The sequence below is a fragment of the Amycolatopsis sp. NPDC021455 genome, from assembly GCF_040640995.1.
Taxonomy (GTDB): domain Bacteria; phylum Actinomycetota; class Actinomycetes; order Mycobacteriales; family Pseudonocardiaceae; genus Amycolatopsis.
This window is the reverse complement of sequence record NZ_JBFACT010000026.1, coordinates 1-112006: the sequence shown is the minus strand read 5'-3', so window position 1 is coordinate 112006 and position 112006 is coordinate 1. Positions and strand designations below refer to the sequence as shown.

Here is a 112006-nt window from a genome sequence, read left to right as displayed (position 1 = left end):
AGCTGCCCGTGCTCCAGGAGTACGCGAAGCAGCCGGGCGCGGTCCGCGTCCTCGGCGTCCAGGTGCAGAGCCCGGCGAAGGACGGCCTGGACCTGCTGGCCAAGCTGGGCGTGCACCTGCCGTCGGTGTACGACGGCAACGGGCGGACCGGTCCGGTCCGGACGGCCCTGAAGGTGCCTTCCTCGCTGCCGGCGTCGTACTTGGTCACCGCGTCCGGCGAGGTGCGGTTCATCGCGAATCCACGCTCGTTCGTGAACACTGACCAGGTGCGCGCGGCAGTCGAGGGGGCATCGTGATCGGACCACTGGTCGAACCCGAGTCGGTTCCCGAGTGGCTCCGGCCGCTGGTCAAGGTGAGCGGCGAGGTCGATTCGAAGACGTTCACGCGGTTCAGCCCGCCCGAAGACGCCTACACGCGGCCCGCCGCGGTGCTCATCCTCTTCGGCGAGCGCGAAGCCGACGGCGAACCGGACGTCCTCCTGCAGCGCCGCGCCGACACGCTGGGCTCGCACGCCGGGCAGGTCGCCTTCCCCGGCGGCGGCGCAGAGGACGGCGACGGTGGCCCGGTCGGCACCGCACTCCGCGAGGCCGAAGAAGAGACCGGGGTGGTCCCGTCCGGGGTCCGGCCGATCGCCGTGCTGCCCGAGCTGTTCGTCCCGGTGTCGAAGTTCGCCGTGACGCCGGTGCTGGCGCACTGGGAGACCCCGTCGCCGGTGCACGCGGTCGACCCGGCCGAGACGGCGTCCGTCGCGCGCGTCGCCATCGCCGACCTGGCCGACCCGGCCAACCGGTTCACGGTGCGGAAGAAGGGCATGCCCTGGAAGGGGCCCGCCTTCGAGGTCGACGGCCTGTTCGTCTGGGGGTTCACCGCCGGGTTGCTGTCGGTCCTCCTGAGCCTGGGAGGCTGGGAGCGCGAATGGGACTCGGGAGACGTCCGGGACCTCGACGAAGCGCTGGCCGCGTTCGATGCCCGGGTAAAGGAGTAACACGTGAACTGGGTCGATGTGCTGGTGCTGCTGCTGGCCGTGCTGGCGGCGGTGTCCGGCGCATACCAGGGCGTGATCATCGCGCTGCCGTCGCTCGTCGGCGTCGTGCTCGGCGCGGTCGCCGGCATCAAGCTCGCGCCGGTGGTGGTCGCGTTCTTCGACGACCCCGTCTGGAAGGTCGCCTTCGCGGTGGCGACCGTGGTCTTCCTGGTCGCCTTCGGTGAGGCGATCGGCGTCTACGTGGGCCGCCGGCTGCGGCAGAAGATCAACCCGGACAAGCTCTCCGGCATCGACAAGACGCTCGGCGCGGTCGTGCAGGCGCTGGTCGTGTTCGTGGTGGCGTGGCTGATCGCGACACCGCTGACGGCCGTGTCCGGCGCGCCGTGGCTGGCCAAGGCGATCAACAACTCGGTGGTGCTCGGCAAGGTCAACGACGCCATGCCGGAGGCCGCCCAGGGCTTCCCGAGCCAGCTGCGCAAGCTGCTCGACGCGTCCGGCTTCCCGTCGATCATGGACCCGTTCCAGAAGGCGCCGACGGCCGACACCTCGCCGCCGGACCCCGCGCTGCAGCGCAGCGGGATCGTCCAGCAGCTGCACGGCAGCGTGGTCAAGATCCGCGGCAGCGCCAGCTCGTGCTCGCGGTCGCTCGAAGGCAGCGGGTTCGTCATCTCGCCGCAGCGGGTGATGACGAACGCGCACGTCGTGGCCGGCACCGACACCGTCGGCATCGAGACGACCCAGGGCGACTTCCCGGCGCGGGTCGTCTACTTCGACCCGGAGGTCGACATCGCCGTGCTCGACGTGCCGCGGCTGCGGGCCCCGGCCCTGCAGTTCGCGCCGGAGACGGCCAAGGCGGGCGACAGCGCGATCGTCCTCGGCTACCCCCTCGACGGCCCGTACCGGGCGACGCCGGCCCGCGTGCGCGGCCGGATCAACCTGCGCGGCCCGGACATCTACGAGGCGAACACCGTGCAGCGGGACGTCTTCACGGTCCGTGCCGAGATCCGCAGCGGCAACTCCGGCGGCCCGATGGTGACCCCGGACGGCAAGGTCATCGGCGTCGTGTTCGGTGCGGCGGTGGAGGACCCGGAGACCGGCTTCACGCTGACGGCCGAGCAGGTGCGCGCCGAGGTGGACGCGGCCCCGTCGCAGACCGCGGACGTGTCGACCGGCTCCTGCGCCGCCTAACGCCCGAACCGCAGCGCGAGCCCGTCCAGCAGCGCCCGCATGCCGAGCTCGAAGATGTCGTCGAGCACCAGGTCGTAGCCGGTTTCGGTGAGGTCGGCGAGCATTCTGGCGAAGGTCGGGTGCCCGGTCGCCATCGCCGCCACCGCGGGGCCCTGGTGGTCCATCCAGTCCTCTTCGGTCAGCCCGGACGACGCCAGCGCGTTCTGCTCGCGCTCCAGGTGGACCGCCATGCCCTGGACGTGGCTGAAGAACAGGACGTGCAGATTGCACAGCGTCGCGGCGTCGACGCCGAGTTCGGACAGCGTGGACAGCGCCCACTCGCCGTGTGCCGCGAGGTTGCGCAGCGGCAGCGGCCGCGTGATCGGGCCGAGCTGCGCCAGCCACGGGTGGCGCCGGTAGAGCGACCAGAGCGTGCGGCCGCCGAGGGCCAGCCGTTCGCGCCAGTCGCCGGACGGCTTGGCCGGGTAGCCGCGCTCGCCGAACGCGGTGTCGGCCATGAGCAGCACCAGTTCGTCCCGGCCGCGCACGTACCGGTACGGCGCCATCGCCGCGACGCCGAGGCGGGCCGCGACCCCGCGCATGGACAGCGCGCCGAGCCCTTCGGCGTCGGCGATGGCGATGGCCGTCCGCACCAGCTGCTCGCGGGTCAGCCCCCGCCGCCCGCCGCGGTGGTCGCGGCCGGCGACGACCGTGCCCGACCGCGGCTCGGCGTGCACCAGGCCTTCCTGGCCCAGCAGGGCCAGCGCCTTCGCGGCCGTCGCCATCGCGACGCCGTGGTCGGTCGCGAGCCGCCGGGTCGACGGGACTCGCGCGCCCGGTGGCAGTTCGCCGCGCGCGATCCGGCCGCGCAGCTCTTCGGCGATGACGAGGTACTTCACTGACCTAGTACAGCATGCCATCTGTACTAGTACAGAATTGGCCTTCGAGCTGGGCAGACTCCACTTTGGTGCGCAACAGCGTACGACTCTGGAGGGAACATGCGAAACGTCCTCATCTCCGGCGCCGGTGTCGCCGGCGGCACCCTGGCCTGGTTCCTGGCGCGCCAGGGCTTCACCGTGACCGTGGTGGAGCGGGCACCCGGCCCGCGCACCGGCGGCCAGGCGATCGACGTGCGCGGCGCCGCGCTCGACGTCGTCGACCGGATGGGCCTCGGCGAGCGGATGCGCGCGCTGCGCACCCGGATGCGGGGAATGTCCATGGTGGACGGTGACGGCCACGAGCTGTTCCGGTCCGAGGAACGCACGTTCAGCAGCGGGCGGCTGGACAGCGACGACTTCGAAGTGCTGCGCGACGACGTCGTCGCGATCCTGCACGAGGCGACCGCGGGCGACGTCGAGTACGTCTTCGGCGACGCGATCACCGCGCTGACCGACGAACCGCACGGCGTGCGCGTCGAGTTCGAACACGGCGGCTTCCGGACGTTCGACCTGGTCGTCGGAGCCGACGGCCTGCACTCGGCGGTGCGCCGGCTGGCCTTCGGGCCGGAGGAGGACTTCGTCCGGCACCTCGGTCAGTACCTGGCGATCTTCCCGGCGCCGAACATCCTGGGCCTCGAGGACTGGCAGGTCTGGTTCCGGCACGAAGAGACCGGCGGGGTGGCCTACCCGGTGCGGGACAACACCGAGCTGCGCGTGACCCTCGGCTTCGGGTCCAAGCCGCTGCCGCGCCTGGCCGTCCCGGAGCAGAAGCGGCTGATCGCCGAGCGGCTCGCCGGGGTCGGCTGGGAGGTGCCGAAGCTGCTGGAAGCCATGGCCCAGGCCGACGTGTTCTACTTCGACGCCATGGCTCAGATCCACCTCGACCGCTGGTCGGCGGGCCGGATCACGCTGGTCGGCGACGCCGCCTACTGCGCGTCGGCGCTGTCCGGCCAGGGGACGAGTCTCGCGCTCGTCGGCGCGTACGTGCTGGCTCAGGAGCTGGGCCGCGCCAGCCATGAAGAAGCCTTCGCGGCCTACGAGACGCGGATGCGGCCGTTCGTGGCGCTCAACCAGGCGCTCGCCACGGAGAACCCCGAGGGCCCGGCGTCGGACGAGTCGGTCGAGCGGGCGAAGAACGCCATCAGTCTCGCTTGAGGAAGTTCACCAGGGTCGCCGACGTGCGGTCCGGCACCTCGAGGTGGGGGAAGTGCCCGACACCGGTCCAGAGCTCCGGCTCGGTGTGCGGGCCCGCCCAGCGCACCGACGACGTCGCCGTTTCGGGCAGGATGCAGGTGTCGTCGGCGCCGTGCAGCTGCAGGGTCGGCGCCGCGATCCGGCCGCCGACGGCGTCGGTGAACCGGCGGCCTTCGCCGCGGAACTGGGCGCGGAAGGCCCACCGGTAGTACTCGAGCGCGCTGTGCGCGACGCCGGGCACGAGCATCGCCTGCCGGAACGCCTCGACGCTCTCGGCGAAGTCCGGAGTGGACCGCCAGCGGCGGCCGGCCCAGCCGCCGAACAGGTCCTCGACGGCCTTCGCGTCCTCCTTGACCAGCCACTTCTCCGGGGCCATCGGCACCTGGAAGCGGAGCAGGTGCCCGGCCGCGCGGCCCTGCCCGCGCCACGGGCGGACCGACGAGCGGAGGGCAAGGGGATGGGCGGCGCCGATCGCCGTCACCGACGACACGAGCCGCGGGTGCAGGGCGGCGACCGTCCAGGCGAGCATGCCGCCCCACGCGTGCCCGACGAGGTGCGCGCGCCGTGCCCCGAGCGACTTGATCAGCCCGCCGACGTCACCGGCCAGCGTCCACGCGTCGTAGCCGCGGGGCGGCTTGTCCGAGTCGCCGTAGCCGCGCAGGTCGACGGCGACCGCGCGGAAGCCGGCTTCGGCCAGCGCCCGCAGCTGGTGATGCCAGGTCCACCAGAACTCGGCGAACCCGTGCAGCAGCACCACCACGGGTCCGTCGCCGAGCTCGGCGACGTGCAGGCGGATGCCGTTCGCGGACACGTCGCGGTGGACCCACGGGCCGTCGAGCCGGACGATCGACGGGTCGGGGGACGCGTGCAACGACTCAGTCGCGCGTGGTCGTCAAGTCGGCTTCGGGCGCGCGCTGCGGCTTGAGCGCGGCGGCGGTCTCCTTGACGCTGGCGATCGTCCGCTCGGGAGCCTTGAACTTCTTCACCTTGCGGTAGCCGAGGAAGCCGGCGATCCCGGCGACCAGCAGCATGAGCCCGAAGACGGCGGCGAACGCCGCCGAGCGGATCCCCCACCACTCCGCCAGGCCTTCGGCACCGGCGAAGAAGACGAAGAACGTGCTGTACAGGACGACGGTCAGCGCGATCAGGAAGTAGACGGCCCCCTTGAGGCCCTTCTTCACCTCGCCGACCAGTTCGGCCTTCGCCAGCTCCATCTCCGCCCTGACCAGGGTCGAGATGTGCTGGGTCGCGTCGCCGACCAGGCGGCCGATCGACTGGTCGCCGGGGACGTCGGTGGCGGAGGACAGCGGGAGGTAAGGCACGGCCCCCACGCCGTCGGGACCGGTGCGTTCGTGTTTGGGGCTGCTCACCGGGTCATCGTGCCATGTGTCCATTTACCGGGCGCGGCGGACTCACAGTGTGTCGGAGATTCGCGCATGAACCTTGCTACGACGGAGTAGCAAGGCCGCCGCCAGCAGGGACGCCGTCGCCGACGCGAGCAGCACCGCCGCCTTCGCGGATTCGCTTGCCTCCGCGGGCAACGCCAGCTCCGCGATCAGCAGGCTGACGGTGAACCCGACGCCGCCGAGCACGGACAACGCGGCCATGTCCCGCCAGCTCATCCCGCGCGGCTTCTCGGCCGCGCGCAGCTTCACGGCCAGCACGCTCGCGCCGAGGATGCCGACGACCTTGCCGCCGAGCAGCCCGGCGAGCACAGCCAGCGGCAACGCCGTCGTGAAGACCGCGTCCAGCGCGTCGCCGTCGATCGAGATCCCGGCCGCGAACAGCGCGAACACCGGTACGGCGACGGCGGCCGACCACGGCTGGAGCCGGTGTTCGAGCCGCAGTGCCGGCGCTTCGGCCTCGCCTTCGTCGGCGCGGACGCGGGTGAGCAGGCCCAGCGCGACGCCGGCGATCGTCGCGTGGATGCCCGCCGAGTGCACCGCGATCCAGGTGACCAGCGCCAGGGGCACATACAGCCACGGCGTCCGGACCCGGCGGTGCTGCAGGAACGCGTACAGCGCGAGCGCCACGACGGCGACGGCCACCGCGACCGGGTCGAAACCCGTCGTGAACAGCACGGCGATGACGATGATCGCGCCGAGGTCGTCCACCACCGCCAGCGACAGCAGGAAGACCCGCGCGCTCGAGGGCAGGTTCGACGCGGTCAGCGCGAGGACGCCGAGGGCGAACGCGATGTCCGTGGCGACCGGAATCGCCCAGGCCCGGTCGATCCCCGGCGTTCCCCAGCCGACGGCCAGCGCGACGAGCGCGGGCACCACCATGCCGCCGATCGCGGCGACGACCGGCAGCACCGCCTGCTTGAAGCGCGACAGCTCGCCGACGACGAGTTCGCGCTTGAGCTCGAGCCCGGCGACGAAGAAGAACAGGGCGAGAAGGCCGTCCTTCGCCCAGTCGTCGAGCGTCAGGCTCAGGTGGAGGAACTCCGGGCCGAGCCGGACCTCGCGCAGGGCGTGGTAGCTGTCCCGCAGCGGCGAGTTGGCCCAGAGAAGCGCGACCGCGGTCGCGCCGAGCAGGATCAACCCGCCGGTGGTTTCGGTGCGCAGGTAGCGGGCGAACTCGGTCAGAGGACGGGACACGGGCGGCTCCGGGGTCGCTGATCACTGTCGCCGACCAGGCTTCCCGGCACACCTTGACGTTATTTTAACTCCCCTTTGTCACGGGCCGTCATGACCGCTGTCACACGTCGTGCCGGTGTTGAGTAACACGGTGTGCTCATAGCATGCCAAAGGACAACGAAGGTCCTGGACAAAGGAAGACGAGTTGTGAGCACCTCAACCGAGGTCCAGCAGGACACGAGGTTCTTCGGGCACCCACGAGGACTGGCGAACCTCTTCGGCGTCGAGATGTGGGAGCGGTTCTCCTACTACGGGATGCTCGGCATCCTGCCGATCTACCTCTACTACAAGGTGGAGCAGGGCGGCCTGGGCCTGGCGCAGGAGTCCGCACTCGGCATCGTCGGCGCGTACGGCGGCCTGGTGTACCTCTCCGCCGTCGTCGGCGCGTGGGTCGCCGACCGCCTGCTCGGCTCGGAACGCACGCTGTTCTACAGCGCCGTGCTGATCATGATCGGCCACATCAGCCTGGCTCTGCTGCCGGGCCTGGCCGGCATCGGCGTCGGCCTGGTGTGCGTCGCGGTCGGCAGCGGCGGGCTGAAGTCCAACGCGACGGCGATCGTCGGCACGCTCTACGCCGAAGGCGACGAGCGGCGCGACGCGGGCTTCACGATCTTCTACATGGGCGTCAACCTCGGTGGGTTCGTCGGCCCGCTGCTGACCGGCATCGCGCAGACCGAGGTCGGCTTCCACCTCGGGTTCGGTCTCGCGGCGATCGGCATGGCCCTCGGCCTGACCCAGTACACGTTCGGCCGCAAGAACCTCGGCGACAAGGCGAAGGAGGTGCCGAACCCGCTGCCGGCGTCCCAGCGCGCGCTGGCGATCGGTGCCGCCGTCGTGCTGGTGGCCGCGATCGTGACGCTGGTCGTCACCGGTGTCGTCAACCCGGGCAACCTCGCCGACGTCGTCGTGTGGGCGGTCGGCGTGATCTCGGTGGTCTACTTCCTCGTCATCCTGACCAGCGGCAAGATCACCGCCGTCGAGCGCAGCCGGGTGCTGTCGTTCATGCCGATGTTCATCGCCAGCGCGGTGTTCTTCTCGCTGTACCAGCAGCAGTTCACGGTCGTCGCGGCCTACACCGACCAGCGGCTGGACCGGAGCCTGTTCGGCTGGGAGATGCCGGTGTCCTGGGTCAGCTCGATCAACCCGGTGTTCATCATCGTCTTCGCCCCGATCCTCGCGGCGCTGTGGACGAAGCTCGGCGAGCGGCAGCCGTCGACGCCGATGAAGTTCGTCCTCGGCACGGTGCTGATGGGCGCGGCGTTCCTGCTGTTCCTGCCGATGGTGGGCAGCGGCAAGAACGCGAGCCCGCTGCTGGCGATCGTCGGCATCCTGTTCGTGTTCACGATCGCCGAGCTGTGCCTCTCGCCGGTCGGGCTGTCGCTGTCGACGAAGCTCGCACCGGAGGCCTTCCGCACGCAGATGGTGGCGCTGAACTTCCTGTCGATCTCGTTCGGCACCGCGATGTCCGGCAAGCTCGCCGAGTACTACTCCGTCGACGACGAAGCGCCGTACTTCAGCACGGTCGGCTTGGTCGCCATCGGCGTCGGGATCCTGCTGTTCCTGGGCATCCCCTTCATCCGCAGGCTGATGAAGGGCGTGCACTAGCTAGCCGACGGTGACCCCGAAGATCACCCCGACGAAGTACGTCACGACCATGGTGAGCGCGCCGACGCCGACGTTCCGGACGATCGCGCGCCCCACGTTCGCGTCGCCGAGCCTCGCGCTGATCCACCCGGTCAGCGTGAGGCCGACGACGACCGCGGCGGCGCACGCCCACACCCGCAGGGAGACGCCGGCCCAGGCGATCGAGAGGATGGGCAGCAGCGCACCGACCGAGAAGGCGAGCAGCGACGCCCACGCGGCCTGCCACGGGCTGGTCAGGTTGTCCGGATCGATGCCCAGCTCGGCCTCGGCATGCGCCTGCAGCGCGTCCTTTTCGGTCAGTTCGCGGGCGACCTGGCTCGCCAGTTCCGGCGAAAGGCCCTTGTCCTCGTAGATCTCGGCGAGTTCGCGCTCCTCGGCCTCCGGCATGGTCTTGAGTTCCTGCTTTTCGAGCCGGAGCAAGGCCTGTTCGGTGTCGCGTTGGGTGCTCACGGAGACGTATTCCCCACCGGCCATGGAAAAGGCGCCGGCGACGAGCCCGGCGATTCCGGCGGTGAGGATAGCCGTGCTTTCGGTGGTCGCCCCGGCCACGCCGACGACGATCCCGGCGACCGACACGATCCCGTCGTTCGCCCCGAGAACCCCGGCCCGCAGCCAGTTCAGCTTGCCGCCCACGCCCTGGTGCGGTTCGTGCGCGTGGTCCACGGCGTCCCCATCGATCGTTTCGGTCACCAGGACAGTGAAACATGAATGAGGAATCGTGGCGAGACCTGTCATTTCACTCAGGGGCGCCTAAATAACACATGCCTTACCTAAGCCGGTCCTCTGTGGACTCTCACTGGTTTCGCGTCATGATGGACGGCATGGAAGAGCCCACCCGTGATGACGTGCGGAAGCAGCTCCAAGATCTCGTCGCGGGGACACTGACTCCGGGCGAAGCATCCGATTGGGCGAGCCCGTGGGTCACCGAAGAAGCGGGCGAGGTCCAGGATGAACTGGTCTGGGACGCGCTCCAGAACCTGTGGGGCGCGGACATGCTCGTCGCCCCGGGCGAGTACCTGTATGGCCCGCTCGACTTCCGGGCCTGGCTGGCCGGCTTCGAAGCACGGCTGAAGCCCTGAAAAGCGGAAACGCCCGGCCCCGCCGAGCGGGTCCGGGCGCTTCCTGGAATGAAGCTCAGACGTCCAGCTCGGCGAGGGCCTGCTTGGCCTTCTCGAGCTCGGCTTCCAGCGCGGCGACCTTCGCGGCCTGCGCTTCGCGGGCCTGGTTGATCACCTCGTCGATCGGGCCGGACAGCTCGGCGTGCAGCTCCTTCGCCGCCCGCGAGACCGCGGCGGCGGGGATCTCCAGGCCCTTCGCGACCCACTTGCTGCCGTTCTTGAGCTCGGCCTGCCACTCGCCGTCGGCGGTGCCGGTGACCGTCAGGATCAGCTCGACCGTGCGGGTCTTCTTCGCCGTCGACGCCGTCGCCGCGCCCTTCGGGCGGCCGCGCTTCGGCTTGGGGGCCTCTTCCTCGGCGGCCGGTTCAGCCGGCTCCTCCGAAGGGGAGGCCGGGGACGCGGACTCGGTGACGGTCGCCTCGTCAGTGGTCACAGCCGGGGCTTCGGCCGTTTCCTCGTCGTGCGTCAGGACATCCACGGTCATCGTCGTGTCGTCTCCTTGCCCGGGAAGTGGGTGTGGTTCGCGGCACAGCGTAGAACATGCGTTCGAGCCGCGCCACTGGGGGTCATGACAGAGCCCTCCCGGCGCGAAGCCGGAAGGGCTCTGACGGGGCGTAACGCTAGCTCACTCCTCGGACTTGCCCGACTGCAGGCCCGACGAGATCAGGTCCATCACCGACGAGTCGGCCAGCGTGGTGACGTCGCCGACCTGCCGGTTCTCCGCGACGTCGCGCAGCAGGCGGCGCATGATCTTGCCCGAGCGCGTCTTCGGCAGCTCCGGCACGACCATGATCTGCCGCGGCTTCGCGATCGGCCCGATCTCCTTCGCGACGTGGTTGCGCAGCTCCTGGACCGCCTCCTCGCCGCCGTCGACGGCGTTGCCGCGCAGGATGACGAACGCGACGATGCCCTGGCCGGTCGTCGGGTCGGTCGCGCCGACGACCGCGGCCTCGGCCACCGTCGGGTGCGAGACCAGCGCCGACTCGACCTCGGTCGTCGAGATGCGGTGGCCGGACACGTTCATCACGTCGTCGACGCGGCCCAGCAGCCAGACGTCGCCGTCGTTGTCGTACTTCGCGCCGTCGCCGGCGAAGTAGAAGCCCTGGTCCTTGAACCGCGACCAGTACGTCTCGCGGTAGCGCTCCTCGTCGCCCCAGATGCCACGCAGCATCGACGGCCACGGCTTGTCGAGGACGAGGTAGCCGCCACCGCCGTGGCCGACCTCCGTGCCGGTGTCGTCGACGACCTTCGCGGAGACGCCCGGCAGCGCCTTCTGGGCCGAGCCCGGCTTGGTCGAGGTGACGCCCGGCAGCGGCGAGATCATGATCGCGCCGGTCTCGGTCTGCCACCACGTGTCGACGATCGGCGTCTTGCCCGCGCCGATGTTCTCGCGGTACCAGATCCACGCCTCGGGGTTGATCGGCTCGCCGACCGAACCCAGCACGCGCAGCGACGACAGGTCGTACTTCTCGGGGATCTCCGCGCCCCACTTCATGAACGTGCGGATCAGCGTGGGCGCGGTGTAGTAGATGGAGACCTTGTACTTCTGGATGATCTCCCAGTGCCGCCCCTCGTGCGGGGTGTTCGGCGTGCCTTCGTAGACGACCTGCGTGACGCGGTTGGCGAGCGGACCGTAGACGATGTAGCTGTGGCCGGTGATCCAGCCGATGTCCGCGGTGCACCAGTAGACGTCTTCGCCTGCCTTGTGGTCGAACACGTTGTGGTGCGTGTACGCCGTCTGCGTCAGGTAGCCGCCGGAGGTGTGCAGGATGCCCTTCGGCTTCCCGGTCGTCCCGGACGTGTAGAGGATGAACAGCGGGTGCTCGCTGTCGAACGCCTCGGGAGTGTGCTCTTCGGACTGTCCGTCCACGAGCTCGTGCCACCAGAGGTCGCGGCCGTCGGTCCACGGCACGTCGCCCTCGAGCTGGTCGCCCGTGCGCTTGACGACGATGACCTTCTCGACGGTCTCGGCGCCTTCGAGCGCTTCGTCGACGTTGGCCTTCATCGGCGCGGCCTTGCCGCGGCGGAACTGGCCGTCGGACGTGATGACGAGCTTCGCGGCGGCGTCGTCGACGCGGGCCCGCAGCGCCGTCGGCGAGAAGCCGCCGAAGACGACGCTGTGCAGCGCGCCGATCCGCGCGCACGCCAGCATCGCGAAGATGGCCTCGGGGACCATCTGCAGCTGGATCGCGACGACGTCGCCCGCGCCGACGCCCAGCGACGCGAGTGCGTTGGCGGCCTTGGAAACTTCGGTCTTCAGCTCGGCGTAGGTGATGTCCCGGGTGTCGCCCGGCTCGCCGACCCAGTGGATGGCGACCTGGTCGCCGTGGCCGGACTCGACGTGCCGGTCGACGCAGTTGTACGCGACGTTCAGCTTGCCGCCCACGAACCACTTCGCGAACGGCGCATTGGTCCAGTCCAGTACCGTGGTCCACTTCGTGTCCCACGTCAGCCGCTCGGCCTGCTTCGCCCAGAACGCTTCGCGATCGGCGTCCGCCTCGGCGTAGAGGTCGGCCTTCGCATTGGCCTGAGCAGCGAAATCTTCGCTGGGCGGAAAGGTGCGGCTCTCGGTGAGCAGGTTGTCCAGGGCTGGGGACTGCTCGGTCATGGTGCAAGGCCTCCTGTAGTGCGCCGAAACGACGGCTAGCGGCACGCTAGCGACGTTAGTCCGCCTTGTAAAAGGTTGCACCCACGTTGCCCTGCCGGTTCACCGTGGCAGGCGAGCCGCGGTGACTAAGCGTTCGTTCAGCCGGGCCTTCGCGGCGGGCCACTCCGGCGCCAGCATCGAATAGGTGACGGTGTCGCGCGAGGAGCCGTCCGGCCGGATCCGGTGCGCGCGCAGCACGCCTTCGCGAAGCGCGCCAAGTCGTTCGATGGCGCGTTGCGAGCGCAGGTTGCGGATGTCGGTCTCCCAGGCGACCCGTTGCGCGCCAAGGGCTTCGAACGCGTACGTCAGCAGGAGCAGCTTCGACTCGGTGTTCAGCCCGGTGCGCTGCCAGTCCGCGCCGATCCACGTGTGCCCGATCGACAGGATGCGGTGCTTCTCGACGACCTGGTAGTACGACGTCGTCCCGGCGACGCGGCCGGAGACGGCGTCGATCTGCGCGAAGGGCTGCCGGTCGGGGTCGGCGAGCGCCTGCTCGACCAGCCGCTCGGCGGCGGGAAGATCCACCGGCTGCCGGCTGCTCAGCCATGCCCAGATGCCGGGGTCGGCACCGGCTTCGAGCAGGCCCTTGGCGTGCTCGAGGGTCAACGGCTCCAGGCGGACGTGCTCGCCGGACAGGATCGGGAGGGTGCTCCAGTCGCTCACGTGACCACCGTAAAGCGGCTAATGGCTGCCTCGGATAGCCAATTTTCGAGCATCTTCAGAGGCCACTTCGCCGTTGCCTATGCTCGGCGGACCACGACGAAGGGCGAGATCGATGGCCGAAGAGCGGGAAGAGCTGAGCTGGGAGCTGTTCGGCACGGCGAGCCGTGAACTGGCTCACACCATCGCCGGCGACGGCTTCGCGCCGGACCTCATCCTCTCCATCGCCCGTGGCGGCCTCTTCGTCGCCGGCGCGCTCGGCTACGCGCTCGACGTGAAGAACCTGCACGTGATGAACGTCGAGTTCTACACCGGCGTCGACCAGCGCCTCGACCTGCCGGTGATGCTGCCACCGGTGCCCAACGTCGTCGACCTGACGAGCAAGAAGGTGCTGATCGCCGACGACGTCGCCGACACCGGCGCCACGCTCAAGCTGGTCCGGGACTACTGCCTCGACCACGTCGCCGAGGTGCGCTCGGCGGTCGTCTACGAGAAGCCGCACTCGACGGTCAAGTGCGAGTACGTCTGGCGGCACACCGAAAAGTGGATCAACTTCCCGTGGTCGGTGCTGCCGCCCGTGGTCGCCCGTGAAGGCCAGGTGCTCGATGCCTGATCCGCTGAAGCCCCTGCTCGACCTCGAAGGCGTCGCGGCGGCGGCGAAGTCCGCGCAGGACGCCGTCTTCGCGGTCCACCGCCTCCCGGCCAACCTCCGCGGCGGCGCGGCGACCGCGGCGGAGGCGTCGGTGCGCGCCGCGCGCGCGTCCGCCGGCATCGAGGGCGCGAACCCCGAACTGCCCGCCGACGGCGCGGTCGCCGACCCGGTCCTCGCGGGCGCGCTGCGCGTCGCGGAGACCCTCGAATCGATCCTCCCGACGTGGCGCCGCGCGCCGATGCAAGCGTTGGCGCGCCTGCACGTCCTGGCCGCGGCCGACCTCGTCGACGACCCGGATGCGTTGGGGCGCCCGCATTCCGGCGGTGGCCGTCTCGAACTGCTCGCCCAGCTGGTGACCGGAGCGACGTCGGTCCCGGGCCCGGTCCTGACGGCCGTGGTGCACGGGGAGCTGTTGGCGCTCAAGCCGTTCGGCAGCGCGGACGGCGTCGTCGCGCGGGCGGCCGCGCGGCTCACGATGGTCGCTTCCGGTTTGGACCCGAAGTCCTTGAGCGTGCCCGAAGTCGCGTTCTTCCGGCGTGTCCCGAAATACCTCGAAGCCGCGGAAGGCTTCGCGAGCGGGACGCCCGAAGGGGTCCGCGCTTGGCTGCTCTTCTGCTGCGAGGCGTTCGAAGCCGGAGCGCGCGAAGCGAAGAGCATTTCGGACGCGGCTTCCTGAGCTTCCGGGTGGAGCCGATCTCCACCCGGACTACGGCGCACGCGGCAGGTGCGAGCCGGCCGGAGTTCCTAACGTCGCTCCGTGAAAGCGACACCGCGGTTGCGGGTCGTCGAACCGGAACGGGGATCTCATGCGTAATCTGCGCGGTTTCTTGCCGTGGGTCGTGTTCTCGCTGGTGTTCGCGGCGGGCTGGCAGTGGGCCGCGTGTGCGGCCCTGCTCGTCGCCTTGGTGCTGCTCGTCGCCGGCCGCCGGGCGGGTCTGGGCCTCGACGCGCAGATACTCGACGTCGGCATGGTCAGCTTCTTCGGCATCCTGTCCGTTCTGGCGCTTTCGGACCCCGGCTCACCCCTGCGGGCTTGGGCGAGCCCGCTGGGTTCGGCCTGGCTCGCCGCGACCGCGGCGATCAGCCTGGCGATCGGCCGCCCGTTCACCCATGGCATCGCCCGGTCCCGCGTTCCCGCCGAGGTCGCCCGTTCGGCGGCCTTCCTGCGGACGAACCAGGTGATCACCGCCATCTGGACCGCGGGGTTCGCCGTCGCCGCGGTGGCCGGCGGGATCTGCGTAGCCGCGCACGGCGGTCCGGCGCTCCAGACGCTCGGCCCGATCGTCGGCTACGGAGGAGCAGGTGTGGCGACGTGGCGCTACTCCGTCCGGGCCCGCAGCCGCCGGATCGCATCGCCACCCGAACTACGGTCCTCGACTCACGAAATCGCCCGCTGATCTTCCCAACCTGACGATCGTCGTCGAAAGCAACAGGAGGTGGGATCGGTGCTGAGCGGTCCTGTGCAGATTGTCGTGATCATCGCCGCCATCGGGTACGTCCTGGTCCGGCGGCTGCTGGGCGAGCCGGTCCAGGCGAAGCGGATGCTGGTGCTGCCCGCGGTGCTGTGCCTGGTGGGGTTCGCGCACCTCACCGAGGTCCCGCAGACGGCGACCTCGGTGGTGTTCCTCATCGTGACGGCCGGGGCCGGCGCGGCCATCGGCCTGGGCCGCGGCCTCACCGTCGAGGTGTCCGAACGGGACGGCGTGGCGTTCCTCCGGTACACCGCTCTCACGGTCGGCCTGTGGGTGGTCAACATCGCCGTCAAGTTCGGCGGTGGGTTCCTGCTGGACGCGATCGATCCGGCGGCGGAGAAGGCGAGCAGCAGCGGGTTGATGCTCACGCTCGGCATCGGGATCCTCGTCGAGGGCTTGGTGGTGCTGGCCAAGGCGGCGAGGTCGGGCAGCCACGTCGACTGGACGATCCGCTCGTCGCCCGTCGCGGATAATCGCTCCCGATGAATGCGAGCACAACGCCGACGGCGCCTCCCGCCACACCGCGGGCGGCGCCGCGGTTCGCCGACGAGCTGATCCGGCCGTTCTCGGCCGTCACGATCGCGGCGATCACTCTCGTCCAGCTGGTCGAACGGCCGCCGGCGAAGTTCGACGGCCTGGTGTGGGTGCTGACGCTCGTGGTGATCGCCGCCTGCGTCACACCGGCGTTGCCGTGGCTGGTCCTGCCCGAGAAGCACCTGCGCGTCCTGCTGCTGACGACGGCGATCGCCGGCCCTGTCCTCGCCGTGTTCGCGCCGCACACCGTCGCGATCGCGTTCGCGTACGTCAATTCCGCCGTCGCCGGGGAGCGGCTGGCCTCACGCCGGGCCGCTTTCGCGGTGGCCGTGGTGACCACCGCGGTCGCGGTCGTGGCCGCGCTGTGGTTGCCGCCCGCGCTGCACCTGGACGCCGGCCCACCCTGGTGGACGAGCTTCACCGTCGGTCTTCCGCTGTCCATCGGGCTCGGCAGGCAAGACCGGGCCAAGGCCGTCGCCATGGCCGAATACGCCGCGGGCGAGAGCAGGCGGGCGGCCGCGCTGGAAGAGCGCGGCCGGATCGCCCGGGAGATCCACGACGTGCTCGGCCACGCCCTCTCCGGGATCACCATGCAGCTGGACATGGCCGAGGCGCTGCAGTCCGCGGGGCGCGCGGACGAGGCGAACAAGGCGGTCCGCCGGGCCAGGGCACTCGCGGCTTCGGGCATGGGCGAGACCCGCCGGGCGGTCCACGCCCTGAGGGAGGACACCCTGCCCCTGCCCGAGACGATCGTCCGGATGGCCGAGGCCGCCGGGGCGCGGTGCGAGGTGCGTGGTGAGATGGGCACCCTGAGGGTGGAAACCACGCAGACGGTGATCCGGACGGCGCAGGAGGCGATCACGAACGCCCACCGGCACGCCCCCGGGGGTGCGGTGCGGCTGCTCCTCGAGCTGGGTGACGAGACCGTCCGGCTCGTGGTGGCCGACAGCGGACCTGCGGACGACGCCGTTCCCGGCTCGGCCGCGGGAAGCGGGATGGGACTGGTGGGAATGCGCGAGCGGGCCGGCCTGGCCGGCGGCACACTGTACGCCGGACCGGATGGGGAGCACGGCTGGGTCGTGCGGCTGGAGCTGCCGCGATGACCGCGATCCGGCTCCTGATCGCCGACGACCAGGCCGCGGTGCGCGAGGCTCTCGCGGTCATGCTCGACCTCGACCCCGGGATCGACGTCGTCGCCGCTGTCGCCGACGGCGACCAAGCCGTGGCGGCCGCCCGCGAGCACGCTCCCGACGTCGTCCTCATGGATCTCGACATGCCGAAGATGGGCGGGATCGAAGCCACCGGCGCGTTGCTGTCCGAGCACCCCGGCCTGCGGGTCGTCGTGCTCACCACGTTCGAGGACGACGAATCGATCCTCGCCGTCCTGCGCGCCGGGGCCAGGGGGTACCTGACGAAGGACGCCGGCCGCACGCGGATCGTCGAGGCGGTACGCAGCGCCCACTCGGGGCACTCGGTGCTCGATCCGGCGGTGCAGGCCCGGCTGCTGGCGCTCGCTTCGCGCAAGCCGGCGGCCGAACCGGTCACGCCGGTGCCGCTGACCGCGCGCGAGCGGGAGGTCCTCGAGCTGATCGGCCAGGGGCTGACCAACACCGAGATCGCCCGGCAGCTGTTCATCAGCGAGGCCACGGTGAAGACCCACATCAACAACCTGTTCGCCAAGGCGGACCTCCATTCGCGCGCGGACGCGGTGCGGCTGGCGCTCACCATCACGTCCTGAGTGGACAGTCCACTTCGGACGGGTTTACTGGGGACAGAGCACGATCTTGCCGTGGGTGTGCCGCCTTTCCAGCTCGCGGAAGGCGTCCCGGACCCGCTCCAGGGGATAGGTGCGGGCGATCGGTACCTCGAGCTGTCCGCGCGCGGCGAGGCGGGCCAGTTCGCCGACCACGACCGCACAGGCCGCCGCGCCTTCGCCGTCGGTGCGGGCGCCGACCCGCGCCGCGGCCGCCCAGTCGCGGATCGTGTCGATCCGCCCGGGCCGCACGCCCAGCTCGATCGCCAGATCGACGTAACCCTCGCCGAACGTGTCGATGAACGCGTCGACCTTCCCGCCGGCGGCCTGCCGGATCCGCTCGGCCACCCCGGCCCCGTACTCGACCGGGATGACGCCGTGACCGGCCAGCCAGGCGTGGTTCCGTTCGCTCGCCAGCCCGATCACCGTCGCGCCGCGCCGCCGGGCCAGCTGCACGGCGAGGGAACCGACGCCGCCGGCCGCGCCGGACACGACGACCGTGTCGCCCGGTTCGAGGTCGATCGCGAAGACCGTGGCGTACGCGGTCGTGCCCGCCACGTACAACGACCCGGCCACCTCCCAGGGCAGGCCCTTCGGCCGCGGGGTCAGCCGGACGTCGTCGACGACGACGAACTCCGCGTGGCTCGCCCGCTCGTGGGTGAAGCCGAGGACTTCGTCGCCCACCGCGACGCCGCGCACCTCCGGCCCGGCCTCGACGACGACGCCGGCCAGGTCGCTGCCCTGCCCGGAGGGGAACGTCGCCGGCCAGCGCCCGTGCCGCGCGCCCTGGCGGATCATCGTCTCGCCGGGCTGGATCCCGGCCGCGCGGACCTCGACCAGCACCTGCCCGGGACCGGGCACCGGGCGCGCCACCTCCTCGACCCGCAGGACGTCGATCCCGCCGTACTCGTGGAACCGCACCGCCTTCATCGCGTGCTCCTTTCGTCCCCTCGACCGTCCCGCGTCGCGGCCGGCCCGGGAACGGAGCGGTTTGCCTAGGACCGGCGGTCCGAGGCTGCGCCCGGCGGACGGTGCTATCCATGGACGCATGGGAATGCAGCGCGCCGACCTCGCCGGCTTCCTGCGCCGGTCCCGCGAACGGCTGACCCCGCGGGACGTCGGCCTGGTCGAGGGGCCACGCCGGCGTACGCCGGGCCTGCGCCGCGAGGAGGTCGCCGCGCTCGCCGGGATGTCGCCCGACTACTACATGCGGCTCGAGCAGGCCAGGAGCCCGCAACCGTCGGGGCAATTGCTGGCCGCGCTGGCGCGTGCCCTGCGGTTGACCGAGGACGAGCGTGACCACCTGTACCTGCTCGCCGGGCACCGCCCGCCGGAGGGCGCGCGGGCGGGCGAGCACCTGCGGCCGGGCCTGCTGTACCTGCTCGACCGGCTCGACGGCGTCCCGGTCCAGGTGCTGAGCGACCTGGGTGACGTGCTGGCGCAGAACGACCTGGCGCTGGCGTTGTTCGGCTGCGTCTGCTCGGTGGCCGCCGACGACCGCAACGTCGTGCTGCGCTGGTTCACCGAGCCGGCCGTGCGGGACCACTTCGCGGCCGAGGAGCACGACGAGCGCGGCCGGGAGCTGGTCGCCGACCTGCGTGCCGCGGTGGCGCACCGGGGGAACGACACGGCGTCTCGAGCCCTGGTCACGCGGCTGCGCACGGCCAGCGCCGAGTTCGCGGCGCTGTGGGACCGGCACGAGGTCGCGGTCCGCCGGGCCCACCGCTACCGGCTGGTGCATCCCGAGCTCGGCACGATCGAGTTCGACTGCGAAGTGCTGGCGACGCCCGCGACGGACCAGCGGCTGCGGATCTTCACCCCGCCGCCCGGCGGCACCGACGCCCTGGGCCTGCTGCGCGTCCTCGGACCGCAGCACCGGTGCGTCACCGGTACGAAGGTCGTGAGCTAAGCGAGGACCGCGTCCAGCAGACCGGGAAACCGCGCCTGCACGTCGTCGCGGCGTAGTTCGACCCAGCGCGTCCGGCCTTCGACGAACGTCGTCGTCAAACCGGCTTCGCGCAATACGCGCCAGTGGTGCGAGAGCGTCGGTGCGGTGATGTCAAGGTCGTACTCGCCGAGCGCGCAACTGCGCGGCTCGGTGACCTTCGCCAGTTCGCGCACCAGTTCCAGGCGCACGGGGTCGGCGAGCGCCTGCAGCACCGGCACGATCTCGATCGCCTCGCGCGCGGGCTGGGGCAGCGTCCGGGCCACGGCTTTCCCTTCGACTATTTGACAACGATCGAAGTATATCTCCATCATGGCCCCATGACGATTCGACGATCATCTAATGATCGGCTGGGGGTCCTGCTCGTCCTCGCGATGGGCACGTTCACGGTCGGCACCGACGGGTTCGTGCTCAACGGCCTGCTGCCCGTCATCGCCGCCGACCTGCACGTGACGGAGTCCGTCGCGGGCCAGCTGACCACGGTCTTCGCCCTGACCTACGCGGTCGCGTCGCCGCTCATCGCCGCGTTCACCGGCGGCTGGGACCGCCGGTGGCTGCTGGCCGGCGGCATGGCGCTGTTCACCATCGGCATGGCCGGGCAGGCGCTCGGCACGTCGTTCGAGGTGGTCGCCCTGGCACGGCTGCTCGCCGCGATCGGGGCCGCCGCCTTCCAGTCCACGGCCTACGTCCTCGCCGGCGCGCTCTCGTCCGAGGAACGCCGTGGCCGCGCGCTGGCGACGGTCGCGGCCGGGATGAGCGTGTCGATGGTGCTCGGCGTCCCGATCGGCGTGCTGGCCGGGAACTGGTTCGGCTGGCGCGCGGTGATGTGGGGGATCGGGGTGGCCGCGGTCGTCGTCGCGGTGCTGATCCCGATCCTCCCCGAGGTCCGCGTGCCCGCGGCGGGACTGCGCACGCGGCTCGCGGTGCTCGGCCGGCCGCCGGTCGTGCGGGTGCTGCTGGTGACGGTGTTCGGCACGATCGCCGCCTTCACCGTGTTCGTCTACCTGCCGGTGCTGGTCGCGCCGGTCGCCAGCGGAGCGACGCTGTCGTGGGTGCTGGTGGGCTCCGGCGCCGGGCAGGTCGCCGGGACGGCGGTCGCGGGCCGCGCCACCGACCGGCTCGGCCCGGCGAAGGTCCGCGCGCTTTCCCTGGTGGGCACCGCGGTCGTCCTGGCGGCGATCGACGTGGCGGTGCTGTCCCTGCCGGGTGTCCTGCTGCTCGCGCTTCTCTCCGGCGTCTTCGGCGGCATGCTGATGGTGCCGCAGCAGCACCGGCTCTTCACGGTCGCGCCGGACGTCGCCACCGTCGCGCTGGGGCTGAACGGTTCGGCGATCTACGTCGGCGGCGCGCTGGGCTCGGCTCTGGGCGGAGCGGTTCTCGCCGGCGCCGGGCCGTCGTGGGTCGGGCCGGTCGCCGCGCTCGCCTCCGTCACGGCGCTCGCCCTGAGCGTCACGACAGCTTCGCCGACCACTTCTCCTCGATCCGCCCGAACCGCCACACCGCCAGCGCGATGACCCAGGTCAGCACGAACAGCCCGACGATCCCGAAGCCGACGTAGTCGAGGTTCACCGACGCGATCGCGGCCAGCGGACCCGACGTGATGTCCAGCTCCTCGGCCAGGATCGACACCAGCTCGATGGTCCCGACGACCAGCGCCACCGCGATCGACAGCGCGGTCACCGTGATGTTGTAGAAGATCTTGCGCACCGGCTTCGCGAACGCCCAGCCGTAGGCGAAGTTCATGAAGCAGCCGTCCACGGTGTCGAACAGGGTCATCCCGGCGGCGAACAGGACGGGCAGCACGAGGATCGCGTACCACGGCAGCGCGAACGTTGCGGCGCCCGCGGCCAGCACGAGCAGCCCGATTTCGGTCGCGGTGTCGAAGCCCAGCCCGAACAGCAGCCCGACCGGGTAGATGTGCCACGGCTTGCGCACGGCCTTCGTCGCGCCGCGCAGCAACCGGTTCAGCACGCCGCGGTTGTCCAGCTGGCGTTCGAGCGCGGCTTCGTCGAATTCGCCGTGCCGCATCCTTTTGAAGACGCGCAGGATCCCGACGAGCACCACGAGGTTCAAGATCGCGATCACGTACAGGAACACGCCGGAGACCGACGTCCCGATCAGGCCGGTGGCTTCGTGCAACGCCGAGGAGTCGTTCTCGACCTGGCCGGCCAGCGCGCGGACGCCGAGGGAGAGCAGGAGGCACAGCGCGAAGACGACCGTCGAGTGCCCGAGCGAGAACCAGAACCCGACCGACAGCGGCCGCCGTCCGTCGGCCATCAGCTTGCGTGTGGTGCCGTCGATCGCGGCGATGTGATCGGCGTCGAACGCGTGCCGCATGCCCAGCGTGAACGCCGTGACGCCGAGGCCGATCCCGAACACGCCGGACGTGCCGAGCGCGTAGTGGTGCGGTGCGACGAACGCCGTGAGCACGCCCCAGCCCACGACGTTCAGCAGCAGGACGAACCCGGCCATCCCGCCGATCGACACCCACTCGCGACGCGACAGCCCGCGCCGCGAGTCCTCGCTCGTGTCCCTCACATCTGAGAGGTTAGACAGATGAACAGATGAAGGCCAGTGACAGCCGGGGCTTCGCCCCGGGCCGGGGGCTCCGCCACCGGAGCCCCCAAAAGCTGCTAGCTTGCCCGAACTCGGACCAGGTCCAGCGCCTTGCGCACGTGCCCGCCGGACGCGTGCAAAGCCTTCGCCGCGCTCTTGACGTCCTCGCCGGACAGCAGGTGCACCAGCGCCACCTTGAGGTCGCCCCCGGCCTCGGTGAGCGCGTCCGAGCAGTCCGCCATCGTCATGCCGGTGGCTTCCTGCAGGATCCGGATGGTCCGGCCGCGCAGCTTCGCGTTGGTGGCCCGCATGCTGACCATCAGGTTCGAGTAGGTCCGGCCCAGCTTGATCATCGTCGCCGTGGAGAACGACGTCAGGATCATCTTCTGCGCCGTGCCCGCCTTCATCCGGGTCGAGCCGGCGATCGCCTCGGGACCGGTGTCGACGGCGATGAGCACGTCCACCCCGGCCGGCTTGGCGGCCTTGGGGTTGCCCGAAACCAGCCCGGTCCGGGCACCGACGCGCGAAGCCGCGGCCAGCGAACCCAGCACGTACGGCGTCCTGCCCGACGCCGTCAGCCCGAGCACGAAGTCACCCGGCTGCACCATGGCGGCCATCTCGGCGGCACCCGCCGCCGAGTCGTCCTCCGCGTTTTCGACGGCCTGACGCAACGCGCGCTCGCCGCCGGCGTGATGCGCGATGAACCAGTCGCCCGGCACGTTGAACGTCGGCACCAGCTCGGCCGCGTCCAGGGTGGCCAGGCGCCCCGACGTGCCCGCGCCGACGTAGTGCACCCGGCCCCCGGCCCGCAGGGCGTCCACCGCGTAGTCCACCGCGCGCGCCACTTGGGGCAGCACCGCGGCGACGGCGCCGGGGACCGTGCGGTCCTCGGCGTTGATCGCGCCCAGGATCCCCGCGGTGGACATCAGGTCGATGTCCGTGGTGCGGGGATTGCGGGTCTCGGTCGGCGAATCGACGTGCACCGCTTGCACGGGGACGGTCATCATGCGCCTCACATTGTCGTCGGTCATTACTTGCCGGTTTCCCGCGGACGGCGACGACCGTCCGGCCTGACCCCCAAGCGGTGCGAGCCGACCGCGTCCCTCGTCGCGTCGAGGGCGCTGACCGACGCGTCCATGTGCCGCTGCGCGACGCCGATGAACAGGCAGTCGATGACGGTGAGCTGGGCGATGCGGCTCGCCGTCGCTCCCGAACGGAAAGTGGTTTCCCGCGCCGCGGTCGTCAAAACGTAGTCGGCGACCTCGGTGATCGGGGACCGCGGGAAGTTCGTCACGGCGATGGTGATCGCGCCGTGCTCGCGGGCCACCCGCAGCGCCTCGACGGTGTCGGTGGTCGCGCCGGTGTGCGAGACGCCGATGGCGACGTCACCGGGGCTCAGCACCGCGGCCGAGGTCAGCATGATGTGCGTGTCCGACCACGCGAAGCACACACGGCCGATGCGGTGCAGCTTCTGCTGCAGGTCGGCGGCGACGAACGCGCTGGCGCCCACGCCGTAGACGTCCACGCGGCCGGCGCTCGCGACGACCTCGATCACGCGCTCCAGCGTCGCGACGTCGAGCTGGTCGGCCGTCTCCTCGACGGCCCTCGCGTCGGCGAAGCTGACTTTGCCGATCACGGCCGCCAGGTCGTCCTCCGGGCCGATCTCGCCGCCGAGGTTGCGCGTGGTCCGCGCCTCGGTGCGGGCGGTGTCCGCGGCCAGCGCGATGCGCAGCTGCGGGTACCCGCCGACGCCGACGGCCTTGCAGAACCGGGTCACCGTGGTCTCGCTCGTGTTGGCGGCGAGGGCCACCTCGGTGATGCTGCGGCGCGCGACCGACGCGGGATCCTCCAGCACCACCTTGGCCACGCGCTGCTCGGCGCGGGCCAGACCGGGGAGCAGGGACCGGATCCGCACCAGGGGGCTGGCGTCGGCGTCCCGCACGGCCGTCTGGACCGATACGGGCTCGGACGGTGCCGCGCCGATTACGGATTCGGTATCACTCACCGTCGGAAAGTTACTAACCGTTGGCATTTGCGACAAGGCTACCCACACCCTTCGGTACGATCGCAACCCGTCCGTGTCTGCGGATCTGGATTTGCGATTAATCGTTGACCAGAAAGTCGCCAACAGGGTCGACCTTGTTAACGCGGCGAAGCTAACGACTTGGCAACTTAGTGTCGCGGTGCAAGCGGCAAGAAGACGGTAAATTCCGTCGGTTGGTCGACGCTCGGCGACAAGGGTGTCACCGAGAGCTCAATTGCCAACCCTCTGCGACGAAGGCGGCGGGGTCTCGTTCACCGTCGAGGAGTGATCGGCCGCTCTCGGTGACTTTCACACCGTCCACGGAAACTCCCCGGCCCGTGTAACTCGGGTCGGTGCTGTAACGCCACCGCAGACTCACCGAGGAGCTCCGCGGCACCGCGCCCGCCACCTTCCACCAGGCACGGTGCCCGTGTCCGGAGAGCGACGTCACGCTTCCGGAGGGTGCGCCCGGTCCCGATACCGATACGGCGATCGGTTGCCAGTTCACGCCGTCGGTGCTGGCCTGCAGCTGAAGTGGATCACCGCTGCCCTCGGTGTCCACGAAAGCGAAGAAGGAAACGATTGCTTGATCACTATCCGTAGTAAATGGCCGAGTACTCAGGGTGGCAACGCCGGCGTTACCGAGCGTGCTCGTCCAGGCGTCCTTGCCGACCACCGGCCGCACGGCCATGGCCCTGGCCAGCGACGTCGCCCAGACCTGGCGTGCGGTGTTGATCGAACCCCAGGTGCGCGCCGGGTGCACCCGGTTGGTCAGCAGGATGGCGAACGACCGGGACTCCGGGTCGATGACCAGCGTCGTTCCGGTGAAACCGGTGTGCCCGGCACTGACCGGCGACGCCAGCGCACCCATGTACCAGGGCTGGTCGAGCTCGAAGCCCAGCCCGTGCGAGTCGTCCGGGAACTGCTGGTTGTAGTTCGTCAGCATCTCGCGCACGGTGTCCTCGCGCAGGATGCGGTGCCCGCGGTAGCTGCCGCCGTTGAGGATCGTCTGGGCGAGGGTCGCCAGGTCGCTCGCGGTGCTGAACACGCCGGCGTGCCCGGCGACGCCACCCAGCGACCACGCGTTTTCGTCGTGCACGCTGCCGCGCACCATCCCGCGCGGCGGGTTCGCCTCGAACTCCGTCGCGGCGATCCGGCTCAGCTTCGCCGCGGGCGGGTTGTACCCGGTGTCGGTCATGCCGAGCGGCGCGGTGATCCGGTCGTGGACGACCTTGTCCAGCGGCTGCCCGCTCAGCTTCTCGACGATGAAGCCGAGGGTCAGCAGGTTGATGTCCGAGTAGAGGTAGGTCGTGCCCGGCTTGTTCTTCAGCGGGCTGTCGAGCACGGCCTGCCGCCGCGACGGGATGTCCGGGTAGCCCGCCCACAGCGACGGAATCGGGTCGGCGTCGAACCCGGAGGTGTGCGTGAGCAGCATCTTGACCGTGATGGCGGCCTTGTCGCCGGTGGCGAACTCGGGAAAGAACCGGCTCACCGGGGTGTCGATGGTGAACTGCCCGCGTTCGGCCAGCTGCAGCACGGCGATCGAGGTGAACAGCTTCGAGATCGACGCCATGTCGAAGATGGTGTCGCCACGCATGGGGATCTGCTGGTCCGCGGGCAGCTCGGTGCCCTTGGCGTCCGCGTACCGCAGCGCGCCGCCGACCGCGTACCGGTCGACGACCACGCCGTCGTGCGCGAGCAGGCCGACCGCGCCGGAGAAGTGCGGGTGCCCGGTGGCGTCCGGTTTCGTCCAGCTCGCCAGGAAGTCCTCCGCCGCCTTGATCGGCGCCGGGTCGAGGCCGACGTCCTGCGGTTTTCCGTCGCGCAGGGTCGTCCACGGCGCGGCGAAGCCCTGGTGCGGCCGGTCGAAGCGGCCGGCGCTGGGGTCGTGGCGTCCGGTGATGGCGCTGGCTCCCGAGGTCAACGTGGTCAGCGCGACCAGCACTCCGGTGGCCGCGGCGAGGACCTTCCTAGCACGCACGACTCTTCCTCTCAGCGGTAGAGCAGGTAGCGGCGACGTTTCCGGTCGAACTCGGCCAGCTCGGCCCGCCAGGCCCCGGTGACCTCGTCGACGCCCGCCCCGGCGTCGACCATGGTCCGCAGGCGATCGGACCCGGAGAGCTTGTCGATGTAGTTGTCGGGGCGCCAGGCGAAGACGTCCGGGTGCAGAGCCTTCGCCGTGACGAGCATGGCGACCGCGGTCCGGATCGCGTCGAAGGCCCGCGGGTCGTCGACGCTCACCTGCACCCCACCGCAGGTCTGGTTGACGAACTTGCTGAACGTCGGCACGAAGTAGGTCTCGCGGAACCTCGCGCCGGGCAGGTTCAGGTCCTCGAGCTTCTCCCGCCAGCGCCAGTCGAGCCCGGGTGCGCCGATGATCTCGAACGGCCGGGTGGTGCCGCGGCCCTCGGAGAACACCGTGCCTTCGAACATGCCGGTGCCCGGGTAGACGAGCGCGGTGTCCGGCGTCGGCATGTTCGGGCTCGGCAGGACCCAGTTCAGGCCGGTTCGCGCGAAGAGCGTGTCGCGCTGCCAGTCGCGTACTTGCACGACGTCGAGCTTTACTCCTTCGTCCGGCAGGAACTCTCCGGCGAAGAAGCGCGCGAGCTCGCCAACGGTCATGCCGTGTTGCTGGGCGATCGGCTGCCGCCCGATCCCGGAGGCGAACTTCGGGTCGAGCACCGGACCGGCCGTCCGGCCGCCGAGCGGGTTCGGGCGGTCGAGCACGACGAGGGCCGCGTTCGTCTTCGCGGCGGCCACCATGGCGGTGTAGAGCGACCAGATGTAGGTGTAGAACCGCGCGCCGACGTCGGCGATGTCGAACACGACCGTGTCGACGCCCGCCTTGGTGAACAGCGAAGCGAGCTTCGTCGCGTCGACGCCGTACGCGTCGTACACCGGAACGCCGGTGCGCGGGTCGGTGTAGTCGCCCTCGGAGCCGCCTGCCTGTGCGCTGCCGCGGAAGCCGTGCTCGGGACCGAAGGCCGCGACCGGTTTCACCCCGGCCGCGACCATCGAGTCGACGATGTGGTCACCGTTCAGCAGGACGCCGGTCGGGTTGGACAGGACGCCGAGCTTGCGGCCCTTGAGGGGGCGCCAGCCCTGCGCGGCGAGCTGCTCCGCGCCGGTGAGGACACGGCCGTGGCTCTTTGCCTGCTCGGTCTGCTCGGGCTGGGCTCCGGCGACGGTGGAGCCGCCCGCCAGCATCGGGACGGCGAGCGCGCCCGCGCCGAGGAAGTGGCGCCGGTTGAGGTTCACCAGGTCAGCCCGTGGCCGAACGGGTACTTCACAGTGTGCACGTCGGCGCCCGCCGGGATGTCGACCGGCAGTTTCCCGACCGGTTTCGTCTCGCCGAGGATGACCTTGGCCAGGGCCTCCAGGGTCGGCCCGATGTAGCCGTACGTGGCGAGCCAGGTCTTCACCGTGGTCGGGAAGCCGGCGTCGTACGGGATCTGCGCGGCGACCGCGACGACCGGTTTTCCGGTGGCCTGCAGGGCGTCCAGGAGCTTGGTCTGCAGGGGGAAGCCGGCGATGTTGTTGGTCAGCACGACGACCAGGTCGGCCTTCCCGGCGTTGGCGACCGCCTGCGCGATCTGTGCGTCCGTCGGGGCCTGACCGGTCTGGTACGCCGTCGCGGTTGTGCCGTGGGCGGTCAGCTTCTGCGCGAGGGACGCCGTCGTGGAGACGCCCCAACCGGTGACGAGCGCCGTCGCGGGCTTCTGCTTCAGGGGCAGGAGACCGGCGTCGTTCGCGATGGCCGTGATGCCGCGGTCGGCGATGTCCTGCGCCGTCTTCAGGCTTGAGGGGACGCCGACGGTCTCCATGACCTTGTTCGCGTTGACGAACGGCGAGAACAGGATGCCGCGCTTGAACTTCAGCTTCAGCACGCGCAGCACGCTCTGGTCGATCCGCCGCATCGGGATCTCGCCCGACTTCACGGCCGCGAGCACGGAGTCGATCGCGACGTCGAGGTGCACCGGCATGAGCAGCTGGTCGACGCCGGCCTTGAGCGCGAGCACCGGGATCTCGGCGTCACTGTGCAGCTTGCGCACGCCCTCCATCTCGAGCGAGTCGGTGATCACGACGCCGTTGTAGCCCAGTTCGCCGCGCAGCCTGCCGGTGATGATCGGTTTCGACAGCGTCGCCGGTTCGAGCGACGGGTCGAGGCTGGGGAACTGGATGTGCGCGCTCATGATCGAGTCGACACCGGCCGCGATCGCGGCCTTGAACGGCGGCACGTCGGTGGCGCGCCAGTAGGCCTCGGTGCTGTCGATCCGCGGCAGCCCGGTGTGGCTGTCGGTCGGCGCGGCGCCGTGCCCGGGGAAGTGCTTGGCGGTCGCCGCCACGGACTTCTCGAAGCCCTTCACCTCGGCGGTGACGAAGTCGCTGGCCAGGCCGGGCTGCCCGGAGAAGGACCGGACGCCGATGACCGGGTTCACGGGGTTGGAGTTGACGTCCGAATCGGGCGCGAAGTCCTGGTTGATGCCGACGGCCCGCAGCTCGCGGCCGAGGATGGTCGCGGCCTGCGTCGCGCGGCCGGTGTCCCGCCCGGCCGAGATGGCCATGGCGTTCGGGAACTCGGTGGCCGGCGCGCCCATCCGCGTCACGGTGCCGCCCTCCTGGTCGGCGGCGATCTGCAGCGGGATGTGCGCCCCGCTCCTGACGGCGGCTTTCTGGAGGCCGTTGGACAGCTTCGCGACCTGCACGGGGTCGTCGAAATTGTCGCGCGTGTCGTTGTTGAAGTAGATGACGCCACCCAGGTGGTACTTCTCGATCACCTGCGCCGGAGTGTCGACGCCGAAGTCCGCCTGGTTCTTCGGGTTGACCTCGTCGGCCGACTTGCCGTTGACCCAGGTGACGAACAGCTGCCCGACCTTCTCCTCGAGGGTCAGCCCGCGCAGCGCCTGGCTCGCGGCGGCCTCGGCCTGGGCGTCCGCGCTCACGCGCGGAGCGCTCGCGGCGGTCGCGACACCCACACCGGTGAGGGCGAGCACCCCGGCGACGGGCAGGGCGAGCGCATGGAACCTCCGATTTCGGGTCGTCACGACCAGCCTCCCAGAAGTAGCGGGCGCCCGGTGGTGACGTCAGAAGTCCACTCGGAGGCGCCAGTATCGGGAAGCTACTCACCGAATCCGGCGCTGTCCATCGACCGACCGCGCGAACGGTCCAGTCGTACCCGGATCGGTAGGAAATTCGCCGTTCGCAAGCTGCACCCAGCTCCGAACGGCCCCCGATCACACGTGTCGTCCCTCCAATCACGCGTGTCGTCCCTCTAATCACGCGTGATGCCCCTCCAGACACGGGTGATGCCCGGTTGATCACGTGCGATGCCCGTCTCGCGCACGCCCAACCCGGAGCCGCGCCGGCATACCCCCACATAGACGAGGCGGCGCCCATGGCCAAGGGCCATGGGCGCCGCCTGCAAAGCGCGAACTTCTCGGGCGACCAAGCGTGCAACTCTGGTCGTACCTACATGGACTCGGCGTGTGGCGTCCCACTACGCAGTCCCTAGACGACGAGCCTCCCGCGGCGCGCTGCGCGTGGGTACCCGGAGTCCGCGCACGGAGGTTTGCCGGGGTGGAGCAGGCTTCTCTTCTACCTGTTCCCTGGCCGACCGAACGTCCGCACCTACTTTCTACGCCGTGAGCCCGGTCACTTCAAGTGCGCGGACGGGTGCACCGGTACAGAGGCTGGATCGGGTGACACGGGCACCCTGCGCGACGGACAATTCGGGGCTGGGCCAAGCAAAGTGGAGGCCGTACGGCCGTGTGGGTGGCCGGTGTCCGGCTATCGGGACCGACGGCGACGGCTGAGCCCGTACCAGGTCGCTCCGGCGGCCACCGCGCCGACACCGAGCGCCACCATCCCCGCCGACCGCGTCGGGATCCGGGTGCGCAGCGACATGGGCCGGTCGAAGGCCAGGATCGGCCAGCCGCGTTCGAGGGCCTCGCGCCGCAGGAGCTTGTCCGGGTTGACCGCGTGCGGGTGCCCGACGACTTCGAGCAGCGGGATGTCGGTGCTGGAGTCGGTGTACGCGAAACACTCGGCGAGGTCGTAGCCGTAGGTCGCGGCGAGCTGCTTCGCGGCGACGGCCTTGTTGGCGCCGTAGCAGTAGAAGTCGACTTCGCCGGAGTAGCGGCCGTCGACGATCTGCATCCGCGTGGCCACGCTCCGGGTCGCGCCGAGCATCTCCGCCACCGGCGCGACGACCTCTTCGCCGGTCGCCGACAGCACGATCACGTCGTGCCCGTCCGCGTGGTGGCGCGCGATCAGCTCCGCCGCCTCCGCGTACACGAGGGGGTCGACGACGTCGTGCAGGGTTTCGCGGACGATCGCCGAAACCTGGGCGACGTCCCAGCCCGCACAGAGCGCGGAAACCTCGGCGCGCAGCCGTTCGGTCTTGTTTTCGTCGGCGCCGGCAAGCGAGAACACCAGCTGCGCGTAGGCGCTGCGCAACGCGGCGCGACGGTTGATCAATCCCTCTTTGAGCAATGGCCGGCTGAACGCCAGAGCGCTCGACGAAGCGATGATCGTCTTGTCCAGGTCGAAGAACGCGGCCACCGCGTGCTCCGGGCCCGGCTTCCGGATGCGCGACGGCGCGCTGCTCGGTTCGGCCACCTGCCCAGGATAGAAGCTTGATCGAGGCGCGTCCCGTTGATCCACCACGCGCGCGTCGCGGCGGGCGGAAAATCCATGACAGGCAGGCACTTCGGGCGCGCTGTGCCGTTACCGAACTGTGTGCCTCGTCCGGCGCGCGAACCTGTGCCGGGCGGAGTTACAGTAAGCGAGTCCGGTGTCCAACCGGGCCGGTTCAGTCCGACCCCCCGGGGCTGAACCCACGGCGGCCCCCGTCCCTCCCCCCTGGCGGGGGCCGCCCTCTTACCTTCGTCTTGCTTTCACGGCTTTTCGCCGTCCCGTTTCCGCGGGCACCCTCCGCCGTCTTGCCTCCCGTTTACCTTTACCCCTTTCCCCGGCGCACCGGTTTCGGGTTTCGACATCGTCGGAATCGGGTTTTCACGTCCATTTCCGCCGCAGGTGCGTCGCGGGCGCGCGCGATCCTGCCACAGCCCACCGACAGGATCCGGCCCGCGAGCCGACTCCCGGGCGGCAGTTGTCCACAACACCCCGGTTGTCCACAGCCGGCCGCCCGGCCCGTTGTGCCGCCACGCCCCCGCCCGCGACGGTGGAAGCCGGGCCACCCACGGCCCGCACCGACGACGGGGGAGGAACGCATGACGGGGGAACGACCGCTGGTGGTCGCCGCGGACGAAACCGTGCTCGACGAGATACTGCGCGTGGCCGCGGTCGCGGGCTGCGAGCTCGACCGCGCACCGGACCTGACCGCGGCGCGCGGGCACTGGGCCCGCGCGCCACTGGTGGTCCTCGACGAAGCAGCCGCGCGGCTGCCACCCACCCTGCCCCGGCGAGGCGGGATCCTCCTGGTCTGCAAGGGCAGCCCGGAACCGCGGACGTGGGAGCACGCGTTCCGCGGTGGCGTCGAGCGCGTGATCTCGTTGCCCGACGACGAGACCGAGCTCGCCGGCGCGTTCGCCGACGTCGTCGAGACGCCGGCCGAGCAGGCCGGGCTGGTGCTCGGTGTGGTCGGCGGCCGGGGCGGCGCGGGCGCGTCGGTCTTCGCCGCGACGCTCGCGCTGGTCGCCGATCGCGATCCGGGCGGTGCCCTGCTGGTGGACTGCGATCCGCTCGGCGGTGGCCTGGATTTGTTGCTGGGCTTGGAAAAGACGGCCGGCCCGCGCTGGCCGGACCTGCAGCTGACCGGCCGGGTGACGATGTCGTCGCTGGCCGCGGCGCTGCCGCAACGAAGACATCGCGGCGGCAGCCTGCCGGTGCTGGCGTGCGGTCGCGAGGGCGAAGGTCCGGCGGTCGAGTCGCTGTCGGCGGTCCTCTCCGCGGGGCGCCGCTCCGGCCGCACGGTCGTGTGCGACCTCCCGCGGACACTCGGCGGCGCGGCGGCGGAAGCGGTTGCGGTGGCCGACCTGGTGGTGCTGATCGTGCCGGTGGAGCTGCGTGCGTGCATGGCGGCGAAGCAGGTCTTGCGCGGGCTCGCCACGCTGACGGCCCGCACCGGAGTTGTCTCTTGTGGACGGCCCAAGAACGGCGCCTCGGCCATCCGGACGGCCGGCCTCCTCGGGCCGCCCCTGCTGGCCTCGATGCTCCCGGAGCGCGGCCTGGCAGCCGACGTGGAACGCGGCGAGTTCCCGGCCAAGCCGGCCGGTCCGCTGGCCTCGGCGGCGGCGCAAGTCCTTGCGGTGGCCCGCCGCGAAGCCCGGGCGGCGTCCCGATGACCGCGGCCGATCTCCGCCCGCCGGGCGGCCCGATCAGGGTGGGTGAGCTCCTGCTGCCGACGGTCTTGATCCTGGCGAGCCGCGGCCCGGTGAGCGCGGAGAACTTCCTGGCGTTGCTGACGGCCCCGGTGCCGCGGCCGCGCTCGGGTGCGTCGCGGAGCACCCGCGTCACGGCCGGCCACCGGTCGCACAACGGGCAAGGTGGGTGAACCCCATGACCACCGACTTCGTGGACCGCGTGCGCCATCGCCTTGCGGGCGACCGCCGTCGGGCCGACCCGGTCGCCGTCGCGACCGCCGTCCGCGCCGAAGCGGGCGGTGCCCTCGGCCATGACGCGGTCCTCGACGCGGCCCGCCAAGCCCGCGACGAATTCCTCGGCGCCGGCCCGCTGGCCCCCCTCCTCGACGATCCGGCGACCACCGATGTGCTCGTCACCGGCCCGGACGAGGTCTGGACGGACGGTCCCGCGGGCCTCACCCGAACCGATGTCCGGTTCACCGACGAAGAGTCCGTCCGTCGCTTGGCCCAGCGCCTCGCCCTCGCGGCGGGCCGCCGTCTCGACGACGCCCAGCCGTACGTCGACGGCTGGCTGCCCGCTGCGGGCCCGCACGGCCGGATCCGCATGCACGCCGTCCTGCCGCCGATCGCGGCCGGCGGCACCTGCTTGTCCCTACGCGTCCTGCGCCCGGCGACGCACGACCTCGCGACGCTCGGCGAACTCGGCGCGTTCGACGCGGCCGGCGCGAAGCTGCTTCGGCAGGTCGTTTCGCGGCGGATGGCGTTTCTCGTCACCGGAGGCACGGGCGCGGGCAAGACCACGCTCCTGGCCGCGCTGCTCGGCGCGGTCGACCCGGGTGAGCGGATCGTCTGCGTCGAGGACGCCGGCGAGCTGCAGCCCGCGCACCCGCAGTTCGTCGGCCTCGTCGCCCGTCCGGCCAATGTGGAGGGTGCGGGCGCGGTCGGCCTGCCCGAGCTGGTGCGCCAGGCGCTGCGCATGCGACCCGACCGGCTGGTGGTCGGCGAGGTCCGCGGCGCGGAGGTCGGCGCGCTGCTCACCGCGTTGAACACCGGCCACGACGGCGGCGCGTGCACGGTCCACGCCAATTCCCCGGCCGAGGTGCCGGCCCGCATCGAGGCACTGGCGGCCCTCGGCGGCCTCAGCCGCGACGCGGTGCACAGCCAGCTCGTCGCCGCGATCCGCGTGGTGCTGCACATGCGCCGCGAACCGGGCGGACGGCGACGGCTCGCCGAAGTCGGCGTGCTCCGCGCCGAACACGGCCGGGCCCGGGTGGTGCCGGTGTGGCGCGGCGGCCGCTGGACGGTCGACCGCCACCTGTTCGTGACGTCGGGGGCGATCGCGTGTTGAGCCTCCTGCTGCTGCGCTTTTCCTTGCTGGTCAACGTGTTCCCGCGTGAGCGGAGGAAGCGCCGATGATCACCGCATGGGTCCCGCTGTGCGTGGGCGCGGCGCTGGCGTGCTGGCCGGAGCCGCCGAACCGGCTCCAAGCGGTGCTCGAGCCACGCACGACGGTCCGGATCCCCGAGGTGTGGCGCGTGGTCCGCTGGCTGCTCCCGGCGGCACTCGCCGGGCTGCTGGCGGGAGCGGGAGGCGTGATCGCCGGAGGCGTGCTGACGCTGGCGTGGCGCCAGGAGTGGCGAGCCCACCACCGCGCCACAGCAGACCTGGCGATGGCCGCGCACACGGCGGCGGCGTTGCGGACGATGGTGGCCGAACTGAGGTCAGGCGCCCACCCGGTGACGGCCGCGGAAGCGGCGGCGGACGTGGTCCCGGAGCTGGCGGGCGACCTCCGGGCACTGGCAACGGCAGCCCGGCTCGACACGGACCTGTACGCACCGGCGCTGCCGGAACTGGCCGCGGCCTGGACACTGGCCAAACGCCACGGCTTGCCGATGGCCGACATCCTGAACGCGGCCCGCCGCGACGCGGAGGCGGCCTTGGCATTCGCCCGCCGAACGCGCGCGAAACTGGCGGGCCCCCGAGCGAGCGCGGCGGTGCTCACCGGTCTCCCGGCACTGTGCGTGCTGCTCGGCCAAGCCATGGGCGCGGCGCCGCTGAAGGTGCTGACGGACAGCGCACCAGGCGGGGTGCTACTGGTCATCGGAAGCGTCCTGCTGTGGGCGGGAACGGCTTGGTGCCGTGCCCTGACCGGGCGGGTGCGTGCCCGATGACCGCGCCGACGGCTGTGTGTGGTGTCCCGGCTGAGCAGGCGGGTCCGATGAACGCGGCAGCGCTTCTGTCCGGCGCGTGCGGAGTCCGTCTTCGGGCGGCGATGGCCGGGTGCCGTGTCTTGGTGGCGGAGGTGAGCGCCCGATGATCGTGGCCGCACACGTGCTCGACGTAAGCGGTGTCCGCCAGGCGGCGATGGCCGGGTGCCGTGCCTTGGTGGCGGAGGTGAGCGCCCGATGATCGCGGCTGCACACGTGCTCGACGCGAGCGGCGTCCGCCAGGCGACGATGGCCGGGTGCGGGCGGGTGAGCGTCCGATGAACCCCGCCACCCTTCTGCTCGTCGCCGGGGCTTTGCTCGTCTGGCCGGACGATGTCGCCGTGATGCGGCGGTTCAGCCGGCTGGCCGGCGCTCCCGAGCCCGTGCGCAGGTGGCCCCGCGCGGTCCCGCACCTCGCGGCGACCCTGGGCGGCGGTTCGGTGGCGGTGCTGGTCGGCGGCGTGACCGGAGTGGTGCTGGGCGCGATCGTCACCGCCACCGGGTGGTGGGCGATCCGCCGCACCCGCCGGCCGCGGCCACCGGCCGTGGACATCGCCGCCAGGCTGCGGCTCGCCGGGACGCTAGACCTCCTCGCCGCCTGCCTGCGGGCCGGCCTGCCGGTGCCTTCGGCTCTCGATGCCGTGGCCGGCACCGCGCCCGCCGATGCGGGTGTGGCGTTGCGTTCGACCGCCGGGCTGCTCGCCCTCGGCTCCCGGCCCGACGAGGCCTGGGCGCCCGTGCGGGCCGTCCCGGGACTCGGCGAGCTGGCGGCCGCCGCGATCCGGACCTCCCGGTCCGGCGCGGCCTTCGCCACGGCGGCCGCCGACCTCGCCGGACGCGTCCGCGACGAGCTGGCCACCGAAGCGGAGGAACGCGCCGAACGGGCCGGGGTGGCGCTCGCCCTGCCCGTCGGCCTGTGTTTCCTGCCCGCCTTCTTCTGCCTGGGTGTCCTGCCGGTCGTCCTCGGCCTGGCCGGAAAGCTCGGCCCGTTCTTCTGACCACAGCAACTGATGACCACAGCAACCGAAGGGAAATCCCATGCGCGCGTTCCACCGGCGCCCCCGCTCGGACGACGGCTCCACGACGGTCGAGTACGCCATCGTCACCGTCGCCGTGGCGGCCTTCGCCGCTGTTCTGTACGGCCTGCTGACCGGCGACTCGGTCGTTTCCTGGCTGACCGGTCTGCTCATGAAGGCCCTGGCGGTGCCGTCATGAGCCGCCGCGACGAAGGCTCGGTGACCGTCGAGGCGGCGCTCGGTCTGGCCGGCTTGACGGTGGTGACGGTGCTGCTGGTCGCGGGCCTCACCGTGCTGACGAGCCAGCTGCGCTGCACGGACGCGGCCCGCGAGGCGGCACGCCTGCTGGCGAGAGGCCAGCCGCACGAGGCCGCGGCAGCGGTCCATCAGATAGCGCCGGCGGGGGCCGGCCTCTCCGTCCGGCAGACGGGCGACGCGATCTCGGTGCAGGTCACGGCCAGCCCAGCGGGCGGCCTGCTGCCGGCGATTCACCTGGACGCCACGGCCTACGCGGTCGCCGAGCCGGGCACGGAGGCGGCGAATGCGCCAGGTTGACCGGCGGACGCGCACCCGGCCGCCGTCGGCCGGCCAACACCCTCAGGACAGCCGTGACAGCGGAATGGCCACCATCTGGACGGCAATGGCGGTGGCCGCGCTGAGCGGAGTGGCGGTACTCGGCTTCTGGCTCGGTGCCGCGGTCGTCGCCCGGCACCGCGCCGAGTCCGCGGCCGATCTGGGCGCACTCGCCGCCGCCTCGCACGCGGCGGAAGGACCGGTCCAGGCCTGCGAACGCGCCAGGTGGGTCGCCGACCGGATGGGCGTCGCGCTCCTCACCTGCCGATGGCAGCGCCTCGACGCCTTCGTCGAAGTCCGGGTCCCGGCCCTCGGTCTCGGGGCCCTGTCGGCGCGAGCCCGCGCCGGCCCCACCGGCCGGCCACCGTGACCCTCGGCGGCGGCAGGCACCCGCGTGCGCGCAGGCACCGGCGACAGCGAGCCAGGCGAGCGCCTCCGACCGGCTGCCGTGGCCGCCTATCGCGGGGTCGGCCGGGTACCGCCCGCCGGACGCCGACCGGTCGGTATGCGGCGATGACCGGCTGATCCGCCGGGCCGGGCGATGAGCGGCCGATTGTCACGGGCAGCGGTCGTCAGTGCACGGCGAGCGGTCGAATCGGCTGCTCACCTGGGCCGAACCAGGGCGTTTCGCCCGGCGCGCGACCGGGAAACGGCGGGTCCGTCCTGGGCTTTCGCGCGACGAACGGTCCTTGTGTGGTCGCCGTTCACCGTCGATCCGCGCCGCCGGATTCGGTCGGGCCGTATGGATCACTGGGCGTTCATCGCCCCGTAACCACCGGTTGTCGCGCGGGGGTTCCGGGCAATGTGCAACTTGCCGTTAAGTGAGATGTGCGACACCACGACCGGGTCTAGCGGGTCGCGGAGAACCGGAACTTGAAGGCAGGAAAGACAATGTTGGACGCGAATTGGCCGGACAGCTGGCGGGGCGCCTTCCGCATCGAACTGCGGGCGGAGGCGATCGGTCTCGCCTGGCGCGGCTGGCCGGTGCTCCCGGGCGTCAACCCCGCTCCGCTCACCGACGGCGACGACCTCACCTGGCGCCGTCCGGTTCCGGCCAGTGACGCCTGGCGCGAGCAGATCGGCACCCACGCCCACGAGGTCGCCACCTGGTTCTCCGACCGCACCCACAGCCTCCTCGTCGCCACCGGCACCGTCCTCGACGCCATCGAGGTCGACGACGAACTCGGCAAGCGCGCCTGCCGCCTCCTGCGTGCCATCGGCCACCCGGCGCCCATCATCGCGCTGCCGAACGGCCGCTGGCTCTTCCTGACCACCGTCGCCGACCGCGTTCCGGCCGAGCTGGCCGAGCGCGCCGCCATCCAGTGGCACGGCAAGGACAGCTACATCCCGCTGCCGCCGTCGCCGTTCCAGCACGGTGTCGTGCACTGGCGCGTCAAGCCCGAGGTGTGCGGCTGGCAGCTGCCGGACGCCGCCGAGGTGCACGACGTCCTCGTGCGTGCCCTGGCCGGCGAGCACGCCGCCCAGCTGGTTCAGACCAGCGCGGCCTGAACCACCCGAGCCACTGCCGCAACCACCGCCGCCGGCCGGTCCCAGCCCGGCCGAGGCGGAGCAGGACACAACTCCATGAACCACCACGTGGCCGTTCTAGCTGCCGTGTTGACGCAAAGCCCCGAGCACGGTTTCCAGAACTGCCACTGCCCCCGCCTTGTCCAGCGGTTCGTTGCCGTTCCCGCACTTCGGCGACTGAACGCAGGACGGGCATCCCGTCGGGCACTCGCAGGAGACGATCGCCTCCCGCGTTGCGGCCAGCCACGGGACAATCGCGGCATAACCGCGTTCGGCAAATCCCGCACCCCCGGGATGCCCGTCATGCACGAACACCGTCGCCTCCCCGGTGTCTTCGTGCCACGCGGTACTCACCCCGCCGATGTCCCACCGGTCGCACGTAGCGAACAGCGGTAGCAGGCCGATCGCCGCGTGCTCGGCGGCATGCAGGGCACCGGGGACCCGTGCCGGAACCAATCCGGCACCCCCCGGTGCCCTGCCACCCTCGTGAACGGGCCCCCGACCGTTCGCCTGGGTTTCCTCCCCGGTCCCCACCGGCCCCGCAGATTCGGTCCCCACCCGATGGCCCCCGGTCCCCACCTCGCCATCGGAACCAGCGGAACCCGCCGAACCACCAGCCGTGGAACCGAGCAACTCGCCGGACACCGTGTACCAGACCGCCCGCGTGCGCAGGCTCTGCTCCGGCAGGTCGAGGGGCGTGTGGTCCAGCACCTCCCCGGAGGGCCGGCGCCGCAGGTAACCGACCACCTGTGACGTCACGGCGACCTCCCCGAGGCAGACGCTCACCCCGCCGAAGTCCTGCTTTTCCTGGGTGCTCAGCACCGAGATGTCGACGATCTCGCGCGGGGTCGTCGTCCAGTCCGGGTTCTCGGCGTGCACCAGCGCCAGCCCGGTTTCCAGGTCCAGCTCGTCGACGACGTACGACGACCCCTGGTGCAGGTACACGGCGCCGGGGTGCACGGCGAAGCAAGCCGAGCCGGGGTCGACCGTGCCGAGCATCCGGCCGGAGTCCGACTCGACCACCGCGATCTGCTCGCCACCCGTCCCGCGGATGCCGACTTCGGCGTGCGGACGGTCCCGCGAAGTCCAGTACCAGCCGCTCGACCGGCGCCGCAGCAGCTTCTGCTCCGCCAGCTCGGCCAGCACTTCCTGAGCCGCCGCACCGCCGAACATCTCCAGCTCGGGCGTGGTCAGCGGCAGTTCGGCGACGGCGCACGCGAGCTGCGGCGCCAGCACGTACGGGTTCGCCGGGTCGAGCACCGCCGTCTCCACCGGCCGCTCGAGCAGCGCCGCCGGGTGGTGCACCAGGTAGGTGTCGAGCGGGTCGTCCCGCGCGACGAACACCACCAGCGCCGAGTCACCGGACCGGCCCGCGCGGCCGGCTTGCTGCCAGAACGACGCGAGCGTGCCCGGGTAGCCGGCCAGCACCACCGCGTCCAGGCCCGCGATGTCGACGCCCAGCTCCAAGGCATTCGTCGTCGCGACGCCCAGCAGCCGGCCCGACAGCAGCGCGGCCTCCAACGCGCGACGCTCCTCCGGCAGGTAGCCGGACCGATACGCCGCAACGGTTTCCGACAACGCCGGATCCACTTCGGACAGGATGCGACGCGCCCCCAGCGCGGCCAGTTCCGCGCCCCGCCGCGACCGGATGAAGGCCAGCGACCGCGCGCCTTCCAGCACCAGGTCGGCGAGGATCCGTGACGTCTCCGCCCCGGCCGAACGTCGGACCGGCGCGCCGTTTTCCCCGGTCAGCTCCTCCAGCAGCGGCGGCTCCCACAACGCGACCGTGCGCGCGCCGCGCGGCGAGGCATCCTCCGTCACGGCGACACAAGGCACGCCCGTCAACCGCGAAGCGAACGAAGCCGGCGAAGCCGTCGTCGCCGAAGCAAGCACGAAGACCGGCGAAGCGCCGTAGTGCTCCGCCACCCGCCGGAGCCGGCGAAGCAGCAGGGCGACGTGCGAGCCGAAGACGCCTCGATAGCTGTGGCACTCGTCGACGACCACGCAGCTGAGCCGCCGGAAGAACGTCGCCCACCGGCCGTGCGCCGAGAGGATCCCGCGGTGCAGCATGTCCGGATTGGTGAACACCCAGTTCGCGTGCGCGCGCACCCAGTCGCGCTCGGCCATCGGCGTGTCCCCGTCGAACGACGCCGCCCGTACCCCCGGCACGTCCAAAGAGGACACCGAACGCAGCTGGTCCGCACCCAGCGCCTTCGTCGGCGACAGGTACAGCGCTGTGACAACCGGGGCTTCGCCCCGGGCCGGGGGCTCCGCCACCCGGGACCCCCGAACTGAAGCTTTCGCCTTCTCGCCCGCGGCCAGCCGGGACAGCACCGGCAGCTGGTAGGCCAGCGACTTGCCCGACGCCGTCCCGGTCGAGATCACGACGTGACGGCCCTCGTACGCGTGTGAAGCCGCCTCGGCCTGATGCGCCCAAGGCGCCGAGACGCCGCAGTCACGCAGCGCAGCGATGACCGCCGGATCCGCCCACGACGGCCACTCTGCGTAGCCCGCCGCGCGACCCGGCAGGTCCGCGACGTGCGTGACCGGGTTCTCGCGCGACGGGATGCCGGCGGTCACCCGCCCCAGCAGCCGCCGCCCACGTGAGTCGTCCACCAGCCGAGCTTGGCACAGGGGTCCGACAGTTCCCGCATCCCCAACCGCGGCAACGGATCGGCGAACGAGTGATCGTTCAAGTGAGGAGGCTCACAAGGTAACGGAATGTGCCGTCACCGGGACGGCGTGAAGACGCTGGTTGCGATACCAATACACTCCCGCAATCCACACCCTCTGTGGTGAGCGTCATGTGAGACGTGCATTGCTGCCCGGCTAGCGTGTCGCTCGGTACAGGGTCCATGCCAGCGTCGGCCGTGTCGAACCCCGGCTTGCCGTCGACGCTGGCGCACGGCGACGTCTCCTGGAGGACGAATGTCACGGCAGTTCCTCGCGGAGGGCGGGTCCATCACGCTCTCCGGAGGTGGCTACACGATTGTCGGTGTAGTCGCCGTGGTCGCGCTTGCCGCACTCGTCATCGGCTACGTCCTGCTCAAGGAGGTGCTGGCCGCAGGCCAGGGCACCGCCAAGATGCAGGACATCGCCAAGGCGGTGCAGGAAGGCGCGGCCGCTTACCTCAAGCGGCAGCGGAACACCCTCGCCATCTTCGGCGTGATCGTGTTTCTCCTGCTCTTCATCCTTCCCGCGGACGACTGGAACGAGAAGATCGGCCGTTCGATCTTCTTCCTGGTCGGCGCGGGTTTCTCGTTCGCGATCGGTTACCTCGGCATGTGGCTGGCGACGCAGGCGAACCTGCGCGTCGCGGCCGCGTCGCGGGAGGAGGGCGGCCGCGAGAAGGCGATGCGCGTCGCGTTCCGCACCGGCGGCGTGGTCGGCATGATCACCGTCGGCCTCGGCCTGTTCGGTGCCGCGGTCGTCGTGCTGGTCTACACCGGCCAGGCGCCCAAGGTGCTCGAGGGCTTCGGCTTCGGCGCCGCCCTGATCGCGATGTTCATGCGTGTCGGCGGCGGTATCTTCACCAAGGCCGCCGACGTCGGCGCGGACCTGGTCGGCAAGGTCGAGCAGGGCATCCCGGAGGACGACCCGCGCAACGCCGCGACCATCGCGGACAACGTGGGTGACAACGTCGGCGACTGCGCCGGCATGGCCGCGGACCTCTTCGAGTCCTACGCCGTCATGCTGGTCGCCGCGCTGATCCTGGGCAGCACCGCCTTCGGCGTGCACGGCCTCATCTTCCCGCTGATCGTGCCGGCCATCGGCGTGATCACCGCCGTCATCGGTGTCTACATCACCAAGGCGCGCGCGGGCGAGGGTGGCCTGGTCACGATCAACCGCTCCTTCTACATCTCCGCGGTGATCTCCGCGGTGCTGTCGGCGATCGCGGCGTTCGTGTACCTGCCGAGCAGCTTCTCCGAGTTCGGCGCCGGCTTCGAGGGTTCGGGCAACCCGGCGGTCATCGCGACCGTCGCGGTGATCATCGGCATCGTGCTCGCGGCGATCATCCTGAAGCTGACCGGTTACTACACCGGCACCGAGTACAAGCCGGTCAAGGACGTCGGCAAGACGTCGGAGACGGGCCCGGCGACGGTCATCCTGTCCGGTATCTCGGTCGGCTTCGAGTCCGCTGTGTACACCGCGCTCGTCATCGGCGCGGCCGTGTTCGGCGCCTACCTCCTCGGCGGCGGCGTCGCGCTGTTCGCCGTGGCGCTGGCCGGCACCGGCCTGCTGACCACCGTCGGCGTCATCGTCGCGATGGACACCTTCGGCCCGGTTTCGGACAACGCGCAGGGCATCGCCGAGATGTCCGGTGACGTCGACGAGAAGGCCGCGCAGATCCTCACCGAGCTCGACGCGGTCGGCAACACGACCAAGGCGATCACCAAGGGCATCGCGATCGCCACGGCGGTGCTCGCGGCGACGGCGCTGTTCGGCTCCTACTCGGACGCGATCACGAAGGCGCTGTCCGGCATGGGCACCGGTATCATCACCGGCGCCGACGCGGCGAAGTCGTTCATCAACCAGGTCGTCAGCCCGAACACGCTGGTCGGCGTGATCATCGGCGCGGCCGTGGTGTTCCTCTTCTCCGGCCTCGCGGTGAACGCGGTTTCCCGTGCCGCCGGCGCGGTCGTCTTCGAGGTGCGCCGCCAGTTCCGCGACATCCCGGGGATCATGGAGGGCACCACCCGCCCCGAGTACGGCAAGGTCGTCGACATCGTCACGCGCGACTCGCTGCGTGAGCTGACGACGCCGGGTCTGCTGGCGGTCTTCGCCCCGATCGCGGTCGGCTTCGGCCTGGGCACCGGCGCGCTCGCCGGCTACCTGGCCGGCGCGATCGCCTGCGGCACCCTGATGGCGATCTTCCTCGCCAACTCCGGTGGCGCGTGGGACAACGCGAAGAAGCTGGTCGAGGACGGCAACCACGGTGGCAAGGGCTCGGCCGGGCACGAGGCCACCATCATCGGTGACACCGTCGGTGACCCGTTCAAGGACACCGCCGGCCCGGCGATCAACCCGCTGATCAAGGTCATGAACCTGGTCTCCGTGCTGATCGCGCCGGCCGTCGTGCAGTTCTCGATCGGCCCCGACGAGAACGCCGCCGTCCGCATCATCATCTCGCTGGTCGCGGTCGCCGTGATCGTGGCGGCGATCGTGGTGTCGAAGCGGCGGGGGACCGTCATTTCCGACACCCCGGCCGAGATCAAGGCCTGAGTTCCGAGGTGACCCCGGGCCCGGTACGCGGCGACGCGTGCCGGGCCCGGCGCCTGCCCGTCCCAGAAAGGCCCGGCGACTTGCGAAGCACCACCGAGTCGGTACCGTCGGGCCTGCCGGGGCGTCGTCGGGCAGGAGGTGTGCGAGTGCGGCAGCGGACGACCGTTTTCGCCGCTCTCACCACGACGATCGCCATCGCTCTCGCCGGGTGCGGGCAGCCCGCCGCGGTGCAGGCGCCGCCGCGGGACCAGGACCTTCCGGCGACGACACCGGCGCCCCCGCCCGATCCCGTGGCCGGCTGGGCCGGTGGCTACTGCGACGCCATGACGCACCTGGTCAGCACGCTGGCGACGCTGCCCGCCGTCGATCCGAGCACCCCTCAGCGAGCGTCCCGGACGTCCAGTGACCTGCTTTCGTCGGTGGTCGACGGGCTCGACCGCAGCCTGGCCGGGCTCAACGCGCTCGGTGCGCCGCCGGTGCCGTCGGCCGATGGCGGCCGCGAGGCCGTCATCAGGCAGTTCGCCGAGATCCGCGCCCAGGCCGAGAGCGCGCGGGAGCGCATCGAGCGGGTCCACGGCGACCCGGCGGCGATGAAGGCGGCCCTCGGCCAGGCCAGGGCGGCCCTCGACCGCATCGACGCGCTCGACTACCTCAAGGGTCTCAAGGACATCCCGGCCTTGGCGGCGGCCGAACAGCGCGCTCCCGCCTGCCGCCGGCTGGATCAGCCTGCCGGATGAAGATCGCCTCCAGACCTGCCGCGAATCGAACTTGTGTTCTAGTATGTCGCGGTGGATCGGACGATCTCGCTCTTCTCCGCCGAGGCCAGCGGGCCGGGCCTGGGCGACCTGGCCGGCCTGTTGTGCTGCCACGGCCAGATCACCGGCTTCGGGCGCACGGCCGCGCGGCTGTCGGTGGTCGTCGAGGAGCCGTGGCGGGCGCACGTGCTGGTGCGCGAGTTCCGCTGCCGCGGCGCGGACGCACAGGTGTCGAAGGCCGACTGCGGCCGTCCGCAGGTGCGCACGTCGTTCCGGGTCGACCTGCTGCCGCTGGCGCTGCGGTGGCTGCGTGAGGGCTGCGCGGGCCCGGCGGAGGACGACTCGGGCAAGGCGGTGCCGGAGGGGTTCCGCCTGAGCGGCGCGATGCTGCGGATGTGGGCGCTCGCCGGCGGCCGTCCCGGCACGCAGGGCTACCTGCTGGGTGTCGACCCGCTCGCGCCCGGCATGCACGAGCGGCTGGTCGAAGCGCTGACGCCGCTGGGCGTCTCGGCGAAGCTGACCGGCCCGAAGGCCGAGGTCCCCGCCGTCAAGGTCACCGGAAAACGCCGGATGGAGGCGCTGCTGGAACTGATCGGCGAGCCGCCGCCGGGCGCCGAAGCGGCGTGGCCGGGGGCCGTGCCGGAGCCGCATCCGGAGTCGCACCCGGAGGCCGTGACGAGCACGGCCTGACCGGGTGCGGGAACCGCGTCAGGGCCGGGGCAGCGTGCAGCCGGCCTGGGTGAGGGCGATTTCGTTGGCCGCGGTGAGGCAGGCCGGGATGCCATAGGTTTCCTGGCCGTAGTTCGTCTTGTAGTGCACCGTGACGTTGCCGGCCTGGTCGACCTCGCACGGGTTGTTCTCCGTGCAGCGCTCGCCGTCCTCGTTGCCGGTGTTGTTCACGCCGACGACCTTGCCGCCGGAGATGATCGGCGAGCCGGACGTGCCGCCGATGGTCTGGCAGGCCGACGTGTAGCGGATGGAGTCCTTCCAGGCCCAGCTGCCCTCCTTCAGCCGGTAGACGAACCCGTCGATGTCGCACGAGTAGACGCGCTTCCAGTACCCGGAGACGACGTCGATCGCCGCGCCGGCCGCCGGGTGCGCGTTGGACAGCTCGAGCGGCGAGATCCCGTAGCTGGCCTTGATCTGCGCGTAGGTGGTGGTGAGCTGGTAGAGCGACACGTCGGTGTCGGTCATCGTGCCGTAGACGATCTTCTTCGCGCGGAGCGTGGCCTTGTTGCTGCCGCTCGCCGTGAGCAGGGTGAACGTCCGGCTGGAGGAGCGGTTGGTGATCACCTCGCCGGGCCCGGGGAAGCCGGTCTCCATGCAGTGCCCGTTGGACATGACGAGCGCGGGCGCCGTGTCGGGCGTCGCGGCCGGTTTGACCACCGACCCCGAGCAGTTGGACAGGGCCACGGTGCCGGCGAAGTTCGCCGCGGCCGCGTTCGCCGGAGTGGCCCCCAGTAATACTGTGGCGGTCGCGGCGGTGAACAGGGCGCCGAGCAGGCGTCGGGTCATGGCGGGTCCTTTCGGCTGGGCGGGGAATTCAGTGAAGCGGTGACGTCCCCGCGCCCACCACCGTCGAACGGAGGGTATCCGGACGGTCACCCGCTAGGCTGCGCGGGACGTGTCCGAAATCACGTGGCAGGTACGTTGGGGAAACATCGCCGAGGTCAGCGGCGATGCGCTGGACACAGGACCGGCGGCGTGTTGGGCCACCTCCGCGCCGTCCGGGCCGGGAGAGCGTGCACACTGGCAGGTCGAGACGCGGCCCCCGGCGGGGACGTGGTGCAGTCCCGCGGCGGCGGGACGAGATGAGCGGAGAGCAGGACAGCGTGGCAGGAGCACGGACCAAGAAGAACGGAGCCTCGGCGGACAACGGCGCCGGGCACCGGCGGCTGGTCATCGTCGAGTCGCCGACGAAGGCCCGCAAGATCGCGCCCTACCTCGGCGGCGGTTACGTCGTCGAGTCCTCCGTCGGGCACATCCGCGACCTGCCGCGCGGTGCCGCCGACGTGCCCGCCCAGTACAAGGGCGAGTCGTGGGCACGGCTCGGCGTCGACGTCGACAACGGCTTCAAGGCCCTCTACGTGGTCACCCCGGACAAGAAGTCCAAGGTCACCGAGCTGAAGGGCCTGCTGAAGGACGTCGACGAGCTCTACCTCGCCACGGACCCCGACCGCGAGGGCGAGGCCATCGCGTGGCACCTCCTCGAGACGCTCAAGCCGAAGGTCCCGGTCCGCCGGATGGTCTTCCACGAGGTCACCGAGCAGGCCATCCGCGCGGCCGCCGACTCGACGCGTGAGCTGGACGCCGACCTCGTCGACGCCCAGGAGACCCGCCGCATCCTCGACCGCCTCTACGGCTACGAGGTCTCGCCGGTGCTGTGGAAGAAGGTCATGCCGAAGCTCTCGGCGGGCCGTGTGCAGTCGGTGGCGACCCGGATCGTGGTCGAGCGGGAGCGCGAGCGCATGCGCTTCACCTCGGCGTCGTACTGGGACATCTCGGCGACGATGGACGCCGGCGAGGACGCATCGCCGCGGAACTTCCCGGCGCGCCTGGTCGCCGTCGACGGCGCGCGCCTGGCCACCGGCCGCGACTTCGGCTCGGACGGGCAGCTCAAGGCGTCGAACACCGAGGTCCGCGTGCTGGCCGAGGCCGACGCCCGGCGCCTGGCCGAAGCGCTGAAGCAGCGTGACTTCAAGGTCGCGAGCGTCGAGGAGAAGCCGTACACGCGGAAGCCGTACGCGCCCTTCATGACGTCGACGCTGCAGCAGGAGGCGGGCCGCAAGATGCGGTTCACCTCGGAGCGCACGATGCGGATCGCGCAGAAGCTGTACGAGAACGGCTACATCACCTATATGCGTACCGACTCCACGACGCTGTCGGAGTCGGCGATCTCGGCCGCGCGCAGCCAGGCCACGCAGCTGTACGGCAAGGAGTACGTCTCGCCGTCGCCGCGCCAGTACACGCGCAAGGTCAAGAACGCGCAGGAGGCCCACGAGGCGATCCGGCCGTCCGGCGAGGTCTTCCGGACGCCGGGCCAGGTCGCGGGCGAGCTGGACACCGACGAGTTCCGGCTCTACGAGATGATCTGGCAGCGCACGATCGCGTCGCAGATGGCGGACGCCAAGGGCACCACGATGTCCGTGCGCATCGTCGGCAACGCGACCTCGGGCGAGGAGTGCACCTTCGCCGCTTCGGGTCGCACGATCACCTTCGCGGGCTTCCTGAAGGCCTACGTCGAGGCGGTCGACACCGAGACCGGTGGCGAGGCCGACGACAAGCAGAGCCGCCTGCCGGTGCTGGAGAAGGACCAGGCGCTGACGGCGTCGGAGCTGAACCCGGACGGCCACACCACGTCGCCGCCGGCGCGGTACTCGGAACCGAGCCTGGTCAGCAAGCTCGAAGAGCTGGGCATCGGCCGCCCGTCGACGTACGCCTCGATCATCAAGACCATCCAGGACCGCGGCTACGTCTGGAAGAAGGGCTCCGCGCTCGTTCCGTCGTGGGTCGCGTTCGCCGTGATCGGCCTGATGGAACGGCACTTCGAGCGGCTCGTCGACTATGACTTCACGGCCGGCATGGAGGACGAGCTCGACCGCATCGCGGCCGGTGACGAGCAGCGCGCGCAGTGGCTGTCGAAGTTCTACTTCGGTGGCGACATGGGCGTCGACGGCTCGATCGGCCGCCTGGGCGGGCTGAAGAAGCTCGTCGAAGGCAGTGTCGAGGACATCGACGCGCGGGAGATCAACTCGATCCCCCTGTTCAGCGACGAGAACGGGCACACCGTCGTGGTCCGCGTCGGCCGCTACGGGCCGTACCTGGAGCGCGAGGTCGACGGGAACTCGCAGCGCGCGAACCTGCCGGAGGACCTGCCGCCGGACGAGCTCACGCAGGAGATCGCAGAGAAGTTGTTCGCGACCCCGCAGGAGGGCCGCGTGCTGGGCACCGACCCGGTGAGCGGGCACGAGATCGTCGCGAAGGAAGGCCGTTTCGGGCCGTACGTGACCGAGGTGCTGCCGGAGATCGAGATCCCCGAAGACGCCACGGCCGCGCAGAAGAAGGCGTTGAAGGCGAAAGCGCCGAAGCCGCGTACGGGGTCGCTGTTCAAGTCGATGGACATCGAGACCATCACGCTGGACGACGCGCTGAAGCTGCTTTCGCTGCCTCGCGTGGTCGGCAAGGACCCGGAGTCCGGGGACGAGATCACCGCGCAGAACGGGCGCTACGGGCCGTACCTGAAGAAGGGCACGGACTCGCGTTCGCTCTCGACCGAGGACCAGCTCTTCTCGATCACCCTCGAAGAAGCGCTGAAGATCTACTCGGAGCCGAAGCAGCGTGGGCGGTCCGCCACGGCCAAGCCGCCGCTCAAGGAGCTCGGCGAGGACCCGGTTTCGGGCAAGCCGATGGTGGTCAAGGACGGCCGGTTCGGCCCGTACGTGACCGACGGCGAGTACAACGCGACGCTGCGGAAGGGCGACGAAATCGAGTCGTTGACCGCGGAACGGGCGGCCGAGCTGCTGGCGGAGAAGCGGGCCAAGGGCCCGGCGCCGAAGCGGAAGGCGCCGGCGCGCAAGCCGGCTTCGACGACGGCGAAGACGGTCAAGGCGGGCACGAGCAAGACCGCCAAGGCCGCGGCCGCGAAGTCCACCGGGACGAAGCGCAGCTCGACCGCGACGAAGGCCAAGTAAGACCGCTGCCGAAGGCCCCTGGTTCGCCAGGGGCCTTCAGCGCGTCCGGCCACACTTTCGAGTGACACCTCGAACGGATGTTCGGAAAATTGTCGGTGGTGCCGGGTTCCATGGACGCGTGACCAAAACACCACGCACCGTGCACACGGTGACCACGAAGATCCTGAAGCCGGTCCGGGCGGCGGCCGCCGGCAGCTCCACCGCCACGGACCTGATGGATTCCCTCCCGGGCTTCCTCGGCAGCGGCGGCGTCTGCGGCGTGGCCGTCGCGATGGCCGAAGAGCCGTGGACCTCGGCGTTCTTCGACGATCGGGCTGGCTTCGGCATCGCCGGGGACGGCCTGCGGCTGTCCGGGCCTTCGCCGGGCTCGGTCGCCGAGCTGCTCCGGCTGGCGCTCACCCGGCTGCCTCCTCTCCCGCCGGTGCCGGGCGAGGGGCTTTACCTCGACGCCGACGAGCGCGGGGTGCTGGAGCCCGAGCAGGAGTGTCTTGTCCTCGACCTGATGGACGACCTGCGGCGGACCCGGCTCGGCACCGTCCAGTTGGACGTCGTCCGCGACGGCGAGCGGCGGCCGTGGGAGATGCTCGCGTTCGTCGACGACGACCGCGGCCGGCACCTGGCGGCACTCGGCAGACGCCGGGGCGGCCACCGCCGGTTCTGGTGGCTGCCCGGAAGCGTGGAACGGCTGGCCGACTTCGTCGAGGGGCGGGTGCCGGACCATGGTTGAGCCGCCGCCGACCGTTCACCGAACGATGTCACCCACTCGAACAAATGTGCGAGAAATTGTCGGTGCCAGGGTGTTCAATCGAAGGGTGAGCAACGCAGTCGCCGTCTTCGACGTCATCGACGAGGTCATCGCCCCGCTGTCGGCCGAGGTGCCGGAGCGGCCCTCCGTGATGGAGTTCTACGACCCCGAGTTCGAGATCCCGCCGGTGCTGGCGGACACCTCGCCGCTGCCGGGCCGTCGCTCTTCGCCCGCGTCGAGCCTCGCGGACGAGGTGGAGCAGTACACGCGGTTCGTCGCCGGGATGGCCGCCATCGGCCTCGCCCCGGGCGGCGAGGTCACGGCCGAGGCCGTCGGGCTCTACCGGGCGCTGCGCGGTGGCTTCATCCGCGGCGTGGTCACCGGGGTCTTCCCCGCCCGGGCCAAGCCGTGGGAGGTGCGGTTCTTCGGCGACGAGGACTACACCACGGTCCTGCACAAGCTGGGCAACCGCGCCCGGCTGCGGTCCGGGTTCCTCAGCGAGCTGCCGGGCTGGGTGTTCGACGGGCTGCCCGACCGGCCGCCGGGGCCGGGAGAGCACCTGCGCATCGAGACCGACGAGCGCGGGCTGATCCCGCGCCGGTGTGCGCGGGCGGTCGAGCAGATCCGGGCGTGCGCGGCGCGGCCGCGGCTGGGCACGGTGCTGGTCGACCTGGCGGTGCGCGACGCGATCCTGGCCGAGTACCCGCACGGCGCGTTCGGGCTGGTGGACAACGACCTCGGCCGGTACCAGTTCAGTGCGGCCGTGGCGCGGAGCGGGCGCTGGACGGTCACGTGGGGTCCGGCGTCGCGGAGCACGGCCGAGCAGTGGATCGTCGAGGCGGTGCAGAGTCATGCGTGAGTACAACGCTCATCAGCCGGCGGGGCCGGTGCCCCAGGAGCCGGAGGTCGCCCCGGCGCCGATGGGCCTCACGGTGGGCGAAGCCATCCTCGAGGCGGCGGAACTGAACAGCGGGGTGCCGGACCAGCGGGCGACGGATGGCTCGTCCGCGGCCGCTCCGGCCGAGGGTGGGCCGGCGCGAGAGGCCGAGCCGGTCTGCCGCGATGACCACGGTCGCGCGGCGGCCGGGCGGAACGGCGTGGCAGGGGAGGTGGTGCGCAGTCATGGCTGAACGGACTGCGGCCCGGGAGCTGCTGGAGCTGGCGGCCTGGCCGGTGCTGGCGGCGATGCCGGACCGCGAGCCGGTCGACCGGCTGTACAACCCGGACGTCAGCGACCACGAGATCCTGGTGCACGGCCCGGTCTCCGACGACCCGGCGGACCTGGTCGCCGAGGTCGAGCGGCACATGGCGTGGGCGGCCTGGATCGACGGCACGCCGTTCGGCGAGGACGGCGAGCTCAACGAGGTCGGCTTCGAGGTGGTGTCGCTGATGCTGCGCGGTTCGGTCCGGGCGGCGCTGTGCGGCGTGTTCGACGGAGGGCCGGAGATGGCGGACATCCGGTGCTACGCCGACGGCGAGCGGGCCTTCATGATGGGCTCGCTGCCCGGTCGCACGGCGATCCACCTCGCCGACTTCGAGGAGCTGCCGGAGATGCTGGTGGCGGAGCTGCCGGAGGTCCCCTTCGGCGCCTCGCCCCGGGCGATCTGGGTGTCGGTGGACGACGACGGCCTGGTCCGCGACGGCCAGGACGACGACGTGGGCGCGATGCGGGAACTGCTGGCCCGGCCGCGCTCGGGCACCGCGGTGCTGGACATGCTCGCGTTCGGCGGCCTGTGTGCGGAGTTCCCCGACCACGGCTTCGTGCTGGTCGACACGGACCTCGGTCGCTTCGCCCTGGCGGCGCTCGACCGTGGCGACGGCCGGCGTCAGCTGGTCCTGAGCCCGTTCAGCCGCGGCATGCTCCGCGACTGGTGCCGGAAGATGATCGACCTCGGGCAGGAGGAGATGCCCTGACCACAGCGGCCTGACGGCAGGGCGGCGAGGTGTGGTGGCCGCCAGTGTGACCGGACTCACTACGATCCGTCACCATCGGCGGTCGACCCGGCCACTCGCGGGCTGGACACTGCAGGGGTCCGGGCACGGGCTTGCGCTGCGTGACCGACTCTCCACTGGAGACAGAGCCATTGGGCGGATGCGTTATCCGCCATCGTCGCTACCCTGGAAAGGCGAGGACATTCAGTAGTGAGGTGGTCACCATGAGCGCGAACGGTGAGGCTCCCTTCTTCAATGCCCCCGAACTCACTCAGCGCGACGGCACTCTGTCCGCAGTGCCCGGCGAGACGTTCGCGGACCCGGTCTCCGGACTGGTCACCGCGGCACCCGAGCCGGGCGTCGCGGTCCCGAACGGCCACGAGCCCGCCGCCATCCCGGTGGCCGGACCCGTGCAGCCCGACGAAGAGGCCGTGCGCCGGATGGTCGAAGAGACGCTGCGGGACGAAGGGGCCAAGGCCCCGGAGGCCATCCCGCCGGCGGGCACCTTGACCTCGGTGGGCGAGACCGTCGCGCCACCGCTGGGCGTGCTGCCCCGGCAGCGGAACCGGCAGCGCACGTGGCCGACCCGGCCACCGCAGCTGCTGCGGGCCGTCCGGCCGGAGGTGCCGTCCGAGGAGGACGCCGAAGACCTCGAAGTCGTGCCCGTCCGGCGGCGGAAGCTGCCGAAGATGCCCTCGGTGTCGATGCCCGCGTTCAACCGGCCGTCGTCGAGCGCCGCTGGTGTCATGCTGGCGGTGGTGCTGCTGATCGTGTTCGGTTTCGTCGCCATCGAGATGGTGTCCAGCCTGGTCAGCAGCGTGACGGGGCTGTTCGACTAACGTCCGCCGGCTGTTCACCGCCTACCCCGCACCACGGGGCCGTGCCGCGCGCCAGGGGCCGATCGGGCTACCCTGGCTTCACGGTCGGACGACCTCCATTGAAGAAAACGGGAGCGTCCGGCGCCGCGGTGACTAAGGGGATGGGCGTATCAGCGAGGGCGTGCGATCGGTAGCCGGGGCCGGCCCGGGTGCGTCGTCGGGCGCCGAGGCGTCCACGATCAACCGGGTCCGGCGGGTACTGGCGATCAAACCTTTCCGGCGGCTCTGGGGCGTCACGTACCTGTGCAGCGTGGCCGACTGGCTGAACATCCTGGCCCTCACCGGCCTGGCCACGAAGCTCACGGACAACTACTTCGCGCAGAACTTCGCGTTCGTCGGCGTCGTGCTGACCGGCCTGGCCCCGGGGCTGCTGTTCGCCCCGGTCGGCGGGCTGCTCGCGGACCGGTTCGACCGCCGCAAGGTCATGGTCGTCGCCGACCTGCTGCGGTGCGGGTTCCTGCTGTCCATCGCCATCGTCAGCGCACCGTGGTGGCTGCTCGTCGGCAACTTCCTGGTCGGCAGCGCGTCGAGCATGTGGATCCCGTCGAAAGAGGCGGCGGTCCCCAACCTGCTCCGCCGTCCCGACCAGGTCGAGACGGCCAACCAGCTCGGCATGGTGATGACCTACGGCCTCGCCGTCATCACCGCGGCCGGGGCGAACGCGATCATCACCGGCTTCAACACGACGTTCCACTTCTTCCCCAACGACGACGCGAGCCTCAGCATCGCGAAGCTCGTCGTCATCATCACCGGCCTGCTCTACCTGGCCAGTGCGATCCTCATCGCCACCCGGATCCCCGAGCTTTCGCTGCGCAACGTCCACGCGCTGCCGGAGCAGAAGATCAAGCCGGCCGACGAGGAGAAGTTCGGCATCGGCCAGATGATCGCCGACGGCTTCCGGTTCATCCGCAGCACGCCGCTCGTCCGCGGCCTGCTGGTGGGTGCGTTCGGCGCGTTCGCCGCGGGTGGCGCCGTGATCGGTTCCGCCAAGCCGTACTCCTCGAGCCTCCTGGCCGGCGACTCGGCGTTCAACCTGCTGGTGCTGGCCGTCTTCCTCGGGCTGGCCACCGGCATGGCCACCGCGCCGAAGCTCGCCCGGCGGCTCGCGCACGACCGGTTGTTCGGCATCTCCATCGTCGCCGCCGCGGTCTCGCTGACGGTGGTGGCGCTGTCGCCGCACCTGACGATCTCGCTGATCGCCGTGTTCTTCGTCGGCATCTGGGCGGGGACGGCGTTCCTCACCGGTGTCACGATCATCGGCTCGCGCGTCGAGGACGCCATCCGCGGCCGGATCAACGCGATCTACCAGCTGATGATGAAGCTGGTGCTGTTCGGCACCACCGTCACCGTGCCGCTGCTGGTCGGCCTGGTGCACCAGCGCAACATCACCGTCTGGGGCAGCGAGCTCAGCATCGACGGCACGCGCCCGGTGATGCTCGGCGGGGCCGTGATCGCGCTGGTCGCCGGGCTGTTCGCCTACCGGCAGATGGACGACAAGCGCACCGAACCGATCCTCGCCGACCTGCGCAACGCGCTGCGCCGCACGCCACGGCGCGTCAACGGCTACCTCATCGCCGTCGAGGGCACGACCGCGATCAACACCGCGATCCAGGCCGTCAACCTCGCCGACTGGCTGCGCGGCGGTACCCGCCCGGTCGTCGTGGCCGCCGACCCGGCGCTCGACGACCAGCGGCTCACCGCGCTGGTCTCCGGCGCCTCGCTGACCGGGGCGCGCGCCCTGGCGCTGGCCGCCGCCGCGGTGCGGGCCGACATCGTGGAGCGGCACGTCCAGCCGGCGCTCGACGCCGGTTCGGTGGTCGTGATGGAACGGTTCGTCGACTCGCCCCTGGCGCACCTGTCCGCCGTCGCGGGCCTCGACAGCGACGAGCTCGAGGGCCTCGCCGACTGGGCGACCGGGCGGCTGCGCCCGGACCTGACCGTCCTGCTGGACGCCGCCCCGCACGGGGCGCCGCGGGACAGGTCGGCCAGGCTCAACGACCAGTGGCGCGTCCAGCACCTGCTCACCGAGATGGCCGCGGCCGACCCGGACCGCTACGTCGTGATCGACGCCGACGGCACCGACGCCGAGGTCGCCGAGCGCATCCGGACCGCGCTGCGTGCCGTGTTCGTCGGCCGCCTGGCTTCGCTGGCGCCGACGACGGAAAAGCCGGTGACCCTGCCGCTCGACGTCGACATCGACACGACCCTGCCCGTCGAGACCCCGGAAGAGCCTCGCGTGGAGGCGAAGTGACGACGACCGAACGCATCGGCGTCTGGAACCAGCTGGTCGGCCAGGAGCCCGCGGTCGAAACGCTGAGCGCGGCCGCGTCGGCCGCCGCGAAGATCATCGCCGGCGAGCCGGCGCCGCCCGGCGCGATGACGCACGCCTGGCTGCTCACCGGTCCGCCCGGGTCGGGCCGTTCGGTGGCCGCGCGGACGTTCGCCGCCGCCCTGCAGTGCAGCACCGGCACGGGCTGCGACGCCTGTCCCGGCTGCCACACGACGATGGCGGGCACTCACGCCGACGTCCGGCTGGTGGTACCCGAAGGCCTGTCGATTTCGGTCGCCGAGATGCGCGCGCTGGTGCAGGCCGCCGCGCGCCGCCCGACCACCGGCAACTGGCAGGTCGTGATCATCGAAGACGCGGACCGGCTCACCGAAGGCGCGTCGAACGCCCTGCTGAAGGCCGTCGAGGAGCCGCCGGACCGCACGGTGTTCCTGCTCTGCGCGCCGTCCGACCACCCCGAGGACGTCTCGGTGACGATCCGTTCGCGCTGCCGCCTGGTGACGCTGCGGACGCCGCCGGCGGAGGCGATCGCGGACGTCCTGGTGCGCCGCGACGGCGTCGACCCGGAACGCGCGCAGTGGGCCGCTTCGGTGTGCGGCGGCCACGTCGGCCGGGCGCGCCGGCTCGCCACCGACGAGGCCGCGCGGCAGCGCCGGGCCACCGTGCTGCGGATCCCGCTCGGCCTCCGCCGGGCCAGTGACGTCTTCACGTGCGCCGACCAGCTGATCAGCGCGGCCGAGGCCGACGCGGGCGAGGCGAGCAAGGCCCGCGACGAGGACGAGCGCAACGAGCTGCGCACCGCGATGGGCGGCGACGGCGTCGGCAAAGGCGTCGCCGGGGCGAAGCGGGCCGCCGAAGCCGCCGTGAAGCAGCTGGAGAAGAAGCAGAAGTCCCGCGCCACCCGGACCCAGCGCGACACGCTCGACCTCGCGCTGGTCGACCTCGCCGGCTTCTACCGCGACGTCCTGGTGACGGGAACCCGCTCCGGAGCGTCGCTCAACCATCCGGACCACGCCGACCAGATCCGCGAAGCAGCGCAGGCGTGGACGCCGGAATCGACGCTTCGCCGCCTCGAAGCGGTGCTGGAATGCCGCGAGGCGATCGACCTGAACGTGAAGCCGCGCATCGCCGTCGAGGCGATGGTCACGACGCTTCGCCAAGGTTGAGACGCTGAACGCAAAGGAACCCGCCAGGAGCACCTGGCGGGTTCCTTCACACCCCTCGGATCACTCGCGCGGACGAGGTGAGGGCTTGAACGGCTTCTCCTCGACGGCGACGGCGAGCGGTCGGCGTCGTCCGCCCGGCATCGCGGCCACCATGACCACGCCGAGCAGCAGCATCGCGGTACCGGTCCAGAACAGCGGCACGGTGTCGTAGGCGCCGCCGGTGTAGGCGAGGTTCTTCACCGGTCCCTTGGGCGCCTCGCCGCCGGCGGGCGGCGTCGACGTGGTCCCGCAGATGACCCCGCCGGTCGGCGCGTAGGCCCGCGCGACCTGCTCGCCGAGCGACAGCTGGGCCAGCGACGACGGCAGGTTCTTCGCCTGGTCGTCCGGCAGCAGGCTCTTGAGCTTGGTCGTCGGCAGCAGCTGCAGGTCGAACATCCGTGCCGAAGCGCCGAGCTGGAAGCCCTTGAACGGCGTGGTCATGTTCGCGGACTTCTGGTCGAGCCCGGCGATGCTCAGCCGCAGCACACCGAGGTCGAGAACGGTGCCCGTGGTGTCGCCGACCTGCTGGACGCCCTTGGTGAGCGTCGAGACCAGCCCGCCGACCACCGGGATATCGCTGACCTGGCCGAACTGGTCGCTCAGCCCCTTCAACGGCAGCCCGATCGGGATGTCCTTGGTCGGGTGCGCGGCATCCAGCGTGTACAGCACCTTGCCGCCGGCCCCGATGGTCAGCACCGGCGCGGTGTACTCCACTTTGGACGTTTTCGCGTCACCGGTGGAGGTCACCTTGAGCGTCGGCTGGCTGGCCACCTTGACGCTCAGCGCCAGCGGCGTGCCCTTGAGGATCTCGATGTCCGCGGCCTGCAGCGTCGACGTCGCCTGCACGGCCTTGTTCTTCGAGCCGGGCAGGTCGACCAGCTTGACCTGCGACCGCGACGACAGCGTGTTCGGCAGGCTCAGCAGCGACCCGGTGCCGTTCGCCGCGGTCTGGCCGCCGCCTTGCAGCAGGCCACCGAGGCTCTGCAGGCCCTTGGTGAGGTCGAACCCGCTCGCCAGCGCGCTGGGGTCGAGCTTCGGCTTGAGGGCGTCCAAGCCGAGGTTCGGCATCGACGGGATGACGTTCAGCAGCGACAGGCTCGCCACCGAAGTGCTGGCGTCGGCGATGGTGTCGACGCACGGGCCGAGCGTCGGGCTCCACCGCGCGTGCGCGCTCCCGTTGAGCAGCCCGACGTTGAGCAGCGGGTTCGACGGCGCGTTGAGCCCACCACTGATCGGCTGCGGGTTGTCCGGCAACGCGGTCTGCACGACGCTGCCCGGCGTCTGCGGCGCGTTCCCGCCCACCGACAACCCGAACGGCGACGCCTGCGCGATGGCTTTCTCGTAGCTCAGGTAGGCATCGGAGTTGGCCGACGCGCTCGACAGGCCCATGCCCGCCTCGAGCGCGGACTGCTTCGGCAGCGTCTGCCCGAACCCCGGCAGGATGGTGCTCGTCGGCACGGCGTTGGGCAGCAGCCGGATGATCCCGAGCGCGGTCCCGGCATCCCCGACGGCCTGCCCGAGCGGCTGCGGCCCGACCGGCGCGGAGATGGGCGCCTGCCCCGGATTCGCCGGCTGCGGAATCGGCGTCGTCGGGTAGGCGGGATCAGCCTGCGCGGGAGCCCCGCTGAGCAGGAGCAACGCCGCGGCCGCGGGCAGGGCCACCGAACGGGGCAGTCTTCGCCGCATGTGCCAGAGCCTCCAGACAGGGTCGACCGGGGAGTGAGACCGACGTCATAGGGCCCTAACGACGGTCCCCCCGGAAAGTGACGCGAACAGCCTCCGCTACACTTGTCGATGTCGCCAGCGCGAGCCGGAGACATGCCGCCTTAGCTCAGTCGGCCAGAGCGATTCACTCGTAATGAATAGGTCGGGGGTTCGATTCCCCCAGGCGGCTCGCAGGTCAGCGGTACCCCCGGACGGGTTCGGGGGTACCGCATGGACCCATTTGTGGACCGAACGCGCGTACGATCCGGTCCATGGCCACCTCATCCAAGCCCAAGCGGCGCTCTCGCGGCATGATCGAGACCCTGCCCAGCGGGTCACTGCGAGTGAGGATCAAGGCCGGTATCGATCCGGTAACCAAGAAGGAACACCACCTGACCGAGGTAGTTCCCGCCGGGCCGGACGCGGCTGCCGAGGCTGAGAAGGTTCGGACGAAGCTCCTTAACCAGCTCGATGAGCGGCGCGCTTCGAAGACGCGGGCGACGGTCAATCAGCTCCTGGACAAGCACTTCGAGTTGCTCAAGGTCGAGCCGAAGACGATGGAGGGGTACCAGTCGGTCACCCGGAACCACATTCGTCCGCTGCTCGGTGAGCAGCAGCTGGGCAAGATCGACGGGCACATCCTGGACTCCTTCTATTCGGTGCTCCGAACCTGCCGCGCGCATTGTGGGGGGCGCAAGTTTGTGGAGCACCGCAAGCAGGGCGAACACCAGTGCACCGACAAATGCCGACCTCACGTGTGCAAGGGGCTCGGTGACGGGTCTCTTCGCAAGATTCAGGCAGTGCTCTCCGGTGCTGGTAAGCGCGCGAAGCGTTGGGGCTGGATCGGTGTCAACCCGTTCGACTTGGCTGAGCCGCTTCCGGGCGCCCAGTCGAACCCGCAGCCGCCATCTTTGGAGCAGGCAGCGCGGATCGCCACCGAAGCATGGCAGGATCTCGACTGGGGAATGCTCATTTGGCTCGCGTTCATCACCGGCGCACGCCGGGGTGAACTGTGCGCGCTCGCGTGGGATCGGCTCGACTTCTCGACCCGCGTCCTGACCATTCGGAGCAGCATTGCCCAGTCGGGTGCCAAGACGTGGGAGAAGGAGACCAAGACGCACCAGCAGCGTCGCATCTCGCTCGACGAGCGCACGGTGGCCCTGTTGCGCTCGTATCGCGAACACTGCGCGGAGCGCGCCGGGCTGAAGACCATGCCGGCTGCGGCGCGCATCTTCTCGCTCAAGCCGGACGGCAGTACTTGGCTCAAGCCTGACTCGGTGAGCCAGCGGTACGCCCGGATGTGCGCGCGCCTCGGGTGGGACATGAACATTCACCAGCTTCGGCATTACTCGGCAACGGAGCTGATCGCCGCCGGGACCGATATCCGAACGGTCGCCGGTCGTCTCGGCCACGGTGGCGGCGGCACGACGACGCTACGCGTCTATAGCGCTTGGGTTGCCGAAGCTGACGACCGCGCGTCTGGCACGCTCGCCGGGCGGCTGCCTGACCTGCCCGTCGCGCTCAGCGCGCAAGGGAAGCTCGCACCAGTCGCACTGGTTGCCGCGCCTGAGGACGAGAGCCCTTACAAGCGCATCGCGAAGGATCTTCAGGGGGCGATCGTGTCCGGCGTGCTCGCGCCCGGTCAGCAGCTCCCCACGGTCGTCGACCTGGCGAAGCGGTACGAAGTGTCATTCGGGACGGCTCAGCGCGCCATAGCGCAACTCAGGGCCGCCGGGTTGGTGAGCGTGAGCCGGGGCAAGCGCGCTGTGGTCGTCGACCCGGCCGCGGCCGCCGATGGCGAACCGGCGAAGGTAGTCGGCTTGCGCGAGCGGCGCGGAAAGTAACTCCGCTCAGGGGCGCTCCGGCGACCGCTAACGTTGGGCTTTCTTGCCGTGAAGTAGTTCGAGGAGTCGGATCGCGTGTTTGCGCCCGGCTTCGTCCGCGCGGAGTGACCAGAGAACGATGATCAACTGGGTCACGTACCGGACGACCAAGGTCGTCCCTACGAGCCCGCTCATCGCAGTCGCCACAACTTCGCCGGTCACCGGCCAATGGTGACGGGTCGAAGTGTGATCGCGCCATAACTGAGCGCAAAAGGTGCAGCTTTTCAGTTGTGATCTTTTCACGGTCGAGTAGCGGTGACGCTCCCATACAACTTAGCGGATGTAGAGCAGTCGCCTACATGGCGCCTTCGGGGGCGACTGCGCGGAGGACCGGTCCGAAGACCTGAGCGGCAGGAACGAAGCGCGTCAGATCTGCCCGGTCCACCCAGATCGCCGCGACATTCTCGACCACGTCCGCGTTGCGCGCTTCGCCAGCCACGTAGTCGCACAGGACGTACTCGCAGAGCACGCCGGTCGTCGGGTGCAGCCGAGTGCCGAGCTTGCGCGTCACGACGCAATGGACGTCCGTTTCGGCGAGCGTCTCGCGAACAGCGACCACTGATGGGCGTCCACCCGGCTTGATGACTCCGGCCGGGAACTGCCACGAAATGCCATTCGCGTCCTCGGACCGTCGGCAGACGATCAGCACTTCTGAGTCCCGGACCACGACGGCTACCGCGACTCGCAGCGGCTGAAACGTCGTTCCGGTCGGCCGGTCGAGCGGCGCAAGTAGCTCATCGATGCTGAGGCCGAAAATGCGTTCCAAGAGGCGGGCGGTAGCCGGACGGACGGCGCCGAGCGGCCTGCCGTCCGGATGAGCACCGGCGACGAGTCGTCCGAGGTGCCGAACGCTCAGTGTGCCGGGCTCGTCATGCTCACGGGCGAACTTCTCGGCGAACTCGGCGAATTCCTCGAAGGTCTGCCGTCGTTCCCAGATCAGTTGTTCGAGCAGCGTTCGGGGTGCCGGCTGTTCCCCGTCCATGTCCTGCATCGTGCGCTCCTCGTCGTGCGTATGGCGTCCGTAAGTCGTTCGCATGTCCTGGTCCGTGGCCCGCACTCACCAGAGACTCATTTCATTCTGTCATGAAGGTCAATTTTGACCCAGTCTGGAAGGCGTGCGGGTGAGCTACGAACGGCCGGGGAAGGTCGCCGGGTTGTACCTGACTTGGCATCGATGCGTTGTCGACGGTCGCGATCACGCGGTGACCGACGAACAGTTCCTAGCCGGAACGCAAGCACAGGACGGCCGATATGAGGCGGTCTGCGGGCATGTCCTCGACGTCGCTTCGCTCCTCGTACCTCCCGGTACCCCGTGCGCGCGATGCCGCGCCTTCTTAGCCGCTCGGGCCACGCTGCGGGATGCGTCCGAGCGGATTGCGTCGCGTCGGCATCGGAAGCCTGGCGTCTGGCGTCGGCTGTTCCGGCGCTCATGCACTCCGGCCGTCGTCGGCCGGACCCCGGTTCCGGCGGGGGCGGGTAGCGCCGCGATCGCATCCGTTCCCGCTGGTCGCCATGCGCTGCGGTGTGCCCAGTGACGGTCTGGCTGTTGTTCGGGCGTCCGCTTCCGGGAACGGTCGGCGAGTCGCGCCGGGTAGTGCACGTGTTCGAGGTCCCGACCGGGGACAAGGTGCCGGAGAGGCTGACGGCGTTCTGCGCCGCGTCGTTCGGCCTGGGGGAGCTTGAACTGCTCGACCGTCCGCAGGGGATGCCGTGCGAGTCGTGTTTGCGCCGGACACCGACCCCGGCGTCGAAGTTGCCCGCTGGCTCGCCAGAGCCGGAGGACAGGACGGGTGCGACCACCGATGAGTGACGACGTGGCGGAGGAGACCACCCCCGACGCAACGGTTGACGAGGACTTTGAGCAGCTGTCGCGGGAACGTGAGATCGGCCAGCCGCTGACCGCCGGGGACTGGGCGGCTGCGCACCGCGTCGTGAATGCCTACTGGCCCCGCTTCGGTACCCCGCGCCCGCTCCCGGACCGGTGGCGCTAGCGCCGGGCTCGGCCTCCGAGCATGAGGCTCGGAGTTGTTGGTACACAAAGGAAAGAGGAGATTGAGAATCATCGCAAACGGGTGCGCTGTCATCGTGTCCGCTCTGACTGCCCTGCTCGGAACCAGCACTGCGACGGTGTGCCCGGCGTGCCTCGCACACGATTGTGCGAGCGTCCCGCACCCCCGATCGGGCACGCCGGACGCCGGTGAGTTCGTCGGCAACCTGGTCGAGATGGTGACTCGCGATGTCCGAAGGTAACCCCTCACTACTTGAACCAAGGAGCACGGCCTACCTGGTTGCCGCGTACAACGCCGGCGTGTCCATCCGCGTGCTAGAGGAACAAACGGGGTGGACCTACTCGTGGATACGTCGTCAGCTGCTCGCCGAGGGTGTGGAGCTGCGGGGCCGCCCCCCGAAGCGACCGTGCAGCGTGCCGGTTGCCCAGTTGGCCCAGGAGTACGCCGACGGGGCGAGCATCCTAACCCTCGCCAAACGGCACGGCTTGTACTTCAAGCGGGTACGGGAGCTGCTACTCAGCCACGGCGTCACGCTGCGCCCGTCGACGAAGGCGGGTCGCGATGGACGCACGTGACCGGGAGCTGCTCACGACCCTCGGCACGGTCGTGGAGCGCACCAATCGCCTGATCGGGCAGGCCGAGGGCGGCGAGATAGGGCAGGTCGAGTTCGCCGGGGCCCTGCTGGTGCTGGTGCGGGCGTACTGGGACGCCGCCGACCAGATGCGCGCACGGGCTGCCGCTCTGAACGCTGTGCATCCGTGGAAACCGGGGAGTCCTGTTGCACGAGGATGATCGCCAGCTGCTCGAACGGGTCATCGTCACCGCGGAAGATTGCCGCCGCGTCGTCGACGTGTTGGCGCGGACCCCGCCCGACAGCGCCATGTTCGTTGCTCGATTGCGCCAGCTCTCCGATGCACTGTTCGCGTTGGTGGCTGCCATCTCACGACGACTCAGCTCCGTGGACGTGGACGCGGTCGAGAAGACGACTCGTGACGTGTTCGCTGAGCTGACCGAGCCGCCCGAGCTGCCGAGCCCACCGACGCGAACGTGCTCGACGGCATCCGGTCCGCGGCGAACACACTCGCCAAGCACGCGAAGGGTGTCCTTCAGAAGGACCCGCCTCCGCACGTCGTCGCCGTCGAGCTGGCCATGGCCTTCGGCACGCTGAACATGCTGTCAATGATCACGGCGATTCGAGCCGCGACGTTGGCCGACCGACTGGATCTCGGTTCTGGCGGTGATTCCGCGTGCTGAAAATCCGCATGACCCCGGCCCGGGTGAGTCCGGTGGCCCCGCCGTCGCCTCCGTGAACGGCGTCCCGCAACCGGTCGGCACGTGTAGCCGCGCCGCCGCTCAGTACCCGGGCGTCAAGCTCACCGTCTACACCAGCGCCCGGGCTTCCGGACCTGGCTCTACGGACACCGCCCGAGGGGTTTCCCGCCGCTGCTGCCTAACCAGCGTGCATAGCCTCACGGTCTGTTCGCGACGAAGCGAAGAGGAGTGATCGCCGCGATGCGATACGACAGGCGCCCAGACACCATCGCGAGCCTCAGCCGGAATCTTGACCCTGTGCTGTACGCGCCCGCTCGGCTGTTCATCGTGACCTTGCTCGTCGACATGCGTTGGTGGCGGTTCGTGGTCGTCCGTGACGCGCTCGGACTGACCGACTTCGGGCTGTGTCGGCAACTCACGAAGCTCCACATGGCGGGCTATGTGCGGACGCAGTGCGCTCGCGGGCGATGCACATGGGTCCGGCTCACACCTGACGGTCGCGATCGCTTGGTCCGCCATCTGGAAGTCCTGCAAGACGTGGTGTCCAAGACGGTGGAGCTGGTCAACCACCCTCGGGTCGACGACGTGTGATGCCTGCCGGACGCGTCTCGAATCCGGCCCCGGACGGCCGTTTTGGGACGGGTGAGACGGGATTCGGCGAACCCGTCTCACCCGTCACAGACGACGTATCCCCTGGTAGGCGAGGGTTGGTACCCGTCACGCCGCATGTGACGGCGGGACGGGTACGTGAGACGGGTTGTGACGGGTTACGGGTCGTCTCCGTCGAGCCCATCCGCGTCGGTCGGGCTGCTGGCGACGGCTTCGACGGCGGTACGGATGTCGGCCGTGAAGTAGCCGCGTATCTGCCGTGTCTTCCCGTCCTCGCCCGGCACGCGGTAGCGCTCCGAACGACACCCGTAGTCGCCCATCTGCCGTCCGAACGCGGTTGGCTCGACGTCGAGCGCGCCGACCAGCTCGGCCGTGGGGACGAACTCCCTGCCGCCCTCTTCGAGGTCGTCGCCGAGGTAGTCGACGACGGACGCGAGCGGTTGGGGCAACTCGACCGGCTCGGCCGGTTCCGGCGTCGTCGGCGTGCCGCTGCCCGCGCCGATGGTGCGCGCGACGGCCGCGTGATCGAGCGTCGGCATAGTGTCCTGCCCGGCCGCATGCCCGGTGAGCGTCCCGGCTGCCTCCCGGAGTGCCCGGCCCTGCTGGCAGATGGTCTGCCAGTCATCGTTCGGCATGTAGTACGTTCGGACGGTCATGGCGAGCACGTCAGCCCCGGCCGCCGTGTCGCCGTCCGGCCGCAGGATGCCCACACCCTTGTGCGAAGGCAGCAGCCGCGAGGAGTCGAACCCTCGGGTGTTCATCTGCTCGCCCAACACGATGTTGGAGTCGCGCCAGTCCATCACCCGCAGCGCGAACCGCGACCCGAGCACGGCCCGCAGTCCAGACGGGATGGTCTTGGAGTCCGGCCGCTGTGTGGCGAGGACGAGCACGATGCCGGCCGCCGGTCCCTTCTTCGCAAGCCACGTCAGCAGCTCGCCGACGTACTCGCCCGCAGTCACCTTCTTCCCTTGCACCACGACGGGTGTTCGATTCTCCAAGGGCACCTGCACCTCATCGATGAAGATCGCCGTAATCGGCATGTTCAGCGCAGTGTCCCGCGACATCTCCGGCGTGACCTTCGACTCCGGGCACGTCAGGTCGTCCAGCTCACGCATCCGCCGGAACCGGCCCTGCACCTCGGCGACCAGCTCGACGAGCCAGTCCACTAGGGCTAGGACGTGTTCGGTCTCGTCGCCGGACATGAACCGGTGCGCCACCTGGCCGGCCGCGTCCCAGTCCTTGCCCGCCTTAAAGTCCGCGACGTACAGCCGCACCCATGCGTCCAGGATGAGCCCGGCCGCCGCGAGCCGTGCCGCGAACGTCTTACCCTGCCGAGGAATCGCACCCACGAGCAGCGACGTCCACACCAGCGGCAGGTCAATCCGCCGGTCCCGCGCGTCCCGTCCGAACGGGACCGGACGCCACGCATCCCACCGCGTCACCCCGAGCAACGGCGTCGGCAACGGTGGCGCGCTGTAGGGGTCCTCATCGGCCACCCACATCGACACCCGTCCGGCATGGCCGCCGCTACCGCGCACGCGTTCCACGATGAGCTGCACCTCATCGACCGCCAGCGCGGAGGCGAGCGCGTCCCGGTTCTTGACGACATCGGCGGCCTTGCGGGTCGCCGGGAGATCGACGGTGATCGCCCACCCCTCACCGACCCTGGTCGCCCGCTCGACCAGCCGCAAGGATTCATCCTTGCCGATCAGCTTCGCGTCCCGGAACGCGTCCACGAGGATCTGCGGGTCCATCGTCCACCGCAGGGTGCGCGGCCCGGCGAGCGCCGGCGAACGCCCCGGGCTGCCGTCCTTGCGGCGACCCAGGATCGCCAGGGCCACCGATGCGGCGGCCCCGGCGACCCAAAGTGGATCGCTGCCGTACACGAGATCCACCACTGCGACCGCCACGGCGACGATCGCGAGCACCGCGCCCGTGACCTTCCAGCGGAAGAGGGTGAGTTCACGGATCTCGGTGAACTTGTCGGCGAGCTTGTCCGACTCTTCGGCGGCCGTCCGGTAATCGAGCACCGTGACCCACCGACGCCACCACCGCGTACCGACCACGAGGCCGCGAACCACGGTGCCGAGGAATCGGAACGGCGACCTCAGCAGCCACGCCACAGCGTCCTTCGCGGCCTGTACCGCTTGCGGCTTGCTCTTGAGCCACGAGGGCACCCGAGGTGAGTGTTGCCACCACCGCGCGAACCGGCGTCGCACGGTCCGGCGGCGCGGCTGCGGCAACGTGTCGTCAATAAGCTCGCCGTCCAGCACCGGCCCGACATGCTCGACATCTCGTGAACCCACGCGCGCCGGCAGCGTGTCCGTGTCCACGGGGTTGTCGGCGGCGTTCATGACTGGTCCTCCTCTCCATGCGGAGCCGTGTCCGGCGTGTTGCCGAGTTCGTCCGCGAGTGCGGTTGCCAAGCGGGGCGATAGCCCCCGCGAGCAGCCGGTGACCTCGCGAATCCATGCAGGCGTGACCACGACGTCGGGTGTCCACGCTTGCTTCGCGTCGCCGAGGTAGTCGGCGAACAACTTGCGCCGCGCCGACGTCGCGCGGCGGGTTGCTCGCGGCTTGCTCGGTTTCGACCCGTGAACGTCTTCATATGCGTCGCGCGGCTCAGCCTGCTCAGTGGCGTGCGTGAACGCCACGTTCATGGCCTCGGTGAGCTTGTCCCGGAGATCCGTGATCGCTTCGGCGGCGGCGAACACGATCAGGGGCGGCACCGAGTGCAGAACCACCCCGGACAGTGAACCGGCCGCAAACGACGCCCACGTGTTCATGACGTACGTGGCGCCGAGTGCGAGCCACTTCGCCGCACGAACCCACCGGCCCGTGTGCACCTGGTACCGCGCGGTGACCTGCTCGGCCCGCAGGATCGCCAGTAGGACCAGCGACACTGTGGGGTCAAGCAACCATGCGGCGAGCCACGGCAGCGACCACGGGACCGAACCCGCAGCGGCGAACCACTGCACGTTGGCCATCGTGAACGCCAGGCCGAGCATGATCCCCGCCCAGCACAGCCGGTCCACCTGCGTCCGGACACGCTCGACCCGCAGAGCGATCACGTCGGGGTGATCCTGCCACCGGCGAACCTCCGCCGCGTCGGCCGCGTCACGGGCGAGGCGCTGTGCCCGGGTCGGGGCGGGTGGCCGCCCGGAGACGGCCACCCCTTCCAACCCGTCGACTCGGTTCAGCAGCTCGTTCATCGCCGGCCACCGCCCCTGTGCCTGGTCGCGTCGAGCGACGTGACCGTCAAGGCTCGGGTGAGCACGTGAGCCGCGATGAGGTCCGGCACGCCGAGCACCACGAGCAGCAGCGTCGGATTGCCCGGGTGCGTGATCACCAGCCACTGGACCCCGACGAACGAGGCGCTCATGAGCAGAACGCGTCCGGCCAGCGAAACCACCCGCGCCGACGCGCGGGCCGTCTCGGCGGCGCGGCGCGCCTTGCGCGCGCCGAACCGCCAGACCACGAACAAGGCGAGCAGGACACCGACCCCGGCCAGGATCTGAGTAGGCGTCAGGTTGACCGTCATCGCTGCTCGCCTCCCTCGCGGCGCATCTGCCAGACCTGGTGAACGGCCCGGCGGTCCGTGTCGGCGAGCGCGCCCCAGACCCCGACCGTGTCGGCACCGGCCGACCTCAGTTCGAGTTCAAGGCACTCGTCGATCACGGGGCACCCAGCGCACATGGCGGCCGCCAGCTCCCGGTCCGGTGCGTCCACTCCGGTCAGTTCCGGCATCTCCGAACGGTCGAACGCCCAGAAGCACAGACCGTCCCTGGTCACGACTTCGGCCAGGACGTCGGTTGGAACGGTGGCGTACCGGTCGAGCCGGTCGGCAATCTCCTCGTAGGCGTCTCGGCTCACCACGACGCACCCCCGGTCAGCCGATTGGCCTCGCGCTCCATCCGGCGCTTGGCGATCAATTCGGCGAGATCGATGCAGCCTCCCGAGGCGGTGACCTCGGCGATCAGCTCGTTGAGGGCGGCGGCGGGCACGACGTAGCGAGTGCGGATGCGGACGGCGGGGAAGGCGTCGTCCCGGATGGCGCGGTACAGCGTCACCGGGTTGACGCGCAACATGCGCGCCACTTCCCCGACTGTGTAGAACGTCAGGCCGACGTTCTGATTGGTATCCATGAGTAGACCCTTTACTAGAAAGACTTATTTAATCCTTAAAAGCGGGATGATTTAATCCCGCGAAGGCTAAAAAGATCCGAATGTGTCCGCGCGGGCGCGGAGAGTGGGCCGCGGAATCGCGAGCCGCGCTAGTCTCGCCGTCAAGGCGGAGCGCGGAGGGATACGTGTCGGAAGACTGGGCGGCAGTCGCAAGAGCGATCAATCAGCGCATGGCCGAGCTCGGTCTCAGCCAGCGCGAGCTCATTGCGCGCTCGCAGGTCTCCAAGGCCACGGTTCGCGAAATCCAGCACAACACGGCGCGTAGGCGCCGGAGCGACCGCACGCTTGAGGCGCTGTCGCTTGCGCTTGACCTGCACCCGGGGCACTTGTCGGCGGTGCTCGCGGGCCGCCGGCCTCCGGAGCCGGGCGAGCCGATAACGAGGGGAGACGACGACATCCCGGGACGCCTTGCGGTTATCGAGCATCAGCTGCGCGAAATTACCGCCCGGCTTCGCGAGATGAGCGCGGTAAACGAGCGTCTCGACGAGATCAGCGCGAGCGTTGAAACGGTGCTCGATCGCGTCTCGAACGACCGGGAACCGCGCCGTCGCTAGGGGGTTCTGGTGGATTGCTTTCATGCATCACAGTTTTCGCCGAATCCCTGTCGCAATCGACGAATTGCCAGCGCATTTCCGATGTATCACGGTGCACCGCCGATGCACAAGCAGTGCATCGGCGGTGCACTTGCGGGATTTCGGGGGCATCTGTGGAATTCGTGAACGAATGGACCGGCCGGTCGGCGTGCGCCTTGCAGGCGGCCCTGCGGATGACGAACGAGGGGTTCGCGCGTCACCTCAAGGTGGCCGTGCGGACTGTGGCCTCGTGGCACGCCAGTCCAGACGTCACGCCGAGGTCAGCCATGCAGGAGCTGTTAGACGCCGCGTTCGAGGACGCGTCGGACGCGGCGAAGGCGCGGTTCCGGCGGCTCGTCGAGCCAACGGACGCACAGGGCGCGCCTGCGGCAGGCGGCGAGCCGGTTCAAGCCCTGCGGGTCGCGATAGCAGTTGTCGTCGACGACGCGCGAGTGCTCATAGTGTGCCGACGCGACGAAGACGGCTCCGGCATCTCGTGGCAGTTCCCGGCCGGCATGGTGAAGCCCGGTCAGGCGCCGGAGAGCGTTGCGATCAAGGAGACGCTCGCCGAAACCGGGGTCCACTGTGGGGTCGTGCGCAAGCTGGGCAGCCGGCTTCACCCGATTACGCACGTCCATGCGGAGTATGTGCTGTGCGAGTACCTGACCGGGGAGGCGCAGAACATGGATGTCCTGGAGAATGTTAATGTGGTCTGGGCTGAAAAGACCAAGCTGACGAAGTTCATCCCGGCGGATCGAATTTTTCCGCCCATATTGGAAGCCTTGGAGGTGTCGGAATGACTGAATCTGCGGAGTCCGACAAAAAGAAGTCGATTGCTTCAGCTATCACCGTGCACGAAGGCCGCGTTCTTCTCGTGCGGCGTCGCGTAAAGGAAGGCAGCTTGTCGTGGCAGTTCCCGGGCGGCGAGATCGAAGAGGGTGAGTCGGCGAACGAAGCCGCAGTCCGCGAGACACGCGAAGAAACCGGTCTTGAGGTTAAGGACGTATCGGTTCTCGGTGAGCGTGTCCATCCGAACACAGGGCGGACGATGATTTACGTTGCGTGCCAGGTCATCGGCGGGACTGCGACCGTGGTCGACGACGACGAACTTGCGGAATTCGCTTGGTCGGATCGACGCAAGTTAACCGAATATGTTCCATATCCATTTTACGGCCCGGTGCAAGTTTATTTGGATGAAAACTTGTCAGAATAACTCTGCGTGGTTGGATGAGGTCATGATGCGGCGCCTGAATCCCTCTTCGCTCGGTCCGAATCGAGCTTCAAACGGTGAACCATCGCCACTGTTCGCCAGCCGGTCGCCGCTTCGCAATCTTTCTGTACTGATTGAATCTGACTTATTAGAAGGCCTCAAGACTTCAACCGTCACGCCGGATCTTATCCTGGCCGGCCTTCTGACGGACCCTCTCGTTTCTTTCTATCGTTACGCCGACGACGGTCCTCCGTCCGATATGCAAGCCCGCGAGTACGGGACCTGGGCAAAGGCATATGAAGGTTGGGCAACTGTTGAGCCTCCCGAGCCTGTGATGGGAATGAGACAGGTGACCTATGCAGACGCCGATACTGTTGCGAGCACTGGGATAGTCGGCGATATCGTCGAATTTGCGCGGGATGACATCAGGGGAGACGTTTATGGCGAACTGGGCCCAAAGGATGCGGGTCTGAGGCGAGAGGCGGATGCCCTAGCCGCCCAGGTTGCGGCATCCATTGGGGCAGACATATTTATTACTAATCGCGAGTTTTTGCATCAAGGTCACGCTGCCTATACTCGTGATATCACGGTAGTTCGCCCATCGTCGGCCCTGCCGCTCGTGTCCCTTTATCTGCGTGCGCAGGGGAGGTTCATTACGTTTCGATCCCCTGATGGGCGTGGGACCTTTACGCTCAATCGCGGGTCGTTCTACTGGGTTGCCGCGCGCGAGTTGCTGCCGTCGGCGTGGCGATGGTTTGGCGCCTGCGTGAAGGAGTCTGGTGCAAATGGAGACGAGACCCTAATCTATCTTGGGCAATCCGTCTTGCAACGTGTGCAGCGTGCGCTCGTCGCTCGTGACGGTGTTCATTGCCTGGTTAACCGGCCTCAAAATAACGACATTGCAGACGATATTCTTTCCGGCCTAGACAATATATTCGTACTGCTTATGGGTGCACTTGATGCAGCCGCACGTGTTGCCCACACTGTGCTCAAACTGCCCTTAAGTAAGGGAAAGCTCCGCAATATTGGTTGGCAAAATTCCCAATGGTTGAGCTTGGTCCGCGGTAAAGAGCCAAGCTTGGCTGATGTAGTTGCTGATAATTCGCCGGGACAACACGTCGTAACAGTATTGCGAATGCTTAGAAACTCGGTGCATGGCGAGGCGCTGCAGCCCCTTGCTGTTCAGGATTCAGGTCAACGTACTGCTACTCTATTGCGTCTTCCTCGAACTGACATGGCTGAACTTCTCGCGGCATGTGACGCGCTCGGTGGGAGGAGTACTTGGGGTGTCGAGGAGAGGATACCCGGGCGGATGCACGCCGATCCGTTCGTATTACTTGAGCAATTGTTCCCGCGCGTGATCGATTTGCTTGAATCACTAATAGCGCTCACGCCGGTCGAACGGCTGCCCCATGTCGGTTCTTCCGACTTGCCGTCTGGCCCGCCGAACGACGAGAGCGGCTTCGGGCCTTTTAGTGAAAACAATAGAAAGAGTATTCGCTGGCAGCTCGGTTTTTAGATGTTTACCAGTTGATTCATGGTGTAAATTGAGTGCTTTGCGACTCATGCGGCGTGAGCGCTTGGAATACCTGAGTCTAGCGGTCCGACTTCAGTTCGGAACGGATTTGGTTGAGGAGCTTATCTCCTGCCGTCTTTAGGTTATCAATAGCTTTTTCGATGGCCGATGGAAGATTGCGCGGCCGTGGTTGTCCGGTCACTCGCTCCGGCTGCATCGTTCCAGCAAGCCTAAGTATGGTGTCCGTCCATGCAAGGTATCGATCACGCGTCTCGTCCGATGCGTATGACCAAACCCTGGCGCTATTTGACTGCCACTCTTTGGTTCGGCGATCTATTGGCGACTGCCAATATGTATTCGGTTCTTTGTCAAGATTGTCTGCAATCATTGTGTATTCTTTGGCGTCAATACGTCCAACTTCTAGAACGAGTCGAACGAGATCGACATAGAGGTCGGCGCGTGATTGCCACAGTCGCTCCTCACGCTTGTCTTGAAGGGTCTGTCGCGCAGTCCAGACGTTGGCGGCAATGGCAAAAATGGCAACCGCAACCGTGCCAATTTGGCTGATAATTTGCGTTATATTCACACCGATCCTCCGATTTAGTCTGCATTTGTAGGCGTGCGGCTTTCACTCGCGAGTTAGCGACGTTGCAAATGTAGCGACTTGATTGCTCGGTGTGAGAATTGAGCGGCCCGCGAACTGTGTCGCGGGCCGCCCGTGACCGGCCTAGTACAGAACATCGCCTAGTCGTTCGCGGACAACATCGGAGTGGAGCAGACCCGGTATCGGGACGCCGCCGACGGTCGCCCGTGTGCTTGCAATATCTGTCAAAGACTCGGACGGCAAGCCATCCAGAAGTTCGATTGCCCGCCTCGCCCATTTGCCTGCTTTGTCGAAACGGCGCGCGCCGGCGACGTCCTCGTTGCGATATCGGAAAGCCAGAGCATAGGCAGTTTCGGCCGCAGCCCGTTTGTTCGTTGCCAACTCTGCTTGGAAGGCAGCACAAAGCTCGATGAGTGACGACCGACCTCCGGTGTCGGTGGGCATATCCGAGCCATCCTCAGTAGGCGAGCTTCTCCGCGAGAGTCTCGTACTCGAACTGCTCCGACGCGTCGAACCAAAGCTCGACCTCGTACTTGCCTTCCTCTGAGTTGCCGGATGCGTGCACGAGGTTCATCACGGCCTTGCCGCTCACCTCGGAAGACGCCTTGGTCTGGTGGGCGAAGTCGCCTCGCACGGTGCCCGGCGCGGCGTCGCTCGGGAAGGTGCCGCCGATGATCTTCCGGACCTTGGCAACGGCGTCGACGCCTTCAAGGGCGAGCGCGATGACCGGTCCGGACTGCATGAAGACGGCCGTCGTGTTGTAGATCTCGGCTCCGGCGCGCTCTTCAAGGTCGAAGTAATGCTTGCGCGTGAATTCGGCGTCCATGTGCTTCATCTTGACGCCGACGATCTTCAAGGCAGCGTCTTCGAAGCGCGTGAGGATGCGGCCCGCCAGTCCGCGAACAAGGGCGTCAGGCTTGAGCAGGACAAGCGTCCGCTCGACGCCGAGGTCCGACGAGTCAGCCATTGGGTGTCCTTCCGTTCGTGGGGATCTGCGGATCGTACCCACACGGTGACGTAGCTCATACTGCCGCCGGTGCCGAGTCCAGCCAGGTGAACCTCGCGGGCGATAAGCCTCGGGTGCTCGCGCTGAGCTAGGTATCACCGCTTGCTTCATCAGTTGGCGGTCGGAGTATCTGAGGATCGGTGCTTCGAGTGCGATTCCGGATGACCCTGTCACGGCGGCCCTCTCGGAGTTGACGGCCTGGCTTTAAGATCTTCAGGACTTCGAGTGCAGCCTTGCGGCGGTGTGGCTTCGATGAGAAAACTGCGACCAGCGCAAAAAGTGCGAGCAAGCCGATGTAGGCGAGCCCGATCAGGCCAGACAGAGACAACACGTCTTGGACCGGTGTAAATAAAGAAAGGCTCGCAGCCACGTCGTCTCCGTCAGTATCGCGTCTCCGCGCTGACGGGGCGGTGGCCGCGACGAATAGCCCGATCCAGCGATCATGACCGTTGGCCGGTTCACCCGGCCTTTCGGCTAGCCGGGAATACCATCCGTCGCGTGCCCTCGCGTGGTCGTGAGCCACGTGTCGGGCGGACCCGACGAGGGCGATCTAGCTCAATGGTACCCGGGCACCCCGACAACTTGCGCGGTCCCTCGCGACCGGATGTCGACCATCCGGGAGCGCAGGGTCATAGGGGTCCGGCTCGCGCTCCCGGAGGCCGGATCGGCCGCGAGGGGGGAGGATGGGCCGACCCAGTGCAAGCCTCGGGGCGGTCGCAAGCTGTCACGGTCCGTCATGACCCGACACGTCCGGCGGTGCGACACACCGAGCGACTTCCAAAAATTTTCATGGACCAGATTGTGGACCGAACTAGAGTGCTCCGGGGTAGTTGGAGGCACTTTCGGTCCATGGCATGTCCGGCTAAGTACCTGGTAGAAGACTACTTTATCGCTGTACGTAGTTCTCGTAATGAATAGGTCGGGGGTTCGATTCCCCCAGGCGGCTCCGCAGGTCAGGCCCCATCCGAGACATCTCGGATGGGGCCTGACTCGTCTCGTGGGTGACAAAGTGAGTGACTACGGCGCTTGGCGGAGGCGGAGAAAGTTCCGCAGGTTCACCCGTCACGGCGAAAGCAACTCCATCGGTGAGCGTCGGCCGCTCCAACCGGGACCAGAATGACTCCATGCCGCTGCTCACCACGCCGAGGCTGATCCTGCGTCGCTTCCGTGACTCCGACGCGGAGACCTTCGCCAGTTACCGCTCCGACCCCGCCGTCGCGCGGTATCAGTCCTGGGACACGCCGTTCCCGGTCGACGCCGCCCGTGCCTTCGTTCGCGAGGAGGCGGCCGCCGATCCCGGGCAGCCTGGCTGGTTCCAGTATGCGATCGAGTTGCGTTCGGATGGCAGTCTCGCCGGGGATGTCGGGGTGAATTTGCACGAGAACCGGATGCAGGCCGAGATCGGGTTCACGCTCGCCGCCGCGTACCAGGGGCATGGCTATGCCCGCGAGGCGGTCGGGCGGGTACTTACCCAGCTTTTCGCCGCGGACGGGCTGGTCCGGGTCTCAGCCGAGTGCGACGCCCGCAACGACCGCTCCGCGCGGCTGTTGGAGCGGCTGGGCTTCCGCCGCGAGGGGCTGCGGGTACGCAACACCTGGATCAAGGGGGAATGGACCGACGACCTGCTGTTCGGTCTCCTCGCCGAAGACGTTCGGAGCCGGCCCCGTTAGGCGAACTCCGAGAAAAGCGGAACTGCCCGTACCGGGCCCCGGCCACCAGCCGGGGCCCGCCGGGGCTACTCGGGCGGGGTCAGCTTCACCACCGTGGCCTTGGCGTCGCCCCGGGGGGTTCGGTAGGTGATCTCGTCGCCGGCCTTGGCGCCGACCAGGGCCAGGCCCAGGGGGCTGTCCGAGGTGATCGCGTCCGCGTCCTCGCCCGGGACCGTCACCACCTGGAACGTCTCCTCGTCCCCGTCGGGGAAGCGCAGGGTGACGACCGTGCCGTCCGGGAGCTGGGCGTTGCCGTAGCCGCCGTGTTCCATCTTCGCGGCCAGGTCGGCGATCTGGCGGTCGAGCCGGGCGGCCGCTTCCGCCCGGTCGATCACGTCCGCCTGGTCCGCCGCGTCCCCGGTGCGTTCCTGCTCGCCGGGCTGCGGCGCGAGAGCTTCCCGCTGCGCGCGCAAGTTCGCGATTTCCTTCTCCAGCTGGCTGCGCGCAGCCGGGCTGAGCCCCTTGTCCCCTGAGATCACCATGCCGCGCATTGTCCGCTGCCCGGACCGGGGTGGCCAATCCGGTTTTTCACCCGAAGGCCACCCACCGGACGTCTGCCCTAGGATTCGGGGCTGCCGTCCAGGAAGAAGGTAACGAGAATCACCGTGAGCGCAGTCCCCGGTCGCAGCGAGCGGCTCTCACCGAACCAGCTGGCCAAGCAGGAACAGATCGTCGAAGCCGCCCGCGTCGTCCTCGCCCGCGACGGGCTCGCCGGCTGCACCGTCCGCGCCATCGCGGACGCCGGCCCGCTCACCAAGAGCGCCATCCACTACTACTTCGCCGACATCGACGTCCTCATCGACCGGGCGATGGCCGCGCACATCACCGCCTTCGCCGCGGGGCTGCGCGAGGTCGCCGCGAAGTACGACGAACCCCGCGAGCGGCTCTTCGCCGTCCTCGAGGAGTACCTGAGCGTCTTCGCCGCGAACCCGAACGCCGCCTTCCTCTGGTTCGAGTACTGGATCGCCGCCGGACGGGCGCAGCACCCGCAGGCCATCGACGTCATGCTCACGTCGCTCACCGAACTGCTCGCCGAGCTCCTCGCCCCGCTCGACGTCGACGACCCGCGGGCGCGGGCCCGCGCGCTGCTGTCGTACCTGCTGGGCACGGTCGTCCAGCAGCGGGTGCGCCCGCGGCCGTTCGCCACGCTGCGTGCCGACATCGAGGCGCTCTGTTTCGCCGACTACGGCTAGAAACGCCCAATAGATCCGTACTGCTACGGCTTGTGCGGTCCGTCCGGCTCCGGCCAAGGTCGAAGGACCCCCGAGAGCAGGAGACGTGATGCGCACACGAACGTGCATGGCGGCGGCCGCGGCCGTCCTCTTGGTGCTCACCGCCGGCGGCCAGGCCGTGGCCGCCCAGCCCGGCGGACCACAGGTGTACGAGGTGACCGGCACGGGTACCGCCCAGCAGCGCACCGAAGTGGCGAAGACCGGCGCGGACATCCTCGACGTCGAAGGCGCGACGACCACCGTGATCGCCAACCCGGCCGAAGCGGCCCAGCTGCGTGCGCTCGGCTTCGGCGTCAAGTCGCTCGGTGCGGTGAACCGGCCGCAGGGCACCGCGGCCGTCGAGGACTTCCCGGCCGGCTACACCGGCTACCACACCTACGCCGAGACGCAGACCGAGCTGCAGAAGACGGTCGCGAACTACCCGTCGCTCGCGAAGCTCGGCAGCGCCGGGACCTCGTACGAAGGCCGTGCGCTGTCGCTGATCAAGATCTCCGACAACGCAGGCACCGACGAGAACGAGCCCGAGGTGCTCTTCACCTGCAACCAGCACGCGCGCGAGCACCTCACCACCGAGATGTGCCTGCACATCGTGCAGCGGCTGACCAGCGGGTACGCGACCGACAGCGCGATCAAGCGGCTCGTCGACAGCACCGAGATCTGGGTGATCCCCAGCGTCAACCCGGACGGCTCCGAGTACGACATCTCCGGCGGCACGTTCCACAGCTGGCGCAAGAACCGCCAGGGCCCGGGCACCGACACCAACCGCAACTGGGGCTACAAGTGGGGCTGCTGCGGCGGCTCGTCGGGCTCGACCTCCAGCGAGACCTACCGCGGCACGGCGGCGTTCTCCGCGCCCGAGACCCGCGCGGTCTCGAACTGGGTCAACTCGCGGGTGGTCGGCGGCGTCCAGCAGATCAAGACGCACATCGACTTCCACACCTACTCCGAGCTGGTGCTCTGGCCGTTCGGCTACACCTACGCCGACACCGCGCCCGGCCTGACCGCGGCCGAGGCGCAGAAGTTCCAGACGCTCGGCAGGCAGATGGCCGCGACCAACGGCTACACGCCGGAGCAGTCCAGCGACCTCTACATCACCGACGGCAGCGTCAACGACTGGATGTGGGCGACGCACAAGATCTGGAGCTTCACCTTCGAGATGTACCCGAAGGGCAGCAGCCCGGGCTTCTACCCGCGTGACACCCAGATCGTGCCGCAGACGACCCGCAACGACCAGGCCGTCGACATCCTGATCAACGCCGCGATCTCCGGCTGACTGACCCCCGGCAGCCGGCGCGGCTCGCGAATGGCCGCCTTCCCCGCTGGACCGGGGAAGGCGGCCTGCGCGGTTAGGGTGCGGGCATGCCTCTGTTCTCGTTCGAAGGGCTCAGCCCGCAGGTCCACCCGGACGCCTGGATCGCCCCCACCGCCACCCTCATCGGCGACGTCGTCGTCGAGAAGGACGCCTCGATCTGGTTCGGCGCGGTGATCCGGGCCGACTTCGGCCGGATCGTCATCCGCGAGGGCGCCAACATCCAGGACAACTCGGTGATCCACGTCAACGACGGCGTCTGTGAGGTGGGCAAGAACGTCACCGTGGGCCACCAGTGCCTGGTGCACGACTGCACGATCGGGGAGCAGGCGCTGATCGGCAACGGCTCGACGGTGCTCGACAAGGCCAAGATCGGCGCGCGGGCGCTGGTCGCGGCGGGAGCGACGGTCACGCCGTCGACGGAGGTGCCGGAGGAGGTGATCGCGATGGGCAGCCCGGCGAAGAAGTTCGTCCCGCTGACCGACTCGGCGCGGATGTGGGTCGAGCACAACGCGGCGATCTACCAGGAGCTGGCGCGCCGGCACCGTGTGGGCACAAAGCCGGTTTGACTCTCCAGCAACTGGAGACTCTAGCTTCGGAGCATGGCTCCGAAGAAGAAACTCACCCACCAGGTCACCCTGGAACTCACCGCGGGCAACGCCCCGGTCGTCGACCTCGGCAAGATGCTGGGGCAGACCGGGGTCAACCTCGTCGAGATCAAGAAGGCCTACGACGCGGCGACGGCGGGCCAGCGCGGCGACATCGTCCCGGTGGTCGTCTCGGTGTTCGAGGACCGCTCGTTCGAGCTCCGGCTCAAGACGCCGCCGACGTCGTTCCTCATCAAGAAAGCCTTGGGGGACAAGGGTTCGTCGCGTCCCGGGCACGAGGTCGCCGGCAAGCTGACGAAGGAGCAACTGCGCGAGATCGCCGAGCGGAAGCTGCCGGACCTCAACACCTCCGACGTCGAGGCGGCGATGCGCACGATCGCGGGCACGGCCCGGTCCATGGGCGTCGTGGTCGTGGACTGAGGTGCGCAAGCACGCGATCGTGCCGCCGTTCCACGCGCTCGACCCCGAGCTCGGGGTGGCGGAACGGTTGCTGCGCAAGGGAAATCCGCAGCTGTGCGCCATCGTCGCGCGGTTGCCCGACGAACACGCGGCCGCGCGCCGCCTCAACGCCGTGCTGGCGGAGGCCGGAGCGCGGCCGCGGCTCGTCGACACGGGTGCGGCGTGGCGGATCGTCTACGTGACGTCCCGGGCGGAGGCGGGCGAGCTGGCGGCGGGCGCCGCGGGGCTCGCGGAACTCGTCACGGTCGGCGGCTGGCGGCGGGTGAAGCGCTGCGCCACGTGCGCCCGGCCGTTCTGCGACCGCACGTCCGGGTGCACCCGCAAGTGGTGCGCCGAACACCGCCGGGCTTCGAGCGGCGTGGACTAGGCTCTCCCCCGCAGCAGCGACTGGCGCCATCAGAGGTGGAGCACCACCGGGAAGCGACGACGAGGCCGGCACCGCGCGCCTGGGTGAAGGCCACTCCAGAGCCGGAGCACGCCATGACACACCAGCCGAAACTGAACGCACTCGCCGCCGCCGATCCCGTGATCGCCGGGCTCGTCGAAGGCGAAGCCAAGCGGCAGCACGACAAGATCCGCCTGATCGCTTCGGAAAACTACGTCTCGCAGGCCGTCCTCGAAGCGACCGGCAGTGTGCTGACCAACAAGTACTCCGAGGGCTACGCGGGCAAGCGTTACTACGAGGGCCAGCAGTACGTCGACCAGGTCGAGCTGCTCGCCATCGAGCGCGCGAAGGCCGTGTTCGGCGCCGACCACGCGAACGTCCAGCCGTACTCCGGTTCCCCGGCGAACCTCGCCGCCTACCTCGCCTTCGCCGAGCCCGGCGACACCGTGCTGGGCATGGGCCTGCCGGACGGCGGCCACCTCACCCACGGCTGGGGCGTCTCCGCCACCGGCAAGTGGTTCACGTCGGTGCGCTACGGCGTCGCCAAGGACACCGGCCGGCTCGACCTCGACCAGGTCCGCGACCTGGCCCGCGAGCACCGGCCGAAGCTGATCTTCTGCGGCGGCACGGCGATCCCGCGCACGATCGACTTCCCGGCGTTCGCCGAGATCGCCGCGGAGGTGGACGCGGTGCTCGTCGCCGACATCGCGCACATCGCCGGCCTCGTCGCGGGCGGCGCGCACCCGTCGCCGGTCGGGCACGCGCAGGTGGTCACGACGACGACGCACAAGACGCTGCGCGGTCCGCGCGGCGCGATGATCCTCTCCGACGCTTCACACGCGAAGGCCGTCGACAAGGCGGTGTTCCCCGGCCTGCAGGGTGGCCCGCACGACCACACGACGGCGGCCATCGCGGTGGCGCTGCACGAAGCGCAGCAGCCGTCGTTCAGCGAATACGCGCACATGATCGTCGCGAACGCGCGGGCGCTGGGGGACGCGCTGCTGGCGCGCGGGTACGACCTGGTGTCCGGCGGCACGGACAACCACCTGCTGCTGATCGACCTGACGAACAAGGCGGTCGCCGGCAAGCCGGCCGCGCAGGCCCTCGACCGCGCGGGCATCGAGCTGAACTACAACACGGTGCCGTTCGACCCGCGCAAGCCGTTCGACCCGTCCGGTATCCGGCTCGGCACGTCCGCGATCACCACCCGCGGCCTCAAGCCGGAGCACCAGCCGCAGGTGGCGGAGTGGATCGACCGCACGGTGACCGCCACGGCCGCGGCCGACGACTCCTCGCTGGACACGATCGCCGCGGAGATCCGCGAGTTCCTGACGCCGTTCCCCATCCCCGGCTACTCCGCCTGACCCAAGGTCCGTGAAGGCCTCCTTACCGGCTGTTATGGCCGGGAAGGAGGCCTTCACGGCTTTCGGCGCGGGAGACGGGCGTCACAGAATAATTGGTTGCTTCATACAAGCTTCTGGGGAATAGTTGGTCGAAGCAAGTAGTTGATCGGTACAAGCAACTACGCGGACTTCGAGGGAGACCACCATGAGCGACACCACCACGGCGGAAGGAGCAGCCGCTACGAACGGCAAACTGTCCCACCGCCAGATCCTGACCGTGCTGTCCGGGCTGATGCTCGGCATGTTCCTCGCCGCGCTCGACCAGACCATCGTGTCGTCGTCGATGCGCACCATCGCCGACGAGCTCCACGGCCTGTCCCTGCAGGCCTGGGCCACCACCGCCTACCTCATCACCGCCACGCTCTCGACGCCGCTGTACGGCAAGCTGTCCGACCTCTACGGCCGCAAGCCCATGTACCTGACGGCGATCTCGCTGTTCCTGGTCGGCTCGCTGGCCAGCGGCATGGCGACGTCGATGTACGAGCTCGCCGCGTTCCGCGCCTTCCAGGGGCTCGGTGCCGGTGGCCTGATGTCGCTGGCGCTGGCGATCATCACCGACATCACCGCGCCGCGGGAGCGCAGCAAGTACCAGGGCTACTTCATGGCGGTGTTCGGCATCTCGAGCGTCGCGGGCCCGGTCGTCGGCGGGTTCTTCGCCGGCATCGACACCTTCGCCGGCATCACCGGCTGGCGCTGGGTCTTCCTCGTCAACGTCCCGATCGCGCTGGCCGCGCTGGTCGTCGTCACGAAGGTGCTGAACCTCCCGCACACCCGTGTCGAGCAGAAGGTCGACTACTGGGGTGCCGTCGCGCTGGCCACCGGCCTGGTGCCGCTGCTGATCGTCGCCGAGCAGGGCCGCGAGTGGGGCTGGGGTTCCGCCGCTTCGGTCGCCATGTACGTCGTCGGCGCGCTGGGGGTGACCGCCTTCGTCTGGATCGAACGCCGCATGGGCGACGCCGCCCTGCTGCCGCTGCGCCTGTTCAACCGGTCGGTGTTCCGGATGTCGACGATCGTCACGGTCGTGCAGGGCGCCGGGATGTTCGGCGCGATGATGTCGCTGCCGCTGTACCTGCAGATCGTCAAGGGCGCGACGCCGACCCAGGCCGGCCTGCAGATGCTCCCGCTGACGCTCGGCATCATGGTCGCCAGCATGGGCAGCGGCCGGATCATCTCGGCCACCGGCCGGTACAAGATGTTCGCGGTGGCCGGGATCGGCCTGATGGCGGCGGCGCTGTTCGCGCTGTCGACGATCACCGTCGACACCTCGCTGGCGCTGGTCATGGTGATCGCCTTCGTGATCGGCCTCGGCCTCGGCGCCTCGATGCAGACGCTGGTGCTGGCCGCGACCAACGACGTCCGCCCGCAGGACATCGGCGTCGCCACCTCGGCGGCGACGTTCTTCCGGCAGATCGGCGGCACGGCGGGCACCGCGGTGTTCCTGTCGATCCTGTTCGGCACGGTCGGCGACCGGATCGCGAACGCCGTCCGCTCGGCGATGACCACGCCGGCCTACACGGCGGCGCTGGCGCAGCACCCGGAGTTCGCGAAGCAGATGCAGGGCGGCCTGGACGTCAACGACACGTCGTTCCTGTCGACGCTCGACCCGACGCTGGCCCGGCCGATCCTGCAGGGCTTCGCCGAGTCGATGAGCACGGTGTTCCTGGTCGGCGGGATCGTGCTGACCGTCGGCTTCGCGCTGGTGTGGTTCCTCAAGGAGAAGCCGCTCTCGGACAAGTCGGCGATGGAGCAGCGCGCCGAAGCCGAAGCGGACGCCCCGGCGCTCGCCCTGGCCCACTGACGGCGTGAAAAGGCCCCCTCGGGATCTCCCGAGGGGGCCTTTCCCGTGAGCTCAGTGGCCGCCGTCGGCCTCTTCCTTGGCCAGGCGGTCGACCTCGCGCTCGAGGGAACGCTTGATCTCGGCTTCGGCCTCGGAGCGGCCGACCCAGGTCGAGCCCTCGACGCTCTTGCCGGGCTCGAGGTCCTTGTAGACCTCGAAGAAGTGCTGGATCTCCAGCTTGTGGAACTCGTTCAGGTGGTGGATGTCCCGCAGGTGCTCGAGGCGCGGGTCGTTGGTCGGGACCGCGAGGACCTTGTCGTCCGGGCCCTTCTCGTCGGTCATCCGGAACATGCCGATCGCGCGGCAGCGGATCAGGCAGCCCGGGAACGTCGGCTCCTGCACGAGGACGAGCACGTCGAGCGGGTCGCCGTCCTGGCCGAGGGTGTCGTCGATGAACCCGTAGTCGGCCGGGTACTGCGTGGCCGTGAACAGGGTCCGGTCCAGCTTGATGCGGCCGGTCTTGTGGTCGACCTCGTACTTGTTGCGCTCCCCTTTGGGGATTTCGATCGTGACGTCGAACTCCACGCCGTCCTCGCTGCTTCTTTGTTAGGTCCGGGCATGCCACGCGTCGCGGGCGGCAACCTTCATGACTGTCTTGACGTCTCCTAGTGTGGACTACGCCCTGCCGGGGGACCGCATCGATGTCGGCCACGCGGCATGTGAGCTTGGCCCCTCCCGGGGCGGGTGAGAAGGAGTGGTGGGTGCCGGAAAACGACCAGCCGATGTGGCCTTCGTCGGACGAAGACCGCTCGTCGTCCGGCGCGCGGGAGACCACTCCGATGGCCTTGCCCGACTCGCCGAAGCGCACCGAGACCGACTCGGGCGTGCCCAAGGTCACAGGCAGTGAGGCCCCGAAGGGCTCGTGGTTCGCGCCGAACGTCCCGCCCGAGCCGATCCCGGGGATCAACGCGCCCGTCGAGGAGCCCCCGCCGCCGCCGACCCCGGCCAAGCAGGACCTGGCCGACCGGCTCGGCAGCCGCGAGCCGAAGCAGCCTCCCGCGGCGAAGCAGCCTGCGGTGGCGAAGCAGCCTCCCGCGGCGAAGGAGCCGCAGACCGCGAAGGAACCTCCGGCCGCGGAGGAGACCCCGGCGGCGAAGGAGCGCACCGCGGCGGAGGAGCCGGCCGACGAAGGCACCCAGTACATCCAGGTCGAGCAGCCCGAGCAGAAGCCGGCCGAGCCGGCGTCGGCCGCGGAGAGCACCCAGTACATCGAGGTGAAGCAGGCGCCGCTGGTGCCGGCCGAGCAGCAAGACCGGCGCGAAGAGCCGCAGCAGCCGTGGCGCGAAGAGCTCAAGCAATGGCGTGACGAGCAGCAGCGCCGCGAAGAGCAACTGAGCCGCGCGGAGACGCAGCGTCGCGAAGAGGCCCAGAACGCCGAAGCGCAGCAGCGAACAGAACAGGTCCCCTGGGCCCAGCGCCTCGAAGTGCGGGACGACCGCACCGCCGAACCGGGTGACCGCCGTCCCGTGCTGCCGCCGGAGCCGCCCCGCGGGGTGGTGCCGTCGGCGTCCGCCGGGTCGCTGGCCCGGCCGCAGCGGATCGAGCCGGACGGCCAGCGGTTCGACGCCGAGGCGACCGTCGGGATCGAGCGGCCCACGCAGTTCCCCGGCGCCTTCCAGCAGCAGCCCCAGCCCCGGGCCGAACCGCCCCGAGGCGACCAGACGCGGACCGAGCCGCCCGCCGAGCCGCCGGCCGTCGCCCAGGCACCGGCCGCCGAGCCGCCGAAGAAGCGGCGCAAGGGCAAGGTGATCGCGCTCGTCGTGGTCGTCCTGCTGGTGCTGGCCGGAGCCGGCGTCGCCGCGGCGTCGCCGAAGGTCTCGAACCGGCTGGGCCTGCCCTGGGCGCCGAACGCGCCCAAGGGCGACATGCCCGAGCCGGTCGCGGCCACGCGCCAGCTGCAGGGACCGGCGACCGCCGGGGCGGCACCGACCGCGAACGGCGTCAAGTCCGCGCTGGCGTCGGCGGCCGGGAACAACGCGCTCGGGCAGCTCACCGGCAGCGTGATCGACCCGGCGACCGGGTCGGTGCTCTGGGACCGCAACGCGTCGACGGCGGTGACGCCCGCATCGACGACGAAGGTGCTCACGGGCGCGGCCGCGCTGCTCTCGATGGACCCGAACACGCGGTTTTCGACGAAGATCGTGCAGGGCGCCGACCCGGGCACGGTGATCCTCGTCGGCGGCGGCGACCCCACGCTCACCGCGCTGCCGATCGGCACCGATTCGCCGCTGTACCCGGGTGCCGCGCACGTCGACGACCTCGTCGCGCAGGTGAAGAAGGCCCACCCGGGCGTCAAGAAGGTGCAGGTCGACCTCAGCCTGTTCAAGGGCGCGACGACCGCGCCGGGCTGGGCCGCGGGCGACGCGCCGTCCACGTTCGCCACGCAGATCTCGTCGGTGATGGCCGACGCCGGCCGCACGGACCCGAAGAACAACGGGTCCCAGCGCGTCGCCAACGCGGGCACCGCGCTCGCGGGGACGATCGCGTCGAAGCTCAGCGCCTCGCCCGGCGGCCAGGCGACCGCGCCGAAGGACGCCAAGGTGCTCGCCGAGGTCAAGTCGGCCCCGCTGACCGAGCTCGTCGCCGACATGATGGAACTGTCCGACGACGTCCTCGCCGAGACGCTGACCCGCCAGGTCGCGCTGGCCAACGGGCAGGAGGCGAGCTTCGCCGGCGGCGCCGCGGCGACCCTCAAGGTGCTGCGGGACCACGGCTTCGACGTCTCCGGCGTCAAGCTCTCCGACGGCAGCGGCATCTCGACGGAGAACAAGATCCCGGCCCGCGCGCTGGTCCAGGTCCTGGCGGCCGCGGCGGCGCCGGAGGGCAAGAACCCGGGAACGGCGAAGCTGCGTCCGCTGCTGGCTGGCCTCCCGGTGGCCGGCGGCTCGGGCACCCTCGCCGACAAGCGGTTCGACACGCCGGCGTCGCAGGCCGGCCGCGGCTGGGTGCGTGCCAAGACCGGCACGCTCACCGCGGTGACCACCCTGGCCGGGCTCGTCCTCGACCAGGACGGCCGGGTGCTGGTGTTCGCGTTCATGTCCAACGGCGCCGACCAGGAGCCCGCCCGCGACGGCGTCGACGCCCTCGCGACCAGCCTCCGCAAGTGCGGTTGTGCGTAACGGAGGACGCCGAACCGTACGAAGATCGTGGCCGGAAACCCGCCGGGGCCGGGTAGCGTCGGAAGGGTGAGTCAGGAAACGCAGACCCGGCCCATGGTCGACTGGGCGATCGCCGCGCAGACCGGCGCGTTGCTGGTGCGCGGCGGTCCGCAGGTCCCGCGCGAAGAGGCCGAAGCGGCCGTCACCGACCTGCGCGAGCTGACCGTCGAGGCCGAGGGGCACGTGCGGCAGCTGACGAACCTGGGCCTCGACCTGCCGCTGCTGCCCGGCGAGGTCGTCGACCGGCCCGGCTGGGTGCGCTCCGCCGCGGCGGGGCTGGACGGGCTGACCGGGCGCGCGTTGCCGCAGCAGGGCGGGCCGCTGGGGCCGATCCTGGCCGGCGGTGCCGGGGTGCAGACCGGGCTGGTGCTCGCCTTCCTCGCCAGCCGCGTCCTGGGCCAGTACGACCCCTTCGGCGGGCCCGACAAGGAAGGCCGGCTGCTGCTGGTCGCCCCGAACGTCGTCGCCGCCGAGCAGGCGATGAACGTGCCAGCCCACGACTTCCGGCTCTGGGTCTGCCTGCACGAGTGCACCCACCGGTTGCAGTTCACCGCGGTCCGGTGGCTGCGCGACTACTTCGCCGACGAGGTCGAGCGGCTCGTCTCCAGCCTCGCCGGCGGCGGCACCGACAGCCTGTCCGACCTGGTCGGCAGGCTGCCCGAAGCGATCAAGCAGGGCCCGAAGCTGAACCTCGCCGAGCTGCTCCAGTCGCCCAAGGAGCGCGCGGTGTTCGACCGGCTGCTGGCGCTTTCGACGCTGCTGGAAGGTCACGCCGACTTCGTGATGGACGCCGTCGGCCCGCAGGTCGTGCCGAGCGTCGACACGATCCGCGCGCGGTTCACCGCCAGGCGCAAGGGCGGCGGCGTCTTCGACCGGCTGCTGCGCGCGCTGCTCGGCGTCGACGCGAAGATCCGTCAGTACGAAGAAGGCGCGAAGTTCACGAAGCACGTCGTGGACGCCGTCGGCATGGACGGCTTCAACGCCGTCTGGCGGTCGCCGAACACCCTGCCGTCGCGCGCCGAGATCTCCGATCCGGCGGCGTGGGTCCGGCGCCTGCACGGATGACCGGGCAGGCGGTCGCCGCCGTCCGCCGGGCCGTCCGCGCGTTCCTGGACTCCGTGGAAGCACCGCCGGAGCTGTGTGTCGCGGTCTCCGGCGGCGCCGACTCCCTCGCACTGGCCGAGGCGACCGCGTACGCCGGCCACCACCGCGGGCACGTCGTCCGCGCGCTGGTCGTCGACCACGGGCTGCAGGACGGTTCGGCGAAGATCGCGCGTGATGCGGCCGCCGCGGCGAAGGCCCTCGGCGTCGACGAAGCCGAGGTGCGCCGAGCCGACGTCTCCGGCCCGGGCGGCCCGGAAGCCGCCGCGCGCAAGGCCCGGTACCGGGCCTTGGCCGGCCACGACCTCGTCCTGCTCGGGCACACCCTCGACGACCAGGCCGAAACCGTCCTGCTCGGGCTCGGCCGCGGCTCCGGGCCGCGCAGCGTCGCCGGGATGCGGCCGCACGACCCGCCGTGGGGCCGTCCGCTGCTCGCCGTCCCGCGCGCCACCACCCGGGCGGCCTGCGCCGAGCTCGGCGTCGAACCTTGGGACGACCCGCACAACGCCGAGCCGCGCTTCACGCGCGTGCGGTTGCGCACCGAAGTGCTGCCGTTGCTGGAAGACGTCCTCAACGGCGGAGTCGCCGCGGCGCTCGCCCGGACGGCGGCGCAGCTGCGTGAAGACAATGAGGCGCTGGACACAGTGGCGGACATGATCTTCACCCGCGCGGGCGGTCCCGGAGAACTCGACACCGGGGTGCTCGCGGCCGAGCCGGCGGCACTGCGGCGGCGGGTTCTGCGCAGGTGGCTGCTGGCGTCGGGCGTGCGCGAGCTCACCGACGCGCACCTGCGCGCGGTCGACGAACTGGTCGCCCGGTGGCGTGGTCAGGGCGGCGTGTGGCTGCCGGGCAACTTGGAGGCGCGCCGGTCGCATGGCAGGCTCTGCCTCACCTCCCAACCCACCACACGAGGAGAATGACCCGTGTACGAGGGCGAAATCGCCTCCGTGCTCGTCACCGAGCAGCAGATCAAGGACAAGATCGCGGAACTGTCGGAGCAGATCGCCGCCGACTATCCGGCCAACGGGCAGGGCGAACTCCTGCTGGTGGGCGTCCTGAAGGGGGCGGTCATGTTCATGACCGACTTCGCCCGCGCGCTGCCGCTGCCGACGCAGCTGGAATTCATGGCCGTCTCTTCGTACGGGTCGGCGACGTCGTCGTCCGGCGTCGTGCGGATCCTCAAGGACCTCGACCGCGACATCGCGGGCCGGGACGTGCTGATCGTCGAGGACATCGTCGACTCCGGCCTGACGCTGTCGTGGCTGCTGAAGAACCTCGCCAGCCGCAACCCCGCGTCGCTCGAGGTCGTTTCGCTGCTGCGCAAGCCCGAAGCGGTGAAGGTGGACGTGCCGGTGAAGTACATCGGCTTCGACATCCCGAACGAGTTCGTCGTCGGCTACGGCCTCGACTACGCCGAGCGGTACCGGGACCTGCCCTACATCGGCACCCTGGACCCGAAGGTCTACACGTCTTGATTCAAGCTTTCCGGGGGCTCCGGGTGGCGGAGCCCCCGGCCCGGGGCGGAGCCCCGGTTGTCACCGACCGTTCGGCGCAACTACCGGATCTGCGGAACCCCGGCCCGGCGGAATGCGTCATAGGCTCTGATCACGTGCGTTAACCTATGCGAAGACCATTCGTGCCCGCGGTGACCGGGTCGGGGGAACGGGAGAGAGTGCAGATGGGGAACAGCAGCGCTGCCGACGCGAACGCCTTCAAGGCCGCGGCCGCGGCGGGTCAGGTCGGGATCGACCCCGACGCCGCGCAGGCCGTGCTGAACAAGATCCGCACCGGCAAGGACGCGGTCGAGGCCCTGCTCGCCGGCGCGGCCACGCTCGCCCAGCCGCCGAAGCTCGGCGACAACCCGGTCGGCAACGCGATGGCCGCGAAGTTCGTCCAGCGGGCCGACGGCGGGAACGATTCGTACGCCTCCGCCCTGCAGAACCTGCTCGACCAGTACACCGCGGCCGAGGAAGGCATCGTCACGGCGATGTCCCGGTACCACGAGATCGACCAGGCCGCCGCCGACCCGTTCCGCAACGCCTGAGTCAGAGGGGGATTCCGAAGTCATGGCTCCGAAGAACAGCGACCAGTCTTCGTCGACCGACCCGGGCTCGCTGGTCCCGCTCGGCGACAACTCGGCGTCGCAGAACATCGTCGACAACGCCCGCGGCAGCGCCGGCGGCTTCGACATGGGCAGCGACCGGGCGATCGCCAACCCGCCGAACTGGAACGCGCAGGAAAGCCAGCAGCTCTACGCCGGTGCGGTCAACAACAACGACCCCGGCACGGCCGAGGCGACCGGGCACGCCTGGGCGCACCACGGCTCCGAGCTGAAGCAGGCCGCCGACCACCTCTACAACGCGATCTCCGAGCTGGGCAACGCGTGGGTCGGCCAGGGCGCCGCGGGTGCGCAGGGTGCGCTGGTGGCCATCGCGAACTCCGGTTCGCAGGCCTCCGACGCCGCGCACACGATGTCCGACCGGCTCGCCAAGCAGGCCGCGGCGGCCGCCGAGGTCAAGAAGATGCCCGCCCCGAAGGACTACGACCCCAAGCAGGCCATGGCGGCCGCGCTGGCCGGTGGTCCGGCGGCGTTGATCGCCGACCAGAAGGCGCAGGCGGACGCGGCCAACGACGTCAAGGCGCAGCAGGTCGCGTTCTTCAACGCCTACACCAAGGCGATGAGCGAGGTCGACAGCTCGACCCCGAGCTTCGGCCCGGAGTCGCTCGGCATGAAGCCGACCGCGACGCACAACTCCGTTTCGTTCACCGCGGTCAGCTCCGTCGGCAGCGCGGGCCAGGTGCAGAGCCTGCCCGGCGGCGCGCGTGCCGCGGTCTTCGCCTCCGGCGGCCCGGGCTTCGGCGGCCAGGGCGGCGCGTTCGGCGCGCAGCACGCGGGCGTCGGCCCGAACGCGGCCCACGGCGTCGGGACCTTCGGTCACGAGGCGGCCGCCGCGCTCGGCAGCGACGCGCCGGGCGGCACGGCCGCGGGCACCGGTGCCGGCGTCGGGACCGGCGCGGGCCAGGTCGCCCCGGGGAGCACGCAGACCGGCGGCGGCAACCCGCTCGGCAAGGTGGGCATGGGCCTCGGCATCGGCGGCCTCGCCGGTGGCCTCGGCGCGCTGGCTACGCGGGCGCTGGGCTCCGGCAGCAAGTCCGGTGCGAAGGCCGAGAACGAAACGACCCTCGCGTCGGCCGAAGGCCAGGGGCAGAGCGCCGCTTCGGCCCAGGCGCCGCAGCAGGGCGTCGTCTCGCCGGCGGGCACCATCGGCGGGCAGACCCCGCCGCCGATGACCCCGGGCATGGGCGGCATGGCCCCGCGCGGCGCCCACGCGGAGCAGGAAGAGGAGCACACGCACGCGTCCTTCCTCATCGAGGCGGACCCGGACGAGGCCTTCGGCGCGAACCAGGCGACCCCGCCGCCGGTCATCGGCGCGTGGTCCGGGGACGACGAAGACCGCTGATCCTTCGGGCCGGGCACACCGCCGGTGTGCCCGGCCCGGTTTCTCCTTGGGGGTGGCTCGATGCCGAACGCTGAGCTGCTCACCCCGGTCGAGGTCGACTTCCTGTGGGAGTCCGCCGGGCTGGGCGAGCTGCCGTACCCGCTGCGCGTCCGCTCGCACGGCGAGACCGTCGACGAGCGGTCGATGCTGCGCCGCCGGGTTCTGGAAGGCCTGGCCGCGCGGGGGCTCGCCGACGGCCGCGGCCGGCCCGAGCCGCACATCGAGGACTACTTCGGGGTGCTGGCGAGCCCCGAGCTGAGCCTGGACGCCGTCCAGCTGATCGCCCCGGACGCCGAACCGCTGCTCGCCATCGCCGGCGTGCTGGGCGGCCAGGGGCTGCTGGCCGTGCAGGACACCCGCGGCCTGCACCTGCAGCCGTGCCCGGCGGACGGGCTCGCGAGCGCGATCGTCTCGCTGCTGCCGGGTGCTCCGCGAGGCAGTGAGAAGTCGGTCACAGTGCCGCTGGAGCAGCTCGTCGGCCCGCACGGCGTCGATTTCCTGCAGCGCCGCGGCAACGGCGACGAACGCGCGTCGGCCGACGAGGACCGCAAGGCGCTGGCGCGGCTGCACGCCCAGCCGCGGCTGCGTGGCGGCCAGATCGCCGCCAACGCCCGCAACCGGATGGGCGGGCGGACGCGCACGCCGGTGCTGAGCTGGTTCGACACCGAGACCGGCCGCTACTTCACCCAGGCCAGCCGCGGCCGCGACGGCCGGGACTGGATCACGATCGCCCCCGCCGACGCCGCCACCTTGCGTCATCGCCTCGGCGAGATGCTCGCCGGAGCCGCGACGACCAGCACGGTGTAGAACGGGTTCTTCGGACGTGCCCAGCCCGACACCGGAACGATCCGGTTTTGTCGGTGGTGCGGGCTACGCTGAGCGAGAGTCCGATCCGGGAGAGTAATGATGCAAGAGTTCTTCTCGCCACTGGCGTTCGACTTCCTCTGGGAGTCGGCGCAGGTCGGGGAGCTGCCGTACCCGCTGATCGTCCGGTCGCACGGCGCGACCGAGGACGAGCGCGTCTCGCTGCGTCACCGCATCGACGTCGAACTGAAGGCGCGGGGCATCCGGGAGCCGCGCGGCAGGCTCGCGCCGCCGATCGAGGACGCCCTGCACCTGCTGGCCTTCGCCCCGCTGACCATCGACGCCCTGCACATCCCGCGGTTCGAGGCGCCCACGGTGGGCGTGCTGGCGGCGGCCGACGACACCAAGGGCGTGCTCGCGATCCAGGACGCCGACGGCATCTGGCTGCGGGACGTCCCGCCGGACGCCCTGGTGTCCGCGGTCATCGGGGTGCTGCCCGCCGGGCCGCGCGGCAGCGAGGCTTCGGTCACACTTCCGCTGGACGACGCCCTGCACACGGCACCGATCCGGGTGCCCGTGCCGCTGCCGGCGACGGGTGAGGAAGAAGACAAGAAGCGGGGCAAGGCGCGCCGGACCCCGCTGAGCGAACGCGTCACGGCCGATCCGCGCGAGGCGTACGGCCGCATCGCGGGCCAGCCCCGGCAGTGCGGCGGTCAGCTGGCAGCGAACAGCCGTTCGCAGGTCGGAGCCAAGCAACGGTCGCGCGTGCTGGCCTGGTTCGACACCGCCACCGGGCGCTACCTGAGCCTCTCCCGCGCAGGTACGGACGGGCGCGAGTGGGTCACGGTCGCCCCGGCCGACGCGGCGACGTTGCGCATCCGGCTGGGCGAGATGGTGAGCAGTGTGTCCGACGGCACCCGATAGCGTGACCGGCGCGGACACCCGTCGGGAACCCGGGGGCGGTATCGCCCGTTGACCTGCGAGAGGCTCACAGGGGATGAACGCGGCGGCGGACGGTACCCTGATGGGCAGGTGTCCAGGCACCACGGGTTGTCAAGATCGTGATGGCGGGTATCACAGGAGCCGCCCAACCAGGGAGGGTCGAGGCCACCAGGGCCGAGTCGTATGAACCGGAAGAGCGTGCTCAGGAACCCACTGCTGTGGATCGTCGCGGGGTTGCTGGCGTTGTTCGCGTACAACACGATCTTCGACAGTGATCGTGGGTACACCCAGGCACCCATCTCGGTGGCGAACTCCCAGATCACCTCGAACAACGTCAAGGAAGCCAGCCTCGAGGACAAGGAACAGCAGCTCAAGCTGCTGCTGGTCAAGCCGATCGACGTCGACGGCCAGCAGGTCACCCAGATCATTTCGCAGTACCCGGCGGACGCCACCCGTCCGATCTACGACTCGCTGCTCAAGGCGGAGACCGGCGGCCAGCCGATCAAGTTCACCACCAAGGTGACCCAGCAGGGCGTGCTGACGCAGATCCTCATCTTCGCCATCCCGCTCGCCCTCGTCCTGGGCCTGCTGATGTGGATGATGAACAACGCCCAGGGCGGCGGCAACCGCGTCCTCAACTTCGGCAAGTCCAAGGCCAAGCAGCTGAACAAGGACATGCCCAAGACGACCTTCGGGGACGTCGCGGGTGCCGACGAGGCCGTCGAAGAGCTGTACGAGATCAAGGACTTCCTGCAGAACCCGGCGCGCTACCAGGCGCTCGGCGCGAAGATCCCGAAGGGCGTGCTGCTCTACGGGCCGCCGGGTACCGGTAAGACGCTGCTCGCGCGCGCCGTCGCCGGCGAGGCGGGCGTGCCGTTCTACACGATCTCCGGCTCGGACTTCGTCGAGATGTTCGTCGGTGTCGGTGCCTCCCGCGTCCGTGACCTGTTCGAGCAGGCCAAGCAGAACGCGCCGTGCATCATCTTCGTCGACGAAATCGACGCGGTCGGCCGCCAGCGCGGCGCCGGCCTCGGCGGCGGGCACGACGAGCGCGAGCAGACGCTGAACCAGCTGCTCGTCGAGATGGACGGCTTCGACGCCCGCGGCGGCATCATCCTGATCGCGGCGACCAACCGGCCCGACATCCTCGACCCGGCGCTGCTGCGCCCCGGCCGGTTCGACCGGCAGATCCCGGTGTCCGCGCCCGACCTGCGCGGCCGCAAGGCGATCCTCGAGGTGCACGCCAAGGGCAAGCCGATCGCCCAGGGCACCGACCTGTCCAGCCTGGCCAAGCGGACCGTCGGCATGTCCGGCGCCGACCTGGCCAACGTCCTCAACGAGGCCGCGCTGCTCACCGCCCGCCAGAACGGGCACGTGATCACCGACGCGGCGCTGGAGGAGTCGGTCGACCGCGTCGTCGGCGGCCCGGCCCGCAAGAGCCGGATCATCTCCGAGAAGGAGAAGAAGATCACGGCCTACCACGAGGGCGGGCACGCGCTCGCCGCGTGGGCGATGCCGGACATCGAACCGGTCTACAAGCTGACGATCCTGCCGCGCGGCCGCACGGGCGGGCACGCCCTGCTCGTTCCCGAGGACGACAAGGACCTGATGACCCGTTCCGAGATGATCGGGCGGCTGGTCTTCGCGATGGGTGGCCGCACGGCGGAGGAGCTCGTCTTCCACGAGCCCACGACCGGCGCGTCGTCGGACATCGAGCAGGCGACGAAGATCGCCCGCGCGATGGTCACCGAGTACGGCATGAGCGCCCGCCTCGGCGCGGTCAAGTACGGCCAGGAGCAGGGCGACCCGTTCCTCGGCCGCTCGGCCGGCCGGCAGGCGGACTACTCGCTCGAGGTGGCGCACGAGATCGACGAGGAGGTGCGCAAGCTCATCGAGACGGCGCACACCGAGGCGTGGCACGTGCTCAACACCTACCGCGACGTGCTCGACGAGCTGGTCATCGAGCTCCTGGAGAAGGAGACGCTGACCCGCAAGGACCTGGAGCGGATCTTCGCGACGGTCGAGAAGCGCCCGCACATCACCGTGTTCAACGAGTTCGGTGAGCGGACGCCGTCGGACAAGCCGCCGATCAAGACCCCGGGCGAGCTGGCGATGGAGCGCGGCGAGCCGTGGCCGCCGCCGGAGAAGGAGAAGAAGCCGGTCCTGAAGCCGGAGCCGACCCCGGTCGGCACGGCCCAGGGCGCGGGCGACCTGCCGGGCGGCCCGCCGTACCCGTCGCCGGTCGACCCGAACGCGAACCCGTACGCCCCGCCGGGCGCCTACCCGAACGGCGGCCGTCCCTACGGCGGCCCGAACGGAGGCCCCAACGGCACGTCACACTGGCCGCAGAACTACGGCGGCCAGCAGCCGGGCGGCCCGGCGGGCCAGAGCGGCCCGCCGAACTACGGTGCCCCTCCGGGCTGGACGCCCGCGACCTCGCCGGGCGGTCAGCCGGGCCAGTCGTGGCGCCCCGGTGGTGACGAACGCCCTCGTGAGCACGGCTGGTTCGCCGACCAAGCCGGCAACCAGCAGAGCGAGGGGGAGCGTCGTGACGTGGACGGTCCGGACAAGCCCCAGTGACGCCGACCGCCCGGTCTTCGACCAGGACCGGGCGGAGAAGGCGATCCGCGAGCTCCTGCTGGCCTGCGGCGAAGACCCGGAGCGGGACGGTCTAAAGGAGACCCCCGCCCGGGTCGCCCGCGCGTACCGCGAGATGTTCGCGGGCCTGTACACCGAGCCGGACGCGGTGCTGGACCGCACGTTCGACGAGGCCCACGAAGAGCTGGTGCTGGTCACGGACATCCCGATGTTCAGCACGTGTGAACACCACCTGGTGCCCTTCCACGGCGTCGCGCACGTCGGGTACATCCCGAACGCCGCCGGGAAGGTCACCGGACTGTCCAAACTGGCCCGCCTGGTCGACCTCTACGCCAAGCGCCCTCAGGTGCAGGAGCGCCTGACCTCCCAGGTCGCCGACGCCATCGTGCGGAAGCTCGAACCCCGGGGCGTCATCGTCGTGATCGAGGCCGAGCACCTCTGCATGGCCATGCGGGGCATCCGCAAACCGGGCGCCCGCACCACCACCTCCGCCGTCCGCGGGCAGCTCAAGAACTCGCCGTCCTCGCGGGCGGAGGCGCTCGATCTCATCAAGGCGCGCCGGTGAGTGTCGGGCTTCCCGCGCCGGGCCGGTGCGCTGTCATGGGCGTGCTGAACGTGACGCCCGATTCCTTTTCGGACGGCGGCCGGTACCTCGGGCTCGACCAAGCCCTGGAGCACGCCCGCGCGATGTGGACGCGCGGTGCCGACCTGATCGACGTCGGGGGTGAGTCGACGCGGCCCGGGGCGTCCCGGGTGGACGCCGGCACCGAACTGCAGCGTGTTCTGCCGGTGATCAAGACGCTTGCCGGTGAAGGCATCCAGCTGTCGGTGGACACCACGCGGGCCACCGTCGCCGCCGCGGCACTCGAGGCCGGGGCGAAAGTCATCAACGACGTCTCCGGCGGACTGGCCGACCCGGACATGGCGCGGGTCGCCGCCGACGCCGGGGTGCCGTGGGTGCTGATGCACTGGCGGGGGCACAGCAAGGACATGCAGGCGCTCGCGAAGTACGAAGACGTCGTGGCCGATGTCCGCGCCGAGCTGCTGTCCAGAGTGGACGAGGCGGTCGCGGCGGGTGTGGCCGAGAGCGCGATCGTGCTGGATCCCGGGCTCGGCTTCGCGAAGGACGCCGAGCACGACTGGGCTTTGCTGCGCGGGCTGGATTCCTTGATCTCGCTGGGTTTCCCGGTGCTCGTCGGTGCCTCGCGCAAGAGGTTCCTCGGCCGTCTGCTGTCCGAAAAGGACGGCACGCCGAGGCCGCCGGATGGCCGTGAGGACGCCACCGCCGCGGTCTCCGCGCTCGCCGCCGCCGCCGGTGCGTGGGGCGTGCGGGTGCACGAGGTCGGGGCTTCGCTGGACGCGGTCGCGGTGGCTGCCGCTTGGAGGGCCGATGGCTGACCGGATCACGCTGACCGGCCTGCGCGTGTTCGGCCGCCACGGCGTGTTCGAGCACGAGAAGCGGGACGGGCAGGAGTTCGTCGTCGACGTCACCGTGTGGCTCGACCTCGGGCCGGCCGCCGCGTCGGACGACCTGACCAAGACGCTGCACTACGGCGAGCTGGCCGAGCTGGCGGCGGGGATCGTCGCGGGCGAGCCGTACGACCTCATCGAGAGCGTCGCGGGCAAGATCGCCGACGAGGTCATGCGTGACGAGCGCCTGGGCGCGGTCGAGGTGACCGTGCACAAGCCGTCGGCGCCGATCCCGCTGACCTTCGACGATGTCGCGGTCACCGTCAGGCGGGAGCGATGAGCCGTGCGGTGCTCTCGCTGGGCTCGAACCTGGGCGACCGGCTCGGCTTCCTGAAGCTGGCCCTGGACGCCGTGCGGCCCGCGCTCGTCGCCGTGTCGAGTGTGTACGAGACCAAGGCCTGGGGCGTCGAGGACCAGCCGGACTTCCTCAACGCCGTGTGCGTCGTCGACGACCCCGCGCGGGACCACTGGGCGTGGCTGCGCACCGGCCAGGCCGCCGAGCAGGCCGCCGGGCGGGTGCGCGAGCTGCGCTGGGGCCCGCGCACCCTGGACGTCGACGTGGTCACGGTGGACGGCGTGACGTCCGACGACCCGGAGCTGCTGCTGCCGCACCCGGGGACGCCGGAGCGCGCGAGCGTGCTGGTGCCGTGGGTGGAGATCGAGCCGGACGCGGTGCTGCCGGGTCACGGCCCGATCGCCGGGCTGCTCGCCGCGCGGCCGGCGGACGAGGTCGCCACTGTCCGCCGTATCGAGCTCACGCTGAGCTGAACAAGTCAACCCCTGGCTGCTCGCCGATCGCCGAGTTGCTTCCCAGTGGCGGTCAACCGCGCAGGGCGGCGATCATGAAGCCGACGGCGGGCCGCGTCGTCGGCACCGGTGGCCAGCCGTTGATGATCGCGAGCAACTGCCAGTAGCGCTCGGCGCGCGGGTCGCCGCTCGAAGCGAAGCGGTCTGCCAGCTCGCGGCGGAACGACGCCGACCCGGCGTCCTGGTCCGGTCGCGCGCAAGCCGCCGCGATCTCCGCCGCAAGCGTTTGCCCCGCCTCCGACGTCGGGTCCGCCCCGGCGTCGACGGCTTCCTGGGCCCGTGTCATCCAGGTGTTCCAGTTCTCCCGCCAGCCCTCCGCCGGCTGCTGGAACTCGCCCGACTTGATCTGCGCCGCCTGGGTTTCGCTCATGCCGCGGATCAGCGCTCGGAAGTCCGGGTCCTGGATCAGCTCGGCGAACTCGATCCAGGCCTCGAGCTGCTCGGGCGTCGGGTCGTCGGGCAGCTCCGGCTTCCCGGCGCGCATCCGGCGGTAGAACTCCTGGTCGATGTCGAGTCCGGCGACCATTTCGTCCCAGAACTCGTCGACCAGCCGCTTGCGCTCCTCGTCGGACATCGACGCGAGACGGTTCATCAGGTTCACTTCCTCCAGTTCGGAATCGCGTTTCGCCACCGCGCGCAGCACCGCCCGGCGCAGCCGCAGCCGCCGGATCTGCTCGTCGAGCGCCTCGACGTGCCGGGTCGCCAGCTCGCCGACGGTCGCCGACCGGCTGAGGGCGGCGGAGACGTCGGCGAGGCCGAGCCCCAGCTCCCGCAGCGTGCGGACCAGCTCCAGGCGGGCCATCGCCGCCGCGTCGTAGAGCCGGTAGCCGGCGTCCGTCCGCTCGGTCGGGGGCAGGAGGCCCTCGTCCGAGTAGAAGCGGATCGTCTTGACCGGGAGGCCGGTCCGCCGGGACAGCTCGCCGATGGTGAAGGTCGCGGTGGTGCCCACGAAACGCATGATGAACTCTCCAGTCGGTGGAGAGTCAACCGTACTTCAGGAAGCCCGGGTGGCGGAGCCCCCGGCCCGGGGCGGAGCCCCGCAACGTTACTGCACGGTACGGTTGGGGTATGCACTTCACCCGGCCCCGTGACCTCGTGGTCGCCGGGCTGCTCGGCCTGGGTCTCGGCTACCTCCTCTTCCAGCTGGCCTACGGCTCGCTGCCGCAGCTGCCGCTGCTGGCCGGCGTCACCTTCGCCGTGCTGGCCGTGATCGAGGTCGTGCTGGCGTTCTCGATCCGGTCGCGGATCCGGAGCGGCCGCCTGGTTGCCGCGATCGGGGTCGCCCGATCGGTCGCCCTCGCCAAGGCTTCGTCACTCGCCGGAGCGTTCATGGCGGGCGCCTGGCTGGCCGCGCTCGCCTATCTTTTTCCGCGACGTGACGAACTCGTCGCGGCCGTCCTCGACACCCGCGCCGCGGTGGTCGGTGTGGTGTCCGCCGCAGCCCTCGTAGCTGCGGCTTTGTGGCTCGAGCACTGCTGCCGGACCCCGCGCGACCAAGACCGGGAGAGCACCCGCGGGACGACCGGTTAGCGCTGGAATCACACCGCTCGCTGGACCGAACAGGTCTCGTTCGGATTACGAGCAGGTACGGTGTCAGTCATGACCGGCGTGGGTGACGACTCGCGCGGCCGCCTACTGGGCAGGCCGTGGCTTGTCGTCGGCTTTGTCCTCGCCATCGGAGCCACCCTCGCACTGGTGCTCAGCGACGATCTCCGCTATCTCCGCCTCGGGATCGTCGCCGCCCTCTGGGCTGCCCTGATCGGCGCTTTCCTCGCCGTGAAGTACCGCAAGCACGCGGCACAGAGCGAGGACGCGGTCGCCGAGGCGCAGGCTGTGTACGAGTTGGAGCTGGAACGCGAGATCGCGGCCCGGCGCGAGTACGAGCTGGAGATGGAGGCGGAGAAGAGCAACGTGGCCGACTCCAAGGAACGCGAGGAACTGGCGGCGCTGCGCGCCGAAGTGACCGCTCTGCGCGACAGCCTGCAATCGCTGTTCGGCGGCGAGGTGCTGCTCGAACGCGTCGCGCTGACCGCGCAGGCGACCCGGATGCGCAAGCTGTCCGACGACAACCGCATGGTCACCGACGGCGCGCCGAAGAAGAAGCCCGCCCAGCTGCTGGCCGGGAAGAAGCCGGTGGTCGAGGGCGGCGAGCGGCCGACCGAGCTGATCGACCGCGTCCTCGACGAACGCCGTCGCAAGGCCGCCTCGAACGGCAAGGGCCTCGGCAAGGGCAAGGGCTTCGGCGGCAAGCCGGCCCCGAAGGCCCCGGCGAACGTCACCGCGCAGAGCACCCAGCAGATCGCCCGGCCGAAGCCGCTGAGCGAACGCCGTCCGCCGGTGCCGCCGGTCGACCCGGCGCTGAACGCCGCGCAGCGCGAGCTGAAGGCCGCCGAGCTGCGTGCCGAGGCGGCACGCCGCCAGGCCGAGTCGCAGCCGATGCGCCTGCCGAAGCAGGAAGAAGTCGCGAAGCAGCCTGAGCGGCGCCCGGAAGCCGCCGCCGAGCCGACGCGCCGGGACGTGCCGCGGCCCGCCGACCCCAAGACCGAGATCCGCCGCCCGACCGAGGCCCCCCGCCCGCCGGAGCCGAAGACGGAGATCCGCCGTCCGGAGCCCCCGACGGAGATCCGCCGTCCCGAGCCGCCGCCCGCGCGCCGCGCGGAGATGTCGCGTTCGGACATCCGGCCGGCGGAGGTGTCGCGTCCGGACATTCCGCGGGTCGAGATGTCCCGCCCGGACATCCCGCGGGTGGAGATGTCTCGCCCGGATATCCCGCGGGTGGAGATGTCTCGCCCGGATATCCCGCGGGTGGAGATGTCCCGCCCCGACATTCCCCGGGTCGAGATGTCGCGGCCCGACATCCCCAGGGTGGAGATGTCGCGTCCGGATATCCCGCGCGTGGAGATGTCCCGCCCCGACATCCCGCGGGTCGAGATGTCCCGGCCGGACATCCCCCGCGTCGGCGGCGGCCGGCCGAACGGCGTGCGCCCCCCGGAGCCGCCCCGCAAGGCGCCCGAGCCGCCGCGGCCGGTGCCGGGTCGTCCGGCGGCCAGCGTGCCGCCGCCGAAGCCGTCGGAGATGTCGCGTTCGGACATCCGCCCGGTGAAGGACCTCAGCGCGGCCTTCCAGAACCGCGACGACTTCGCCGAGCGGCAGCGGCCCAACCGGCCGAAGCCGCCGATGCCCCCCGAGCCGTCACTGCCGCAAAAGCAACCCGCCAAGCCGCCGATGCCGCGGGACGCCGCGGCATCGCGTACCAACCTCCCGCCCGTCCCGGCGACGACGCCGGTGCCGAGCAACGGCCCGTCGCCGCGGCAGCCGTCGCGCACCGACCTGCCCCCGGTGGTGCCGCCGACCACGCCGGTCCCGGCCGCCGACAGCCGCCGCCCCTCGCGGCTGGAGCAGTTCTCGCGTGCCGACATGTCGCCTGCCCTGGAGGAGCCGGCGTCGCGGCACAGCGGTTCGCACCGCGCGCCGGTGGAGGCCGCCCAGGCCGAAGCGCCGCTGGTGAACCCGACGCTGCCGGAGTCGGTCCGCAACTTCCAGGGCCGGTCCGGCGGCCGTCGCCGCAAGCCGGACGACTCCCAGCAGATGCCCGCGGTGCCCGCGCCGGAGCCGGCCGGTGGCGGCCGCCGCCGTCGCCCGGACGGCGAGCCGCCGGCGTGGGAAGGCATGGTCGCCGAACGGGCGTCGATGTCCCGCCGCGGCATGGCCCCGGTCGACCCGGCGGACGTCGAGCAGAACGGCAACGGCAACGGGCACGGCGCGCGCAACGGACGTCGTGCCGCCGAGCCCGCGCCGGGCAGCGGTTCGCACGCCGCGGGCCGGTCGGTGAGCGAGCTGCTGGCGGCGAACGGCGGCGCCGGCTCCACCCCCCGCCGTCGCCGGCGCGCCGAGGACTGAACCGCGCTGGGAGCAACCGGGCGTGAGGCGTGTGGAAGTGCCAGGTGGCGTTCCCGTTCCTGTCCGGTCTGCGTAGGGTGACCGGCTGTGAGCGGAACCCTCTCGCCCGCGACGGGACTGGATCGCGGACGGCGGCCTCGCCGGATCACCGTGCTGCTGCCGGTGCTCGGGCTGATCGTGGTGGCCCTGTGCGGCCTGTTCCTGTTCGGCCTGGCCACGGCGCGGGTCGGCCCGCTCGCCGTCACGATCGGGGTGCTGGCGGCGCTCGTGCCGGTCGCCGGGGTGGTGGCCGGCTTCCTGTGGGTCGACCGCTGGGAGCCGGAGCCCGCGAAGTTCCTGCTGCTCGCCTTCGCGTGGGGCGCCTGCATCGCGACGATCACCGCGCTGCTCATCAACACCACCGCCGAGGCGGTCGGTGACGAACTCCTCGGCACCGGCAACGGCAACACGATCGCCGCGCTGGTGTCCGCCCCGGTCGTCGAGGAGGCCGCGAAGGCGCTGTTCGTGGTGCTCATCCTGTGGCGCCGGTCCAGCGAGTTCGACGGCGTCGTGGACGGCGTCGTCTACGCCGGGTTCAGCGCCGCCGGGTTCGCCTTCACCGAGAACATCTACTACTTCGGCCGCGCGTTCGCCGACTACGGCTTCGGCGACGGGCACAGCCAGGGCGTCATCACCGCGTTCTTCCTGCGTGGCGTGCTCGCGCCGTTCACGCACCCGCTGTTCGCGGTGCTCACCGGTATCGGGATCGGCATCGCGGCGCGGACGACGACCAAGGCGCTGAAGGTCATCGCGCCGCTGGCCGGCTACCTGGCCGCGGTCTGCCTGCACGCGCTGTGGAACAGCGCCGCGCTGCTCGGCGGGTCGAAGTTCCTCACCGTGTACTTCCTGATCATGCTGCCGCTGTTCCTCGGCGTCGTGTACCTGGTCATCCTGCAGCGGAAGCGGGAGCAGCGGATCATCGCCGCGGCGCTGCCGCACATGGCGGCGGCGCGCTGGATCGCGCCGTCGGAGGTCGACCTGCTGGCCAGCCTGCCGGGCCGCCGCGCGTGGCGCCGGCAGGCGAAACGGCAGTCGGGCAAGCAGGCCGCGAAGGCCGTCGCCGTCTACCAGGCGAGTGTGACGGAGCTCGCGTTCCTCGACCGGCACCAGCTCACCAGCGACGCCGACCGGCAGCGCCAGCAGGAGCTGCTGCGCACGTTGAAGGCCGCCCGGGCGGAGGCGACGCGCCTCGCCGACGAGGCCGCCCGCGGGTGACCCGGTCCGGGTGAAGCTGGTCACCCGGGCTGAACGGCGCGCGCTCGATCGAGTTAGTCTCGCGCCGTCGTCCGGTACCCGGAGCGGGACTGGAACGAGAGCAGAGGGAGTCTGCCAACCATGAGCGTCCACAGGCGCACGCCATGATGAGGCCCGCCCGCCTCGCGGTCGGCGTCGTTTCCGCCGGCCGGGTGGGCAGCGTGCTCGGTGCCGCGCTGGCCCGGGCCGGGCACACGGTGGTCGCCGCGTCGGGCCTGTCCGGGGCGTCGCTGGCCCGTGCCGAACGCCTCCTCCCGGACGTGCCCCTCCTGCCGCCCGACGAGACCGTGAGCCGGGCCGATCTGGTGCTGCTCGCCCTCCCCGACGACGCGCTGGCCGGGATGGTCCGCGGGCTCGTCGCCACCGGGTCGGTGCGGGCCGGGCAGATCGTCGTGCACACCTCCGGCGCGCACGGCATCGACGTGCTCGCGCCGGTGGCCGAGGCGGGGGCGCTGCCGCTCGCGCTGCACCCCGTGATGACCTTCACCGGCCGCGAAGAGGACCTCGAGCGGCTGGCGGCGTGCAGCATCGGCGTCACGGCGGCGGCGGACGACGAGGCGGCCTGGCACGTCGGCGAAGCGCTCACCGTCGAGATGGGCGCGGAGCCGGTGCGGATCCCCGACTCGGCGCGAGCGCTCTACCACGCTGCGTTGACCCACGGCGCGAACCACCTGATGACGCTGGTCGCCGACTGCGCGGAAGTCTTGCGGGAGGCGGGAATCGAGCAGCCGGAGCGCCTGGTCGCGCCGCTGCTTTCGGCGGCGTTGGATAATGTTCTCCGGCACGGCGACCGCGCGCTGACCGGCCCGGTCGCCCGTGGCGATCTCGGCACCGTCCGCAAGCACCTCGCGGTGCTGGCGGACCGGGCGCCGGACGTGGCGCCGGCCTACCGGGCGCTGGCCAAGCGCACGGTGGCGCGTTCGACGGCTGCCGGGCTGCTGGACACCGCGGCCGCCAAAGACCTCACCGAACTCCTCGACGATCCCGCCGAAGGGCATCCAGACCAGTGACCACACCGAAATTCAGCCGCGGCACCCTGAACACGTTCTCCTCGCCGGAGCACGTGAGCCAGGTCAGCCGGGCGTTGCACGGCGTCGGCCGCAAGCTGGCGCTCGTGCCGACCATGGGCGCGCTGCACGCCGGCCACCGCGAACTCCTCCGCCGCGCCAAGCGGCTCCCGAACGCCGTCGTGGCCACCTCGATCTTCGTCAACCCGCTGCAGTTCGGCGCGGGCGAGGACTTCGAGGCGTACCCGCGGCCGCTGGAGGCCGACCTCGACATCCTGCGCGAAGACGGCATCGAAATCGCGTTCACGCCCAGCGCGGACGCGCTCTACGCCGACGGCGCCGTGGTGACGGTGCACCCGGGACCGCTCGGCGAGGAGCTCGAAGGCGCCGTCCGGCCGGGTCACTTCGCCGGCGTGCTGACCGTCGTGGCGAAACTGTTCAACCTGCTCCGTCCGGACTACGCCTTCTTCGGCGAAAAGGACTACCAGCAGCTGGTGCTGATCAAGCGGATGGTGCGGGACCTGAACATCGACACGCGCGTGATCGGCGTGCCGACCGTGCGGGAGCGCGACGGGCTGGCGCTGTCGTCGCGCAACGTCTACCTGACGCCTGAACAGCGCGAAGACGCCATCGTCCTGTCGGCCGCCCTCACCGCGGGGGCGTTCGTCGGCCGGGACGGTGCGGACGCGGTCCTCGAGACCGCGTGGAAGACCCTCGCCGCGCGGCCCGCGGTCGAGGTGGATTACCTGGAGTTGAGGGGAACCGACCTCGGGCCCGCGCCCGTCGATGGTGAAGCACGACTGTTGATCGCGGCTCGGGTGGGGAGTACCCGGCTGATCGACAACGTTCCGGTGCTGCTCGGCGCTGCCGTCGAGCACCCGGAGCGGCTGGACGCAGGGGAATAGGAGTCCACGATGTACCGCACGATGCTCAAGTCGAAGATCCACCGGGCCACCGTCACCCAGGCCGACCTGCACTACGTCGGCTCGGTGACGGTCGACGAGGACCTGATGGAGGCCGCGGACCTGCTGCCGGGGGAACAGGTGTCCATTGTGGACGTCACCAACGGGGCGCGGCTGGAGACCTACGTCATCAAGGGCGAGCGCGGGAGCGGGGTGATCGGCATCAACGGCGCCGCGGCGCACCTGGTGCACCCGGGTGACCTGGTCATCCTCATCTCGTACGGCCAGATGGACGACGCCGAAGCGGCGACGTACCAGCCACGGGTGGTGTTCGTCGACGCGGACAACCGGATCGTCCACCGGCACACCGACCCCGGCCACGCGCCGGAGGGGTCCGGGCTGCTGTCCGGCACGGTGACCCTGCCGATGGACGAGGAAACCGCGGTGTTCCCGGTCGCCGAGACGGCGGACGCCCGCCGCCTCGACGCGCTGCTGCACGCGGAAAGCTGACCCGCTTGCTGCTCACCGTCGACGTCGGCAACACGAACATCGTCCTGGGGCTGTGGTCCGGCCGGACACTGGTCGGCGACTGGCGGATGCGCACGGACGCGCGCATGACGGCCGACGAGCTGGCGTTGACGGTGCGCGGTCTGTTGGGCCCGCACGCGGATGCGGTGAGCGGCATCAGCGCGTTGTCGACGGTGCCGGCGGTGCTGCGCGAGCTTCGCGTGATGCTGTCGCGGTACTACGCCGCCGTTCCGAAAATCGTGGTGGAGCCAGGCGTGCGCACGGGCGTCGCCCTGCTCGTGGACAACCCGAAGGAGGTGGGCGCGGACCGGCTGGTGAACACGCTGGCCGCGCACCACCTGCACAGCACGGCGTGCGTGGTCGTCGACTTCGGCACATCGACGAACGTGGACGCGATCTCGGCCCGCGGCGAGTTCCTCGGCGGGGCGTTCGCCCCCGGCATCGAGATCTCGGTGGACGCGCTGGCGTTGCGCGCGGCGGCGCTGCGGAAGGTGGAGCTGGTGCCGCCGCGGTCGGTGATCGGCAAGAACACGGTGGAGTGCCTGCAGTCGGGGATTCTCTACGGGTTCGCGGGCCAGGTGGACGGCCTGGTCCGGCGGATCGTCCGCGAGCTGTCGCCGGGCGGGACGGAACCGGTGGCGGTGCTCGCGACCGGTGGGCTGGCGCCGCTGGTGATCGGCGAATCGGAGACGATCACCGACCACGTACCGGACCTGACGCTGCTCGGCCTGCGGCTGGTCTACGAACGCAATATCCGCTGAGGCCACAGCGCCGGCCAGGGTCGCGAATGACTCATTCGGGACGTGCGAGGTCCCCAATGACTCATCCGCGACCCTCGGAACCCCGCGGCGCTCGCGCGGCGGTGCTGCCCCCTCCACCTCGATCGAGGTCAATCACCGGCGCCGGGCGCGGAACGCCCACGTGCGGAGCGGCAAATCGAACTCGCCGGACGCGGTGTGCGGATTCGACGACAGGAACCGGCGGATCTCCGCCAGCCCGGCCGCCCGGTCCGCCGGATCCGCGACGATCATGTGCGAATGCGTGGCGATCGTTTCAGCGAGGCTTTCCGCGGTGCGCCGTTGCGTATGGTGAAACGTGGCCTTTTCGAACGGCTCGAACCCGGGATGCGTCGCCGGCTCGCGGTCGCTGTCGATCCAGGCGCTGCTCACCCCGGTCCGGCCGAGTTTCCCGAACTCGGCGACCCACGGCACCGATTCGTCTTCGTAGTTCCACATCGGCACGAGGACCCCACCGGGACGCAGCACGCGGCCGATCTCGGTCATCGCCGCGGGCTCGTCGAACCAATGGAATGCCTGACCGGCGAAAACCGCGTCGACCTCGGCGTCCGGCAGCGGGATCCGTTCCGCCCGCCCGGCCAGCGACGTCGCCGGCGGCACGCGCCGCTCGAGTTCCGCGCGCATTTCCGGATCGGGTTCGACCGCGACGACGTCGAGCCCGAGCGCGGCGAGACCGAGGGTGAGTTTGCCGGTCCCGGCGCCGAGATCGAGCACCCGGCGCGGTGTTCCGTCCGCTCCGGAAAGGCCCCACTCGATCGCCTCCCGCGGGTAATCGGGCCGGTGCTGGGCGTACTCGGCCGCGCGGCTGCCGAAGGAACTCGCCCGCCGCGCCCTTGTGGGGTCGCTCACGAGTTCCAGGTTAATCGACGGAAAGGAAAGGTAATCCGGTTGGCGTAGCGTCCGGCGGGGTTCGTACCCTATGGCCATGACCGAAAACCCCGCTTCCACCAGCGAGCCCGCCGAAGACGAACTGCCCGAGCAGATGCGGGTGCGCCGGGAGAAGCGCGACCGGATCCTCGCGGAGGGTATCGATCCTTACCCGGTCGAGGTACCCCGGACGCACTCGCTCGCCGAAGTGCGCGCCGCGCATTCCGGGTTGCCCGCCGACACCGCCACCGGCGAGCAGGTCGGCGTCACCGGCCGGGTGATGTTCCTGCGCAATACGGGCAAACTGTGCTTCGCGAGCCTCCGCGAGGGCGACGGCACCGAGCTGCAGGCGATGATCAGCCTGGCGAAGGTCGGCGAAGACGCGCTGGCGGCGTGGAAGTCCGACGTCGACCTCGGCGACCACGTGTTCGTGCAGGGTGAGGTCATCACCTCCAAGCGCGGCGAGCTTTCGGTGATGGCCGACGCCTGGCGCATCACCTCGAAGGCGCTGCGCCCGCTGCCGAACGCGTTCAAGGAGCTGGCCGAGGAGACGCGGGTCCGCCAGCGCTACGTCGACCTCATCATGCGCCCGCGCGCGCGGGACGTCGTGCGCACGCGCGCCGGCGTGGTCCGGTCGCTGCGGGAGTCGTTCCACCGCCGCGGGTTCACCGAGGTCGAGACGCCGATGCTGCAGACGCTGCACGGGGGCGCCTCCGCCCGCCCCTTCGTCACGCGTTCCAATGCGTTCGACATGGACCTCTTCCTGCGGATCGCGCCGGAGCTCTACCTCAAGCGCTGCGTCGTCGGCGGCATCGAGAAGGTCTTCGAGATCAACCGCAACTTCCGGAACGAGGGCAGCGACTCGTCGCACTCGCCGGAGTTCGCGATGCTCGAGTACTACGAGGCATACGCCACATACGACACGAATGCGGTGATGACGCGGCAGCTGATCCAGGAGGCCGCGCAGTCGGTGCTGGACACGTTGGTCGTCACCCTGCCCGACGGTTCGGAGTACGACCTGTCCGGCGAATGGACCACACTCGGAATGTACGAGTCGTTGTCCGATTCCCTCGGCGAAGAGGTGACGCCGGAGACGCCTGCCGCCAAACTCCTCGGATTCGCGCAGGCCAGGGGCCTGGAACTGGATCCGAAGCTCGGGCACGGGAAGCTCGTCGAGGAACTGTGGGAACACCTCGTCGGAGATCACCTGCACGCACCGACGTTTGTCCGTGATTTTCCGCTGGAGACGTCGCCATTGACCCGCCAGCACCGCTCGCGGCCGGGTGTCGCCGAGAAGTGGGACCTCTACGTGCGCGGATTCGAACTCGCCACCGGATACTCCGAGCTGGTCGATCCGGTCGTCGAACGGGAACGGCTCACCGAACAGTCCCTGCTGGCCGCGCAGGGCGATAGCGAAGCCATGCGGCTGGACGAGGATTTCCTGCGTGCCCTGGAGTACGGAATGCCGCCGAGCGGCGGCGTCGGAATGGGGATCGACCGGCTGCTCATGGCGCTGACCGGTCTCGGTATCCGGGAGACGATCCTCTTCCCGCTGGTGCGTCCCGAATAACCCGGCCGTGTGAGGATAGCCGCCGGTTATGGCAATGAGATTTGCGCTGCCCTCCCGAAGCGGGTACTAATGTTCTAGACAAAGTCTTCTGTCCCGGGGCTCGCCCCGTAACCAGATCATTGAGTAAGCCCCGCAGGAGGAATCGGATGGCACAGAAGGTGCTCGTCTCGCTGGTCGACGACCTCGACGGCAGTGAGGCGGAAGAGACCGTCGAGTTCGGTTTGGACGGAGTCAGCTACCAGATCGACCTCTCCTCGGAAAACGCGGAGGAGCTCCGGGACGCCCTCGCCCAGTATGTCGAGCACGCGCGTCGTGCGGGCGGCCGCAAGCGCGCTTCGGTGCGCCCGGTCGCGGGTAAGGGTTCCGCTCGCCCGGCGGCCGTGGACCGTGAGCAGAACCAGGCCATTCGGTCTTGGGCGCGCAAGAACGGTTACGCGGTGTCCGACCGCGGCCGGATCCCCTCCGAGGTCGTCGAGGCCTACCACAAGAAGAACTGAATATTGTTCACGGCTGTCCCGGCAGGTCGCTGACCAGCGATGACCTTCCGGGGCGGCAGGGCGGGGTTTCCAGCGGTGGCCGCCGGGCGAATTCGCCCGGCGGCTTTCTTCATGTCCGATCACTGTCCGGTTCGCGTTCGGGCACCGCACGGGCCGTTCGGGCGTACTCGGCGGGCGACTGACCGGTCACGGTCCGGAAATCGCGGATGAAGTGCGACTGGTCGCTATAGCCCAGCCGAACCGCCAGACCGGCGTAATCCACCCGCCCTTCCGCGGCGAGCTGCTGCGCGGCGTCGTTGAGGCGGTATATCCGGATCGCCCACTTGGGCGCGCAGCCGACGTGTTCGGCGAACAACCGCTGGACAGACCGGGTGGTTAGTCCAGTATCCGCGCAGAGTTGCGCCACCCGGGTAATTCCCGGATCACGTGCGATTGATTCCACGGCCTCCGCCGCCTGCCGCGCGGCCGGCGAGAGCGTCACGGGATTTGCCAACAGCAAGTTGTCGATCGAACTGACCATTTGCGCGTCACTCGCCGCCTCGCGCACCGATTCCGCGGCCTGAAGCGCCCCCGGCCCGAAAACGTCCGTGAGCGGGACAGCCCGGTCGGCGATGTCACGCACGGGCCGGCGGAGGAACGCGCGGAAGCAGCCGGGCCGGAAACGCACGCCCAAGCCCTGGACCCGGCCTTCGAGGCGGTACGAAAAGAGGTCGCGGCCGGGGCCGTGGACACCGGAAGCGCCGGGGAAGAAGGTCACGTTGACCGCGAGGTTCGGCAGCACCCGCTGTTCGTGGGGTGGTTTGCCGCGCAGGTCCCAGCGCAGGACCCAGTGGTAGTCGACGAAGTCCGCCAGCCCGGGCGCGGGCGGGTGCCTGGTCAGCGTGAACATCGTGCGCGCGGTGGCCTCGGCCACGATGCCGCGCGGGATCCGGTGCGCCACGGGCCCACGGTAGCTGTCGCGTTCGTTCAAGACGGCTTGCCTTCCCGCGGGCTTGGATCGCCGCATGAACGCCGAGTTGCTGCGCCCCGCCGCGGCCGGATTCCTCCGGATCGCGGACGCCCTGGACGACCTGACGTTGCCCACGCCGTGCGCCGGCTACGACGTCCGAGGGCTGGTGAACCACCTCCTGTACTGGGGCCCGTGGCTCGTCGCCGCCGGCCGGCGCGAGGAACCGCCGTCACCGGGGGTTTCCGAAGCCGAGGCGACGCTGGTCGGGGATGACTGGCGTTCGGCGCTGGAGAAGCAGACGTCGACGCTCGTGGACGTCTTCGGGGCGGCTTCTGCCTGGACGGGGATGACGGCGCTGGGGACGGCTTCCCTGCCGGCCTCGGTGGTCGGTGACATGGTGCTGGGTGAGTTCGTTCTGCACGGGTGGGACTTGGCGCGGGCTTCCGGGCAGGAGCTGCGGTGTGCGCCTGAGGTGGCTGTGGCGGTGTATGAGTCCGCCGTGGCCATGGGTGAGCAGGCTCGTTCGATGGGTGTCTATGGGCCTGCTGTCGAGGTGGCTGGTGATGCGTCGCCGCTGGAGCGGGCGTTGGGGGCTTCCGGGCGGGATCCGGCCTGGACCCGCTGACCCGTCCGGATCAGCGCGAGCAGGTACGCGGGCAGCCGTCGCACTCCGCGGCTGCCGGAAGCAGATACGAAAAGCAGCAGCTCTCGCGCCGCCGCGTCCACTCGCGGTGGCCGTCCGGGCCCTCCACCAGGCGCAACGCCGATGCCGACGTCAAGGGCGGGTAGTGCGCGTCGAGAACCAGTGCCGCGTCCGCGACCCCCGCGCCCTCCGCTTCCGGCGTTCCGCCCTGCCGCCCCGCCCACCACAGCGAGTTCTCCAGCGCGTCCGTCGCCGCTGCCCACAGCGTCCGGCGGCCCAGCCTGCTGATCGGGGCGTAGGCCCGGACGAACTGGGCCGCGTGGGCCAGGTAGCGGGCTCGCAGCACCGCCGCCAGGGCTCGCTCGTCGCGGACCATCGTGGCCTCCGGGCGGGCCGAGCCCGGGTCCGTCGGCAGGCAGTGGAACGCGTCACCCAGCACCGCCATCCCGTCCGGGTGGGGGCGGTCGTCCGACAGCCTGAACGCCAGCTCCGCCGGCTTCAGCGAGGGCACCCGGCGCTCGTGGTGCAGCAACAGGGCACCGATGTACGCCGGGACGTGCAGGTACCACGTCATCACCCAGCTGGCCGTCGTACGGTCCGGGGCCGACGAGTGCTCCCGCAGCAGCCAGTCGCCCAGCAAGCCGCGCCACTCGTCGAAGTTCGCGGGCGTCTCCAGCAGCTCCGAACAGCGGATCCAGCCCGCCGGGACGTCCTGCCGCAGCTCACTGCGGTCCTGGAGGCCCGAAACCCGCCGCAACGACGACGCGAGGCCGTCGCCGACCTCGCGTGCGTCACGGAAGGACCGCTGCTGGTTCAACCGCGGCCCTCCTTTGAGCGCCATAGGGATTAGGCGTGCCTAACCTTACACGCAACCCGGCGCTGCGCCAATCGAGTGGGTACTCCCGGGTTGCGGACTGTTCGCGGTGAGCGGACACCGCGCGGATGGCGGAATCCGTATGGCCGCCCGCACGTTGGTCTTGACGTAAAGGTGCAGGGCAACCTGATGATGGAAGCACCCGGAAGACGCCACGTCCGGGTGCGGAAAAGACCACTGAGAGCCGTAGTGGTACGCCAGCGCGACGACTTGGCTACTAGAGTGGTCTCACGGTGCTGAATCCATCGCGGTGAAAGCACGATGGAAACGGGCCGCCGGCGCAGCAGTCGAGGGAGTGCACATGTTTGAGAGGTTCACCGACCGCGCGAGGCGGGTGGTCGTCCTGGCTCAAGAAGAGGCCAGGATGCTCAACCACAACTACATCGGCACCGAGCACATCCTCCTGGGTCTGATCCACGAGGGTGAGGGTGTCGCCGCCAAGGCGCTGGAGTCGCTGGGCATCGCCCTGGAGGGCGTGCGCCAGCAGGTCGAGGAGATCATCGGCCAGGGCCAGCAGGCGCCGAGCGGGCACATCCCGTTCACGCCGCGCGCCAAGAAGGTGCTGGAGCTGTCGCTTCGCGAAGCGCTGCAGCTCGGCCACAACTACATCGGCACCGAGCACATCCTGCTCGGCCTGATCCGCGAGGGCGAAGGCGTCGCCGCGCAGGTCCTGGTCAAGCTGGGAGCGGACCTCAACCGGGTCCGCCAGCAGGTGCTGCAGCTGCTCTCGGGCTACCAGGGCGGCAAGGAGTCCACCGAAACCGGTTCCGGCCGCGGTGAGGGCACCCCGTCGTCGTCGCTGGTGCTGGACCAGTTCGGCCGCAACATGACCGTGCTCGCCCGCGAGGGCAAGCTCGACCCGGTCATCGGGCGCGGCAAGGAGATCGAGCGGGTCATGCAGGTGCTGTCCCGCCGGACCAAGAACAACCCGGTGCTCATCGGCGAGCCGGGCGTCGGCAAAACCGCCGTCGTCGAGGGCCTCGCGCAGAGCATCGTCAAGGGCGAGGTGCCCGAGACGCTCAAGGACAAGCAGCTCTACACGCTGGACCTGGGCTCCCTGGTCGCCGGCTCCCGCTACCGCGGTGACTTCGAAGAGCGCCTGAAGAAGGTGCTCAAGGAGATCAAGACCCGCGGCGACATCATCCTGTTCATCGACGAGCTGCACACGCTGGTCGGGGCGGGTGCCGCCGAGGGCGCGATCGACGCCGCTTCGATCCTGAAGCCGATGCTCGCCCGCGGTGAGCTGCAGACGATCGGCGCGACCACGCTCGAGGAGTACCGCAAGTACATCGAGAAGGACGCCGCCCTCGAGCGCCGGTTCCAGCCGATCCAGGTCGGCGAGCCGTCGCTGGAGCACACCATCGAGATCCTCAAGGGCCTGCGCGACCGGTACGAGGCGCACCACCGCGTCTCGATCACCGACTCGGCGCTGGTCGCCGCCGCGACCCTGGCGGACCGGTACATCAACGACCGGTTCCTCCCGGACAAGGCGATCGACCTGATCGACGAGGCCGGCGCCCGGATGCGCATCCGCCGGATGACCGCGCCGCCGGACCTGCGCGAGTTCGACGAGAAGATCGCGAACGTCCGCCGCGACAAGGAGTCCGCGATCGACGCGCAGGACTTCGAGCGGGCCGCCCGCCTGCGTGACGAGGAGAAGACCCTCCTCGGCCAGAAGGGCGAGCGGGAGAAGCAGTGGAAGGACGGCGACCTCGACGTCGTCGCCGAGGTCGACGACGAGCAGATCGCGGAGGTGCTGGCCAACTGGACCGGCATCCCGGTGTTCAAGCTGACCGAGGAGGAGACCACCCGGCTGCTGCGCATGGAGGAGGAGCTCCACAAGCGCATCATCGGCCAGGAGGACGCGGTCAAGGCCGTCTCGCAGGCGATCCGCCGCACGCGTGCGGGCCTGAAGGACCCGAAGCGCCCGTCGGGCTCGTTCATCTTCGCCGGCCCGTCCGGTGTCGGTAAGACCGAGCTGTCGAAGGCACTGGCCTCGTTCCTGTTCGGCGAGGACGACGCGCTCATCCAGATCGACATGGGTGAGTTCCACGACCGCTACACCGCTTCGCGGCTCTTCGGTGCCCCTCCGGGCTACGTCGGCTACGAAGAGGGCGGCCAGCTGACCGAGAAGGTGCGGCGCAAGCCGTTCTCGGTGGTCCTGTTCGACGAGATCGAGAAGGCGCACCAGGAGATCTACAACACGCTCCTGCAGGTGCTGGAGGACGGCCGCCTGACCGACGGTCAGGGCCGCACGGTCGACTTCAAGAACACGGTCCTCATCTTCACGTCCAACCTGGGCACGTCGGACATCTCGAAGTCCGTCTCGCTCGGGTTCGCCGGGTCCAACGACACCGGCACCCGGTACGAGAAGATGAAGCAGAAGGTCAACGAGGAAATGAAGAAGCATTTCCGCCCGGAGTTCCTGAACCGGATCGATGACATCATCGTGTTCCACCAGCTGACGCAGGAACAGATCATCCAGATGGTCGACCTGATGATCGGCCGGGTCGAGACCCAGCTCAAGGCCAAGGACATGGAGCTGGAGCTGACGGCGAAGGCGAAGTCGCTGCTGGCCAAGCGCGGCTTCGACCCGGTGCTGGGCGCGCGGCCGCTGCGCCGCACGATCCAGCGCGAGATCGAGGACCAGCTGTCGGAGAAGATCCTCTTCGGCGAGGTCGAGCCGGGCCAGATCATCCTGGTCGACGTCGAAGGCTGGAGCGGCAACCCGGAGGACAAGGACGACCAGGCGCGGTTCACGTTCCGCGGCGAGCGCCGTCCGTCGTCCATCCCGGACGCCCCGCCGGTCAGCATCGGCGCGGGCCACGAGGAGCAGGGCGAAGCCGAAGGCGAGTGATCGTCGAGTAGTACGCCAGGAGGGCGGTTCCCCGAGAGGGGAGCCGCCCTTCTCGCTGTCCAGGCCCAAAGCGCCCCAATGTGGCGTTGGTTGCGTCCAGCGCACCCAATGTGGCGTTGGGGGGGGGGGGGGGCCCCAAAAA

Annotated in this window: 112 protein-coding genes and 1 tRNA gene (1 of these 113 cut by a window edge); 78 read left to right on the top strand and 35 right to left on the bottom strand. The window is 70.2% G+C overall.

Annotated features, from left to right (window positions below; genetic code table 11):
• The 3 genes in view from AB0G28_RS26745 to AB0G28_RS26735 are tightly spaced (at most 3 nt apart) and all read left to right on the top strand, a layout consistent with a single transcriptional unit that may run on beyond the window.
• Positions 1-296, top strand: partial view of a TlpA disulfide reductase family protein gene (locus AB0G28_RS26745; protein WP_361094437.1) — the end only. Its footprint begins 304 nt before the window's first position; the window shows 296 of its 600 coding nt (coding positions 305-600); the start codon falls outside the window, past its left edge; it ends in the stop codon at positions 294-296.
• Positions 293-985: a CoA pyrophosphatase gene (locus tag AB0G28_RS26740; RefSeq protein WP_361094434.1), complete on the top strand. Its 693-nt coding sequence runs from the start codon at positions 293-295 to the stop codon at positions 983-985. Before AB0G28_RS26745 ends, AB0G28_RS26740 begins: the two co-directional genes overlap by 4 nt.
• Before the next feature lie 3 nt (positions 986-988).
• The gene (locus tag AB0G28_RS26735; protein ID WP_361094431.1) at positions 989-2173 is read left to right on the top strand and encodes a MarP family serine protease; all 1185 of its coding nucleotides are present in this window, start codon (positions 989-991) and stop codon (positions 2171-2173) included.
• Here AB0G28_RS26735 and AB0G28_RS26730 read toward each other — a convergent pair.
• The gene (locus tag AB0G28_RS26730) at positions 2170-3051 is read right to left on the bottom strand and encodes a GntR family transcriptional regulator (RefSeq protein ID WP_361094428.1); all 882 of its coding nucleotides are present in this window, start codon (positions 3049-3051) and stop codon (positions 2170-2172) included. The genes AB0G28_RS26735 and AB0G28_RS26730 overlap by 4 nt on opposite strands.
• A 99-nt stretch (positions 3052-3150) precedes the next feature.
• On the opposite strand from AB0G28_RS26730, the gene AB0G28_RS26725 reads away from it, so the two are divergent.
• Complete coding sequence (locus tag AB0G28_RS26725; protein ID WP_361094425.1) at positions 3151-4245, top strand: FAD-dependent monooxygenase; 1095 nt, start codon at positions 3151-3153, stop codon at positions 4243-4245.
• Here AB0G28_RS26725 and AB0G28_RS26720 read toward each other — a convergent pair.
• From AB0G28_RS26720 to nhaA, 3 genes are read right to left on the bottom strand one after another with little or no spacing between them, the layout of a single operon-like run.
• Positions 4232-5155: an alpha/beta hydrolase gene (locus AB0G28_RS26720; protein ID WP_361094422.1), complete on the bottom strand. Its 924-nt coding sequence runs from the start codon at positions 5153-5155 to the stop codon at positions 4232-4234. The two genes, AB0G28_RS26725 and AB0G28_RS26720, sit on opposite strands and share 14 nt — an antisense overlap.
• Positions 5156-5159: 4 nt before the next feature.
• A complete protein-coding gene (locus AB0G28_RS26715; RefSeq protein ID WP_361094419.1) occupies positions 5160-5654 on the bottom strand; it encodes a phage holin family protein in 495 nt (164 codons plus the stop codon).
• Between the two features lie 42 nt (positions 5655-5696).
• Positions 5697-6884, bottom strand: coding sequence for a Na+/H+ antiporter NhaA (gene nhaA, locus AB0G28_RS26710; RefSeq protein WP_361094416.1), 1188 nt, complete (start codon positions 6882-6884; stop codon positions 5697-5699).
• A 186-nt stretch (positions 6885-7070) separates the two neighbouring features.
• Here nhaA and AB0G28_RS26705 point away from each other — a divergent pair, with 186 nt between their 5' ends.
• Complete coding sequence (locus AB0G28_RS26705; RefSeq protein ID WP_361094413.1) at positions 7071-8528, top strand: peptide MFS transporter; 1458 nt, start codon at positions 7071-7073, stop codon at positions 8526-8528.
• On the opposite strand, the gene AB0G28_RS26700 is transcribed toward AB0G28_RS26705, so the two are convergent.
• Positions 8529-9257: a VIT family protein gene (locus tag AB0G28_RS26700; RefSeq protein WP_361094410.1), complete on the bottom strand. Its 729-nt coding sequence runs from the start codon at positions 9255-9257 to the stop codon at positions 8529-8531.
• Positions 9258-9388: 131 nt separating this feature from the next.
• On the opposite strand from AB0G28_RS26700, the gene AB0G28_RS26695 reads away from it, so the two are divergent.
• Positions 9389-9646 carry a hypothetical protein gene (locus AB0G28_RS26695; protein ID WP_361094407.1) on the top strand — a complete coding sequence of 86 codons (258 nt, stop codon included), beginning with the start codon at positions 9389-9391 and terminating at the stop codon, positions 9644-9646.
• Between the two features lie 55 nt (positions 9647-9701).
• On the opposite strand, the gene AB0G28_RS26690 is transcribed toward AB0G28_RS26695, so the two are convergent.
• The 3 genes from AB0G28_RS26690 to AB0G28_RS26680 all read right to left on the bottom strand — a co-directional run bounded on the left by AB0G28_RS26690 (position 9702) and on the right by AB0G28_RS26680 (position 12995).
• Positions 9702-10169 (bottom strand): DUF6319 family protein, encoded by a 468-nt coding sequence (locus AB0G28_RS26690; protein WP_361094404.1) that lies wholly within the window; start codon positions 10167-10169, stop codon positions 9702-9704.
• Positions 10170-10310: 141 nt separating this feature from the next.
• A complete protein-coding gene (acs, locus tag AB0G28_RS26685; protein WP_361094401.1) occupies positions 10311-12293 on the bottom strand; it encodes an acetate--CoA ligase in 1983 nt (660 codons plus the stop codon).
• Positions 12294-12392: 99 nt separating this feature from the next.
• A complete protein-coding gene (locus AB0G28_RS26680) occupies positions 12393-12995 on the bottom strand; it encodes a GNAT family protein (protein WP_361094398.1) in 603 nt (200 codons plus the stop codon).
• Positions 12996-13107: 112 nt separating this feature from the next.
• Here AB0G28_RS26680 and AB0G28_RS26675 point away from each other — a divergent pair, with 112 nt between their 5' ends.
• The 6 genes from AB0G28_RS26675 (at position 13108) to AB0G28_RS26650 (ending at position 17388) form a co-directional block, all read left to right on the top strand.
• Complete coding sequence (locus tag AB0G28_RS26675; protein ID WP_361094395.1) at positions 13108-13605, top strand: phosphoribosyltransferase; 498 nt, start codon at positions 13108-13110, stop codon at positions 13603-13605.
• Positions 13598-14320, top strand: coding sequence for an oxidoreductase (locus AB0G28_RS26670; RefSeq protein WP_361094392.1), 723 nt, complete (start codon positions 13598-13600; stop codon positions 14318-14320). Before AB0G28_RS26675 ends, AB0G28_RS26670 begins: the two co-directional genes overlap by 8 nt.
• Positions 14321-14450: 130 nt before the next feature.
• Positions 14451-15041, top strand: coding sequence for a hypothetical protein (locus tag AB0G28_RS26665; RefSeq protein ID WP_361094389.1), 591 nt, complete (start codon positions 14451-14453; stop codon positions 15039-15041).
• 48 nt (positions 15042-15089) lie between these two features.
• Entirely contained in the window at positions 15090-15602 is a 513-nt protein-coding gene (locus AB0G28_RS26660) for a DUF1453 domain-containing protein (protein ID WP_361094386.1), read from the top strand.
• On the top strand, positions 15599-16753 hold the full coding sequence (locus AB0G28_RS26655) for a histidine kinase (protein WP_361094383.1): 1155 nt from the start codon (positions 15599-15601) through the stop codon (positions 16751-16753). The genes AB0G28_RS26660 and AB0G28_RS26655 overlap by 4 nt, the downstream gene beginning before the upstream one ends.
• The gene (locus AB0G28_RS26650; protein WP_361094380.1) at positions 16750-17388 is read left to right on the top strand and encodes a response regulator transcription factor; all 639 of its coding nucleotides are present in this window, start codon (positions 16750-16752) and stop codon (positions 17386-17388) included. The genes AB0G28_RS26655 and AB0G28_RS26650 overlap by 4 nt, the downstream gene beginning before the upstream one ends.
• Before the next feature lie 24 nt (positions 17389-17412).
• On the opposite strand, the gene AB0G28_RS26645 is transcribed toward AB0G28_RS26650, so the two are convergent.
• Complete coding sequence (locus AB0G28_RS26645; protein ID WP_361094378.1) at positions 17413-18333, bottom strand: NADP-dependent oxidoreductase; 921 nt, start codon at positions 18331-18333, stop codon at positions 17413-17415.
• Positions 18334-18451: 118 nt separating this feature from the next.
• On the opposite strand from AB0G28_RS26645, the gene AB0G28_RS26640 reads away from it, so the two are divergent.
• Complete coding sequence (locus tag AB0G28_RS26640) at positions 18452-19312, top strand: helix-turn-helix transcriptional regulator (protein ID WP_361094375.1); 861 nt, start codon at positions 18452-18454, stop codon at positions 19310-19312.
• Here the strand turns inward: AB0G28_RS26640 and AB0G28_RS26635 are convergent.
• Positions 19309-19614, bottom strand: coding sequence for a helix-turn-helix transcriptional regulator (locus AB0G28_RS26635; protein ID WP_361094372.1), 306 nt, complete (start codon positions 19612-19614; stop codon positions 19309-19311). The two genes, AB0G28_RS26640 and AB0G28_RS26635, sit on opposite strands and share 4 nt — an antisense overlap.
• Before the next feature lie 54 nt (positions 19615-19668).
• Between AB0G28_RS26635 and AB0G28_RS26630 the strand changes: the two genes are divergently transcribed.
• Positions 19669-20862, top strand: a complete 1194-nt coding sequence (locus tag AB0G28_RS26630; protein WP_361094369.1) for an MFS transporter — start codon at positions 19669-19671, stop codon at positions 20860-20862.
• On the opposite strand, the gene AB0G28_RS26625 is transcribed toward AB0G28_RS26630, so the two are convergent.
• The 7 genes from AB0G28_RS26625 to AB0G28_RS26595 form a co-directional block, all read right to left on the bottom strand.
• On the bottom strand, positions 20798-21820 hold the full coding sequence (locus AB0G28_RS26625) for a HoxN/HupN/NixA family nickel/cobalt transporter (protein WP_361094461.1): 1023 nt from the start codon (positions 21818-21820) through the stop codon (positions 20798-20800). The two genes, AB0G28_RS26630 and AB0G28_RS26625, sit on opposite strands and share 65 nt — an antisense overlap.
• A 161-nt stretch (positions 21821-21981) precedes the next feature.
• The gene (locus AB0G28_RS26620) at positions 21982-22911 is read right to left on the bottom strand and encodes an N-acetylmuramic acid 6-phosphate etherase (protein ID WP_361094365.1); all 930 of its coding nucleotides are present in this window, start codon (positions 22909-22911) and stop codon (positions 21982-21984) included.
• A gap of 23 nt (positions 22912-22934) precedes the next feature.
• Positions 22935-23936 carry a MurR/RpiR family transcriptional regulator gene (locus tag AB0G28_RS26615; RefSeq protein WP_361094362.1) on the bottom strand — a complete coding sequence of 334 codons (1002 nt, stop codon included), beginning with the start codon at positions 23934-23936 and terminating at the stop codon, positions 22935-22937.
• 211 nt (positions 23937-24147) lie between these two features.
• On the bottom strand, positions 24148-25872 hold the full coding sequence (locus AB0G28_RS26610) for a serine hydrolase domain-containing protein (RefSeq protein ID WP_361094458.1): 1725 nt from the start codon (positions 25870-25872) through the stop codon (positions 24148-24150).
• 47 nt (positions 25873-25919) lie between these two features.
• Complete coding sequence (locus tag AB0G28_RS26605) at positions 25920-27185, bottom strand: DUF1343 domain-containing protein (RefSeq protein ID WP_361094359.1); 1266 nt, start codon at positions 27183-27185, stop codon at positions 25920-25922.
• Complete coding sequence (locus tag AB0G28_RS26600; RefSeq protein WP_361094455.1) at positions 27182-28921, bottom strand: glycoside hydrolase family 3 protein; 1740 nt, start codon at positions 28919-28921, stop codon at positions 27182-27184. The genes AB0G28_RS26605 and AB0G28_RS26600 overlap by 4 nt, the downstream gene beginning before the upstream one ends.
• 793 nt (positions 28922-29714) lie before the next feature.
• A complete protein-coding gene (locus AB0G28_RS26595) occupies positions 29715-30545 on the bottom strand; it encodes an HAD family hydrolase (RefSeq protein WP_361094356.1) in 831 nt (276 codons plus the stop codon).
• Positions 30546-31159: 614 nt separating this feature from the next.
• Between AB0G28_RS26595 and ssd the strand changes: the two genes are divergently transcribed.
• The 9 genes from ssd (at position 31160) to AB0G28_RS26550 (ending at position 37556) form a co-directional block, all read left to right on the top strand.
• A complete protein-coding gene (ssd, locus tag AB0G28_RS26590; protein ID WP_361094353.1) occupies positions 31160-32233 on the top strand; it encodes a septum site-determining protein Ssd in 1074 nt (357 codons plus the stop codon).
• On the top strand, positions 32230-32442 hold the full coding sequence (locus tag AB0G28_RS26585) for a hypothetical protein (RefSeq protein ID WP_361094350.1): 213 nt from the start codon (positions 32230-32232) through the stop codon (positions 32440-32442). The genes ssd and AB0G28_RS26585 overlap by 4 nt, the downstream gene beginning before the upstream one ends.
• Positions 32443-32447: 5 nt before the next feature.
• Positions 32448-33599 carry a TadA family conjugal transfer-associated ATPase gene (locus AB0G28_RS26580; protein WP_361094347.1) on the top strand — a complete coding sequence of 384 codons (1152 nt, stop codon included), beginning with the start codon at positions 32448-32450 and terminating at the stop codon, positions 33597-33599.
• A 64-nt stretch (positions 33600-33663) separates the two neighbouring features.
• Positions 33664-34422 carry a type II secretion system protein gene (locus AB0G28_RS26575; protein WP_361094344.1) on the top strand — a complete coding sequence of 253 codons (759 nt, stop codon included), beginning with the start codon at positions 33664-33666 and terminating at the stop codon, positions 34420-34422.
• Between the two features lie 314 nt (positions 34423-34736).
• The gene (locus AB0G28_RS26570) at positions 34737-35456 is read left to right on the top strand and encodes a type II secretion system F family protein (protein ID WP_361094341.1); all 720 of its coding nucleotides are present in this window, start codon (positions 34737-34739) and stop codon (positions 35454-35456) included.
• A 40-nt stretch (positions 35457-35496) separates the two neighbouring features.
• Positions 35497-35673 carry a DUF4244 domain-containing protein gene (locus tag AB0G28_RS26565; protein ID WP_361094338.1) on the top strand — a complete coding sequence of 59 codons (177 nt, stop codon included), beginning with the start codon at positions 35497-35499 and terminating at the stop codon, positions 35671-35673.
• Positions 35670-36029 (top strand): TadE family type IV pilus minor pilin, encoded by a 360-nt coding sequence (locus tag AB0G28_RS26560; protein ID WP_361094335.1) that lies wholly within the window; start codon positions 35670-35672, stop codon positions 36027-36029. The genes AB0G28_RS26565 and AB0G28_RS26560 overlap by 4 nt, the downstream gene beginning before the upstream one ends.
• 64 nt (positions 36030-36093) lie before the next feature.
• Positions 36094-36417, top strand: coding sequence for an Rv3654c family TadE-like protein (locus AB0G28_RS26555; protein WP_361094332.1), 324 nt, complete (start codon positions 36094-36096; stop codon positions 36415-36417).
• A gap of 521 nt (positions 36418-36938) precedes the next feature.
• A complete protein-coding gene (locus AB0G28_RS26550) occupies positions 36939-37556 on the top strand; it encodes a bifunctional DNA primase/polymerase (RefSeq protein ID WP_361094329.1) in 618 nt (205 codons plus the stop codon).
• A gap of 96 nt (positions 37557-37652) precedes the next feature.
• Here the strand turns inward: AB0G28_RS26550 and AB0G28_RS26545 are convergent, their stop codons facing one another.
• Positions 37653-40154, bottom strand: coding sequence for a DEAD/DEAH box helicase (locus AB0G28_RS26545; RefSeq protein ID WP_361094452.1), 2502 nt, complete (start codon positions 40152-40154; stop codon positions 37653-37655).
• 348 nt (positions 40155-40502) lie between these two features.
• On the opposite strand from AB0G28_RS26545, the gene AB0G28_RS26540 reads away from it, so the two are divergent.
• The 3 genes from AB0G28_RS26540 (at position 40503) to AB0G28_RS26530 (ending at position 44242) form a co-directional block, all read left to right on the top strand.
• Entirely contained in the window at positions 40503-42797 is a 2295-nt protein-coding gene (locus AB0G28_RS26540) for a sodium-translocating pyrophosphatase (RefSeq protein ID WP_361094326.1), read from the top strand.
• Between the two features lie 146 nt (positions 42798-42943).
• Positions 42944-43534 carry a hypothetical protein gene (locus AB0G28_RS26535; RefSeq protein WP_361094323.1) on the top strand — a complete coding sequence of 197 codons (591 nt, stop codon included), beginning with the start codon at positions 42944-42946 and terminating at the stop codon, positions 43532-43534.
• A gap of 51 nt (positions 43535-43585) precedes the next feature.
• Entirely contained in the window at positions 43586-44242 is a 657-nt protein-coding gene (locus tag AB0G28_RS26530; protein WP_361094320.1) for a hypothetical protein, read from the top strand.
• Between the two features lie 18 nt (positions 44243-44260).
• On the opposite strand, the gene AB0G28_RS26525 is transcribed toward AB0G28_RS26530, so the two are convergent.
• Entirely contained in the window at positions 44261-45067 is an 807-nt protein-coding gene (locus AB0G28_RS26525; protein WP_361094317.1) for a serine protease, read from the bottom strand.
• Between the two features lie 296 nt (positions 45068-45363).
• Here AB0G28_RS26525 and topA point away from each other — a divergent pair, with 296 nt between their 5' ends.
• From topA to AB0G28_RS26485, 8 genes are all read left to right on the top strand, one after another.
• On the top strand, positions 45364-48243 hold the full coding sequence (gene topA, locus AB0G28_RS26520; protein WP_361094313.1) for a type I DNA topoisomerase: 2880 nt from the start codon (positions 45364-45366) through the stop codon (positions 48241-48243).
• 118 nt (positions 48244-48361) lie between these two features.
• The gene (locus AB0G28_RS26515) at positions 48362-48970 is read left to right on the top strand and encodes a hypothetical protein (protein ID WP_361094310.1); all 609 of its coding nucleotides are present in this window, start codon (positions 48362-48364) and stop codon (positions 48968-48970) included.
• An 85-nt stretch (positions 48971-49055) separates the two neighbouring features.
• Positions 49056-49847, top strand: coding sequence for an ESX secretion-associated protein EspG (locus AB0G28_RS26510; protein WP_361094307.1), 792 nt, complete (start codon positions 49056-49058; stop codon positions 49845-49847).
• Positions 49840-50118 carry a hypothetical protein gene (locus AB0G28_RS26505; RefSeq protein WP_361094304.1) on the top strand — a complete coding sequence of 93 codons (279 nt, stop codon included), beginning with the start codon at positions 49840-49842 and terminating at the stop codon, positions 50116-50118. The genes AB0G28_RS26510 and AB0G28_RS26505 overlap by 8 nt, the downstream gene beginning before the upstream one ends.
• Complete coding sequence (locus AB0G28_RS26500; RefSeq protein WP_361094301.1) at positions 50111-50902, top strand: hypothetical protein; 792 nt, start codon at positions 50111-50113, stop codon at positions 50900-50902. The genes AB0G28_RS26505 and AB0G28_RS26500 overlap by 8 nt, the downstream gene beginning before the upstream one ends.
• Before the next feature lie 242 nt (positions 50903-51144).
• Complete coding sequence (locus tag AB0G28_RS26495; RefSeq protein ID WP_361094298.1) at positions 51145-51759, top strand: hypothetical protein; 615 nt, start codon at positions 51145-51147, stop codon at positions 51757-51759.
• A gap of 160 nt (positions 51760-51919) precedes the next feature.
• On the top strand, positions 51920-54049 hold the full coding sequence (locus tag AB0G28_RS26490; RefSeq protein WP_361094295.1) for a dTMP kinase: 2130 nt from the start codon (positions 51920-51922) through the stop codon (positions 54047-54049).
• Positions 54046-55251: a DNA polymerase III subunit delta' gene (locus AB0G28_RS26485; RefSeq protein ID WP_361094292.1), complete on the top strand. Its 1206-nt coding sequence runs from the start codon at positions 54046-54048 to the stop codon at positions 55249-55251. Before AB0G28_RS26490 ends, AB0G28_RS26485 begins: the two co-directional genes overlap by 4 nt.
• Positions 55252-55311: 60 nt before the next feature.
• Here the strand turns inward: AB0G28_RS26485 and AB0G28_RS26480 are convergent, their stop codons facing one another.
• Positions 55312-56976, bottom strand: a complete 1665-nt coding sequence (locus AB0G28_RS26480; protein ID WP_361094289.1) for a hypothetical protein — start codon at positions 56974-56976, stop codon at positions 55312-55314.
• A gap of 134 nt (positions 56977-57110) precedes the next feature.
• On the opposite strand from AB0G28_RS26480, the gene AB0G28_RS26475 reads away from it, so the two are divergent.
• Together AB0G28_RS26475 and AB0G28_RS26470 are read left to right on the top strand one after the other, a co-directional pair.
• Positions 57111-57184 (top strand) — tRNA-Thr (locus tag AB0G28_RS26475).
• A gap of 82 nt (positions 57185-57266) precedes the next feature.
• The gene (locus AB0G28_RS26470; protein WP_361094286.1) at positions 57267-58838 is read left to right on the top strand and encodes a tyrosine-type recombinase/integrase; all 1572 of its coding nucleotides are present in this window, start codon (positions 57267-57269) and stop codon (positions 58836-58838) included.
• 334 nt (positions 58839-59172) lie between these two features.
• Here AB0G28_RS26470 and AB0G28_RS26465 read toward each other — a convergent pair whose 3' ends face one another.
• Positions 59173-59868: an NUDIX domain-containing protein gene (locus tag AB0G28_RS26465; RefSeq protein WP_361094283.1), complete on the bottom strand. Its 696-nt coding sequence runs from the start codon at positions 59866-59868 to the stop codon at positions 59173-59175.
• A 540-nt stretch (positions 59869-60408) separates the two neighbouring features.
• On the opposite strand from AB0G28_RS26465, the gene AB0G28_RS26460 reads away from it, so the two are divergent.
• From AB0G28_RS26460 to AB0G28_RS26435, 6 genes are all read left to right on the top strand, one after another.
• Positions 60409-60687, top strand: a complete 279-nt coding sequence (locus AB0G28_RS26460) for a hypothetical protein (protein ID WP_361094280.1) — start codon at positions 60409-60411, stop codon at positions 60685-60687.
• Positions 60680-60868, top strand: coding sequence for a hypothetical protein (locus AB0G28_RS26455; RefSeq protein ID WP_361094277.1), 189 nt, complete (start codon positions 60680-60682; stop codon positions 60866-60868). The genes AB0G28_RS26460 and AB0G28_RS26455 overlap by 8 nt, the downstream gene beginning before the upstream one ends.
• A 245-nt stretch (positions 60869-61113) precedes the next feature.
• A complete protein-coding gene (locus AB0G28_RS26450; protein ID WP_361094274.1) occupies positions 61114-61461 on the top strand; it encodes a helix-turn-helix domain-containing protein in 348 nt (115 codons plus the stop codon).
• Entirely contained in the window at positions 61448-61678 is a 231-nt protein-coding gene (locus tag AB0G28_RS26445; protein ID WP_361094271.1) for a hypothetical protein, read from the top strand. The genes AB0G28_RS26450 and AB0G28_RS26445 overlap by 14 nt, the downstream gene beginning before the upstream one ends.
• Positions 61679-61933: 255 nt before the next feature.
• Complete coding sequence (locus AB0G28_RS26440; RefSeq protein ID WP_361094268.1) at positions 61934-62140, top strand: hypothetical protein; 207 nt, start codon at positions 61934-61936, stop codon at positions 62138-62140.
• Positions 62141-62386: 246 nt separating this feature from the next.
• Positions 62387-62749 carry a transcriptional regulator gene (locus tag AB0G28_RS26435; RefSeq protein WP_361094265.1) on the top strand — a complete coding sequence of 121 codons (363 nt, stop codon included), beginning with the start codon at positions 62387-62389 and terminating at the stop codon, positions 62747-62749.
• Positions 62750-62925: 176 nt separating this feature from the next.
• Here the strand turns inward: AB0G28_RS26435 and AB0G28_RS26430 are convergent, their stop codons facing one another.
• The 5 genes from AB0G28_RS26430 to AB0G28_RS26410 are packed head-to-tail and all read right to left on the bottom strand — an operon-like array spanning position 62926 to position 66911.
• Complete coding sequence (locus tag AB0G28_RS26430) at positions 62926-65121, bottom strand: cell division protein FtsK (RefSeq protein ID WP_361094262.1); 2196 nt, start codon at positions 65119-65121, stop codon at positions 62926-62928.
• Positions 65118-65978: a hypothetical protein gene (locus AB0G28_RS26425; protein ID WP_361094259.1), complete on the bottom strand. Its 861-nt coding sequence runs from the start codon at positions 65976-65978 to the stop codon at positions 65118-65120. Before AB0G28_RS26425 ends, AB0G28_RS26430 begins: the two co-directional genes overlap by 4 nt.
• Positions 65975-66307, bottom strand: coding sequence for a hypothetical protein (locus AB0G28_RS26420; protein ID WP_361094256.1), 333 nt, complete (start codon positions 66305-66307; stop codon positions 65975-65977). The genes AB0G28_RS26425 and AB0G28_RS26420 overlap by 4 nt, the downstream gene beginning before the upstream one ends.
• Positions 66304-66639, bottom strand: a complete 336-nt coding sequence (locus AB0G28_RS26415) for a WhiB family transcriptional regulator (protein ID WP_361094253.1) — start codon at positions 66637-66639, stop codon at positions 66304-66306. Before AB0G28_RS26415 ends, AB0G28_RS26420 begins: the two co-directional genes overlap by 4 nt.
• Complete coding sequence (locus AB0G28_RS26410; protein WP_361094250.1) at positions 66636-66911, bottom strand: helix-turn-helix domain-containing protein; 276 nt, start codon at positions 66909-66911, stop codon at positions 66636-66638. The genes AB0G28_RS26415 and AB0G28_RS26410 overlap by 4 nt, the downstream gene beginning before the upstream one ends.
• Positions 66912-67075: 164 nt before the next feature.
• Here AB0G28_RS26410 and AB0G28_RS26405 point away from each other — a divergent pair, with 164 nt between their 5' ends.
• The 4 genes from AB0G28_RS26405 to AB0G28_RS26390 all read left to right on the top strand — a co-directional run bounded on the left by AB0G28_RS26405 (position 67076) and on the right by AB0G28_RS26390 (position 70251).
• Entirely contained in the window at positions 67076-67504 is a 429-nt protein-coding gene (locus tag AB0G28_RS26405) for a helix-turn-helix transcriptional regulator (protein WP_361094247.1), read from the top strand.
• Positions 67505-67656: 152 nt separating this feature from the next.
• Positions 67657-68322, top strand: a complete 666-nt coding sequence (locus AB0G28_RS26400) for an NUDIX domain-containing protein (protein ID WP_361094244.1) — start codon at positions 67657-67659, stop codon at positions 68320-68322.
• Complete coding sequence (locus tag AB0G28_RS26395) at positions 68319-68735, top strand: NUDIX hydrolase (RefSeq protein ID WP_361094241.1); 417 nt, start codon at positions 68319-68321, stop codon at positions 68733-68735. The genes AB0G28_RS26400 and AB0G28_RS26395 overlap by 4 nt, the downstream gene beginning before the upstream one ends.
• Before the next feature lie 22 nt (positions 68736-68757).
• Complete coding sequence (locus AB0G28_RS26390) at positions 68758-70251, top strand: hypothetical protein (protein WP_361094238.1); 1494 nt, start codon at positions 68758-68760, stop codon at positions 70249-70251.
• A 76-nt stretch (positions 70252-70327) separates the two neighbouring features.
• Here the strand turns inward: AB0G28_RS26390 and AB0G28_RS26385 are convergent, their stop codons facing one another.
• The 3 genes from AB0G28_RS26385 to AB0G28_RS26375 all read right to left on the bottom strand — a co-directional run bounded on the left by AB0G28_RS26385 (position 70328) and on the right by AB0G28_RS26375 (position 71819).
• A complete protein-coding gene (locus tag AB0G28_RS26385) occupies positions 70328-70834 on the bottom strand; it encodes a hypothetical protein (protein ID WP_361094235.1) in 507 nt (168 codons plus the stop codon).
• Between the two features lie 141 nt (positions 70835-70975).
• Positions 70976-71296 (bottom strand): hypothetical protein, encoded by a 321-nt coding sequence (locus tag AB0G28_RS26380; RefSeq protein ID WP_361094232.1) that lies wholly within the window; start codon positions 71294-71296, stop codon positions 70976-70978.
• 13 nt (positions 71297-71309) lie between these two features.
• Complete coding sequence (locus AB0G28_RS26375) at positions 71310-71819, bottom strand: nucleoside-diphosphate kinase (protein ID WP_361094229.1); 510 nt, start codon at positions 71817-71819, stop codon at positions 71310-71312.
• 1163 nt (positions 71820-72982) lie between these two features.
• On the opposite strand from AB0G28_RS26375, the gene AB0G28_RS26370 reads away from it, so the two are divergent.
• Positions 72983-73528, top strand: a complete 546-nt coding sequence (locus AB0G28_RS26370) for a GNAT family N-acetyltransferase (RefSeq protein ID WP_361094226.1) — start codon at positions 72983-72985, stop codon at positions 73526-73528.
• A 65-nt stretch (positions 73529-73593) separates the two neighbouring features.
• On the opposite strand, the gene AB0G28_RS26365 is transcribed toward AB0G28_RS26370, so the two are convergent.
• Complete coding sequence (locus tag AB0G28_RS26365; protein WP_361094223.1) at positions 73594-74049, bottom strand: GreA/GreB family elongation factor; 456 nt, start codon at positions 74047-74049, stop codon at positions 73594-73596.
• A 123-nt stretch (positions 74050-74172) separates the two neighbouring features.
• On the opposite strand from AB0G28_RS26365, the gene AB0G28_RS26360 reads away from it, so the two are divergent.
• The 7 genes from AB0G28_RS26360 (at position 74173) to AB0G28_RS26330 (ending at position 80761) form a co-directional block, all read left to right on the top strand.
• Positions 74173-74760, top strand: coding sequence for a TetR family transcriptional regulator (locus AB0G28_RS26360; RefSeq protein ID WP_361094220.1), 588 nt, complete (start codon positions 74173-74175; stop codon positions 74758-74760).
• 106 nt (positions 74761-74866) lie between these two features.
• Positions 74867-76072: a M14 family metallopeptidase gene (locus AB0G28_RS26355; protein WP_361094449.1), complete on the top strand. Its 1206-nt coding sequence runs from the start codon at positions 74867-74869 to the stop codon at positions 76070-76072.
• Positions 76073-76158: 86 nt separating this feature from the next.
• Complete coding sequence (locus AB0G28_RS26350) at positions 76159-76677, top strand: gamma carbonic anhydrase family protein (RefSeq protein ID WP_285457745.1); 519 nt, start codon at positions 76159-76161, stop codon at positions 76675-76677.
• 33 nt (positions 76678-76710) lie between these two features.
• Entirely contained in the window at positions 76711-77136 is a 426-nt protein-coding gene (gene rplK / locus AB0G28_RS26345) for a 50S ribosomal protein L11 (RefSeq protein WP_361094217.1), read from the top strand.
• Between the two features lies 1 nt (position 77137).
• Positions 77138-77542 (top strand): hypothetical protein, encoded by a 405-nt coding sequence (locus AB0G28_RS26340; protein ID WP_361094214.1) that lies wholly within the window; start codon positions 77138-77140, stop codon positions 77540-77542.
• Positions 77543-77655: 113 nt separating this feature from the next.
• Complete coding sequence (gene glyA, locus AB0G28_RS26335; protein WP_361094211.1) at positions 77656-78924, top strand: serine hydroxymethyltransferase; 1269 nt, start codon at positions 77656-77658, stop codon at positions 78922-78924.
• A 184-nt stretch (positions 78925-79108) separates the two neighbouring features.
• Complete coding sequence (locus AB0G28_RS26330; protein ID WP_361094208.1) at positions 79109-80761, top strand: MDR family MFS transporter; 1653 nt, start codon at positions 79109-79111, stop codon at positions 80759-80761.
• A 51-nt stretch (positions 80762-80812) separates the two neighbouring features.
• Here AB0G28_RS26330 and AB0G28_RS26325 read toward each other — a convergent pair whose 3' ends face one another.
• A complete protein-coding gene (locus AB0G28_RS26325) occupies positions 80813-81325 on the bottom strand; it encodes an inorganic diphosphatase (protein ID WP_361094205.1) in 513 nt (170 codons plus the stop codon).
• 176 nt (positions 81326-81501) lie between these two features.
• On the opposite strand from AB0G28_RS26325, the gene dacB reads away from it, so the two are divergent.
• The 13 genes from dacB to folK all read left to right on the top strand — a co-directional run bounded on the left by dacB (position 81502) and on the right by folK (position 95141).
• Positions 81502-83919 carry a D-alanyl-D-alanine carboxypeptidase/D-alanyl-D-alanine-endopeptidase gene (dacB, locus tag AB0G28_RS26320; RefSeq protein ID WP_361094202.1) on the top strand — a complete coding sequence of 806 codons (2418 nt, stop codon included), beginning with the start codon at positions 81502-81504 and terminating at the stop codon, positions 83917-83919.
• Positions 83920-84012: 93 nt separating this feature from the next.
• Entirely contained in the window at positions 84013-85023 is a 1011-nt protein-coding gene (locus AB0G28_RS26315) for a zinc-dependent metalloprotease (RefSeq protein WP_361094446.1), read from the top strand.
• Complete coding sequence (gene tilS / locus AB0G28_RS26310) at positions 85020-85979, top strand: tRNA lysidine(34) synthetase TilS (protein WP_361094199.1); 960 nt, start codon at positions 85020-85022, stop codon at positions 85977-85979. Before AB0G28_RS26315 ends, tilS begins: the two co-directional genes overlap by 4 nt.
• 3 nt (positions 85980-85982) lie before the next feature.
• On the top strand, positions 85983-86534 hold the full coding sequence (hpt, locus tag AB0G28_RS26305; protein ID WP_125308269.1) for a hypoxanthine phosphoribosyltransferase: 552 nt from the start codon (positions 85983-85985) through the stop codon (positions 86532-86534).
• 203 nt (positions 86535-86737) lie between these two features.
• Positions 86738-87103 (top strand): hypothetical protein, encoded by a 366-nt coding sequence (locus AB0G28_RS26300; protein ID WP_361094195.1) that lies wholly within the window; start codon positions 86738-86740, stop codon positions 87101-87103.
• Positions 87104-87125: 22 nt separating this feature from the next.
• Positions 87126-88520 carry a hypothetical protein gene (locus tag AB0G28_RS26295; RefSeq protein ID WP_361094192.1) on the top strand — a complete coding sequence of 465 codons (1395 nt, stop codon included), beginning with the start codon at positions 87126-87128 and terminating at the stop codon, positions 88518-88520.
• Between the two features lie 60 nt (positions 88521-88580).
• Entirely contained in the window at positions 88581-89366 is a 786-nt protein-coding gene (locus AB0G28_RS26290; protein WP_361094189.1) for an ESX secretion-associated protein EspG, read from the top strand.
• A 96-nt stretch (positions 89367-89462) separates the two neighbouring features.
• Positions 89463-90287 carry an ESX secretion-associated protein EspG gene (locus tag AB0G28_RS26285; RefSeq protein WP_361094186.1) on the top strand — a complete coding sequence of 275 codons (825 nt, stop codon included), beginning with the start codon at positions 89463-89465 and terminating at the stop codon, positions 90285-90287.
• Between the two features lie 201 nt (positions 90288-90488).
• On the top strand, positions 90489-92885 hold the full coding sequence (gene ftsH / locus AB0G28_RS26280) for an ATP-dependent zinc metalloprotease FtsH (RefSeq protein ID WP_361094183.1): 2397 nt from the start codon (positions 90489-90491) through the stop codon (positions 92883-92885).
• The gene (folE, locus tag AB0G28_RS26275; protein ID WP_361094180.1) at positions 92854-93468 is read left to right on the top strand and encodes a GTP cyclohydrolase I FolE; all 615 of its coding nucleotides are present in this window, start codon (positions 92854-92856) and stop codon (positions 93466-93468) included. Before ftsH ends, folE begins: the two co-directional genes overlap by 32 nt.
• Before the next feature lie 35 nt (positions 93469-93503).
• Positions 93504-94301, top strand: a complete 798-nt coding sequence (gene folP / locus AB0G28_RS26270; protein WP_361094177.1) for a dihydropteroate synthase — start codon at positions 93504-93506, stop codon at positions 94299-94301.
• A complete protein-coding gene (gene folB, locus AB0G28_RS26265) occupies positions 94294-94653 on the top strand; it encodes a dihydroneopterin aldolase (RefSeq protein WP_361094174.1) in 360 nt (119 codons plus the stop codon). The genes folP and folB overlap by 8 nt, the downstream gene beginning before the upstream one ends.
• Positions 94650-95141: a 2-amino-4-hydroxy-6-hydroxymethyldihydropteridine diphosphokinase gene (folK, locus tag AB0G28_RS26260; protein WP_361094171.1), complete on the top strand. Its 492-nt coding sequence runs from the start codon at positions 94650-94652 to the stop codon at positions 95139-95141. The genes folB and folK overlap by 4 nt, the downstream gene beginning before the upstream one ends.
• A 52-nt stretch (positions 95142-95193) precedes the next feature.
• Here folK and AB0G28_RS26255 read toward each other — a convergent pair whose 3' ends face one another.
• Positions 95194-96129 carry a MerR family transcriptional regulator gene (locus tag AB0G28_RS26255; protein ID WP_361094168.1) on the bottom strand — a complete coding sequence of 312 codons (936 nt, stop codon included), beginning with the start codon at positions 96127-96129 and terminating at the stop codon, positions 95194-95196.
• 119 nt (positions 96130-96248) lie between these two features.
• On the opposite strand from AB0G28_RS26255, the gene AB0G28_RS26250 reads away from it, so the two are divergent.
• The 7 genes from AB0G28_RS26250 (at position 96249) to AB0G28_RS26220 (ending at position 103571) form a co-directional block, all read left to right on the top strand.
• Positions 96249-96710, top strand: a complete 462-nt coding sequence (locus tag AB0G28_RS26250) for a DUF3180 domain-containing protein (RefSeq protein ID WP_361094165.1) — start codon at positions 96249-96251, stop codon at positions 96708-96710.
• Between the two features lie 69 nt (positions 96711-96779).
• Complete coding sequence (locus tag AB0G28_RS26245; RefSeq protein WP_361094162.1) at positions 96780-99080, top strand: DUF6779 domain-containing protein; 2301 nt, start codon at positions 96780-96782, stop codon at positions 99078-99080.
• Positions 99081-99230: 150 nt separating this feature from the next.
• Positions 99231-100334 carry a PrsW family intramembrane metalloprotease gene (locus tag AB0G28_RS26240; protein WP_361094443.1) on the top strand — a complete coding sequence of 368 codons (1104 nt, stop codon included), beginning with the start codon at positions 99231-99233 and terminating at the stop codon, positions 100332-100334.
• A 143-nt stretch (positions 100335-100477) separates the two neighbouring features.
• Positions 100478-101383, top strand: a complete 906-nt coding sequence (locus tag AB0G28_RS26235) for a DUF2520 domain-containing protein (protein WP_361094159.1) — start codon at positions 100478-100480, stop codon at positions 101381-101383.
• Complete coding sequence (gene panC / locus AB0G28_RS26230; protein ID WP_361094156.1) at positions 101380-102285, top strand: pantoate--beta-alanine ligase; 906 nt, start codon at positions 101380-101382, stop codon at positions 102283-102285. The genes AB0G28_RS26235 and panC overlap by 4 nt, the downstream gene beginning before the upstream one ends.
• Positions 102286-102294: 9 nt before the next feature.
• Entirely contained in the window at positions 102295-102792 is a 498-nt protein-coding gene (gene panD / locus AB0G28_RS26225) for an aspartate 1-decarboxylase (RefSeq protein WP_361094153.1), read from the top strand.
• A 5-nt stretch (positions 102793-102797) separates the two neighbouring features.
• Positions 102798-103571, top strand: coding sequence for a type III pantothenate kinase (locus AB0G28_RS26220; RefSeq protein ID WP_361094150.1), 774 nt, complete (start codon positions 102798-102800; stop codon positions 103569-103571).
• 132 nt (positions 103572-103703) lie between these two features.
• Here the strand turns inward: AB0G28_RS26220 and AB0G28_RS26215 are convergent, their stop codons facing one another.
• A complete protein-coding gene (locus AB0G28_RS26215) occupies positions 103704-104456 on the bottom strand; it encodes a class I SAM-dependent methyltransferase (RefSeq protein ID WP_361094147.1) in 753 nt (250 codons plus the stop codon).
• A 76-nt stretch (positions 104457-104532) separates the two neighbouring features.
• On the opposite strand from AB0G28_RS26215, the gene lysS reads away from it, so the two are divergent.
• Complete coding sequence (gene lysS / locus AB0G28_RS26210) at positions 104533-106044, top strand: lysine--tRNA ligase (RefSeq protein WP_361094144.1); 1512 nt, start codon at positions 104533-104535, stop codon at positions 106042-106044.
• Positions 106045-106190: 146 nt separating this feature from the next.
• Positions 106191-106541 (top strand): Lsr2 family protein, encoded by a 351-nt coding sequence (locus AB0G28_RS26205; protein WP_020641935.1) that lies wholly within the window; start codon positions 106191-106193, stop codon positions 106539-106541.
• A gap of 109 nt (positions 106542-106650) precedes the next feature.
• Here AB0G28_RS26205 and AB0G28_RS26200 read toward each other — a convergent pair whose 3' ends face one another.
• Positions 106651-107511 (bottom strand): helix-turn-helix domain-containing protein, encoded by an 861-nt coding sequence (locus tag AB0G28_RS26200; RefSeq protein ID WP_361094141.1) that lies wholly within the window; start codon positions 107509-107511, stop codon positions 106651-106653.
• 34 nt (positions 107512-107545) lie between these two features.
• Here AB0G28_RS26200 and AB0G28_RS26195 point away from each other — a divergent pair, with 34 nt between their 5' ends.
• Positions 107546-108115 carry a TIGR03086 family metal-binding protein gene (locus AB0G28_RS26195; RefSeq protein ID WP_361094138.1) on the top strand — a complete coding sequence of 190 codons (570 nt, stop codon included), beginning with the start codon at positions 107546-107548 and terminating at the stop codon, positions 108113-108115.
• A 10-nt stretch (positions 108116-108125) separates the two neighbouring features.
• Here AB0G28_RS26195 and AB0G28_RS26190 read toward each other — a convergent pair whose 3' ends face one another.
• Complete coding sequence (locus AB0G28_RS26190) at positions 108126-108950, bottom strand: (2Fe-2S)-binding protein (protein WP_361094135.1); 825 nt, start codon at positions 108948-108950, stop codon at positions 108126-108128.
• A 358-nt stretch (positions 108951-109308) separates the two neighbouring features.
• On the opposite strand from AB0G28_RS26190, the gene AB0G28_RS26185 reads away from it, so the two are divergent.
• Positions 109309-111864 carry an ATP-dependent Clp protease ATP-binding subunit gene (locus AB0G28_RS26185; protein WP_361094132.1) on the top strand — a complete coding sequence of 852 codons (2556 nt, stop codon included), beginning with the start codon at positions 109309-109311 and terminating at the stop codon, positions 111862-111864.
• Positions 111865-112006: the final 142 nt, after the last annotated feature.

Bases quoted from the DNA above. Each gene is read 5' to 3' on its own strand.
- folP (WP_361094177.1), top strand. From the start codon at position 93,504: ATGGGCGTGCTGAACGTGACGCCCGATTCCTTTTCGGACGGCGGCCGG.
- AB0G28_RS26395 (WP_361094241.1), top strand. From the start codon at position 68,319: ATGACTGAATCTGCGGAGTCCGACAAAAAGAAGTCGATTGCTTCAGCT.
- AB0G28_RS26620 (WP_361094365.1), bottom strand. From the start codon at position 22,911: ATGATGACCGTCCCCGTGCAAGCGGTGCACGTCGATTCGCCGACCGAG.
- AB0G28_RS26370 (WP_361094226.1), top strand. From the start codon at position 72,983: ATGCCGCTGCTCACCACGCCGAGGCTGATCCTGCGTCGCTTCCGTGAC.
- AB0G28_RS26420 (WP_361094256.1), bottom strand. From the start codon at position 66,307: ATGACGGTCAACCTGACGCCTACTCAGATCCTGGCCGGGGTCGGTGTC.
- ssd (WP_361094353.1), top strand. From the start codon at position 31,160: ATGACGGGGGAACGACCGCTGGTGGTCGCCGCGGACGAAACCGTGCTC.
- AB0G28_RS26185 (WP_361094132.1), top strand. From the start codon at position 109,309: ATGTTTGAGAGGTTCACCGACCGCGCGAGGCGGGTGGTCGTCCTGGCT.
- AB0G28_RS26500 (WP_361094301.1), top strand. From the start codon at position 50,111: ATGGCTGAACGGACTGCGGCCCGGGAGCTGCTGGAGCTGGCGGCCTGG.
- AB0G28_RS26505 (WP_361094304.1), top strand. From the start codon at position 49,840: ATGCGTGAGTACAACGCTCATCAGCCGGCGGGGCCGGTGCCCCAGGAG.
- AB0G28_RS26525 (WP_361094317.1), bottom strand. From the start codon at position 45,067: ATGACCCGACGCCTGCTCGGCGCCCTGTTCACCGCCGCGACCGCCACA.
- AB0G28_RS26425 (WP_361094259.1), bottom strand. From the start codon at position 65,978: ATGAACGAGCTGCTGAACCGAGTCGACGGGTTGGAAGGGGTGGCCGTC.
- folB (WP_361094174.1), top strand. From the start codon at position 94,294: ATGGCTGACCGGATCACGCTGACCGGCCTGCGCGTGTTCGGCCGCCAC.
- tilS (WP_361094199.1), top strand. From the start codon at position 85,020: ATGACCGGGCAGGCGGTCGCCGCCGTCCGCCGGGCCGTCCGCGCGTTC.
- AB0G28_RS26465 (WP_361094283.1), bottom strand. From the start codon at position 59,868: ATGCAGGACATGGACGGGGAACAGCCGGCACCCCGAACGCTGCTCGAA.
- AB0G28_RS26695 (WP_361094407.1), top strand. From the start codon at position 9,389: ATGGAAGAGCCCACCCGTGATGACGTGCGGAAGCAGCTCCAAGATCTC.
- AB0G28_RS26290 (WP_361094189.1), top strand. From the start codon at position 88,581: ATGCCGAACGCTGAGCTGCTCACCCCGGTCGAGGTCGACTTCCTGTGG.
- AB0G28_RS26350 (WP_285457745.1), top strand. From the start codon at position 76,159: ATGCCTCTGTTCTCGTTCGAAGGGCTCAGCCCGCAGGTCCACCCGGAC.
- AB0G28_RS26285 (WP_361094186.1), top strand. From the start codon at position 89,463: ATGATGCAAGAGTTCTTCTCGCCACTGGCGTTCGACTTCCTCTGGGAG.
- ftsH (WP_361094183.1), top strand. From the start codon at position 90,489: ATGAACCGGAAGAGCGTGCTCAGGAACCCACTGCTGTGGATCGTCGCG.
- glyA (WP_361094211.1), top strand. From the start codon at position 77,656: ATGACACACCAGCCGAAACTGAACGCACTCGCCGCCGCCGATCCCGTG.
- AB0G28_RS26670 (WP_361094392.1), top strand. From the start codon at position 13,598: ATGCCTGATCCGCTGAAGCCCCTGCTCGACCTCGAAGGCGTCGCGGCG.
- AB0G28_RS26585 (WP_361094350.1), top strand. From the start codon at position 32,230: ATGACCGCGGCCGATCTCCGCCCGCCGGGCGGCCCGATCAGGGTGGGT.
- AB0G28_RS26690 (WP_361094404.1), bottom strand. From the start codon at position 10,169: ATGACCGTGGATGTCCTGACGCACGACGAGGAAACGGCCGAAGCCCCG.
- AB0G28_RS26450 (WP_361094274.1), top strand. From the start codon at position 61,114: ATGTCCGAAGGTAACCCCTCACTACTTGAACCAAGGAGCACGGCCTAC.
- AB0G28_RS26570 (WP_361094341.1), top strand. From the start codon at position 34,737: ATGAACCCCGCCACCCTTCTGCTCGTCGCCGGGGCTTTGCTCGTCTGG.
- AB0G28_RS26575 (WP_361094344.1), top strand. From the start codon at position 33,664: ATGATCACCGCATGGGTCCCGCTGTGCGTGGGCGCGGCGCTGGCGTGC.
- AB0G28_RS26205 (WP_020641935.1), top strand. From the start codon at position 106,191: ATGGCACAGAAGGTGCTCGTCTCGCTGGTCGACGACCTCGACGGCAGT.
- AB0G28_RS26445 (WP_361094271.1), top strand. From the start codon at position 61,448: ATGGACGCACGTGACCGGGAGCTGCTCACGACCCTCGGCACGGTCGTG.
- AB0G28_RS26245 (WP_361094162.1), top strand. From the start codon at position 96,780: ATGACCGGCGTGGGTGACGACTCGCGCGGCCGCCTACTGGGCAGGCCG.
- AB0G28_RS26455 (WP_361094277.1), top strand. From the start codon at position 60,680: ATGAGTGACGACGTGGCGGAGGAGACCACCCCCGACGCAACGGTTGAC.
- AB0G28_RS26195 (WP_361094138.1), top strand. From the start codon at position 107,546: ATGAACGCCGAGTTGCTGCGCCCCGCCGCGGCCGGATTCCTCCGGATC.
- AB0G28_RS26640 (WP_361094375.1), top strand. From the start codon at position 18,452: ATGGGAATGCAGCGCGCCGACCTCGCCGGCTTCCTGCGCCGGTCCCGC.
- AB0G28_RS26495 (WP_361094298.1), top strand. From the start codon at position 51,145: ATGAGCGCGAACGGTGAGGCTCCCTTCTTCAATGCCCCCGAACTCACT.
- panD (WP_361094153.1), top strand. From the start codon at position 102,295: ATGTACCGCACGATGCTCAAGTCGAAGATCCACCGGGCCACCGTCACC.
- AB0G28_RS26675 (WP_361094395.1), top strand. From the start codon at position 13,108: ATGGCCGAAGAGCGGGAAGAGCTGAGCTGGGAGCTGTTCGGCACGGCG.
- AB0G28_RS26540 (WP_361094326.1), top strand. From the start codon at position 40,503: ATGTCACGGCAGTTCCTCGCGGAGGGCGGGTCCATCACGCTCTCCGGA.
- AB0G28_RS26725 (WP_361094425.1), top strand. From the start codon at position 3,151: ATGCGAAACGTCCTCATCTCCGGCGCCGGTGTCGCCGGCGGCACCCTG.
- AB0G28_RS26390 (WP_361094238.1), top strand. From the start codon at position 68,758: ATGATGCGGCGCCTGAATCCCTCTTCGCTCGGTCCGAATCGAGCTTCA.
- lysS (WP_361094144.1), top strand. From the start codon at position 104,533: ATGACCGAAAACCCCGCTTCCACCAGCGAGCCCGCCGAAGACGAACTG.
- AB0G28_RS26560 (WP_361094335.1), top strand. From the start codon at position 35,670: ATGAGCCGCCGCGACGAAGGCTCGGTGACCGTCGAGGCGGCGCTCGGT.
- folK (WP_361094171.1), top strand. From the start codon at position 94,650: ATGAGCCGTGCGGTGCTCTCGCTGGGCTCGAACCTGGGCGACCGGCTC.
- AB0G28_RS26300 (WP_361094195.1), top strand. From the start codon at position 86,738: ATGGGGAACAGCAGCGCTGCCGACGCGAACGCCTTCAAGGCCGCGGCC.
- AB0G28_RS26615 (WP_361094362.1), bottom strand. From the start codon at position 23,936: ATGCCAACGGTTAGTAACTTTCCGACGGTGAGTGATACCGAATCCGTA.
- AB0G28_RS26380 (WP_361094232.1), bottom strand. From the start codon at position 71,296: ATGCCCACCGACACCGGAGGTCGGTCGTCACTCATCGAGCTTTGTGCT.
- rplK (WP_361094217.1), top strand. From the start codon at position 76,711: ATGGCTCCGAAGAAGAAACTCACCCACCAGGTCACCCTGGAACTCACC.
- AB0G28_RS26645 (WP_361094378.1), bottom strand. From the start codon at position 18,333: ATGAAGGCGGTGCGGTTCCACGAGTACGGCGGGATCGACGTCCTGCGG.
- AB0G28_RS26650 (WP_361094380.1), top strand. From the start codon at position 16,750: ATGACCGCGATCCGGCTCCTGATCGCCGACGACCAGGCCGCGGTGCGC.
- AB0G28_RS26625 (WP_361094461.1), bottom strand. From the start codon at position 21,820: ATGGCCGGGTTCGTCCTGCTGCTGAACGTCGTGGGCTGGGGCGTGCTC.
- AB0G28_RS26550 (WP_361094329.1), top strand. From the start codon at position 36,939: ATGTTGGACGCGAATTGGCCGGACAGCTGGCGGGGCGCCTTCCGCATC.
- AB0G28_RS26580 (WP_361094347.1), top strand. From the start codon at position 32,448: ATGACCACCGACTTCGTGGACCGCGTGCGCCATCGCCTTGCGGGCGAC.
- AB0G28_RS26375 (WP_361094229.1), bottom strand. From the start codon at position 71,819: ATGGCTGACTCGTCGGACCTCGGCGTCGAGCGGACGCTTGTCCTGCTC.
- AB0G28_RS26330 (WP_361094208.1), top strand. From the start codon at position 79,109: ATGAGCGACACCACCACGGCGGAAGGAGCAGCCGCTACGAACGGCAAA.
- AB0G28_RS26315 (WP_361094446.1), top strand. From the start codon at position 84,013: ATGGTCGACTGGGCGATCGCCGCGCAGACCGGCGCGTTGCTGGTGCGC.
- AB0G28_RS26295 (WP_361094192.1), top strand. From the start codon at position 87,126: ATGGCTCCGAAGAACAGCGACCAGTCTTCGTCGACCGACCCGGGCTCG.
- AB0G28_RS26655 (WP_361094383.1), top strand. From the start codon at position 15,599: ATGAATGCGAGCACAACGCCGACGGCGCCTCCCGCCACACCGCGGGCG.
- AB0G28_RS26565 (WP_361094338.1), top strand. From the start codon at position 35,497: ATGCGCGCGTTCCACCGGCGCCCCCGCTCGGACGACGGCTCCACGACG.
- AB0G28_RS26355 (WP_361094449.1), top strand. From the start codon at position 74,867: ATGGCGGCGGCCGCGGCCGTCCTCTTGGTGCTCACCGCCGGCGGCCAG.
- AB0G28_RS26555 (WP_361094332.1), top strand. From the start codon at position 36,094: ATGGCCACCATCTGGACGGCAATGGCGGTGGCCGCGCTGAGCGGAGTG.
- AB0G28_RS26365 (WP_361094223.1), bottom strand. From the start codon at position 74,049: ATGGTGATCTCAGGGGACAAGGGGCTCAGCCCGGCTGCGCGCAGCCAG.
- AB0G28_RS26630 (WP_361094369.1), top strand. From the start codon at position 19,669: ATGACGATTCGACGATCATCTAATGATCGGCTGGGGGTCCTGCTCGTC.
- AB0G28_RS26430 (WP_361094262.1), bottom strand. From the start codon at position 65,121: ATGAACGCCGCCGACAACCCCGTGGACACGGACACGCTGCCGGCGCGC.
- topA (WP_361094313.1), top strand. From the start codon at position 45,364: ATGAGCGGAGAGCAGGACAGCGTGGCAGGAGCACGGACCAAGAAGAAC.
- AB0G28_RS26410 (WP_361094250.1), bottom strand. From the start codon at position 66,911: ATGGATACCAATCAGAACGTCGGCCTGACGTTCTACACAGTCGGGGAA.
- acs (WP_361094401.1), bottom strand. From the start codon at position 12,293: ATGACCGAGCAGTCCCCAGCCCTGGACAACCTGCTCACCGAGAGCCGC.
- AB0G28_RS26665 (WP_361094389.1), top strand. From the start codon at position 14,451: ATGCGTAATCTGCGCGGTTTCTTGCCGTGGGTCGTGTTCTCGCTGGTG.
- AB0G28_RS26235 (WP_361094159.1), top strand. From the start codon at position 100,478: ATGATGAGGCCCGCCCGCCTCGCGGTCGGCGTCGTTTCCGCCGGCCGG.
- AB0G28_RS26480 (WP_361094289.1), bottom strand. From the start codon at position 56,976: ATGCGGCGAAGACTGCCCCGTTCGGTGGCCCTGCCCGCGGCCGCGGCG.
- AB0G28_RS26250 (WP_361094165.1), top strand. From the start codon at position 96,249: ATGCACTTCACCCGGCCCCGTGACCTCGTGGTCGCCGGGCTGCTCGGC.
- AB0G28_RS26470 (WP_361094286.1), top strand. From the start codon at position 57,267: ATGGCCACCTCATCCAAGCCCAAGCGGCGCTCTCGCGGCATGATCGAG.